The organism is Dermabacter sp. HFH0086 (assembly GCF_000413375.1).
Taxonomy (GTDB): domain Bacteria; phylum Actinomycetota; class Actinomycetes; order Actinomycetales; family Dermabacteraceae; genus Dermabacter; species Dermabacter hominis.
The window spans coordinates 1014188-1129530 of the sequence record NZ_KE340308.1 but is presented as its reverse complement, the minus strand read 5'-3'; the positions used below and the strand labels follow the sequence as shown (position 1 = coordinate 1129530).

At 63.9% G+C, this 115343-nt stretch carries 98 protein-coding genes, 2 tRNA genes and 1 riboswitch (1 of these 101 cut by a window edge); of the genes, 48 read left to right on the top strand and 52 right to left on the bottom strand.

The genetic code is table 11. The features are described from left to right. Positions 1–44: 44 nt before the first annotated feature. Positions 45–1556 (top strand): MFS transporter, encoded by a 1512-nt coding sequence (locus HMPREF1484_RS04860; protein ID WP_161493672.1) that lies wholly within the window; start codon positions 45–47, stop codon positions 1554–1556. Positions 1557–1606: 50 nt separating this feature from the next. Then, positions 1607–2596: an N-acetyltransferase gene (locus HMPREF1484_RS04855; protein WP_016663908.1), complete on the top strand. Its 990-nt coding sequence runs from the start codon at positions 1607–1609 to the stop codon at positions 2594–2596. A 307-nt stretch (positions 2597–2903) separates the two neighbouring features. On the opposite strand, the gene guaA is transcribed toward HMPREF1484_RS04855, so the two are convergent. The 3 genes from guaA to HMPREF1484_RS04840 are packed head-to-tail and all read right to left on the bottom strand — an operon-like array spanning position 2904 to position 5801. Further along, a complete protein-coding gene (guaA, locus tag HMPREF1484_RS04850) occupies positions 2904–4508 on the bottom strand; it encodes a glutamine-hydrolyzing GMP synthase (RefSeq protein WP_040386466.1) in 1605 nt (534 codons plus the stop codon). 25 nt (positions 4509–4533) lie between these two features. Beyond that, entirely contained in the window at positions 4534–4914 is a 381-nt protein-coding gene (locus HMPREF1484_RS04845; protein WP_016663906.1) for a DUF3817 domain-containing protein, read from the bottom strand. A gap of 35 nt (positions 4915–4949) precedes the next feature. Continuing rightward, on the bottom strand, positions 4950–5801 hold the full coding sequence (locus tag HMPREF1484_RS04840) for an SURF1 family protein (RefSeq protein ID WP_016663905.1): 852 nt from the start codon (positions 5799–5801) through the stop codon (positions 4950–4952). Between the two features lie 82 nt (positions 5802–5883). Between HMPREF1484_RS04840 and pta the strand changes: the two genes are divergently transcribed. Both pta and HMPREF1484_RS04830 read left to right on the top strand, forming a co-directional pair. Beyond that, positions 5884–7944 (top strand): phosphate acetyltransferase, encoded by a 2061-nt coding sequence (pta, locus tag HMPREF1484_RS04835; protein WP_051120625.1) that lies wholly within the window; start codon positions 5884–5886, stop codon positions 7942–7944. A gap of 39 nt (positions 7945–7983) precedes the next feature. Then, a complete protein-coding gene (locus HMPREF1484_RS04830) occupies positions 7984–9180 on the top strand; it encodes an acetate/propionate family kinase (protein WP_016663903.1) in 1197 nt (398 codons plus the stop codon). A 62-nt stretch (positions 9181–9242) separates the two neighbouring features. Here the strand turns inward: HMPREF1484_RS04830 and HMPREF1484_RS04825 are convergent, their stop codons facing one another. Together HMPREF1484_RS04825 and HMPREF1484_RS04820 are read right to left on the bottom strand one after the other, a co-directional pair. After that, on the bottom strand, positions 9243–10355 hold the full coding sequence (locus HMPREF1484_RS04825) for a GuaB3 family IMP dehydrogenase-related protein (protein ID WP_016663902.1): 1113 nt from the start codon (positions 10353–10355) through the stop codon (positions 9243–9245). A gap of 10 nt (positions 10356–10365) precedes the next feature. After that, positions 10366–11070, bottom strand: a complete 705-nt coding sequence (locus tag HMPREF1484_RS04820) for an exonuclease domain-containing protein (RefSeq protein ID WP_016663901.1) — start codon at positions 11068–11070, stop codon at positions 10366–10368. A 90-nt stretch (positions 11071–11160) separates the two neighbouring features. Between HMPREF1484_RS04820 and HMPREF1484_RS04815 the strand changes: the two genes are divergently transcribed. Continuing rightward, positions 11161–14538 carry an ABC transporter ATP-binding protein/permease gene (locus HMPREF1484_RS04815; RefSeq protein ID WP_016663900.1) on the top strand — a complete coding sequence of 1126 codons (3378 nt, stop codon included), beginning with the start codon at positions 11161–11163 and terminating at the stop codon, positions 14536–14538. 9 nt (positions 14539–14547) lie between these two features. On the opposite strand, the gene guaB is transcribed toward HMPREF1484_RS04815, so the two are convergent. From guaB to groES, 6 genes are all read right to left on the bottom strand, one after another. Then, entirely contained in the window at positions 14548–16044 is a 1497-nt protein-coding gene (guaB, locus tag HMPREF1484_RS04810) for an IMP dehydrogenase (RefSeq protein WP_016663899.1), read from the bottom strand. Between the two features lie 9 nt (positions 16045–16053). Further along, positions 16054–16695 carry a hypothetical protein gene (locus tag HMPREF1484_RS04805; protein ID WP_016663898.1) on the bottom strand — a complete coding sequence of 214 codons (642 nt, stop codon included), beginning with the start codon at positions 16693–16695 and terminating at the stop codon, positions 16054–16056. Continuing rightward, a complete protein-coding gene (locus HMPREF1484_RS04800) occupies positions 16688–17665 on the bottom strand; it encodes a pseudouridine synthase (RefSeq protein WP_016663897.1) in 978 nt (325 codons plus the stop codon). Before HMPREF1484_RS04800 ends, HMPREF1484_RS04805 begins: the two co-directional genes overlap by 8 nt. Positions 17666–17694: 29 nt before the next feature. Then, positions 17695–18438, bottom strand: coding sequence for a hypothetical protein (locus HMPREF1484_RS04795; RefSeq protein ID WP_016663896.1), 744 nt, complete (start codon positions 18436–18438; stop codon positions 17695–17697). A gap of 154 nt (positions 18439–18592) precedes the next feature. Next, positions 18593–20179, bottom strand: a complete 1587-nt coding sequence (gene groL, locus HMPREF1484_RS04785; protein WP_016663895.1) for a chaperonin GroEL — start codon at positions 20177–20179, stop codon at positions 18593–18595. A 10-nt stretch (positions 20180–20189) separates the two neighbouring features. Further along, positions 20190–20486, bottom strand: coding sequence for a co-chaperone GroES (gene groES, locus HMPREF1484_RS04780; protein ID WP_016663894.1), 297 nt, complete (start codon positions 20484–20486; stop codon positions 20190–20192). Between the two features lie 439 nt (positions 20487–20925). Here groES and HMPREF1484_RS11540 point away from each other — a divergent pair, with 439 nt between their 5' ends. Further along, positions 20926–21099: a hypothetical protein gene (locus HMPREF1484_RS11540; RefSeq protein WP_016663893.1), complete on the top strand. Its 174-nt coding sequence runs from the start codon at positions 20926–20928 to the stop codon at positions 21097–21099. Positions 21100–21200: 101 nt separating this feature from the next. On the opposite strand, the gene HMPREF1484_RS04775 is transcribed toward HMPREF1484_RS11540, so the two are convergent. From HMPREF1484_RS04775 to glp, 4 genes are read right to left on the bottom strand one after another with little or no spacing between them, the layout of a single operon-like run. Continuing rightward, a complete protein-coding gene (locus HMPREF1484_RS04775; protein WP_016663892.1) occupies positions 21201–21689 on the bottom strand; it encodes a molybdenum cofactor biosynthesis protein MoaE in 489 nt (162 codons plus the stop codon). Continuing rightward, positions 21686–22180 carry a molybdenum cofactor biosynthesis protein B gene (locus HMPREF1484_RS04770; RefSeq protein WP_016663891.1) on the bottom strand — a complete coding sequence of 165 codons (495 nt, stop codon included), beginning with the start codon at positions 22178–22180 and terminating at the stop codon, positions 21686–21688. The genes HMPREF1484_RS04775 and HMPREF1484_RS04770 overlap by 4 nt, the downstream gene beginning before the upstream one ends. Next, entirely contained in the window at positions 22177–22704 is a 528-nt protein-coding gene (moaC, locus tag HMPREF1484_RS04765) for a cyclic pyranopterin monophosphate synthase MoaC (protein WP_016663890.1), read from the bottom strand. Before moaC ends, HMPREF1484_RS04770 begins: the two co-directional genes overlap by 4 nt. Next, positions 22701–24023 carry a gephyrin-like molybdotransferase Glp gene (gene glp, locus HMPREF1484_RS04760; RefSeq protein ID WP_016663889.1) on the bottom strand — a complete coding sequence of 441 codons (1323 nt, stop codon included), beginning with the start codon at positions 24021–24023 and terminating at the stop codon, positions 22701–22703. The genes moaC and glp overlap by 4 nt, the downstream gene beginning before the upstream one ends. Positions 24024–24123: 100 nt before the next feature. Here glp and HMPREF1484_RS10915 point away from each other — a divergent pair, with 100 nt between their 5' ends. Both HMPREF1484_RS10915 and HMPREF1484_RS04750 read left to right on the top strand, forming a co-directional pair. Further along, positions 24124–25353 carry a GTP 3',8-cyclase MoaA gene (locus tag HMPREF1484_RS10915; RefSeq protein ID WP_016663888.1) on the top strand — a complete coding sequence of 410 codons (1230 nt, stop codon included), beginning with the start codon at positions 24124–24126 and terminating at the stop codon, positions 25351–25353. A gap of 4 nt (positions 25354–25357) precedes the next feature. After that, complete coding sequence (locus tag HMPREF1484_RS04750) at positions 25358–25642, top strand: MoaD/ThiS family protein (RefSeq protein ID WP_016663887.1); 285 nt, start codon at positions 25358–25360, stop codon at positions 25640–25642. 278 nt (positions 25643–25920) lie between these two features. Here the strand turns inward: HMPREF1484_RS04750 and HMPREF1484_RS04745 are convergent, their stop codons facing one another. Both HMPREF1484_RS04745 and HMPREF1484_RS04740 read right to left on the bottom strand, forming a co-directional pair. Beyond that, positions 25921–26934, bottom strand: a complete 1014-nt coding sequence (locus tag HMPREF1484_RS04745) for a hypothetical protein (protein WP_147594890.1) — start codon at positions 26932–26934, stop codon at positions 25921–25923. Between the two features lie 321 nt (positions 26935–27255). Continuing rightward, positions 27256–28422 (bottom strand): ThiF family adenylyltransferase, encoded by a 1167-nt coding sequence (locus HMPREF1484_RS04740; protein ID WP_016663885.1) that lies wholly within the window; start codon positions 28420–28422, stop codon positions 27256–27258. Between the two features lie 372 nt (positions 28423–28794). Here HMPREF1484_RS04740 and HMPREF1484_RS04735 point away from each other — a divergent pair, with 372 nt between their 5' ends. The 5 genes from HMPREF1484_RS04735 to HMPREF1484_RS04715 all read left to right on the top strand — a co-directional run bounded on the left by HMPREF1484_RS04735 (position 28795) and on the right by HMPREF1484_RS04715 (position 36568). Next, on the top strand, positions 28795–29790 hold the full coding sequence (locus HMPREF1484_RS04735) for an ABC transporter permease (protein ID WP_016663883.1): 996 nt from the start codon (positions 28795–28797) through the stop codon (positions 29788–29790). A 4-nt stretch (positions 29791–29794) separates the two neighbouring features. Then, entirely contained in the window at positions 29795–30793 is a 999-nt protein-coding gene (locus tag HMPREF1484_RS04730) for an ABC transporter permease (RefSeq protein ID WP_016663882.1), read from the top strand. After that, complete coding sequence (locus HMPREF1484_RS04725) at positions 30786–32861, top strand: ABC transporter ATP-binding protein (RefSeq protein WP_016663881.1); 2076 nt, start codon at positions 30786–30788, stop codon at positions 32859–32861. The genes HMPREF1484_RS04730 and HMPREF1484_RS04725 overlap by 8 nt, the downstream gene beginning before the upstream one ends. Positions 32862–32935: 74 nt before the next feature. Then, on the top strand, positions 32936–34669 hold the full coding sequence (locus HMPREF1484_RS04720; protein WP_016663880.1) for an ABC transporter family substrate-binding protein: 1734 nt from the start codon (positions 32936–32938) through the stop codon (positions 34667–34669). Positions 34670–34861: 192 nt separating this feature from the next. Beyond that, positions 34862–36568, top strand: a complete 1707-nt coding sequence (locus tag HMPREF1484_RS04715; protein WP_016663879.1) for an ABC transporter family substrate-binding protein — start codon at positions 34862–34864, stop codon at positions 36566–36568. 98 nt (positions 36569–36666) lie between these two features. Here HMPREF1484_RS04715 and HMPREF1484_RS04710 read toward each other — a convergent pair whose 3' ends face one another. From HMPREF1484_RS04710 to HMPREF1484_RS04700, 3 genes are read right to left on the bottom strand one after another with little or no spacing between them, the layout of a single operon-like run. Next, positions 36667–37314, bottom strand: coding sequence for a hypothetical protein (locus HMPREF1484_RS04710; protein ID WP_016663878.1), 648 nt, complete (start codon positions 37312–37314; stop codon positions 36667–36669). Beyond that, positions 37311–37604: a DUF6457 domain-containing protein gene (locus HMPREF1484_RS04705; RefSeq protein ID WP_016663877.1), complete on the bottom strand. Its 294-nt coding sequence runs from the start codon at positions 37602–37604 to the stop codon at positions 37311–37313. The genes HMPREF1484_RS04710 and HMPREF1484_RS04705 overlap by 4 nt, the downstream gene beginning before the upstream one ends. Before the next feature lie 39 nt (positions 37605–37643). Continuing rightward, positions 37644–38966, bottom strand: a complete 1323-nt coding sequence (locus HMPREF1484_RS04700) for a molybdopterin molybdotransferase MoeA (protein WP_016663876.1) — start codon at positions 38964–38966, stop codon at positions 37644–37646. 146 nt (positions 38967–39112) lie between these two features. Here HMPREF1484_RS04700 and HMPREF1484_RS04695 point away from each other — a divergent pair, with 146 nt between their 5' ends. The 4 genes from HMPREF1484_RS04695 to HMPREF1484_RS04680 all read left to right on the top strand — a co-directional run bounded on the left by HMPREF1484_RS04695 (position 39113) and on the right by HMPREF1484_RS04680 (position 43718). Beyond that, the gene (locus HMPREF1484_RS04695; RefSeq protein ID WP_016663875.1) at positions 39113–40423 is read left to right on the top strand and encodes an ABC transporter substrate-binding protein; all 1311 of its coding nucleotides are present in this window, start codon (positions 39113–39115) and stop codon (positions 40421–40423) included. Positions 40424–40502: 79 nt separating this feature from the next. Further along, entirely contained in the window at positions 40503–41489 is a 987-nt protein-coding gene (locus HMPREF1484_RS04690; RefSeq protein ID WP_016663874.1) for a carbohydrate ABC transporter permease, read from the top strand. After that, entirely contained in the window at positions 41486–42403 is a 918-nt protein-coding gene (locus HMPREF1484_RS04685; RefSeq protein ID WP_016663873.1) for a carbohydrate ABC transporter permease, read from the top strand. Before HMPREF1484_RS04690 ends, HMPREF1484_RS04685 begins: the two co-directional genes overlap by 4 nt. A 22-nt stretch (positions 42404–42425) precedes the next feature. Beyond that, positions 42426–43718: a class I SAM-dependent methyltransferase gene (locus HMPREF1484_RS04680; protein ID WP_016663872.1), complete on the top strand. Its 1293-nt coding sequence runs from the start codon at positions 42426–42428 to the stop codon at positions 43716–43718. Positions 43719–43777: 59 nt separating this feature from the next. On the opposite strand, the gene HMPREF1484_RS04675 is transcribed toward HMPREF1484_RS04680, so the two are convergent. From HMPREF1484_RS04675 to HMPREF1484_RS04665, 3 genes are read right to left on the bottom strand one after another with little or no spacing between them, the layout of a single operon-like run. Beyond that, positions 43778–45178 (bottom strand): mannitol dehydrogenase family protein, encoded by a 1401-nt coding sequence (locus tag HMPREF1484_RS04675; RefSeq protein ID WP_016663871.1) that lies wholly within the window; start codon positions 45176–45178, stop codon positions 43778–43780. Then, on the bottom strand, positions 45178–46614 hold the full coding sequence (uxaC, locus tag HMPREF1484_RS04670; protein WP_016663870.1) for a glucuronate isomerase: 1437 nt from the start codon (positions 46612–46614) through the stop codon (positions 45178–45180). The genes HMPREF1484_RS04675 and uxaC overlap by 1 nt, the downstream gene beginning before the upstream one ends. 2 nt (positions 46615–46616) lie before the next feature. Further along, the gene (locus HMPREF1484_RS04665) at positions 46617–47654 is read right to left on the bottom strand and encodes a LacI family DNA-binding transcriptional regulator (protein ID WP_016663869.1); all 1038 of its coding nucleotides are present in this window, start codon (positions 47652–47654) and stop codon (positions 46617–46619) included. Positions 47655–47806: 152 nt separating this feature from the next. Here HMPREF1484_RS04665 and HMPREF1484_RS04660 point away from each other — a divergent pair, with 152 nt between their 5' ends. From HMPREF1484_RS04660 to HMPREF1484_RS04630, 7 genes are read left to right on the top strand one after another with little or no spacing between them, the layout of a single operon-like run. Then, a complete protein-coding gene (locus HMPREF1484_RS04660) occupies positions 47807–50320 on the top strand; it encodes a TIM-barrel domain-containing protein (protein ID WP_040386459.1) in 2514 nt (837 codons plus the stop codon). 33 nt (positions 50321–50353) lie between these two features. Then, a complete protein-coding gene (locus HMPREF1484_RS04655; protein WP_016663867.1) occupies positions 50354–51379 on the top strand; it encodes a TRAP transporter substrate-binding protein in 1026 nt (341 codons plus the stop codon). A 5-nt stretch (positions 51380–51384) separates the two neighbouring features. Continuing rightward, entirely contained in the window at positions 51385–51957 is a 573-nt protein-coding gene (locus HMPREF1484_RS04650) for a TRAP transporter small permease (protein WP_016663866.1), read from the top strand. Continuing rightward, positions 51954–53255: a TRAP transporter large permease gene (locus HMPREF1484_RS04645; RefSeq protein ID WP_016663865.1), complete on the top strand. Its 1302-nt coding sequence runs from the start codon at positions 51954–51956 to the stop codon at positions 53253–53255. The genes HMPREF1484_RS04650 and HMPREF1484_RS04645 overlap by 4 nt, the downstream gene beginning before the upstream one ends. A 42-nt stretch (positions 53256–53297) precedes the next feature. Then, entirely contained in the window at positions 53298–54380 is a 1083-nt protein-coding gene (locus HMPREF1484_RS04640) for a TRAP transporter substrate-binding protein (protein ID WP_016663864.1), read from the top strand. Next, entirely contained in the window at positions 54377–55012 is a 636-nt protein-coding gene (locus HMPREF1484_RS04635; protein ID WP_016663863.1) for a TRAP transporter small permease, read from the top strand. Before HMPREF1484_RS04640 ends, HMPREF1484_RS04635 begins: the two co-directional genes overlap by 4 nt. A 3-nt stretch (positions 55013–55015) precedes the next feature. After that, positions 55016–56326 carry a TRAP transporter large permease gene (locus tag HMPREF1484_RS04630; protein WP_016663862.1) on the top strand — a complete coding sequence of 437 codons (1311 nt, stop codon included), beginning with the start codon at positions 55016–55018 and terminating at the stop codon, positions 56324–56326. A 16-nt stretch (positions 56327–56342) separates the two neighbouring features. On the opposite strand, the gene larB is transcribed toward HMPREF1484_RS04630, so the two are convergent. The 3 genes from larB to HMPREF1484_RS04615 are packed head-to-tail and all read right to left on the bottom strand — an operon-like array spanning position 56343 to position 59259. Next, complete coding sequence (gene larB, locus HMPREF1484_RS04625; protein ID WP_016663861.1) at positions 56343–57062, bottom strand: nickel pincer cofactor biosynthesis protein LarB; 720 nt, start codon at positions 57060–57062, stop codon at positions 56343–56345. Beyond that, the gene (gene larE, locus HMPREF1484_RS04620; protein ID WP_016663860.1) at positions 57059–57928 is read right to left on the bottom strand and encodes an ATP-dependent sacrificial sulfur transferase LarE; all 870 of its coding nucleotides are present in this window, start codon (positions 57926–57928) and stop codon (positions 57059–57061) included. The genes larB and larE overlap by 4 nt, the downstream gene beginning before the upstream one ends. After that, complete coding sequence (locus HMPREF1484_RS04615; RefSeq protein ID WP_016663859.1) at positions 57925–59259, bottom strand: lactate racemase domain-containing protein; 1335 nt, start codon at positions 59257–59259, stop codon at positions 57925–57927. Before HMPREF1484_RS04615 ends, larE begins: the two co-directional genes overlap by 4 nt. A gap of 26 nt (positions 59260–59285) precedes the next feature. Here HMPREF1484_RS04615 and larC (HMPREF1484_RS11930) point away from each other — a divergent pair, with 26 nt between their 5' ends. Continuing rightward, on the top strand, positions 59286–60227 hold the full coding sequence (larC, locus tag HMPREF1484_RS11930; RefSeq protein WP_016663858.1) for a LarC family nickel insertion protein: 942 nt from the start codon (positions 59286–59288) through the stop codon (positions 60225–60227). Further along, complete coding sequence (gene larC, locus HMPREF1484_RS11240; protein WP_016663857.1) at positions 60220–60678, top strand: nickel insertion protein; 459 nt, start codon at positions 60220–60222, stop codon at positions 60676–60678. Before larC (HMPREF1484_RS11930) ends, larC (HMPREF1484_RS11240) begins: the two co-directional genes overlap by 8 nt. Here larC (HMPREF1484_RS11240) and msrA read toward each other — a convergent pair. From msrA to HMPREF1484_RS04585, 6 genes are all read right to left on the bottom strand, one after another. Continuing rightward, a complete protein-coding gene (gene msrA, locus HMPREF1484_RS04600; protein ID WP_016663856.1) occupies positions 60675–61355 on the bottom strand; it encodes a peptide-methionine (S)-S-oxide reductase MsrA in 681 nt (226 codons plus the stop codon). The genes larC (HMPREF1484_RS11240) and msrA overlap by 4 nt on opposite strands. Positions 61356–61411: 56 nt before the next feature. Next, positions 61412–62998 carry an aspartate:alanine exchanger family transporter gene (locus HMPREF1484_RS04595; RefSeq protein ID WP_040386456.1) on the bottom strand — a complete coding sequence of 529 codons (1587 nt, stop codon included), beginning with the start codon at positions 62996–62998 and terminating at the stop codon, positions 61412–61414. A 117-nt stretch (positions 62999–63115) separates the two neighbouring features. Further along, complete coding sequence (locus tag HMPREF1484_RS11535; RefSeq protein ID WP_016663854.1) at positions 63116–63268, bottom strand: hypothetical protein; 153 nt, start codon at positions 63266–63268, stop codon at positions 63116–63118. Next, positions 63265–63459, bottom strand: coding sequence for a hypothetical protein (locus HMPREF1484_RS11235; RefSeq protein WP_016663853.1), 195 nt, complete (start codon positions 63457–63459; stop codon positions 63265–63267). The genes HMPREF1484_RS11535 and HMPREF1484_RS11235 overlap by 4 nt, the downstream gene beginning before the upstream one ends. Positions 63460–63642: 183 nt before the next feature. Beyond that, positions 63643–65124 (bottom strand): multicopper oxidase family protein, encoded by a 1482-nt coding sequence (locus HMPREF1484_RS04590; protein ID WP_016663852.1) that lies wholly within the window; start codon positions 65122–65124, stop codon positions 63643–63645. Between the two features lie 71 nt (positions 65125–65195). Next, positions 65196–65774 carry a CueP family metal-binding protein gene (locus HMPREF1484_RS04585; protein ID WP_016663851.1) on the bottom strand — a complete coding sequence of 193 codons (579 nt, stop codon included), beginning with the start codon at positions 65772–65774 and terminating at the stop codon, positions 65196–65198. A gap of 403 nt (positions 65775–66177) precedes the next feature. Between HMPREF1484_RS04585 and HMPREF1484_RS04580 the strand changes: the two genes are divergently transcribed. From HMPREF1484_RS04580 to HMPREF1484_RS04560, 5 genes are all read left to right on the top strand, one after another. Beyond that, a complete protein-coding gene (locus HMPREF1484_RS04580) occupies positions 66178–66900 on the top strand; it encodes a response regulator transcription factor (protein WP_016663850.1) in 723 nt (240 codons plus the stop codon). Continuing rightward, complete coding sequence (locus tag HMPREF1484_RS04575) at positions 66897–68024, top strand: cell wall metabolism sensor histidine kinase WalK (RefSeq protein WP_016663849.1); 1128 nt, start codon at positions 66897–66899, stop codon at positions 68022–68024. The genes HMPREF1484_RS04580 and HMPREF1484_RS04575 overlap by 4 nt, the downstream gene beginning before the upstream one ends. Before the next feature lie 117 nt (positions 68025–68141). Continuing rightward, a complete protein-coding gene (locus HMPREF1484_RS11230; RefSeq protein ID WP_016663848.1) occupies positions 68142–68351 on the top strand; it encodes a hypothetical protein in 210 nt (69 codons plus the stop codon). 50 nt (positions 68352–68401) lie between these two features. Continuing rightward, positions 68402–70639, top strand: a complete 2238-nt coding sequence (locus tag HMPREF1484_RS04565; protein ID WP_016663847.1) for a heavy metal translocating P-type ATPase — start codon at positions 68402–68404, stop codon at positions 70637–70639. 774 nt (positions 70640–71413) lie between these two features. Then, a complete protein-coding gene (locus HMPREF1484_RS04560; RefSeq protein WP_172620170.1) occupies positions 71414–73174 on the top strand; it encodes a DUF2079 domain-containing protein in 1761 nt (586 codons plus the stop codon). A gap of 20 nt (positions 73175–73194) precedes the next feature. Here HMPREF1484_RS04560 and HMPREF1484_RS04555 read toward each other — a convergent pair whose 3' ends face one another. The 6 genes from HMPREF1484_RS04555 to thiM form a co-directional block, all read right to left on the bottom strand. Then, positions 73195–74532, bottom strand: coding sequence for an alpha/beta fold hydrolase (locus HMPREF1484_RS04555; RefSeq protein ID WP_016663845.1), 1338 nt, complete (start codon positions 74530–74532; stop codon positions 73195–73197). A gap of 9 nt (positions 74533–74541) precedes the next feature. Continuing rightward, a complete protein-coding gene (locus HMPREF1484_RS04550) occupies positions 74542–76611 on the bottom strand; it encodes a prolyl oligopeptidase family protein (RefSeq protein WP_016663844.1) in 2070 nt (689 codons plus the stop codon). Positions 76612–76669: 58 nt separating this feature from the next. After that, entirely contained in the window at positions 76670–77368 is a 699-nt protein-coding gene (locus tag HMPREF1484_RS04545) for a TenA family protein (RefSeq protein ID WP_016663843.1), read from the bottom strand. A 2-nt stretch (positions 77369–77370) separates the two neighbouring features. Next, positions 77371–78213, bottom strand: a complete 843-nt coding sequence (thiD, locus tag HMPREF1484_RS04540; RefSeq protein ID WP_016663842.1) for a bifunctional hydroxymethylpyrimidine kinase/phosphomethylpyrimidine kinase — start codon at positions 78211–78213, stop codon at positions 77371–77373. A gap of 49 nt (positions 78214–78262) precedes the next feature. Continuing rightward, a complete protein-coding gene (gene thiE, locus HMPREF1484_RS04535; RefSeq protein ID WP_016663841.1) occupies positions 78263–78958 on the bottom strand; it encodes a thiamine phosphate synthase in 696 nt (231 codons plus the stop codon). Then, complete coding sequence (gene thiM / locus HMPREF1484_RS04530) at positions 78955–79833, bottom strand: hydroxyethylthiazole kinase (RefSeq protein ID WP_051120622.1); 879 nt, start codon at positions 79831–79833, stop codon at positions 78955–78957. Before thiM ends, thiE begins: the two co-directional genes overlap by 4 nt. Further along, a riboswitch (TPP riboswitch) is annotated at positions 79816–79928 on the bottom strand. (Overlaps the previous gene by 18 nt.) Positions 79929–80037: 109 nt before the next feature. On the opposite strand from thiM, the gene HMPREF1484_RS04525 reads away from it, so the two are divergent. After that, complete coding sequence (locus HMPREF1484_RS04525; RefSeq protein ID WP_016663839.1) at positions 80038–81033, top strand: hypothetical protein; 996 nt, start codon at positions 80038–80040, stop codon at positions 81031–81033. 79 nt (positions 81034–81112) lie between these two features. Here HMPREF1484_RS04525 and HMPREF1484_RS04520 read toward each other — a convergent pair whose 3' ends face one another. The 4 genes from HMPREF1484_RS04520 to HMPREF1484_RS04505 form a co-directional block, all read right to left on the bottom strand. Continuing rightward, on the bottom strand, positions 81113–82036 hold the full coding sequence (locus tag HMPREF1484_RS04520) for a Bax inhibitor-1/YccA family protein (RefSeq protein ID WP_016663838.1): 924 nt from the start codon (positions 82034–82036) through the stop codon (positions 81113–81115). Positions 82037–82113: 77 nt separating this feature from the next. After that, positions 82114–83493 (bottom strand): MFS transporter, encoded by a 1380-nt coding sequence (locus HMPREF1484_RS04515; protein WP_016663837.1) that lies wholly within the window; start codon positions 83491–83493, stop codon positions 82114–82116. A 63-nt stretch (positions 83494–83556) separates the two neighbouring features. Beyond that, on the bottom strand, positions 83557–84264 hold the full coding sequence (locus tag HMPREF1484_RS04510; RefSeq protein ID WP_016663836.1) for a YggS family pyridoxal phosphate-dependent enzyme: 708 nt from the start codon (positions 84262–84264) through the stop codon (positions 83557–83559). A 113-nt stretch (positions 84265–84377) separates the two neighbouring features. Next, a tRNA-Leu gene (locus HMPREF1484_RS04505) sits at positions 84378–84450 on the bottom strand. Between the two features lie 43 nt (positions 84451–84493). On the opposite strand from HMPREF1484_RS04505, the gene HMPREF1484_RS04500 reads away from it, so the two are divergent. Next, positions 84494–86716 carry a helicase-associated domain-containing protein gene (locus tag HMPREF1484_RS04500; RefSeq protein WP_016663835.1) on the top strand — a complete coding sequence of 741 codons (2223 nt, stop codon included), beginning with the start codon at positions 84494–84496 and terminating at the stop codon, positions 86714–86716. Positions 86717–86807: 91 nt separating this feature from the next. Here HMPREF1484_RS04500 and gndA read toward each other — a convergent pair whose 3' ends face one another. After that, complete coding sequence (gndA, locus tag HMPREF1484_RS04495) at positions 86808–88268, bottom strand: NADP-dependent phosphogluconate dehydrogenase (RefSeq protein ID WP_016663834.1); 1461 nt, start codon at positions 88266–88268, stop codon at positions 86808–86810. Positions 88269–88431: 163 nt separating this feature from the next. On the opposite strand from gndA, the gene HMPREF1484_RS04490 reads away from it, so the two are divergent. From HMPREF1484_RS04490 to HMPREF1484_RS04470, 5 genes are all read left to right on the top strand, one after another. Continuing rightward, positions 88432–89280, top strand: a complete 849-nt coding sequence (locus HMPREF1484_RS04490; RefSeq protein WP_016663833.1) for a hypothetical protein — start codon at positions 88432–88434, stop codon at positions 89278–89280. Then, positions 89273–90946, top strand: a complete 1674-nt coding sequence (locus HMPREF1484_RS04485) for a DNA repair helicase XPB (protein WP_016663832.1) — start codon at positions 89273–89275, stop codon at positions 90944–90946. The genes HMPREF1484_RS04490 and HMPREF1484_RS04485 overlap by 8 nt, the downstream gene beginning before the upstream one ends. A gap of 114 nt (positions 90947–91060) precedes the next feature. Then, positions 91061–91618: a lipopolysaccharide assembly LapA domain-containing protein gene (locus HMPREF1484_RS11775; protein ID WP_016663831.1), complete on the top strand. Its 558-nt coding sequence runs from the start codon at positions 91061–91063 to the stop codon at positions 91616–91618. Positions 91619–91691: 73 nt separating this feature from the next. Continuing rightward, a complete protein-coding gene (locus tag HMPREF1484_RS04475) occupies positions 91692–92411 on the top strand; it encodes a response regulator transcription factor (RefSeq protein WP_016663830.1) in 720 nt (239 codons plus the stop codon). A 2-nt stretch (positions 92412–92413) separates the two neighbouring features. After that, the gene (locus HMPREF1484_RS04470) at positions 92414–93925 is read left to right on the top strand and encodes a HAMP domain-containing sensor histidine kinase (protein ID WP_101686645.1); all 1512 of its coding nucleotides are present in this window, start codon (positions 92414–92416) and stop codon (positions 93923–93925) included. Here HMPREF1484_RS04470 and HMPREF1484_RS11220 read toward each other — a convergent pair. Then, a complete protein-coding gene (locus tag HMPREF1484_RS11220; RefSeq protein WP_016663828.1) occupies positions 93918–94760 on the bottom strand; it encodes an RNase H family protein in 843 nt (280 codons plus the stop codon). The genes HMPREF1484_RS04470 and HMPREF1484_RS11220 overlap by 8 nt on opposite strands. Before the next feature lie 124 nt (positions 94761–94884). Here HMPREF1484_RS11220 and HMPREF1484_RS04460 point away from each other — a divergent pair, with 124 nt between their 5' ends. The 4 genes from HMPREF1484_RS04460 to HMPREF1484_RS04435 all read left to right on the top strand — a co-directional run bounded on the left by HMPREF1484_RS04460 (position 94885) and on the right by HMPREF1484_RS04435 (position 99606). Further along, positions 94885–95886: an LLM class flavin-dependent oxidoreductase gene (locus HMPREF1484_RS04460; RefSeq protein WP_016663827.1), complete on the top strand. Its 1002-nt coding sequence runs from the start codon at positions 94885–94887 to the stop codon at positions 95884–95886. Between the two features lie 525 nt (positions 95887–96411). Beyond that, positions 96412–98649, top strand: a complete 2238-nt coding sequence (locus HMPREF1484_RS10905; protein WP_144245964.1) for a Rib/alpha-like domain-containing protein — start codon at positions 96412–96414, stop codon at positions 98647–98649. A 107-nt stretch (positions 98650–98756) separates the two neighbouring features. Further along, positions 98757–99245 carry a GNAT family N-acetyltransferase gene (locus HMPREF1484_RS10900; RefSeq protein ID WP_051120620.1) on the top strand — a complete coding sequence of 163 codons (489 nt, stop codon included), beginning with the start codon at positions 98757–98759 and terminating at the stop codon, positions 99243–99245. A 4-nt stretch (positions 99246–99249) separates the two neighbouring features. Further along, entirely contained in the window at positions 99250–99606 is a 357-nt protein-coding gene (locus HMPREF1484_RS04435) for a hypothetical protein (protein ID WP_016663824.1), read from the top strand. A 69-nt stretch (positions 99607–99675) separates the two neighbouring features. On the opposite strand, the gene groL (HMPREF1484_RS04430) is transcribed toward HMPREF1484_RS04435, so the two are convergent. From groL (HMPREF1484_RS04430) to HMPREF1484_RS04420, 3 genes are all read right to left on the bottom strand, one after another. After that, on the bottom strand, positions 99676–101310 hold the full coding sequence (gene groL, locus HMPREF1484_RS04430) for a chaperonin GroEL (RefSeq protein WP_016663823.1): 1635 nt from the start codon (positions 101308–101310) through the stop codon (positions 99676–99678). Between the two features lie 313 nt (positions 101311–101623). Beyond that, positions 101624–102277 (bottom strand): LytR C-terminal domain-containing protein, encoded by a 654-nt coding sequence (locus tag HMPREF1484_RS04425; RefSeq protein ID WP_016663822.1) that lies wholly within the window; start codon positions 102275–102277, stop codon positions 101624–101626. 117 nt (positions 102278–102394) lie between these two features. Next, positions 102395–102631, bottom strand: coding sequence for a DUF3263 domain-containing protein (locus HMPREF1484_RS04420; RefSeq protein WP_016663821.1), 237 nt, complete (start codon positions 102629–102631; stop codon positions 102395–102397). 37 nt (positions 102632–102668) lie between these two features. On the opposite strand from HMPREF1484_RS04420, the gene HMPREF1484_RS04415 reads away from it, so the two are divergent. Further along, positions 102669–103361, top strand: coding sequence for a uracil-DNA glycosylase (locus tag HMPREF1484_RS04415; protein ID WP_016663820.1), 693 nt, complete (start codon positions 102669–102671; stop codon positions 103359–103361). A gap of 249 nt (positions 103362–103610) precedes the next feature. Continuing rightward, positions 103611–104339: a TetR/AcrR family transcriptional regulator gene (locus tag HMPREF1484_RS10895; RefSeq protein WP_016663819.1), complete on the top strand. Its 729-nt coding sequence runs from the start codon at positions 103611–103613 to the stop codon at positions 104337–104339. A gap of 212 nt (positions 104340–104551) precedes the next feature. Here HMPREF1484_RS10895 and HMPREF1484_RS04405 read toward each other — a convergent pair whose 3' ends face one another. The 4 genes from HMPREF1484_RS04405 to HMPREF1484_RS04390 form a co-directional block, all read right to left on the bottom strand. Beyond that, entirely contained in the window at positions 104552–106516 is a 1965-nt protein-coding gene (locus HMPREF1484_RS04405) for an NAD(P)/FAD-dependent oxidoreductase (protein ID WP_016663818.1), read from the bottom strand. Positions 106517–106714: 198 nt separating this feature from the next. Then, positions 106715–106790 (bottom strand) — tRNA-Thr (locus tag HMPREF1484_RS04400). A gap of 38 nt (positions 106791–106828) precedes the next feature. Continuing rightward, positions 106829–107659 carry a thioredoxin domain-containing protein gene (locus tag HMPREF1484_RS04395; protein ID WP_016663817.1) on the bottom strand — a complete coding sequence of 277 codons (831 nt, stop codon included), beginning with the start codon at positions 107657–107659 and terminating at the stop codon, positions 106829–106831. Positions 107660–107735: 76 nt separating this feature from the next. Then, positions 107736–109796, bottom strand: coding sequence for a serine/threonine-protein kinase (locus tag HMPREF1484_RS04390; RefSeq protein WP_172620169.1), 2061 nt, complete (start codon positions 109794–109796; stop codon positions 107736–107738). Between the two features lie 144 nt (positions 109797–109940). Between HMPREF1484_RS04390 and HMPREF1484_RS04385 the strand changes: the two genes are divergently transcribed. The 4 genes from HMPREF1484_RS04385 (at position 109941) to HMPREF1484_RS04370 (ending at position 114962) form a co-directional block, all read left to right on the top strand. Further along, positions 109941–110162, top strand: coding sequence for a heavy-metal-associated domain-containing protein (locus HMPREF1484_RS04385; protein ID WP_016663815.1), 222 nt, complete (start codon positions 109941–109943; stop codon positions 110160–110162). Positions 110163–110208: 46 nt separating this feature from the next. Further along, the gene (locus tag HMPREF1484_RS04380) at positions 110209–112542 is read left to right on the top strand and encodes a cation-translocating P-type ATPase (protein ID WP_016663814.1); all 2334 of its coding nucleotides are present in this window, start codon (positions 110209–110211) and stop codon (positions 112540–112542) included. Positions 112543–112603: 61 nt separating this feature from the next. Beyond that, entirely contained in the window at positions 112604–113269 is a 666-nt protein-coding gene (locus HMPREF1484_RS04375; RefSeq protein ID WP_016663813.1) for an AIM24 family protein, read from the top strand. 241 nt (positions 113270–113510) lie between these two features. Beyond that, a complete protein-coding gene (locus HMPREF1484_RS04370; RefSeq protein WP_016663812.1) occupies positions 113511–114962 on the top strand; it encodes an FAD-dependent oxidoreductase in 1452 nt (483 codons plus the stop codon). A gap of 18 nt (positions 114963–114980) precedes the next feature. On the opposite strand, the gene HMPREF1484_RS04365 is transcribed toward HMPREF1484_RS04370, so the two are convergent. Continuing rightward, positions 114981–115343 carry the 3' portion of a pyridoxal phosphate-dependent aminotransferase gene (locus tag HMPREF1484_RS04365; protein ID WP_040386450.1) on the bottom strand. It continues 849 nt past the right edge of the window, so the window shows 363 of its 1212 coding nt (coding positions 850–1212); the start codon falls outside the window, past its right edge — the gene reads right to left on this strand; its stop codon occupies positions 114981–114983.

Here is a 115343-nt window from a genome sequence, read left to right as displayed (position 1 = left end):
AAATGTCGTGGAGAGCGCGCTGGGCTGCCCTAGCTGTCGTTCTGTTGCCAGTTTTCCTGATCAGTATCGATGTCACGGTTCTGAGCATCTCGCTCCCGGGCATCTCGCAGGATCTCCATCCGTCGGCAAACGAACTTCTGTGGATCGTCGATTCGTACTCGTTTGTGCTCGCGTGCCTGCTCATTGTGATGGGCAAGTTCGGTGACAGTTTCGGGCGGCTTCGTCTTTTGATGTGGGGCTCTGCCCTCTTCGGCGCGGCCTCTGTTTTGTCGGGCTTTAGTACGTCACCGCTCATGCTGATCGTGGGCCGTTCCCTCCAGGGACTCGGCGGCGCGACCCTCATGCCGTCGACGCTCGGCATGATCCGCCACATTTTCCAGAAGCGTTCGGAGAGGCGTCTCGCGCTCGCACTGTGGTCGGCAGCTTTCTCTAGCGGTAGCGCGATTGGCCCGCTTCTCGGCGGCATTTTGCTCGAGGTCGCCAACTGGCGGTACGTGTTCTTTATTAACGTGCCGATCGTGATCGTGTTCGTCATCCTCGCGAAGCTCTACGTTCCCGAATCAGAACTCGAGGAAGCCGAGCGCATCGACCTTCTCTCCCCCGTGCTGCTGATCGCGTCGATCTTTGCGCTCGTGCTGAGCTTCAAGCTTCTCATTGATGATTTCGCGATCTGGCAGGTAGGGCTCTTGGTCGCTGGTGCGGCGGGTCTCGCGCTCTTTTGGCGTCGCCAGTACGTTGTTGCGAACCCGATTCTCGACGTGGATGTGGTCTCGGAGCCGACGTTCCGCTCGGCAACACTCATTAACGGCATCGCGTACTTCATCACGATTGGCACACTGTTCTTCTTCCCGCAGTACCTCATGGTTGTTTCGGGACTTTCGCCGATCGAGGCGGGCCTTTGGGCACTTCCGATGGTTGTGGCGACGATTCTCGGCGCACTCATCTCCCCGGTCTTTGCGCGAAAGTTCCGGTCGAACCAGCTCGTGGCTCTCGGCCTTTTCACGTGCGGTATGGGCTGCCTTTCGGTGCCGCTGCTCGTGACCGTCCACTTCAACCCCTTCTTCTACTTCCTGTGCACGTTCCTCATCGGTCTTGGAATCGGGTTCTCGGAACCGCTCACGAACGATACGATTCTGTCGTCGGCCCCGGATAAGGAGGCCGGCTCCGTTTCGGCGATTTCCGAAACGGCGTACGAGCTTGGCGGGGCGCTGGGCACTGCGGTTCTTGGTGGCGTGGGGATGCTCGCTTATCGCCTCTCCCTGTCCTCGCGTGAAGCTGGTCTGGGTATTTCGGATCAAGTGCTTGAGGAGGCAAAGCAGACGATCGGTTCGGCGGCGGTACTGGCCGAGCCCGGCAATTCTGCGAATCCGGATATGGCCTGGAGTCTTGCAAAGGCATCGTTCGTTGATGGGCAGAATGCCGCGATGTATCTCGCTGGCATTGCGGCCTTTGCCGCGACCATTATTGCGTTGCGTGGCATGCGCGCCGAACTGCATTTGAGGCTTCAGGACAAGCTCGGCGCAAAACCCCCGCAAGAGTCCCCTGACCTGCAGTAATGGACTTTTCAACACAGTTTTGGTGCAGGTTTTTGCTCTAGGCTAAAGCCATGGCTTTCGTCGATACTCCCACCCCCGCCGATTACCCCGCTATCGCCTTTATTGCGAGGGATCTTTTGCGCGCCTCTGATCCTTCTGAGGTATTCGACGGCACCGATCTCATCAACACGATTGAGGCGGGACACCCCGCGATGGTGGTTCGCGAATCACGCGGTTCTGGCGAGGAACCGGCACCGGTGGTGGCGTACGCGATGGTGCACGATCACGCTCGGGGTCGCATCGATGCGAAGTGGGCGGTGCGTCGTGGCGATGAGTTCTATATCGCGCATGCCGCGCGCTGCCTGGAGTGGATCGAGAAGCAGGCCCGCATGCTTGGCGAGAAGCGCGGCGAGGAGGGCTTCGTGATCGTCACGGAGGTCGGCCCGGGCGATTTTATCCGCGCGGAGGCTCTCGCTGACGCCGGCTTTGCAAAAGCGCGCACCTGGGTGGTGATGGACCAGGACATCCCCGCGCGTGTGCAAGAAATCAGGGAGCGGGAGTCCGACGCTTCCTTGGCTCCCCGCGTAGCTGCGAATGTTCGCGTTCGCACTCTTGCCGACGTTGAGGATCGCCGCGCGGCCCACGCTGCCCTCGAGCATGCTTTTGAGGATCACTTCAATCATTTCGAGGAGAGCTTCGACGAGTGGTGCGAGCGCACGGATCTGTATGCGCATCACGAGTGGGACCGCGACCTTTTGGCTGAGCTCGTTCCCGCGGATGGTTCGGCACCGATGGTGATCGGCACGCTCATGACGTCGTGGCTTCCCGAGTCGAAGACGGCCCACGTGGAGTATCTCGGCGTGACGCGCGAGGGTCGCGGTAAGGGAGCGGCACATGCGCTGCTCGATGCGTTCTACCTGCTTGCCATGGAACATGGCTATGGCCGGGGCGAGCTTTTTGTGGACGCCGATTCTCCCACGGGGGCAAATCTCGCCTACGAGAAAATGAATTGGCGCCAGGATTTCCTCAAAGAGACGTGGCACAAGGAAATCACTCTCTAGTCCCTCGCACCGCCCCACCTTTACCCGCGGCAACCCTCTCACCCCGCGGCCGTCTTCTTCCCTGCGGAAGTGGTGAAAAACGGCGTCAGAGGCCCAGATATCAACGTGAGGTGGCGATTTTTCACCACCTTCGAGAAGAGACGGGGGAAAGTGGGCAACGAGACGACCCCCGGTAGCCTAGGGACCCGGAGCCAAGGAAAGTCAGCTACTAGGCTCCCCATTTAGCTGGCTGGGGGAAAGGCCGGTTCCACTGAGGTGTTGTAAAGGGCCCGCTCCCCAAAGGAGCGGACCCTTTACTACCGCGGGATCACTCCCACTCGATCGTGCCCGGCGGCTTGCTCGTCACATCGAGGGTGACGCGGTTAATGCCATCAACCTCGTTCGTGATGCGCGTCGAGATCTTCGACAGAACATCGTAGGGAACCTTCGCCCAGTCGGCGGTCATTGCGTCGTCCGACGTCACCGGTCGAAGAACTATGGGGTGGCCGTAGGTGCGGTGATCGCCCTGCACGCCAACGGAGCGCACGTCGGCGAGGAGCACGACGGGGCACTGCCAAATGTCGCGGTCGAGGCCAGCGAGGGTCATCTCTTCGCGCGCGATAGCATCGGCGGCGCGAAGCGTGTCGAGTCGCTCTTTCGTGATCTCGCCGATGATGCGAATGCCGAGGCCCGGGCCGGGGAAAGGCTGGCGCCACACGATTTCGTCGGGCAGGCCGAGCTGGGTGCCGACGGTGCGCACTTCATCCTTGAAAAGCTGGCGAAGCGGCTCCACAAGTTCGAAGGTCAAATCGTCGGGAAGCCCACCGACGTTGTGGTGGCTCTTGATGTTGGAGGCACCATCGCCGCCACCGGACTCAACGACGTCCGGGTACAGGGTGCCCTGCACGAGGAAGGCTTTGCGGCGGGCCTGGTCGCCATCAACAACACCCTGCTCGCGCAGAATGTCTTCCTGCGCCTGCTCGAATACACGGATGAACTCACGGCCGATGATCTTGCGTTTTTGCTCGGGGTCGGTGACGCCCGCGAGCGCGGTGAGGAAGCGCTCTTCGGCATCGACCACGACAAGCTTCGCGCCGCCCGTTGAACCGCTGAAGGCGCGCTCAATTTCTTCGGATTCGCGAAGGCGCATGAGGCCGTGGTTGACGTACACGCACGTGAGGCGATCGCCGATCGCACGCTGCACGAGCGCAGCGGCGACGGCGGAGTCGACGCCGCCGCTCAGGGCGCAGATGGCGGTGCCGTCTTCGCCGATCTGGGCGCGGATCAGCTCGACCTGTTCGTCGATGACGTTGGACATCGTCCATTCGGGCTTGATGCCGGCGCCGCGGTAGAGGAAGCTCTCGAGGATTTCTTGGCCGCGTTCGGAGTGCTTGACTTCGGGGTGCCACTGGACGCCGAAGATGCGCCGTTCGCGATTCTCGAATGCGGCAACGGGCGAGCCCGCCGAAACGGCGATCACGTCGAAGCCTTCGGGGGCTTCGTGAACGCTGTCGCCGTGGCTCATCCACACGTTCTGGTGGAGATCCTGGCCCGCGAGCAGAACGGAATCGTCCTGGATTTCAGTGAGCAGGGTCGCGCCGTACTCGCGGGTGCCCGTGGGGGCGACTGTCCCGCCGAGGGCCTGCGCGATTGCCTGGAAGCCGTAGCACAGGCCGAGCACCGGAATACCCGCCTCGAGGAGAGCGGGGTCGAGTTTCGGGGCGCCGTCGGCATACACGGAGCTGGGGCCGCCGGAGAGGATGAGTGCTTTGGGGTTCTTCGCGAGGATTTCGCTCGCGCTCATCGAGTTCGGGACGACCTCGGAGTAGATGTTCGCTTCGCGGACCCGACGCGCGATGAGCTGCGCGTATTGCGCACCAAAATCGACGACGAGGACCGGGTCTTGCTGGGTGCTGAGCTGGTTGTCGTTCATCACGCTCTCCATCCTAATGCGCGTACTACTGGTCCGCTGCATCGCCGAGTGTGGGGCGCTCGGCGAGATCGCGCTCGACTTTGGCGTGAGTCCAGCGCTCGCCGAAGAAGCTCAGCACGGGGATCACGCCGAAGAACATGAGCAGGAGCATCCGCTCGAGGCCCCAGCGCATTTTGCTCCACAAGTCGAAGGCGAGCACGACGTAAATCATGTAGATGAGGCCGTGGATGGGGCTCCACGTCTTTGAAATCGTCGCCCACAGATCGCTCTGGCCGCCGTACACGAGGTAGCGCATGATCATGATCGCGACGAGCACGAGCAGGGCGATACCTTCCACGATCGAGGCGACCCGGAAGCGGGCCATCGACGTGCGAATTTGAGTGTCATTGAGCGGCTTGCGAGCCACGGGGCCTCCTTGCGGCATGGTTGGGGCGGTGGCGGCTAGTCCGAGCTTTCGCCGGCGAGCCGCGATTCGAGTTCGAGCCTACGCTCAGCCTGCTCGTCAAGGTAGGTGGAGCGCACGCTTCGCCACCAGATGTAGAGGAAAAACACGCCGAAGAGGATCCACTGGAGCATGTATCCGAAGTTTTGGAGGTTGAGGCCACTCGTGAAGCTCGACTGTGCGGCGGGAAGCGGCCCGAGGTCACGCCACGCGTCCGCAGCGGTTGCGCTCGCACCGTCGGACTCCCCTGGCCCGGCCATGTACTGACGCGCCTCGTTCGTGAGGGCCCCGTACCCGGCGAGCATGGGCCCCTCCCATACGTTCACGAGCAGGGTGGAGGAAAGCGTTCCGACGGTCGCCACACCCCCGTCATCCTCGCGGCGCACGGTGCCGCTCGCCTCCTCGGAGGCCTCGAGGCGCACGACTATTGTGCGCGCTCCGGCGGGCGGCTCGGGAAGGGTGTCCCATTCGCTCGAGGGGACGGTTGTGTAACCGCGCGCGACGGGGATGGATGTGCCGCGAAGCGGCCCTTGAGTGATGCGCGCGTTTGTGACAACGACGGCGGCCTCGTGGCCGTCGATCTCGCGGCCGGGCACGAGCACTTGCTCCGAAGGCACGAACTCCCCCGTGAATGACGCGAGGCGACCCTGGACCGCGTTTGTGACAGGCGCGTTCGCGTCCATGAGCTCCTCGATCGGGACGGGCGCGGCGGATGTCGTTTCGTCGCGGGCCTCGAGGGCTCGCGTTGCTCGCTCGAACTGCCAGTTCGCGAGGAGACCGCAGACGAGGGTCGCTGTTGCCATGAGGGCCAGTAGGCCCAGGAACTTGGGGCGGAGAGCGACGCGAAGCATTCCTTAAGTGTAGGCGTGAGATTGAGCGAGTGGGCCCTCGGTTCCCGGGCAGCGTCCAACTCCTCGCCCTATCCTAGAAAACGTGTCTCACAGTGTGTATGTAACCTCGTCAGAAGGACGCTCCGGCAAATCCACCGTTGCCCTCGGCCTCCTTGAAGCCCTCGTCGCTACGTCAGAGAACGTCGCCGTGTTCCGGCCGATTATTGATTCGCGCCACGAGCGTGACGCCGCCGTTGAACTCCTTACTTCGCACCCGGGCATTAGCCAGGGCTACGACGAAGCACTCGGCGTCACCTACGACCTCGTGAACTCCAATCCTGAGAAGGCGCAGGAAGAGATCATGCGCCGCTATCAGGAGCTGCGCGAGAAGTATCAAGCGGTGCTCGTTCTCGGTTCTGATTACAACGGTCTCGCAAACCCCACCGAGCTCGCCTTCAACGCTTCTGTGGCCGCGAACATCGGCGCTCCGGTGGTGCTGGTCGTAAGCTCGCGCCGCCGCGATCCACAGCAGGCCGCAACGGTCGCCCAGATCGCCTTCCACGAGTTCGCCCAGAACCACGCGACCCCCGTCGCCGTCGTTATCAACCGCGCCGCGGACGAGGACCTGCCCGCAACCCGCGAAGAGATCGCGAAGGTTCTTCCGGAAGGCGTGATCACCGCTGCCCTTCCCGAATCGGACATCGTGTACTCGCCGAGCGTGAACGCTATCAAGGACGCTGTGAACGGCACGGTCGTCCAGGGTGCGCCTGAGCTTCTCGAGCGCGTTGCGCTCGACATCGTCGTAGCCGCGATGGGGCTGCCGAACGTGCTCAAGAACCTCCACGAATCGAGCACCGTGATCGCCCCCGGTGACCGGCACGATCTCATCCAGGGCATCCTCATGTCACAGCAGTCGGGCACGTTCCCGTCGCTCAGCTCGCTCGTGCTCACGGGCGGTTACGACCTTCCCGAGGAAATCAAAGCCCTCGGCACGGGCGACCTGCCGATCATCGTGACAGAGGAAAACACCTTCGAGGCCGCCGTTGCCGCGAGCAATATCGACGGCAAGCTCACCTCGACGCCGCAAAAGATCGATGCGGCCCGCCGCCTCGTCGCCGAAAATTTTGCAATGACCGACCTCATTTCGGCACTCAACCTCGCAAAGAGCGACGTGGTGACCCCGATGATGTTCCAGTTCGACCTGATTGCCCGCGCGCAGGGTGAGAAGAAGACGATCGTGCTTCCCGAGGGCGATGAGCCGCGCATCATCGCAGCCGCCGAAGCGATCCTCAGCCGCGGCGTTGCAAACCTCGTGCTGCTGGGAGACGAAACCGCGATCCGCCAGAAGGCTGCACAGCTCGGCCACGACATCGCCGAAGCCCGCATCGTATCCCCGCACGATGAAGAGCTCGTCGAGAAGTTTGCCGAAGAGTTTGCGCGTCTTCGCGCAAAGAAGGGCGTGACCCTCGATCAGGCGCGCGACGCGGTACAGGACGTCTCCTACTTCGGCACGATGATGGTCCACATGGGGTATGCCGATGGCATGGTCTCGGGCGCCGTGAATTCCACCGCCCACACGATCCGCCCCGCGCTTCAGATCATCAAGACGAAGCCGGGCGCGAAGGTCGTCTCCTCCGTGTTCCTCATGGCGCTCGAGGACCGCGTCCTCGTGTACGGCGACTGCGCCGTGAACCCTGACCCGACCGCCGAGCAGCTCGCCGACATCGCTGCTCAGTCCGCCGCAACGGCAGAGCAGTTCGGCGTGGACCCGCGGATTGCGATGCTCTCGTACTCGACGGGCACGAGCGGTTCGGGGGCCGACGTCGACAAGGTACGCGAAGCGACCGCGCTCGTGAAGGAAAACCACCCCGACCTGAACGTCGAGGGCCCGATCCAGTACGACGCCGCCGTGGACGCCTCGGTTGCCAAGACCAAGCTTCCCGATTCGGCCGTCGCAGGCCGCGCGACCGTGTTCGTGTTCCCCGACCTCAACACCGGTAACAACACGTACAAGGCAGTGCAGCGCTCCGCCGGAGCGATCGCGATCGGCCCCGTCCTGCAAGGACTCAACAAGCCCGTGAACGACCTTTCGCGCGGCGCGCTCGTCGAGGACATCATCAACACCGTCGTGATCACCGCGATCCAGGCGCAGAACCAGAACTGACGGGCGAAGAGCCCCTTCTTGACTACGAACGGAGAAACCGTGACCAACAGCAACGTTCTCGTGATTAACTCGGGTTCGAGCTCGATTAAATTCCAGCTCATCGACCCGACCTCGAATCACGTGACTGCCTCCGGCATCGTCGAGCGCATCACGCTGCCCACGGGCAACGCGTCGATCGAAGCCGGAGACAAGGAAGAAACGTGGGAGGGTTCGATCCCCGATCACGTTAAGGGCATGCAGGTCGTCGAGGAGCTCTTCGCGAAGGTTGGCGTTGAGCTGACCGAGGAAACCGTGAGCGCCGTTGGCCACCGCATTGTCCAGGGCGGCGCGGTGTTCCCCGAAGCCACCCTCGTGACCGACGAGGTCCGCGACCAGATCCACGAACTCGGTGCCCTCGCGCCGCTGCACAACTACGCGGCGGTGGACGGCATCAACGGTGCACGCGCGCTCCTGCCGAACCTTCCCCACGTCGTCGTCTTCGACACGTCGTTCTTCACGCAGCTTCCGCCCGAGGCATACACGTATGCGATCAACAAGGAGGTCGCCGAGCAGTACAAGATTCGCCGCTACGGCGCGCACGGTACCTCCCACGAGTTCATTTCCTCTCGCGTGCCGGGCTTCCTCGGCCGCGAAGGCGAGGACCTCCGCCAGATCGTCCTGCACCTCGGCAATGGCGCTTCTGCCTCCGCCGTCAAGAACGGCAAGCCCGTTGATACCTCGATGGGTCTCACCCCGCTCGAGGGCCTCGTCATGGGCACCCGCTCAGGCGACATCGACCCGTCGGTGTACGCGCTCCTCAGCCGCCAGGCCGGCATGGATCCCGCCGAGGTTGACACGCTTCTCAACAAGAAGTCCGGTCTCATGGGCCAGCTCGGCATGAGCGACTTCCGCGACATTTCCGCCGCCGTGGAGGCTGGCGACGAAGCCGCGAAGCTCACGCTCGGTATGTGGGCTCACCGCGTCAAGAAGTACGTGGGTGCGTACGCGTTCATCCTCGGTGGGCTCGATGTCATCACGTTCACCGCGGGCATCGGCGAGAACGCTTCGCTTGCCCGCTCGAGCGCCCTCGAGGGTCTCGAGGAGTTCGGGATCATCCTCGACGAGGAAGCAAACGCCCAGCGTAAGAAGGAACCGTGGATCATCTCGGCGCCTGAATCGAAGGTCACCGTTGTCGTGTACCCCACGAACGAAGAGCTCGCGATCGCGCAGCAGACCCTCGAGGTTGCACGCGGCTAACGATTACCGCACAGAAAGTGGGGCTCGCCGACAATGGCGAGCCCCATTTTTCGTGGAGGGTATCAGCGAGTCGTGACGACCTCGACGCGCTGGAACTCCTTGAGGTCCGTGTAGCCGGTCGTCGCCATCGCGTGGCGAAGCGCGCCGACGAGGTTCGTGGTGCCATCGGCAGAAAGGCCGGGGCCGAACAGGATCTGCTCGAGTGGCGCGACCTGGCCGACCTCGACACGGTGCCCGCGCGGCATCGTTGGGTGGTGTGCCTCGCTGCCCCAGTGAAAGCCGCCGCCGGGGGCCTCCGTGGCTCGTGCGAGCGCGGCACCGACCATGAGACCGTCGGCCCCGCACGCGATAGCCTTCACGATGTCACCGCTGCGACCGAGGCCACCGTCGGCGATCACGTGCACGTAGCGGCCGCCCGATTCGTCCATGTAGTCCCTGCGGGCCGCGGCGACATCCGCGACGGCAGAGGCGAGCGGCACGGAAATACCGAGGGTCTCCCACGTGGTTTGGCTCGCGCCGCCACCGAAGCCCACGAGAACGCCCGCCGCCCCCGTGCGCATGAGGTGAAGGGCCGCGGTGTAGGTTGCGCACCCGCCCACGATGACGGGGACGTCAAGCTCGTAGATGAAGCGCTTGAGGTTGAGCGGCTCGCGGTTGCCCGAGACGTGCTCGGCGCTCACGGTGGTGCCGCGGATGAAGAAGATGTCGACGCCCGCATCGACGACGCTCTTCCAGTGTTCCTGCGTGCGCTGCGGCGAGAGGGAACCGGCCGCGACCACTCCAGCTTCGCGTAGCTGCGTGATGCGCTCACGGATGAGGCCCGGCTTGATCGGCTCCGAGTAGATCTCGCGGATGCGGTGGTGAACATCCTTCGGGTCGAGGCGCGCAATCTCCTCCAGGAGCGGCGTGGGGTTCTCGTAGCGAGTCCACAGGCCCTCGAGATCGAGCACACCAAGCCCGCCGAATTGGCCGAGTTGGATCGCCGTTTCGGGGCTCATCACGGAATCCATGGGGGCCGCGAAGATCGGGATGTCGAAGTGGTAGGCATCGACCTGCCACGAGGTTGAGACATCCTCCGGGTCCCGCGTGCGGCGGGAGGGCACCACGGCTACATCGTCGAGGCCGTAGGTGCGACGGCCTCGCTTATTGCGTCCAATTTCGATTTCGTTCTGCACGGTTCCCAGTCTACAGAGGCCATACGGGATTGACGTCTGGTGTTTTGCCCTGCCGCTTGAGATAGTCGATGAAGTTATCGGCCCATGCACGGTGGAGCTCGATTTGCTTCTTGTGCAGCTCGGCGAGATCGCTTTCGGCAATGACCGTGTGCTTCTTCGCCATGGCGCGCAGAACATCGAGGGTCATGGATACATCGACATCTGCCGTATGCATATTGCCTTCCGGCTCCTCGATCCCGTACACCTCCATGAGGGTCGAGAGGTTGCGCTTGCCCTTGCGGTAGCGATCCAACCCGCGATCGAGCACGAGCGGATCGACGACAGGCGCGATCGCGCGGCCGAGGCGATCCTCGATCGTGGGCAGGCCGTTGCGGCTCAGCTCCGCTTCGATGATCGAAAGATCGAAGCCGCCGTTAAACGCGACGATCGGAGCGCCCTGCTCAAGGCACTCAACGATGCGCACCGCTATTTCCTCGAGGGCGGGCGCGGGCTCCATGCCGTAGGCGCGCGCGTGTTCCGTGGAGATGCCGTGCACGCGCGAGGCCTGCTCGGGAATCTCCACGCCCGGGTTGATGAGCCACGTCGCGACAGTTTCGCCCTCGCGGCCCGGCCCCGTGGAGAACACGAGGGCTGCGGTCACGATGCGATCATTCGCGGTATCCGTGCCGGTGGTTTCCGTATCAAAGCCCAGCATCGGGCCGTCAATCCAACTCATGTCACAAGCCTACGTCGGGGTGGGACATTTAAACGTGGCCGGCCGTAGGATGAGGAAAGACCCCCTTCGCGCGAGCAACCATGGAGAGCCGTGCTCGAACTGCACAACATCACCAAGTCCTACACGACGGGCACCTTTACCCAGGTCGCACTTGCCGGCGTGAGCGTCGCGTTTCGTGACAACGAGTTCGTCGCGATCCTTGGGCAGTCCGGCTCCGGAAAAACCACGATGCTCAACGTTGTGGGAGGACTCGATCACTTCGATTCCGGCGACCTCGTGATCGACGGTATCTCCACGAAGAACTTCAAGGACCGCGACTGGGATCGCTACCGCAACAACCGCATCGGTTTCGTTTTCCAGAGCTACAACCTCATCCCCCACCAGAGTGTCCTTGCGAACGTTGAGCTCGCTCTCACGCTCTCGGGCGTCGGGCGGTCCGAGCGCCGCGAACGCGCCCTCGATGCCCTCGCCAAAGTGGGCCTTGGCGAACACGTGCACAAGAAACCGAGTCAGCTTTCCGGCGGGCAAATGCAGCGAGTCGCTATTGCACGCGCCCTCATCAACGACCCCGAGATTCTTCTTGCCGACGAGCCCACGGGTGCCCTCGACTCCGCCACGTCCGTGCAGGTCATGGACCTTCTTCGCGAGGTCGCGAGCGATCGCCTCGTCATCATGGTCACTCACAACCCCGAGCTCGCCCACGAATACGCAACCCGCGTCGTCGAGTTTGCCGACGGCAACGTCGTAGGTGATTCCGATCCCTTCGACCCGGCCCTCGAGGAGACGCGCGAAGCGAAGCCCACGCGCAACACGCGCATGGGGCCGCTCACGGCACTAATGCTCAGCTTCAACAATCTCATGACGAAAAAGGGCCGCACGATCATGACCTCGTTCGCGGGCTCGATCGGCATCATCGGTATCGCCGCGATTCTCGCGCTCGCGAACGGCGTCAACAGCTACATCGCCAAAACCGAGGAAAACGCTCTCGCGAACTACCCTCTCAGCATCCAGAAGACGGGGGTTTCGATGGAATCGGGACTCGCGAACGCCAAGCCCAAAGGCGAAGAAAAAGCGAACACGGTCCGCGCCGTTGAGATGTACACGCGCTCCATGAACTCGACGAGCACCAACGATCTCGCTTCCCTCAAGAAGTATTTCGACGCCAACGGAGGAGGAATCAACTCCTACGTCAAGGCGATCGAATACTCGTATGCAGCCGAACCCCAGATCTACGCGCTCGGCACCGACAAACCCGTGCAGGTCCATCCTGAACAGGCGTTTTCTCAATACTCGGGAGGCTTCTCGCTCAGCCCCGCGAGCGCAATGTTCTCGATGGACGCCTTCCGTCAGCTTCCCGAAAACACCGCGCTCTACACCTCGAAATACCGGGTCCTCGACGGCCGCTGGCCAACAAACGCGCACGAACTCGTGCTCGTTCTCGACGAAAACGGCGAGATGCCCGATCTATACGAGTACACACTCGGCCTCAAGGACCACGCGAAACTCGACGAAATGATGGAGAACACGCAGGCTGGCCGGGCATCGGGAGATTCCGACGGCACCTCGGGAGACAAGAACTCCACAAAACCGGGCGAGTACACCTTCGACCAGATCATCGGCACCGAGTTCTCGCGCGTCAACGCCTTCGAGACCTACACCCACAACGACGACACCGGCACGTGGATCGACCGCAGCGGCGATGCCGACTTCATGCGCGAGAAAATCGAAAAAGGCGAGCGCCTCACGATCGTCGGCATCGTGCGCCCCAACGAAGGCGAGGACATGGGCGCGCTCCAGCAGGGCATCTCCTACCTCCCCGCCCTCACGGACCAGGTCATTACCGAAGCTGCCCAGTCGGAGATCGTCCACGAGCAGCGGGCGCATCCCGATGTCGACGTTTTCACCGGAAAGACATTCGACGAACTCAAAAACGACGATCAGGGCGACGACTTCGATATGAGCTCCCTGTTTACGGTCGACCAGGAGAAGATCCGCGGCGCATTCCAGATCGACGAGTCGAAGCTCCAGATGGACCTCAGCGGCCTCGATCTCAGCTCGATGCCCGCTCCGAACTTCGATCCGGGCGCACTCGATATGAGCGACCTTGATCTTTCGAGCCTCGACCCGGGCGCGGCAGCCGTCGGAAGCCCGAACGTAAACGTGGGGGATCTCGACCTTGCCGATCTCACGGCCCGCTACCCTCAGCTCGCCGATATCGACCTCCCAGGGGTTCTTGCGAAAGCACTTGAGGGCGAGGTGGTCCGGCCGGGCGCCGGCGAGTACCTCAGCGGTGAAGCGGGTGCGCTCGTCCAGGGTTTCCAGGCATATTACGCGGCCCATGCCGATTCCGACGGCGACCAGATTCCCGATCGGGACACGGCCGAAGTGGTGCTCGACTATCTCCAAACCGACGAGGTCCGCGCGAAAATCGAGGAGATTTCGAACTCCGACCAGGTCGTCAATCGGGAACTTCTCGAGCAACAACTCTCCGACGCTCTCGGTGAGGACCCGGCGCTCCAGGAGATTTCCTCGGCGGTCAGCAACGATCTCTCGAGCGCCATCGCCGAGCAGCTTTCCACCCAGCTCGGCGGCGCGCTCGCCAGCCAAATCCAGAACACGATCGGCGAGTATATGACGACCGCGATCGGCTCCATGATGCAGGAATACATGAGCGCCCTCCAGGGCGAGATTGAACGCCAGATCAATGACGCGATGTCCACGATGGGCGAGAATTTCGCGAATGCCATGAGCGTCGATCCGGAGAAATTCGCCGATGCGTTCGAGATGAACATGGACAAGGAAGAACTCGCTGCGTTCATGTCGACGATGGTGTCGACGCGCGCGGCAAGCTACGAGGACAATCTCGAAAAGCTCGGCTGGGCTGATCGCACGAGTCCCGATCAAGTCGATATTTACCCGGCGAGTTTCAAGGACAAGGACAAGGTCAAGGCCATTCTCGACTCCTACAACGCGCAGGCCAAGGCGCGGGGCGAGAAGAAAAAGGAGATTGTCTACACCGACATGGTGGGGATGCTCATGAGCTCGGTGACGAGCATTATCAACGTGATCACGTGGATGCTCATCGCCTTCGTGTCGATCTCGCTCGTGGTCTCGTCGATCATGATCGCGATCATCACCTACATTTCCGTGCTTGAGCGGCGCAAGGAAATCGGCATCCTGCGCGCGGTGGGTGCCTCCAAGGCCGACGTCCGGCACGTGTTCAATGCGGAAACCGTGATCGAGGGGTTGCTTGCGGGCCTCATGGGCGTGGGGGTCACCCTGCTGCTGTGCATTCCTGCCAACATCATCGTCGAGCAAAAATTCGACGTCGAGAACATTGCGAGCCTCCCGCCGCTCGCGGGAGTGATCCTCGTGGGAATCTCGGTGGTGCTCACCGTACTGGCGGGCGTGATCCCCTCGGGCAGGGCGGCGCGACAGGACCCGGTCGAGGCCCTGCGCGCCGAGTAGCCCCAGGCCTTAGCGGGCGCGGTAGTTCGGCGCCTCGACGATCTGCGCCATGTCGTGCGGGTGTGATTCCTTGAGACCCGCCGCCGTGATGCGCACGAACTTGCCGCGCTCCTTGAGCTCCGGAATCGTGTGCGCCCCCACGTAGAACATCGACTGTGCGAGGCCGCCCGTCAGCTGGTGCACGACGGTGCCGAGCGCGCCCTTGTAGGCGACAGTTCCCTCGATGCCCTCGGGCACGATCTTGTCGTCGGTCTCGACATCTGCCTGGAAATAGCGGTCCTTCGAGAAGGACTTCTTGCCGCGCGAAGCCATCGCGCCGAGCGAGCCCATGCCGCGGTAGCTCTTGAACTGCTTGCCGTTCATAAGGATCACCTCGCCGGGCGACTCGGCGGTGCCCGCCAGGAGCGAGCCGAGCATCACGGTATCGGCACCGGCAACGAGAGCCTTCGCGATGTCACCCGAGTACTGCAGGCCACCATCGCCAATGAGGGGAACACCCGCGCTCTTGCATGCCTTCGAGGCTTCATAAATGGCCGTGACCTGCGGGACGCCAACGCCGGCGACGACGCGAGTCGTACAGATCGAGCCCGGGCCCACGCCAACCTTGACGGCATCCACGCCCGCGTCAATCAGGGCCTGGGCACCTTCGCGGGTTGCGACGTTACCGCCGATGATCTGAACGCCGTCAAAGGCCTTATCAGCCTTGAGTCGGCGAATCATGTCGAGGGCGAGGCGCGCGTGACCATTCGCGGTGTCGACCACGAGCACGTCGACGCCCGCGTCGCGCAGCGCACCGGCGCGCTCGTAGGAATCGCCAAAGAAGCCCACGCCCGCGCCGATCAGCAGGCGCCCCTCGGCGTCCTTCGAGGCATTCGGGAACTGCTCGCTCTTGACGAAGTCCTTGACGGTGATGAGGCCCGTGAGCGTCCCGTTCTCGTCGACCAGGGGAAGGCGTTCGCGCTTGTGCTTGCGCAGCAGCGCCGTTGCCTCCTCGCGGCTCACGTCGGTGGGTGCCGTGTACACCTCGCGGGTCATGACGTCCGCAACCTTCGTGCTCGCCCACTCGGCGACGGGAATGAAGCGCAGGTCGCGGTTCGTGCAGATACCGAGAAGCTTCCCGTGTTCATCGACGACGGGCAGGCCCGAAACTCGGTAGTTGCCGCACGTCGCATCGAAGTCCTCGAGAGTCGCCTCCGGACCGATGGTCACGGGATTCGGGATGCGACCGGTCTGGGTACGCTTCACGAGGTCGACCTGGTGGGCCTGATCCTCAATCGAAAGGTTGCGGTGGAGGATGCCAATACCGCCGAGGCGCGCCATCGCAATCGCCATGCGAGCCTCGGTCACGGTATCCATCGCGGCGGAGGCGAGGGGCACCCTCAAGCTAATCTCGCGCGTGAGGCGCGAGGTCGTATCAACATCGCTGGGAATGACGTCCGTCTCCCCGGGGAGAAGCAGCACGTCGTCGTAGGTAAGGCCAACAAAACCGAAGGGATCATTCGTCATGATCCAACCTTAGCGCCGCCTCCTTGCCAGTTGCTTCCTGCGCGCATCAAATGCTTCGAGAAACACGTGCGGATCCTCGAATTCGCCGCGCCATGCCATCCCGTACTTCTTCGCAAGAGCGCGGTTCTCCCAGGACTTTCGCGCGGCTCGATCGCGCGCGAGCAACTGCGGGCGAGATACCCCCTCCCCCGCAAATACCCTCCGCTCGAATTCGGCGATTCCCTCGTAACTGCGGTCGTCCCAGCCGCTATAGGGGATGAGCAAGCGTCGGGCCCCCTCCCCCGCCTCCAGCGCCGTGACACCCTGGGGCCGAAAGTCCGGAACCACCGCCTGGACGTGCGCGACCGCAAGATGCTGCCGGCCCCGACGGACCTCGCCCGCAACCGGGTCCCACCAGGTAGTCCTGTGCACGCACGCGAGCACGGCGAGCAGAAGCAGCGCGAGCAGGGCCCAGCCCGCACACCACGCAAGCGGGAGCGACACAAACCATGGCCAACCGCTGATGCGCCCCACATACAGGCCCGTGACCGGAAGGAACAGCGCGGCAAGGAGCGGCGCCCCCCACTTGAGCCACGGCACTAGGCGCGCGACAAAGGTCGGGCCGAGCGCGATCCGGCCACCTTTCACACGCGGCTCAACGCGCTCAGTCATCTCCCGGCACCTCCGGCGGCCACCACTCGAACCGACGCTCCCTGCCCGTCACCGGATCAGTGAACGCCATGAGCACGCTCCACAGGGCGAGAGGCTCACTCACGTCCCGTCGTGACCGCTCCCCCGTCGCGGGATCGGGCGGGGGCGCGGGATACAGTTCGTCCCCCACAATCGGCAGGCCCACGTGTGCAAGGTGCACGCGCAGCTGGTGGGTGCGGCCCGTATGCGGTACCAGGCTCACGAGACTCCGACGGCTCTCCGCCTCACGCCGCATCATCCGCACGCTCGTCCACGCCTCTTTCCCATGCGGGTCAATGTGCGCCCAGAGATCACCGTGCCGTTTCGCGATGGGTTCGCGGATCTCGATCGGGCCGCGCTCGAGTTCGGCAAGCGTCGTCCCCTCCCCCGACACCCACGCCACGTACCGCTTTTGCACTTCCCCGCGCGCGAAGAGCTGCTGGTAGGCGCCCCGCTCCTGCGGAATCTTCGAGAGCACGAGGATCCCGCCGGTCTGCTTATCGAGCCGATGAATCGGCGAGAGATCGGGAAGCCCATGCGCGACTCGTAGTCGCACGAGGGCACTGCGGCGAATGTGCTCGCCGCGCGGAATGCTCGCCATCGTGCGCGGCTTCGCGACCACGAGCAGATGCCCGTCCTCGTACACGATCGGAATCTCGGCCGGCTCGAAAGGTTCCGGCGCGAGCTCCCGGTGGAAAAATACTTCGCGCGCACGCATCATCGGCTCCTGGGCTGACCACGCGGCGCCATGCTGGTCCACGACCTCGCCCTCGGCGAAACGCGCACCGAGGTCACGCGCCTCAGGCGAACCGAGCGCAGGGAATCGGTCCAGCAGCACCTCGCCTACCGGACGGCCCACCTCGCGTGGCGCCGCCACCACCCTCACGGCATCGAGCCCAGCCCTCTGCGGCAAAGGCGGGCGGGCAAAACGCTTCGTACGGCGGGCAGGCATGGCTCCATTGTGCCAAGGAACCGGTGGCTTCAGATCCCCCAGATCATGAAGGTCAGCACATTGTGCGCGGCGTAGAACGCGACAATCGCGAGCACGAACATGTTCGGGTGACGATCGATGACCGTCAGCGAGCCGGGCATCATGCGGGCAAGCTCACCGGGGCGCGCATGATCAATATGGTCGATCCTGACGCCGTGAGCCTCGGCTTCGCGCACGAGAATCGACTGCGCCCGCGTGCCGTAAAACGCGCCCGAGAGGTTCGCCACGCGGCTCGTACTCGAGCGCATGATGAGGGCAGCATCGAACGCATCGACCTCGGACTCCACGGGGTCACGAGGCTCTTTGCCGCGGTAGATGTCGCGCACGAGCCAAATTCCCGAAAGCGCACTCCAGCGCGCCGAACGCGGGATGCGGAAGAGCCCTCGAACCTTGATCCGATCGTCATGAAGGATCACGCACTGGCTGACAATGCGCAGCACCCCGATGAGCGCAAGAGCCACGACACCGAACCACACGTAAAGCGGCAGGGTGAACCAGTGATCGCGAAACAGTCGCGCATCACTCCAGAGGCCCTGACCGATGAAACTGATGCCCACGAGAAATTCAAGAAGAACCGTGAACACGATCGCCGCAAGGAGCGAGGCGCTCATGGCCGCGGGGCTCGGCCGCATAACAATCCTGTGCGCCTTGCCGTTGTGTCTCGTCGTCACATCCTGCGTGGGGCGCTCACCCCTGGGCGTGCTGCGCGATGGTGAGTGGAACACTGCGCTCATGCGATCCCCTCTCACTCTCGCGAGTTTCGGCAGTTCGGGCTTCGGTGTGCGTGGGCGCGCGCGGCGCGTTGTGGGTGCACTCCGCTAAGAATACGCCCCGCTTCTCGAGAAACCTCAAGGAGCGGGGCGCGTGAGATGGGGGGCCGACGATTGACTACTCTTCGTCGTCCTCGCGCTTGTCGACGACGAGGGTCTCGGTCGTCAGAACGAGGCCCGCGATCGAGGCGGCGTGGCGCAGGGCGCTGCGCGTCACCTTGACCGGGTCGATGATGCCAGCGTCGACGAGGTCGACGTATTCGCCGGTCGCAGCGTTGAGGCCGGTGCCCACCGGGGACTCCTTGACCTTCTCGACTACGACGTAGCCCTCTTCACCGGCGTTCTCGGCGATCCAGCGCAGCGGCTCGGCAACGGCCTTGGCGACGGCGCGAACGCCGACGGCCTCGTCACCCTCGAGCCCGAGATCATCGGCGAGGACGGTCGCGGCCTGGACGATGGCCGAGCCACCGCCAGCGACGATGCCCTCTTCGATCGCGGCACGCGTTGCGGCGACCGCGTCTTCGATGCGCATCTTCTTTTCCTTGAGCTCGACCTCGGTGTGCGCGCCAACCTTGATGACGGACACGCCGCCCGAGAGCTTCGCGAGGCGCTCCTGGAGCTTCTCGCGGTCCCACTCGGAATCGGTGTTCTCAATTTCTGCCTTGATCTGCTGGACGCGATCGGACACGGCTTCGACATCACCGGCGCCGCCCACGATGGTCGTGTTGTCCTTCGTGATGACAACACGCTGTGCGGTGCCGAGCTGGCTGAGCTCGGTCGTCTTGAGGTCGAGGCCGAGATCCGGCGTGATGACCTCAGCGCCCGTGAGGATCGCGATGTCCTGCATCATGGCCTTGCGGCGGTCGCCGAAGGCAGGAGCCTTTACAGCGGCGCCCTTGAAGGAGCCGCGCAGCTTCGAGACCACGAGGGTTGCGAGGGCTTCGCCCTCGACGTCCTCGGCAATCACGAAGAGGGGCTTGCCGGACTCCACAACCTTCTCGAGCACGGGCAGGAACTCCTGCACGTTCGAGATCTTGCCCTGGTTAATGAGCACGTAGGCGTCTTCGAGAACGACTTCCTGGCGGTCAGCGTCGGTCACGAAGTGCGGGGAGATGAAGCCCTTGTCGAACTGCATGCCCTCGGTGAAGTCGAGCTCGAGCGCCGTCGTCGAGGACTCCTCGACCGTGATGACGCCGTCCTTGCCAACCTTGTCGAATGCCTCGGCAAGGAGCTCACCGATCTCGGCATCCTGCGACGACACGGTCGCGACGGAAGCGGTCTGCTCCTTCGAATCGATGTCGATCGCGATCTCGCCGAGCTTCTCGCTGAGGGCCTCGACAGCCTTCTCCATGCCGCGCTTGAGCGCCGCGGGGGCGGCACCCGAAGCAACGTTGCGCAGGCCCTCGTGCACGAGCGCCTGGGCGAGAACGGTTGCGGTCGTCGTGCCGTCGCCAGCAACGTCATTGGTCTTGGTCGCGACTTCCTTCGCGAGCTGAGCGCCGAGATCCTCGTAAGGATCATCGAGCTCGACCTCGCGAGCGATCGTCACGCCGTCGTTCGTGATGGTGGGGGCGCCCCACTTCTTGTCGAGGACGACGTTGCGGCCCTTGGGGCCAAGCGTCACCTTGACGGTGTCCGCGAGCTTGTCGACGCCGCGCTCAAGCGCGCGACGCGCCTCCTCGTCGTAAATGATTTCTTTTGCCACGGTGCGCCTTTCAGCCTTCGATGATTGCGAGAACGTCGCGCTGGCTCAGAACGAGGTATTCCTCGGAGCCGTACTTCAGCTCGGTGCCGCCGTACTTCGAGAAGACGACCTTGTCACCAACCTTGACGTCCATGGGGATGCGAGCACCCTTGTCGTCGAAGCGGCCTTCGCCAACGGCGACGACCTCGCCCTCCTGGGGCTTTTCCTTGGCAGTGTCGGGGATGATCAGGCCCGAAGCAGTCACCTGCTCGGCTTCGAGCGGGCGGACGACGACACGGTCCTCGAGGGGCTTAATGGAGACCGACATGCGACCTCACTCCTTCTTTAATCAATGTGAAGTTGACGGGTGTGCCACGGTGGGATGCTCGTCGTCGCGGTGCCGAGCAACCCGGCGCACCTTTGGCACTCTCACGCTGAGACTGCCAACGGATCAAGACTAGTGTGCCCGTTAGCACTCGTCAAAGCTGAGTGCCAGCTTTACGCGGAGCGCAAACCCCCACAACTCCTATGCAATTCAGGTGGGTGGGATTCGGGTCAAAACGGGGCCTAGGTCCCATAAGCCCGCGGCTCCTACGTCACATATCCGGCATACCGGAACCCGGGTTCCATATCACACGGTCCACCCTAGCGCGACTTTGTGTCCACTTCATAAGATTGAAACACGTGAGAAACCAGCGGTGGAGAGCGCTCTACCGCCACTTTTCGCGCACAAATTAGGTACCACCGGTAGTGAGGACACACCCAAAATGACCATCATCCGCTCAATCTTCAAGACCTTCGAAAACCTCGCCGATCACATGGTTGGACAGGACGTCGAAAGACACAACACGGTTCACAAGAACCGACTTGGCGGCGACTTCGCGGCAATCGCACAGGCCCGGAGCAGCCAGGGCTCGACAACCCTCGGTCTCGGCCGCTAAATCCCCCAACCTCACCTACCGAACGCCCCGCGCGCCGCTCCTACGAGCGCAGCAGCGCCGGGCGTTTATTCATGCCCCAAAACCTAAGATCGAAACGCTCCTCAGCCGATCGCGGCGACCCACTCGTGGGTACCGTCGGAAAAATACTGGTCCTTCCAAATCGGAACGCGCGCCTTCACCTCATCCACGAGATCCGCACACGCCTCGAATGCACGCGCCCGGTGGGGAGCTGCGACCGCAGCAACGAGCGCCGAATCGCCCACCTCAAGAGCACCGTGGCGGTGGCTTGCGGCGACGAGCACATCCGGGTAGCGCTCGGCGATCGTGCGCACCACATTGGCCATGACCTCGCTCGCGCTCGGGTGCGCCTCGTAGGCGAGACGCACAACCCCGCGCCCCTCATCGTGGTCGCGCACGAGTCCGTCGAAGGTCACGAGCGCGCCGCAGCGCCGATCCTCGACACAACGGACCATGTCAGCGACGGCGACCGGCTCGCCACTCACGCTCGCGTGACGCACGCGGTCCTCGACGCCGCCGAGGCGCGGGTCGCGCTCATCCTGCACTGCTTTCACGTCTTTCCCCTCGCTCATTCGTGACCTCCCCCATCGCGCTGGCGCAGGACGTGCTCGACAATGGGCTCGAGCACCGCCATACCGTCCTTCACTCCACCACGGGAGCCGGGCAGATTCACCACGAGAGTGCGACCGGCGAAACCGGCAAGCCCCCTGCTCACTACCGCGTACGGCGTCGATTCGCGCCCCTTGAGTCGCAAAGCTTCCGCAATCCCGGGGATCTCTCGCGTGAGGTGGGGGCGAGTTTGTTCCGGCGTGACATCGCTCGGCGTGAGGCCGGTGCCTCCCGTCGTGATCGCGAGATCCACTCCCGAGGCGATGACATCTGCAAGGGCGCGGCCAACGTCGGGCCCATCCGGAACCACCGTGACGCCACACCCGCGAAAGCCGCACCGTTCAAGCCACGCGGAGAGCACGGGTCCCGTGAGGTCTTCGTATTCGCCGCGAGCCGCGCGCGTCGAGGCGACGATCACGCACGCCGACCAACCGCGCTCCCCCACACACTTCACCGCGCACCGCCCTTGTCGCCGCTCGCGACGTTACGGTCCCAATCGCCGCTCTTACCCCCGGACTTCGCGAGAACCTTGACGTCGCCGATTACCGCGAGGTGATCGACGGCCTTCACCATGTCGTACACCGTGAGCGCCGCAACGCTCGCCGCCGTGAGTGCTTCCATTTCGACGCCAGTCTTCCCCTCGGTCTTGACGCGCGCGCGAACCTCGATCGCCTCGGGAGCGATCCGCGCGAAGTCCACGGTGACCTTGGTAATGGGAAGCGGGTGGCACAGCGGGATCAGCTCGTGTGTGCGCTTGGCCGCCATGATGCCCGCAACTCGGGCGACGCTGAGCGCCTCCCCCTTCGGCAGCTCGCCCGCGAGAACCCGGTCGATCACGTCGGCGCGGCTCGTCAGGGTCGCGCTCGCGACAGCTTCGCGGGTCGTGACGGCTTTGCTCGACACATCGACCATGTGGCTCGAACCGTCGGAGCGCACGTGCGTAAGGGGGCTGCTATCGCCACTGTTGACACTGGTCATCGAAGAATCATCACCTCATGAATGTCGCCGTCGGCCACGCGCGTGACCTCCGGGGGAATAAGCACGAGCGCATCGCTCAGGGCGAGCGCGCCCACGAGATGCGAACCGGGGCCGCCCACGAGCTTCACAGTTGAGTCAGCGTTGAGCCGGGCCCGCCGCACCTGCACGAGCCCCTCCGGGGAAGGCTCGCTCGCGCCGGTTTGTGTGCGCACCGGCAGGTGCACACGCGCGCGCGGCGGTGCTGCGAGGGCGTCGCGAACGAACATCTCGAGGCTCACGTACGCCGAAACCGGGTTGCCGGGTAGCGCGATCCACGCGACCTCGCCATGCTCCGCCGCGAGCATCCCGAGTCCTTGCGGCCCTCCCGGCTGCATCGCCACCTTGTCAAACGCGAGGCGCAGCGGCGAGGCTGCCATCTGGGCCGCCTGGCGAATCGGCTCGACGGCCCCCGCACTCACCCCGCCGGTCGACACGACAAGATGCGCCCGGGCACTCTCGCATGCCGCACCCACGTCATCGAGAAGCGCACGCGGATCATCCGGAACGCGAAGCCTGGCGCACACCTCGATCCCCGCGTCTTCAAGCGCCGCGGACACGAGGAAGGAGTTCGCATCAAAAATGCGCCAGTCATCCGGCTCCGGCTCCCCCGGCTCGCGCACTTCAGTTCCCGTCGAGACGACAACGGCGCGCAGCCGCTCGCGCACCTCCACTTCGGCCACGCCAACAGAAGCGAGGTGCCCGATCAGGCGCGCAGTCAGCACCTGGCCCGCCCGCGCGACAACGTCGCCGCACTCGGTGTCGCTTCCCGCGGGGCGCACGAAACACCCCTCGGTGCGGTGCTCGGGGGCAAGGGTAAACGTGAGGTCCGACGGTTGCTGGCCGACGTCGGATTCTTCTTTCGTCCGCTGAGCAAAACGGCCGACCGCGGTCTCTTCGACGGGGATCACGGCGTTCGCGCCCGCGGGGATGGGGGCGCCCGTCATGATGGGGCGAGCCGATCCCGGCTCGAGCGTCGAGGGCTCGTCGCCCGCCGCGATGAGAGGGCCGAGCGGAAGCGTAATCGGGGCACCGTCGGGGGTTGGGGCGAGGCTTTCAACGTTGAGCGCGAAGCCGTCCATCTGCGAGTTTGCGACGGGAGGCACATTCACGGGCGAGGTCACGTCTCGGGAGAGGGTGCGGCCTCGGGCACGTTCGAGGCCGACGGTTGCCACGCCCGGGGCGTGTGGCGAATCCAGCACGGCGCCCATGAGCTCCCGAAGGCTCCGCCGGTGCTCGGCGAGAGGGATGCGACCAGGCGCGAGGCGCGAGTCTTGCTCCACGGTGGTGTTCCTTCCTCGTGTGGCCAGGGCCTCTAGGGTAGCGCGCGAAAGTCCCCTAAGCTGGTGTGACACCTCTTTGTCGTTCCCCGTAAAGGAGAGCATGTCGATCGATCTCGGGATGCCGAAGCCCCGCGCCATGGACCCCATCGAGGAAGCGCCCTCGACCGAAGGGCGCCCCGCAACGGGCGCGCTCATCGACACCTTCGGGCGTACGGCGCGCGACCTGCGCATCTCCCTCACGGATTTCTGCAACCTCCGCTGCACCTACTGCATGCCCGAGGCCGGCCTCCAATTCCTCAAGAAACCGCAGCTCATGAGCGTCGAAGAGGTCGCGCGGTTCGTCCGCATCGGCGTGGAGGAGCTCGGAATCCGGGAAGTGCGTTTCACGGGCGGCGAGCCGCTCACGCGAAACGACCTCGCCGACATCATCGCCGAAGTCGCCGCCCTCGATCCCCGGCCCGACATCTCGCTCACGACCAACGCGATCGGCCTCGAAAAACGCGCCGAAGGACTGGTGGCTGCGGGCCTTGACCGCATCAACATTTCGCTTGATTCGGCGCATTCCGAAACGTTTGAGGCAATGACTCGCCGCCCGTTCCTCCACCGCGTCCTCGAGGGCATCGAGGCCGCACGCGCAGCCGGGCTGAGTCCCATCAAAATCAACGCCGTTCTCCAACCCGGCGCGAACGAGCACGAAGCGGCCGAGCTCCTCGCGTGGTGCCTCGAGCGCGGCCTCGAACTGCGCTTCATCGAATACATGCCACTCGATGGCGCCGGCCGCTGGAACCGCGAGCGCATGGTGACCGCCGACGACGTGTGGCAGCTGCTCAGCCCCTACTACGTTCTGCACCCCGTGCGCGAGGTGCGCGGCGGGGCGCCCGCCGAAAAATTCGATGTGTGGCCGCGAGAAGGCGTCGCGGGCCCGGGAGCGCCGGGCACGATCGCCAAGGCGCTCAAGGATCGCGGCATCGACCCCGCCGACACACGCGCGGTGCGGCGGGTTCTACCGCCACCGCCCGGCGAGCCGTTCGTCGAAGCGTGCGAGCGGCCGGGCACTGAGGCGCTCGGAACCGTCGGAATCATCGCCTCCGTTACCCGCTCGTTCTGCGCGGACTGCACCCGCACGCGCCTTACCGCCGAGGGCCGCGTGCGCACGTGCCTGTTCTCGCACACCGAGACGGACCTCCTCGGCCTCATGCGTTCCGGCGCGAGTGACGAAGCTATCGCCGATCGTTGGCGCGCCGCCCAATGGGGGAAGCAGGTCGGTCACGGCATGGAACGCAGCGACTTTGTTCAACCCGAGCGGCCCATGAGCGCCATTGGAGGATAGACGCATGACTGAAAAAACCACCGCCGACGTTCGCTTTTTTGCCGGCGCGGCCCACGCCTTCGGCACAAGCGAGCAACGGGTCGAGTTCGAAGGGACGACCCTCGGGGACCTGCTCGAAGCGCTGCGGTCAGGCGCCATTTCGGAGGCGGGGCCCGACGCCGGTGAGGTACTTGGCCGCTGCAGCTTCCTCGTGAATGCGGTGAGCGAGAACGACCCGAAGGCGCGCCTCGTCGCGAGCGAGGGCGGCACTATCAGGGTGGACGTGCTGCCGCCATTCGCGGGCGGCTGAGGGTCGTCCCTTTCACGGCTTCCCCGGAGCCGCAGCCCCACCGGGCGGGGTCTCTGTCTCGCTCCAGGCAGGGTCTCCGCAGCCTTCCAGGCGAGGCCTCTCCGCAGCCTCTCTGGTACCCCTCCGCCCCCACTCCGGCACCCCTCTGCGTCGCCTCCGGGCCCTCTCCTTGCTCTAGGAAACTAACCCCAACGTTTGTGGCGCTTTTCGGCGCTATACCGCCACAAACGTTGGGTACAGATTCCCATTCGGTCCCTGTCCACCTTGCTCGACCGTTGCTATGACCGCGTCGGGCCGCACGCAATTCTCGTCCTACGCCTCAGTGCCCTCTGTGCAACCGCTGCCGCGCGGGAATTCCCGAGTGCCCTCATCACCACATCATCGGGGGCGTTGAGCGGAAGTAGCGGCAGGTCACGGATATGGAGACGAAACACCTCGAGACCGCGATCCGCGTACACGAAGTCCTTTGCGCGATCCCGCTCGATCGCGTCGAGCGTGCGGTGGTAGTCACCGTCGTACTCCCCCACAACCCGCTCCCTTTCCCAAAAGAAATCTGGCGAGCACACAATGCGCCCATGCTCGTCGAGAATTGGGACATTGAGACGCGGCTCTTTGAGCCCCGCGAAGACCATTGCGAGCCGTGCACGACTCTCCTGTGCGGAATCGGAGCCCACCCTGATAAGTTCGAGTGCCTTTCGCGCACGACAAATTCCGGGAAGGCCTGGGTAGGCGGCGACTGCTGCCTCCAATTCTGCGAGGGTTGCGTAGGCTCCAGTTCGCCCGATCTCGAGGTTCGGGCGAGGCACGCGTACGAGTGCATCACCGGCGGCCACGAGGTAATCGAGCGGAACGATCGACGCGAGATCGAGCCAGGTGCGCACGCGAGACAGGATTTGCAGCGTGTGGTTCCCGCGCCGGAGAGTGCGCACTTCGTGCGGTTCAACCCGTGAAAAATGCAGGTCAATCATGGGATGTGGCCGCGCGTCCTTCAGCGACGTCGTGAAGCTCATGGGCGCCGCGGGGTCCCACGTCGAGAGCTGGGGCGGAAGCGGCATCTCATGCACCCGCGCCGCATTCACCCCCGAAAGCACCAGGTGCGAGTACTTCGCGCAAAGCGCCCGGGCAAGTTCAGGCTCGGTGAAGTCCCGGTTCCTGTCGGCATATAGGCCGGGGCCGAGGGTCGCGATGTCGCTTCGTCGAAGTCGGTCTCGACTGATCCCGTGATCAGCGAGGTCACGCGAAACAAACACCGGAGGAAGCTTCTTTGGCAGCGGCAAGGGAGGTCGATTCATACGGCAAGTCTTGCCGCCGGCGGCCTTGCGAAAAAGCGCCCCTGCCAAATTGTGGATAACTTCCGATGGTTCAGGTCGCCGCGGCCCAAGACCCCGAATCTGTACCCAACGTTTGTGGCGGTATCGCGGCGAATACCCCCACAAACGTTGGGGTTAGTTTTCTAGGCCAGAAGAAGGGGGCGGGAAGCGGAAGAGAGGCAGGAGCGGGGCTACAGGCAGGAAGGCTGCGGCGAACGGATGGGGAGCAACAAGAAGGCAGTGGCGAAAGGATGGGGAGCACGAGCCACGCCAGCACCCCTCACCTCCATAGCCACAACACCACTAATCACCCAGGGTTGCAGCAAGGTAGCCGCCCGCCATGTCGGCCACTTCGATCCCAAGCGCTGCAAGCTCGGCCTGCACCGCCGCCGAACGCGCCCCTCCCGCGCAGTGCACAATCGCGCCGGACAGCTCATCGACGCTTCGAAGCGGCCCGACGGCCACTCTCTCCCCTCGCGCAAATTCCATGAGTTCGGCCCGCGGGATATTGACGGCATGAGGCAGCATGCCCGCCGCAGCTTCCGATTCTTCGCGGATGTCGATAAGGAGCCGGCCGGAGGCAGCCTCACGCCGCGCCTGAGCTGGCGAGAGGACTTCCCCGTGCACCGGCGCCGCCCCGGGTGACTCGACCGCGGGGAAACCACACGTTTCCACGAGGTCTTCGAGTTCGGTGACGGGCGCGCGGCCCGGACGACGGGCAACGTCGATGCGCGTCCAGTCGCCGGTCAGTGCGCTATAGAGCTGAATGCGCCCATAGAGCGGAGTGCCGAGACCGGTGAGGACCTTGAGGGCCTCCATCGCCATTGTTGAACCGATGACGCCTACGAGCGGACCCAGCACCCCCGCCTCACTGCAGCTAGGGACCTCGCCTGGCTTCGGGGGGCGAGGGTGGACATCCCTATAGGTGACGCCACGGCCTGAATCGCCATAGAACGCAGCCACTTGCCCGTCGAACGCAAGGATCGACCCCCAGATCAGAGGCAGGTTGAGGATTTCGCAGGCGTCGGACACGAGGTAGCGAGTAGGGAAATTGTCGGTGCCGTCAAGAACAAGGTCGTGACCCTCGAGAACTTGAAGCACATTGATCGGCGTCAGCGCTTCGGGCACTTCCCGTACGTCGACGGTGGGGTTGAGTGCGCGGACGGCCGCTGCGGCGGAAGAGGTCTTCAGCGTTCCGACGGCGGACTCCGGATGTATAACTTGCCGCTGCAGGTTGGAAATATCCACTCGATCAGGGTCCGCAACGGTAATGTGACCAACGCCAGCGGCGGCTAGATATTGCAGGATAGGCGCTCCAAGACCCCCCGCCCCAACGACCACAACCCGGGCCTGCCTCAGCTTTTGCTGCGTCTCCAGCGTGAAACCCGGGAGATTGAGGTGCCGGGAGTAGCGCCTATAATCGGTACCACTAAGCTCTCGAGGCGAATCACCGACTGCATAATTAACCATGTTTTTTAGTCTCACAGTTTGACTTGAACAAAGGAGGCGTAGAAAAATCCTTCACAATGGTCCGGTGAACCACCTCACATGAGGTACAGTTCAACCGTTCCGTGAATAGTTCATGACCTTTCCGTGACGCCGCTGTTCACAATACGGTCAGCGTCTCCACGGTCGTTGAACTGCCCTATTCTGGAGCATCCCCGCGCCCGCCCCGGACGCACCCGATCCCGTCGCCCCCGGGCGCCGACTGCAAATAAGGAAAGCACGCGTGACCCTTATATCCACCCCCCTCAGCGCCTGCCGCGTCGCAGCCCCCTCGCGCCGCGCACAGAGTGCATGGGAAGTCAGCGAGCGTTTCACCGCTCTGATCGGAGCACTCTCGTGACAAAGTACCTCCTTCGCCGTTTCGTGAACTACGCGTTCCTCACCGTTGTGGCAACCGTGTTCGCCTACATCGCTGCCGGCAGCTTCTTCTATCCGCGCCGACGTTGGCTCAATCAGAATCCTCCAATTCCCGAGGCCTCAATCGACGCGGCGCTCAACGAGTTGAACATGAATGACAAGGTGCCGATCCTTCAGCGCACCTGGACGTGGCTCTCGAACATCGTTGTAAAGCCGTGGAGCCAGAAGCTCGGCAAGGACATCTCGGGACAGTGGGTCATCGATCAGATGGCGATGCGCGCCGGCGTTTCGCTGCGCCTCCTGATCGCTGGCGCAATTCTCGGGGCCCTTATCGGCGTCATCCTCGGCGTGTGGGGCGCTGTTCGCCAGTACAAGCTTTCAGACCAGGTTGTCTCGTATGCCTCGTACGTGCTGATTTCGACCCCGACCTTCGTGGGCGGTCTTCTACTCATGGTTGTGGCCACGAAGCTTAACCAAGCACTCGGCACGCAGCTCATTCGCTTCAGCGGCTCGTACACCCCCACGTATCACGCGCAGGGTGGAATGACCGCTTTCCTCGACAGTGTCAACCACCTGATCCTTCCCACCATCGTCCTCGCCGCCTTCGGTGCAGCCGGGTACTCGCGCTACCAGCGCTCGATCATGCTTGACGTCCTCGGAAGCGACTTCATTCGCACGGCCCGCTCGAAGGGCGCAACCCGTAATCACGCTCTCGTCAAGCACGGTGTGCGCGTAGCACTCATCCCCATGTCGACGTACTTCGCCTACTCCTTCGGCACGCTCGTCGCGGGCGCCGCGTTCCTCGAAATGATCTTCTCGTGGGCGGGCATGGGCCAGTACGGCATCAACGCGGTTCAGCAATCCGACGTCAACGCCCTTGCGGGCAACGTGTGCTTCACGTCGATCGTGATTCTGTTCTCCTCGATGCTTTCCGAAGTTCTTTACGCGGCGCTTGATCCGCGAGTGAGGGTGTGACGCCATGAGCTCCAGCAACCCGATTCCCCCCGTCAACGAAGCTACCGAGCTTCCCGAAGCCGTTCCCGCGACAGAAGAACTCGCGGACAGCGCAGCGACGGATCCGAAGGGCAAGCGCCGCCGAAAGGCGGAAAAAGCGCAAAAGAAGCCTCTTTCGCGCTGGGCGCTCGTGTGGCGTCGCCTCAAGCGCAAGCCAAACTTCTGGATTGGCGCGATCGTTCTTGGCGCGATCGTTCTGTTCGCGCTCTTCGGCAACATTCCGAATGTGTACGAGCTCGGCGAGACCGATGCTTACAGCTACAACTCCCCGCCTAGCGGGCAGCACTGGTTCGGTACGGACTCGATTGGCGTGGATCTCTACGCCTCGATGGTTGAAGCGCTTCGCAAGTCGCTCTTGATCGGTCTCCTTGCTGCGCCCGCCGCGACGCTCATTGCGGCGTTCGTGGGCTCGCTCGCCGGTTACATCGGCGGCAAGCTTGAGACCGTCGTCAACTGGATCATTAACCTCCTGCTCGTGCTCCCCGTGTTCTACGTGCTCATGATCATTTCGCCGCTTCTGTCGAACGTGAGCTGGATCGTCATCGTCGTCGCCATCGCGGGCTTCGGCTGGATGGTGATGGCGCAGATCGTGAAGAACCAGACCAAGTCCCTCAAAGACCGCGAATACGTGAAGGCTGCGCGCTACATGGGCGTTGGCACGACCACGATCCTCGCGCGCCACATCATCCCGAACGTTGCCTCGCTTCTCATCATCGATGCGGCGCTCGGCGTGAGCGGCGCAATCCTGTCCGAAACGTCGCTGAGCTTCTTCGGCCTCGGCATTCAGCCGCCGGACGTCTCCCTTGGAACGCTCATTGCGAACGGCCAGAATGCGGTTCTTACCCGCTGGTGGCTATTCGTGATTCCCGCAGCCTTCCTCGTCGCCCTGCTTACCTCGGTGAACTTGCTCGGTGACGCACTCCGCGACGCAATCGATCCCACGAGCGAGGTCAACCGTGCCTGAACCACTTCTTTCCGTCCAAGACCTCACGGTCACCTTCCCGAACGCCAATGGCGATGTTCGCGCCGTGCGCGGCGTGAACTACCACGTCAACGAGGGCGAGTTCCTCGGTATCGTCGGTGAATCGGGCTCGGGTAAATCCGTCAGCTCGATGGCCGTCATGGGCCTTCTTCCCACCTCGGCGAAGATCACGGGCGAAATCACCTACCGCGGAGAGTCGCTCCTGCGCAAGAGTGACCGCCAGCTTTCCGACCTTCGCGGTCGCGAGATCTCGATGATCTTCCAGGATCCCCTGAGTGCTCTCACGCCGGTCTATACGATCGGCCAGCAGATCGAAGAGGCCCTCACGCTGCACAACTCGAATATGAGTTCGCAGGCACTGCGTGCGCGCTCGATCGAGCTTCTGAAGATCGTGGGAATTCCCGCAGCCGAGCGCCGTGTGAAGGCCTTCCCGCACGAGTTCTCGGGCGGCATGCGCCAGCGCGCGATGATCGCGATTGCGATGGCGAACGACCCGCAGCTCATCATCGCTGACGAGCCGACGACCGCCCTCGACGTGACGATTCAGGCGCAGATCCTCGAGGTCCTTCAAAAGGCCAAGGAGGTGACGGGGGCCGCCGTCGTGCTCATTACCCACGACCTCGGCGTCGTCGCCGGTAACGTGGATCGCGTTGCCGTGATGTACGCGGGCAAGCTCGTGGAAAAAGGCGGCGTTGACGAAATTTTCGCCGAGCCTCACATGCCGTACACCATGGGTCTGCTTCGCTCCGTCCCGAACATGCTGACGGCTGGCAAGGACCGCCTGGTTCCGCTCGAAGGTCGCCCGCCTAGCCTTGCCAATCTCAAGCCCGGGTGCCCGTTCGCTGACCGTTGCCCGGCCGCGATCGAGCTGTGCCGCACCGAAGAACCCGAACTTATGACCCACGTCGGCGACGGCGATCGACAGGTCGCGTGTCACCGCGCGAAGGAAATTGCGGCGGGGACGCTGAAACCGTCGGACATCTTCCCCCGCCCCCCGCACGTGGAGCGCGCGGTCAAGAGCCACGAGAACGACAAGCCCATCGTCAAGGCGACCGAGATCCAGCGCCACTTCCCGCTCTACAAGGGCGCTGTGTTCCGTCGCCAGGTTGGCGTCGTCAAGGCCGTGGACAACGTGTCGTTTGAGATCAAGCCGGGCCAGACCCTCGGTCTTGTGGGCGAATCCGGTTCGGGCAAGACCACGACGAGCCTCGAAATCCTCGAGCTCGTCGCGCCGCAGCACGGAACCCTCGAGGTGAGTGGCGTCGACGTCTCGACCCTCAAGAACAAGAAGGAACGCCTCGCCCTGCGTAAGGACGTCCAGATCGTCTTCCAGGATCCGATGGCTGCGGTCGACCCGCGCATGCCCGTGGGCGACATCATTGCCGAGCCCCTCACCGTGCACAAGGTGCCGAAAGACGAACGCTACAAGCGCGTCTACGAACTCCTAGAGCGCGTTGGGCTCGACCCGGAGATGGCAGACCGCTATCCCCACGAATTTTCGGGCGGTCAGCGCCAGCGCATCGGCATTGCGCGTGCGCTCATCACCGAACCCAAGCTTCTCGTGCTCGATGAACCCGTCTCTGCCCTGGACGTATCGGTCCAGGCTGGCGTGATCAACCTGCTCGAGGATCTCCGTGACGAACTCGGCTTGAGCTACCTCTTTGTTGCTCACGACCTCGCCATTGTGCGCGAGATCGCCGATCACATCGCGGTCATGTATCTGGGTCGCATCGTTGAATACGGCCCCGTCCAGGATGTCTTTGAGAACCCGAAGCATCCCTACACGCGTGCTCTCATGTCCGCGGTTCCGGTTCCGGACCCTAAGCTTGAGCGCGCCCGTACGCGAGTTCTTCTTGAAGGGGATCAACCAAGCCCCACTGAAGAGATCATCGGCTGCAATTTTGCTTCGCGTTGCCCCCTGATCGGGATGCTTAGCGAAGAGCAGCAGAACCTGTGCCGAACTGCGGATCCTCAGGGCACGCAGGTCGGAGCCTCCCGCGTGGAATGCCATCATGCCGAGGAGACCTGGCGTCTAGTGGACGACCAGTAGAAAAATTTTGCCGCGTACCATAACCCCCTTTTCCCTTAAACAGGCCGCGGCTTCCCACAGGAAGTGAGATAACCATGAAGATCACGAGTACTCGCCGACTTTTCCTCCAAGGCACGGCAATCACCGGTGTGGCTGCCGCCGTGGCCGGTTGCTCGCAGAAGAGCGCCGAGGAGCAGAAAAACGAGAACAAGAAGAAGAATGATGCCGCTGCGAAGGAGGCAGAGAAGCTTCCCTCGACCGCGTGGGAGCGACTCGATTATGAGCAGGTTGCCGACGGCGGCACGCTTATGATCGCGATCGGTCAGATCCCCGCGAACTGGAACCCCAGCCACATCGACGGCAACGAAGTGTCGACGACGCAAGTCTCGAAATGGAAGGGCTTTGGCGCCAATATCAAGGCGAACGAGAAGGGCGAGATGAGCCCGAATCCCGACTACGTCGAGTCGGCTGAAATCACGAGCGAGGATCCCCAGATCGTCACCGTGAAGTTCAACAAGAAGGCCGTGTGGGACAACGACGGTTCTCCCGTGACGGTGAACGATCTCATCGCCGAGTGGAAGGCCTGCAACGGCGAAAACGAGGAATTTTCGGCCGTCACCACGCAGGGCTGGGATTCGATCAAGGAGATCCGCGCGAAGGACGACTTCACGGCAGAGATCGAGTACAAGACTGCGTTCCCCGACTGGTTGAGCTTCACCTATCCCTCGGGTCCGAAGGCGCTATTCGAGACGCCGCAAGCCTTCAACACCGGCTACGTAAATGACCCGGTTCCGGGCTGCGGCCCGTTCACGATCACGAACATCGACCGCAACGGCGGCGTCGTCACGTTGGAACGCAATGACAAGTGGTGGGGCCGCGCCCCGAAGCTTGAGAAGGTGATTTTCAAGGTCACGACTCAGCAGAACATGCCGCAGTCGTTCGCGAACGGCGAGATCGACATCATTGACATCGCCGACGGCGACACGCTTGGCCAGGCGAAGGGCCGTAAGGGCGCACAGATCCAGCGCTCGAACGGTCTCACCTGGACCCACCTCACGATGAACGTCAACGGTGGTGGCGGAGTGCTCCAAGACGTCGAGGTGCGCAAGGCAATCTTCGCCGCCGTGGACCGCAACGCCGTGGGCCGTTCCGTCGTTGAACCGCTCGAGGCGCCCATCGTTCTCAAGGACAACTACGTCTACATGCCTGGCCAGGAGGGCTACGAGGATTCGTTCGACGGCGATCTTTCGGGCGATGCTGAGATCGACAAGGCCAAGAAGATCCTCGAAGACGCCGGCTACGAGCTCAAGGGCGACGTGTACGAGAAGGACGGCAAGCCGCTCAAGTTCTCGATCGTCATTCCCGCAGAGACGAAGTCGAACGAGGATCGCGCACGTCAGGTGATGACGAACCTCAACCAGGCCGGTTTCAAGGTCGATCTCAAGACGGTTCCGAGCGACAAGTACTTCACTGACTACGTTCTCAAGCAGAGCTTCGACTTCGTGACGTTCAGCTGGGTAGGCACCCTCCTCGCGGAGCTGTCGAGCTCGAACACGTACCTGCCGGATTCGAACCAGAACTACACCGGCTTCAAGGATGAGAAGCTCAACGAGATCAACAAGCGCCTCCAGACCGAGCTGGATAAGGACAAGCGCCGCGAAATCGCGAACGAGTACTCGAAGCAGGTCGCTTCGAGCTACACGGTTCTCCCGTTCTATGCGACGCCGAACATCACCGGCCTGAAGGAAGGCCTCGTGAATATTGGCTCCGCGCAGTTTGAGACCGTGGACTACACGGCGGTAGGCTACAAGAAGGGTATGGAGGGCTAAGCCTTCATCGCGCTAGCGCGCCAACACGAACTGACCCCGCTTTTGTGCCTACGCGCAAAAGCGGGGTCACTTTTGTTCATTTCCAATGTTCGTTACCCCACAAATAGCCCTCTCAGCAGGCCTTATGTCCGAGATACCGATGAAACGTGGATAACATTAACGTGGAATTACCCCCTCTCGAGAAAGGCCATCATGGCTTTCACTAGCACCCGTCGTCTCTTCCTCCAGGGCACCGCGCTCACCGGCGCTGCCGCAGCCCTCACGGCGTGCTCGCAAAAGAGCGCGGAGGAACAGGCACAGCAGGCAAACGCCGCTAACGACAAGGCTGTCGAGGAGCAGATGAAGCTGCCGTCGACCGCGTGGGAGCGCGTTGACTACGATCAGGTCGCCGACGGCGGCACCTTCACGATCGCCATTGCCCAGGTTCCCGCGAACTGGAACCAAAGCCACATCGACGGCAACGAGGTTTCTCTCTCCGCGATCATGGAGACCGTCTGCCCGGAGACCCCGCTCAAGGCTTCCGAAAACGGCGAAGCCAAGCCTGATCCCGACTACATCAAGTCGGCTGAGCTGACGAGCGAGGATCCGCAGATCGTCACCGTGAAGTTCAATGAGAAGGCCGTGTGGAGCGACGGTACGCCCGTGACGGTCGATGACCTGATTTCTCAGCAGAAGGCCCAGAACGGGGAAAACGACAAGTACCAGACCGCTTCGACGACCGGCTGGAGCTCGATCAAAGAGATCCGCAAGATCAACGACTTCGAGGCGGAGATCGAGTACGCGGAGACGTTCCCGTTCTGGAACATCTACCTCTACCCGAGCCTGCCGAAGGCAGTCACGGCAACGCCCGAGGCGTTTAACGGCCTGTCGACCGAACCGACCCTCACGCGCGGCCCGTTCGCGATTGACAACATCGACGCGACCGGCGGCGTGATCACCGTCAAGCGCAATGACAAGTGGTGGGGCCGTGCCCCGAAGCTCGAGTCGATCATCTTCAAGGTGACGACCCAGCAGAACCAGGCGCAGGCGTTCGTGAACGGCGAGCTCGACTACATCGATATTTCCGATGGCGATACCTACGGTCAGGCGAAGGGCCGCAAGGATGCCGTGATTCAGAAGTCGAACGGCCTTTCGTGGTCGCACCTCACGCTCAACGTGGGTGGCGCTGACGGCGCGTTCGGTGACGCGAAGGTTCGTGAGGCGATTTTCCGCGGCATCGACCGCAACGCCGTGGCTCGTGCGGTCATGGAGCCGCTCGAGTCGCCCGTGATCCTCGTGAACAACTACATTTACATGCCTGGTCAGGAGGGTTACGAAGATTCCTTCGGCGACCTGAAGTTCGATCCGGAGGCGTCCGCGAAGCTCCTCGAGGAAGCCGGTTACAAGAAGAATGGCGATGTGTACGAGAAGGACGGCAAGCCGCTCGCGTTCTCGCTCATCATTCCGGCGGAGACGAAGTCGAGCGAGGATCGTGCACGCCAGATCATGACGAACCTCAACGCCGTAGGCTTCAAGGTTGACCTTCAGACCGTTCCGGCCGACAAGTACTTTGATGATTACGTGATCCCGGGCAGCTTTGCTGCGGTCTCGTTCGGGTGGCGCGGCACGCTCTTTGCGGAGCAGTCGGGCACGAACGTGTTCCTCAAGGATTCGGGTCAGAACTTCACGGGCTTCGCGCCGGAGAGCCTCGAGGGGCTCAACAAGGAGCTTCACTCGGAGCTTGACCCGAGCAAGCGCGTGGAGATCGCCAACAAGTTCTCGAAGGAGCAGTTTGGCGCGTTTACGGTGCTTCCGTTCTACGCGACGCCGACGATCATTGGCCTCACCGAGGGCTTCGTGAACGTTGGCGCTGCGCAGTTCGAGACGACGGACTGGACGGCCGTGGGCAAGAAGGCCTGATCGGTTTTCCGGCTACGGGCCGGGTTTCGCTCTCCACGGGTTTTCGAGGAGGGTGAGGCCCGGCCCGTTTCGTATGCGCGCGATCGAGGGGGCCGACGCTAGAGGGCCCAGGTCAGCACCCCGAGGATGAGGAAGGCAACCGGGATCGCGAGGGGGATGATCCTCACGTGGGACTGGACAGTCGCGAAGATCGAGCTGGCGTCGGAATCCTTGTGGTGCGCGATCTGCCATGCCTCCCACGCGCTCACGAGAACACGCGAGGGTGAGCGTTCCTGATCGTTGCGCAGGCGTTCGGCGGGGCCGATGTGCTGGCGGCCCACGCGCCGGTCGCGGCCGGAGATTCGCACGTGGGCGTCGGCAGGTTTATCGCGCCCAATTCCCGGAGCGTTCCAAGCGGTAATGGTACGGGTCGTGCCACTTTCTGTACGGGCACGGATCGAGACCATGGCGCCAAGGCCGATGTGGTCGATTGCGCCGTAGGGCGCGCTGTACTCGTGAAAAACGTTGCGGATGACCACGCCACGTTGGTAGACGAGGGTCGCGGGTGAGAACAGGACGAGCCACACGAGAGAGGCGGCGAGCGCGAGCCACGGACCGAACTGGAGGACGGTGTCCCAACGGTTTTTGAGGATGGCATCGGCCAGGAGGAACGCGATGATCGCCCACGTGAGAGCGGGAATCCACAGTGCGCTCGCGGGACGCAGAGAGATGGGTTTTTCGCCTTCGGTATCGAAGTTGGGCGTCACTGGTCGCCTTCGACGGGATCGCCGATGTAAGCGCGCACGAAGCGTTTCACCTGGTCGTGAGCATCGGCCCACGTTTTCGCGCGGCCGCTACCCACGAGGTAGCCGACCGCCATTGCCGCGAAGGGCCCCGCGGGGCGCACGACGGTGTGGGCGGCAACGCCCGTAAGAGAAAGGATAAGGTCGCGGTCGTCCTCGGTGAAGGTCGGGGTGAAGCCGGAATCCTCGGCGGAGGCGTCGATAAAACGCTGAAGGGCTTCGATCATTGCCGGATCGTCGGCCTTGGGGCTCATGAGTGCATCTCCTTCACTTGGGGTCGTACCCATTATCGCCTATCGACTACCGAGGCTCCCGCCGAGCGAGAGGACGCGTGCGCGGTCGCGTTCGAGAATGAGAAGTGCGTTCGCTTCAGCGAACGGGCGAAGGCGCGGGCCCTCGCACTGGGTTGCGATCACGCGCCCGTGCTCGATCGAGAGGTGGGCGGGTTTCACGGTTGCGCCGGCCTTGAGGGGGCTATCGTTGCGGCGCACGTTCTCGAGCGGGAGGGTGATGGGTTGCGAGGGCGCGCCGAGCAGTGGCGCGACGAAGAGGTGGAACGCCGTGAAGGCGCCGACGGGGGTTCCGGGAAGGTGCACCATGGGGATCATGGCACTGCCTTCGGCATGGTCGACGGGCAGTCGCCCCACGCCTTGCGGCCCTCCGGGGCGCATCGCGAGGTGTTCGAAGATGGAACAGTTGAGGCCTGGCGTGGCGCCGAAGCCCTCGCCGAATGCCGCTTTCACAACGTCGCGCGCGCCAGAGCCGACACCACCCGTCGTCACGATGAGGTCGTGCCGCGGTGCGATGGAGCGCGCGAGTCCAATGAGTTCTGCGGGATCATCACCGACGTGATGGATGCTTGCCTCAGCGCCGAAGCGCGCGCATGCCGCCTCGAGCATCGGCCCGTTTGATTCGAGCACGGCGCCGCGCCGCGCACCCGCATCTCCTCGCAAGTCGGTCACGAGCTCGTCGCCCGTCATGATGATCGCGACCCTACGCGGCTTCGTCAGTCGCGCATGCGTCACCCCCACCGAGAGCGCGATCCCGATCAGCTCGGGGGTCACGATGTCGCCGGAGCGCGCGAGCATATCGCCCTCGGGAATTTCCTCGCCGACCTCGCGAATGTGGCGACCCGGCGCGAATGCCTTGGTGCGTTCGGCCTCGGCAATCGCGAGGGTAATGCGCGCGGGGGCGCGATCCGCCGTGGGGTCGGCATCCGTGAACTCGACCGGGATCACGACATCGAGGTCATCGGGCAGCAGGCCGCCCGTCATGATGCGCGCGGCAGTTCCCGGGCGGCGTTTTCCGACGACTGCCCTGCCAGCAGAGATGTCGCACGTGACCTCGAGTTGAGCGGAGCAAGCGTCGGCCGCTCCCTCTCCCAACCCGAGTTCGCGCGTACTCACGGCAAACCCATCCATTGCGCTCATGCGGAACTGCGGGGCGGGGATACGGGCGGTCAGGGGTTCGGCGAGCCTCCTGCCAAGCGCCCCCGCGAGCGGGGCGTCTTCGGTATGGTCGGGCGCAAGGGCGGCGAGTGCAGTCACTCGCGCGCGCCATTCGTCGAGGCTCACGTGCATATCGACATCTTTCGTGGCAGCGGGATCATTGCTCACCAACGTACACGCTCGCGAACGCGCCAGTGGTGGTTGACCGATACGTGATGCATGCCTCACGTGCCCTACAATGGGAGCACACCCGGAGTAACGTTGCCCGGGCCCGGATGCAACGCTGCTTTCGGATAAGAGTGGAAGGATCCCCAATGTTTAACCCCAGCCGTCGTTCAGTCCTCGCGGCCACCGCAGCTGGTGCTGCTGTCGCCGGTCTCGCTGCGTGTTCCAATGACAATTCGAAAGCCGGCGGCGCGAGCGGCGCCAAGGGCAATTTTGACGAGCGCGGTCCGATCACCTTCGCGACCGGTAAAGACACCTCCGGCAAGCTCAAGGAATTCCTCGAGAAGTGGAACAAGGACCACGCCGATGAAAAGGTGACGCTCGTCGAGCTTCCCGAATCGGCTGATGAGCAGCGCTCGCAGTTCATCAATAACGCACAGGCGAAGTCCGATGCCTACACCGTGCTCGGCCTCGACGTCGTGTGGACGGCCGAGTTCGCTGCCCAGCAGTGGGTGGTCGAGCTTCCCGAGGATAAGTTCAAGCTCGATAAGCTCATTCCCTCGACCGTGGATACGGCTAAGTATTTCGACAAGCTCTACGCCGTGCCCTACACGACGAACGCCGAGCTCCTCTTCTACCGCAAGGACCTCCTCCAGGCGGCTGGCTCGAACGAGCCGCCCAAGAGCTTCGAGGAGATGTACCAGATGATCGAAGCGATCCGCGGAACCGAAGAGGGCAAGGACACCCTCGGTTTCGGCTCGCAGTACTCGAAGTACGAAGGCATCACGGTGCAGCTCACGGGCCTCGCGAAGTCCGCGGGCAAAGACCTGTTCGACAAGGAAGGCAAGCCCCAGGCAAACTCCAATGAGGCGAAGGCTGGCCTCAAGGCGGTCAAGGACGGCTTCGACAAGAAGTTCATCCCCGAAGAGGCCCTCACCTACAAGGAAGAGGAAAGCCGCCAGGCCTTCCAGGACGGTCGCCTTGCCTTCCTCCAGAACTGGCCGTACGTGTGGGATCTCGCGAATGCTGAAGATGGCTCGTCGAAGATCAACGGCAAGTTCGACGTCTGCCCAGTCCCGGGGATCGGCAGCGCAGAGGGCTCAGCGGCACTCGGTGGTTTGAACTACGCGATTTCGGCGTTCGGCAAGAATATGGGCACCGCAATCGACTTCATCGCCTTCATGGTCGAGGAAGCTCAGCAGAAGGAATGGACTCTCGCGACCTCGCAGGCTCCGGCCAACGCCGCGGTGTACGAGGATGCCGACGTTCTCGAGAAATACCCGTTCTTCACGACGCTCAAGGAAGCGATTGACAAGGGCACGTCGCGCCCGCAAGCCGTCAAGTACGGCGATGTCACGCAGGCGATCCAAGAGGCCACCTACAGCGTCCTCTCGGGCGAGAAGGAGGTCGACGCTTCGCTCGACGAACTCCAGAAGACCCTCGAGGAACTTCAGGCCTAAACGCTATGAATCGGGCCCGCGGCGCTCATCACAGTGCCGCGGGCCCGATCCGCTTTCAACCCTTTGAAGGGAACGCTGCATGTCTCGCTCCGACATCTCGAAAGGCGAAGGTCGCCTCGCCTATCTACTCCTCTTGCCCACGCTTGTCCTTCTGGCGGTCGTCGTGGGCTTCCCTCTCGTGCTCTCCGTGTGGCAGTCCTTCTTCGTCGCCAACGGTGGGATTGACCCCGAGACGGGCTTCATTCAACAGGGCGATACCTTCGTGGGCTTCAAGAACTACATGGACGCCTTCACGTCAGTCGGCGCGGGCGCCGGGTTCTGGAATGCCTTTTGGAACACCACGCTCTTCACGATTATTGGCGTCAGCATCGAGACCGTTCTCGGCGTTGCCATGGCCCTCATCATGGCCCGTGCGATGCGTGCCACGGGCCTCATCCGCGCGTCGATTCTTGTCCCGTGGGCCATTCCGACGGTTGTCTCGGCCCTCATGTGGCAGCTCATTTTTGACGCGAACGGCATTGCGAACAAGCTGATCCAGCACCAGGTGCTGTGGACCACCGAGGGGTGGCAAGCGAAGGCCGCGGTGCTCATCGCTGATATTTGGAAGACCGCCCCGTACATTGGTCTGTTGACCCTCGCGGGGCTCCAGACTATCGACGAGCAGATTTACGAGGCGGCGAAGGTCGATGGCGCGAATCGCTGGCAAACCTTCTGGCGCATTACGCTTCCCATGATCCGCCCCGTGCTCGTCGTGGCCGTTTTGTTCCGCATGCTCGACGCCATGCGCATGTTCGATCTGCCGTACGTGATGCTCGGCCGGCTTAAGTCTGGCCAGACCCTCTCGATGCTTGCGCAAGATGCCGCAACCAAGACCAACTACGGCATGGCATCCTCGTATTCGATTGTGCTGTTCTGCTACATCTGCCTCGTAGCCTTCGTCTTCATCAAGGTGCTTGGGGCCGATGTACTCGGGGACAGCGCCAAGAAGAAACCGAAGAAGAACAAGAAGCGGCCGAGCCTGGTTGCCAGTAAAAACACCACCGTGACCGAGGGGAGCATGCCGTGAGCACCGCCGCCACCCACACTGCATCCGAAAACGAGACGCCGCGCACGCCCGTCACGCCCAAGAAGCACAAGGGCAACACTGGCGCCAAGATTATCGTCGGTCTCGGTGTCGCGTTCATCCTCGTGTACTGCCTCGCGCCGTTCTACTGGATGCTCGTGAGCTCCTTGCGACTCCCGAGCATGGGCCGCTCGACCGATCTGATCCCGAATCCGATCTCGATCGAGAACTACAAGGCCGTATTCGATCCCTCCAACAACTTCGCACGAGCACTTCTCAACTCGCTTGTTGTCGCGGGCGGCACCACCCTCCTCGTGCTGTTGCTCGGGACGGCGGGCGCATACGCGCTTGCGCGCCTCGACTTCTGGGGCAAAGTCCTCGTGATGTTCGCGATCGTCGCGACGTCGATGTTCCCCGTGATCACGCTCGTTGTTCCCCTCTTGAAGCTGTTTAGTGGCGGTTACGATTGGGCGCCGATCAACTGGATCAACACCTACCAGGCGATGATCCTGCCAACGATTAGTTTCGCGCTCCCCCTTGCCGTGTGGAACCTCAACGCGTTCTTCCGTCAGCTTCCCGTGGAGCTCGAACAGGCGGCGATGGTCGATGGCACCACCCGTATCGGCGCGTTCGTGAGGGTCATCCTCCCGCTCGCGACACCGGGCATCTTCACGACGGCGATCATCACCTTCATCGCCGCGTGGAACGAGTTTCTCATCGCTCTCACGATGGTCAACGACCCCGCGATGCAGACCGCGAACGTCGCAATCTCGAAGTTCACGGGCATTTCGCAGTTCGACACTCCCTACGGCACGAAGATGGCGGCGGGCGTGATCGTGACGGTTCCTCTCATCATCATGGTGCTCGTGTTCCAGCGCCGCATCGTTGGTGGTTTGAGCGCGGGCTCGCTCAAGTAGCCCGTCGCGTAGCCTTGAGGGCATGAGTTCTTACGGTCTTTCGCAGCTCCTCACGCCCGAGGGCATGGCCCTCCTCGACTCGCTTCCCGAGTATTCCGAGGAGGGCTCTCTTGCGCTCTCGCAGCGATTGCGCGGCGAAGGCCACTCCCCCGAACTCATCGCGGCGGCCCTCACCCAGTCACGTCTTCGCGCGAAGGCCCGCGACAAGTTTGGCGATTTCGCCTCGAGCATGCTGTTCACTGCGCACGGGCTGGAGCAGGCCACGCGCCTCGAGGTGGCGGCTCATCACGCGGCGCGGTTTCGCGACGCGGGCGTGCAGAGCGTGGCGGATCTTGGCTGCGGGCTTGGTGGGGACACGATCGCAAAGGCGGCCCTCGGCCTCGAAGTTCTGGGCGTGGACTGCGATGAGGAAACGGCGGCACTCGCAACGGTGAACGTGCGACCCTTTCCGAATGCGCGCATCACGCTTGGTCGGGCCGAGGACGTCGATTTTTCACACCTCGACGGCGCGTGGTTCGACCCCGCACGCCGCGAGAGCCGCCGCGGCCGCACGGCGCGCATTCACGACCCCGAGGAGGCCACGCCGCCGCTCTCCTTCGTTCGCGCGGTAGCCGATGAGGTTGGCGCAGTGGGGGCAAAGCTCGCCCCCGCGATCGATCACGAGCACCTCGTGCCGGGCACGGAGACGCAGTGGGTCAGTTGGCGCGGCCAGGTTCTCGAGGCGTGCATGTACTTCGGCCCGCTCGCCAGGCGCGTCGGCGAGGGTGCGCTCGCGGTGCCGAGCGAGGCAACCGTCGGACCCGTCGGGGCCCTCGCTGAGGGCGCCGTGATCGCGCGCTCAGCCCTCGTGCTCGGTTCCGACGGTCGCCCGGCCCAACTCGTGCCCGATTCGAACGATGAGGCCGAGCTGCGCAACCCTCCCGTGGGCTCGAATGGGGCGTACCTGTGGGAGCCCGATGGCGCGGTGATTCGCGCGGGCCTTCTGGGGACGCTCGCGCGAAAGATTGGCGCACACACGATTGACGACTCGATCGCCTACCTGAGCAGCGATGATGCCTCGCGAGCGGCTCTCGATTCGCCTCTCGCGCGGGCGTTTCGCGTGCGCGAGGTCATGCCGTTCACGACCAAGAAGATCGCGGCCAGGCTGCGCGAGCTCGAGGTGGGCACGCTCGAGGTGAAAAAGCGCGGCATGGATATCGATCCGGCAAGGTTCAGGAGCGAGCTCAAGCTTGATCGGCGCGCACCGCGCGCGGCGACGCTCATCGCCACGCGGGCCGGTGGCAGCCGCGTCGCGATCATCGCCGAACCTTGCTAGCCGCCTTCTCTGCTCCCTTTCTCCACCCTCATCGCGAGCGCGCCACCGGCCGGGAAGCTTTAGGCCGCCTCGATCACGCGCTCCACAAACTCCGAGTAGTTCATGAGCTCTGGCTCGAGAAGCTCAAGGAGGGCGCGCTCCACGCCCCCGTCGCCGGTCTTCGCCCTGGCCTCATCGATCGCGCTCTGTTGCGCATCGGGTGAGGCAACACCATCGCGCTGGCGGCGAATCCATCCGGCGATCGCGGGCACGGCACCAGTGGCGCCGCGCCCCGCCTCGAGTTCCTTGAGAGCAATCGGCAGGATGCGGATGCGGAGCTTCGCGAGCGAATCGTTGCCAATTTGCGACAGCAGATGCTTGATGTGGGGATTCTCGAAGCGCTCGAGAAGAGCCTCACGGTAGGCATTCGCCTCCACAAAGTCGGGGAGGTAGCGCGAGGCCTCATCCCACAGCGCCTCGACCTCTGCTCGCACCTCTCGATCACCAATCGCTTCGGCGACGGTCTCGTAGCCGCGATTCACGGCGGCGTTCGCGAGCAGAGTGTGCGCACCGTTGAGAAGCCACAGCTTGCGGTTTTCGTATGGCTCGAGATCATCTGTGAAGATCGCCCCGGCCTTCTCCCAGGCGGGACGGTCGCCCACGAACTCGCCCTCGATAATCCACGAGGCAAAAGGCTCGGTGACGACCGGAGAGGCGTCCTCGAGGCCCGTGAGCTCCTGCGCCGTTGCCCGATCGGCGTCTGTCGCCTTCGGGGTGATCCGGTCGATCGAGGTGGAGGTCACCGACACGTTGTCCTTGATCCACGTCGCGGCCTCGGCGCCAAGGCACGCCGCGTATTCATTGATCACGCCGCGCGTGAGCGGGCCGTTGCCGGGGAGGTTGTCGCACGGCACGATCGTGATCGCGCCGGCTCCCGAGCGGCGGCGCGCGTCGAGGCCGAGCACGAGACGCGCGAGGGCGGTCTCGAGCTGGGGCAGGCGGGCGTCGGACTCCCCTTCGCCGGCCGTGCCCGCGGCATACTCCTCAAGCGCTTTCAGATCTGCCGCGACCGCGTCGTTGGCGCGGTCGAGCGCACCCTTCGCGTCGGTGCCGTACCCGGCCTCGGTGACGGTGAGGGTCACGAGCGAGACGTCGGGCGAGCGTAGGTCTGCGCACAAACCTTCGAGGTCGTTCGCCGCGTGCGCCTCGGAAATGACCGACATGACCTGCGCATCATCGCCTTCGGCCCCGCGCACGATGAGCGTGTACAGGCAGTCCTGGGCCGAGAGTTCCTCTGCGGCGCGGGGGCTACGGCCCGTGTAGGCGGAGAATCCCCATTCGCCGTCGTCATCCACCTCGCTCGTGTACCACGCCTGATGGGCGCGGAAGAACGCTCCGAGGCCCAAGTGGACAATACGCACGGGGCGCGGCTCGAGGCCGCCCTTGGCAGTGAGATCGGCGTCGCGGCTGAGAACAGTCATCACTTCTCTCCCTTCGAAAGCATCGATTCGAGTTTGAAGACTCGCGCGGGCTGGTCAACTGTGAGCTCGCGGATGATCCGTAGCGCGCTCGACTTGGGAAGGCGCCCCTCCATGACGTAGCGCGCGAGGAACGCCGCGTCGCAGCGGCGCGCCATGTCGTGGCGCGTAGGAATGGAGAGGAACGCGCGCGTATCGTCGATGAAACCGGAACCCCGCGTGAATCCCGCGGTTTCGGTGATCGCCGAACGGAAGCGAATGATCGCGTCGGGCGCATCGATGAACCACCAGGGGGCGCCGATGAACACGCTCGGATAAAAGCCTGCGAGCGGGGCAACTTCGCGTGAATACATCGTTTCGTCGATACCGAAAAGCACGAGGTGGAAGCCCTCCTCAAGCCCCACCTTTTCGAGAAGCGGGCGAATGTTGCGCGTGTATTCGATCTGCTCGGGAATGTCGTGGCCGGTGTCGGGACCGAACCGCTCGAACGTCGCCGTCGAATGGTTGCGGAACACGCTTGGGTGCAGCGTCATGACGAGGCCGTCTTCGACACTCATCTGGGCGCAGCGCACGAGCATCGCGCCCGTAAAGTCGCGCTTCTCGGCCTCGCTCGCCGTCCCATCGACCGCTTTCACGAGGAGCGCCTCGAGTGCGTCGTCGTCGAGGTCGATCGTGTACGGGGTCGGCACTCCGTGGTCGGCGGAGATCGCGCCGGCCTTGATGAAGCGTTCGCGCGAGGCCTTGAGGGCGCGCAGGTAGTCCGTAAGCGAGCGCGGGTCGCCGCCCACGCTGTCCGCGAGCGCGGTCGCGGCCTCGGTGAAGCCGGGTTTGTTCGGGTCGAGGAAGCGGTCGGGGCGCCATGTGGGAACGACGCGGCCGTAGAGCTCGCCGGCCTCGTGCAGGCGCGTGAGTTCGGCGTGGGCCTCGAGGTCGTCGAGCGGGTCGTCGGTCGTCGCGAGGAAGGCGATCTTGAACCGCGCGAAAAGGGCACGCGGGCGGAACTCTTCGGTCGCGAGTTTCTCGGCGATCTGGTCGTAGAGCCGATCGGCGCTTTGCGCGCTAGGTTCCTCGTCGATGCCGAAGAGCGACACGAATTCATCCGTGAGCCAGTAGCCGCTCGCGGTTCCCTCGAGGACGTGCCAGTTCGCGCAGAGAATACGCCAGGCCTCGCGCGGATCGACAGGATCGGCGGTGCCCACGCCTACATCGCGGAGGTTGACGCCGTTCGCGTGGAGCATACGGAACACGTAGTGGTCGAAGGTGAGGAACAGGGTGGTGGGGTCCGCGAACGGCTCGTTGTCGAGAAGGAGGCGCGGGTCCACGTGTCCGTGCGGGGAAAGGATTGGGAGGTCCTTCACCTCGGCATAGATTTCGCGTGCGAGGGCGCGCGTTTCGGGGTCGGCGGGAAAGAGTCGGTCGGGGTTGAGGTCGAGCGTCACTGTCACTTTCTCCCTTTCGGTTGGGGTGCGGGGCCGACGGAGCCTCGCATGAGTAGCTGCGTGGGGTACCTATCGGTTCCACGATCGCGCTCGCCGCTGAGCGCGGCGTGAACGTGGCGGATGGCTGCGGCGCCCATGTCTTCGAGCGGTGCGGCGATTGTGGTGAGCGGCGGACAGGTGAAGTCGGAGCCGAAAATGTCGTCGATGCCGGCGATCGAAAAGTCCTCGGGAATGCGAAGATCAGCGTCTCGTGCGGCGGTGAGCAGGCCAATCGCCATGATGTCGTTGTAGGCGATCACGGCGCTCGCACCCGTATCCCGCACCGCGTCGAGAGCGCGCTGCCCCGCTTCGCGGGTGGGGCGGTTCGGGCCGATCGTGAGGGCCTCGATCTGCTCGTCGCGGGCAGCGGCTTCGATGACCGCCCAGCGCTTCGCGTTCGTCCACGAGCTCTCGGGGCCTCCGAGGTAGCAAAGGCGGTCGTGCCCCTCTGCGGCGAGGATTCGCACGAGTTCTCGCAGGGCTGGCTCGTGATCCGCAAGGACTGAAAAGGCCGACGGCGACTCGCGATTGATCGTGACCACGGGATTGAGAGCCGCGATTGTCGCAATCGCGTCGTCGTCCAAACGGGAGCTGGCGAGAACGAAACCGTCAACCGAAGGCGCGAGGGAGCGGGCACGCGAGGCTTCCTTCACGTGGTCCTCGCGAAACTCGGACGTGACGAGTACGTAGCCGTCCTTTTCTGCCTCGCGTTCGGCGCCGCGAACAATCTCGAATGACACGGGGTTCGTGATGTCGGCAACGAGCAGTGCGATGGTTCCAGTGCGGCCCGTGGGAAGGGCACGAGCGGCGGGGTTTGCGCGGTAGCCGAGCGTTGCTGCTGCCTCCTTGACGCGCTCTTCGGTGGCTTTGCTGACGCGGCCGGGTTTGTGAAGGGCACGCGAAGCGGTAGAGGCGCTCACTCCCACGTGCTTCGCGATGTCGTAGATCGTGACGCGACGCGCGGGTGTGCGGCGCGGTGGTGCGGGGTGTTCGTTCGGCATTTTGAGCTCTCGACGACGTCGTTGTCCTGTGCAGTCACGTCGAGACTACCCCCGAGGCCAGCGCGACGGCAACCGGTTGCACAACGCCGCGATATGTGCAACCCTGATCGAGTCAGGAATCAACGATGCCGCCGCGACTAGGGATCCCGAAGATGCGATACGCCACCACGCTCCTTTCCAGCACACAGGAAGGAGCCACCGTCACCCTCCACACGGATGCCGCCCCCATTCGTCTGCTTGCCGTCACACCCGAGATTCTTCGCATCCGCGCGGGCTTTACCGATGACGGCGCATTCCGCGAGGCGTCCTACAGCCTCGTCACCACGGCCTGGCACGATGAACTCGACGACTACATGGGCGCCAAACGCACCCGACTCGCACCCTCCCCCCTCACCCTCGATAACGACCCCGATTCTCCCACCGTGACCGTGCGAGGGGAGCGCTTAAGGATCGAGATCGACCGGGAGCCCTTCCGCCTCCGGGTTTACGATTCCGACGGCACCCTCCTCCACGCCGATCTCATCGATCGCGGGTACCGACTGGACCGCAATCAGCGGCGCATCCACACGAGCGAAATTGCCGCGGGCGACCACTTCTACGGATTCGGCGAAAAAACCGGCGAGTTCAACAAGGCGAAGTCGTTCATGACGATGCGCGCCCAGGACTGCCTCGGCTACGACGCTGAGAGGGCCGATTCCCTCTATAAGCACATCCCGTTCTACATCAAGGCGAACGAGGTGAGCGGGGCAGCCGTCGGATACTTCTACCACAACACGTTCGCGTGCGATTTTGACATGGGCCGCTCCCACTCGAACTATTGGCCCGCCCATTCGACCTACCGCACCGACGGCGGAGATATTGATCTGTTCCTCATTGCCGGCCCGAGCGTCCGCGAGGTCGTGACTCGCTACACGCTCCTCACGGGAACCTCGGCGATGCTTCCCGCCGCCGCGCTCGGCTACCTCGGCAGCTCGATGTACTACCCCGAGCTGCCGAAGGATGCAGACGACGCAATCCTCAACTTCTACGATCACGCACGGCGTGAAAACATCCCGATGGACGGCTTCCAGCTCTCCTCGGGCTTTTGCCAGCAGGAAACCGACGAGGGCCTCAAGCGCTGCGTACTCACGTGGAACACGGAACGCTTCAAGGACCCGGCCGCGTTTTTCGCCGAGTCGAAGCGGCGCGGCATTGTCGTCTCCCCAAACGTCAAGCCCGGCGTGCTGAACGTCCACCCGCGCATGCCCGAGCTGATCGAGGACGGCGTGTTCGTGCGCGCCTCCGAGTCGGATGAGCCGGCACCCGCGCGCTGGTGGGGCGGCCCCGGCCACCTCGTTGACTTCACGAACCCCAAGGCCCGCGAGCGCTGGGAAAAAGACCTCACCGAAAACATGCTCGACTTCGGCACGGCGTCAATTTGGAACGATAACTGCGAGTATGACTCGATCGTTGACGAGGATGCCCGCTGCGATTTTGACGGCTACGGTGCTCCCCTCGCCGAGGCGCGCTCGATCATGGCAAACATTATGTGCTCGCTGACCGCCGACGCGATCGGAAAAGCACACCCGAACGCGCGCCCCTTCATCGTGTGCCGCGCGGGCTACGCGGGAATCCAGCGATTCGCGCAAACGTGGTCGGGCGATAACCACACGTGCTGGGAAACCCTCAAGGGCAACATCGCGACAATGCTCGGCATGAGCTTGTCGGGCGTTGCTAACCAGGGCGGCGATATCGGTGGCTTCCACGGCCCCGCGCCCGAGGGGGAACTGTTCGTGCGGTGGGTTCAAAACGGTATCTTCCAGCCGCGCTTCTCGATCCACTCCGTCAACAGCGACAACACGGTGACAGAGCCGTGGATGTACCCGAGCCTCACTCCTCTCGTGCGAGAGGCGATCCAACTGCGCTACCGCCTGTTCCCGTACCTGTACTCGCTCATGGAGCGCGCGCACCGCACGGGACTTCCAATCGCGGAACCGCTCGTGAGTGCCTTCCAGCACGATCCCGCGGTGTGGGACGAGAGCGTGAACTACATGCTCGGCGATTCGCTGTTCATCGCGAACGTCGTCGACAAGGGCGCCGACTCGAAAACCGTCACGTTCCCCGCGAACGAAACGTTCTACGACCTTGCCACCCGCGAACGCTACGAAGGTGGGCGCAGCTACGACATCCCCGTCACGCTCGCCTCGATCCCCACGTTCGTGCGTGAAGGTGGCATCGTCCCGCTCGCAAGCGAGGACCACATGAGCGTGTCGACCGAAACGGTCGACGCCCTCACACTCGTCACCGCGCCGGGACGCGACGGCCAGTTCACGCTCTATGAAGACGACGGCGTGAGCATGGACTACACGCGCGGGCGTTATTCTTCGACAACAGTGACCATGACCGCCGGTGACCGAGCCGTCTATACCTTCACCCACGAAGGAGACCTCGACACCCGCATCACGACGCTCGAACTCCAGGCCATTTCCCACGGCCAGGCACCCTTCTGGGTGAGCATCGACGGCGAGCAGATCCCGCACGCCCTGCACCCGAGCGACTTCGACTCGCAGGCCACCGTGTGGCTCTACGATCTCGAAACGTCCACCGTCCGCATTAAAACCCCATGGGATTCGAGCGAACACACGATCGTGGTCTCGTTCGAACAATTCGACATGATCGGCATGTAAATCCCCTCCCCTCGACCGTTGCAAGGAGGCAACATGACTCGTCGCATGACACGACGATCGGCGCTCGGCCTCGGGGCCGCCGCGCTGTCCGCCGCTGCGCTCGCCGGATGCTCATCCGGAAAGTTCACGAAGGACGGCAAGGTCAAACTGCGCATGGCCCACACGCTGGGCGACAAACACCCCACCTCGAAGGCCCTCGAAATTTTCGTCGACGAGGTCAATAAACGCTCGAACGGAGACATCGGCATCGAGGTGTTCGGCAACGGCGTACTCGGAAGCGAGACCGAGTCGATCGAACAGCTGAGCCGCGGTGTCGTCGACATCGTGCGCTGCGCGGCACCGTCGATCGCCCCGTACTCCTCCGGCTACAACGCCTTTGGCTTGCCGTTCCTCTTCGACGACGAGGAGCACTACTATCGCGCGATGGATTCGGGTGACATGCGCACCTTCTTCGATTCGAGCACGGAGGACGGCTTTCGCACGCTCACCTACTACACCTCGGGTGCGCGGTCGTTTTACACGGTCGACAAGGCGATCGAAACGCCAGACGACCTGCGCGGCTTCAAGATCCGCGTGCAGAACTTCCGTTCCCAAACCGAACTCATCAGCAAGCTCGGCGGCACACCGCTCATCCTGCCGTTCGGCGAAATCTACACGGGCCTCCAAACGGGTCTCGTGGACGGCGCCGAATCGAATGAGACCGCCCTGACCGACTCCGCGCACGGCGAGGTCGCGAAGGTCTTTACCTACACCGAGCACACCATGATTCCCGACGTCCTCTCGTTCAGTGAGGCAACGTGGAAGCTCCTCGATGCCGATCACCAAAAAGTCCTCAGCGAAGCGGCGGTTGCCTCCACCGAGCAGCACAAGACCATTTGGAGTGAGGCGATCACCACGGCCATCACGGATGCTGAAGCCATGGGAGTCACATTTGTGAAGGACGTGGACCGCGAGCCGTTCCGCGAGCTTACCTCGGGCATCGTTCCCGAGTTTGTTGACAAGTACGACGGCGTGAGCACCGTGCTCGACGCCATTGAGCACGCACGCAAGGGGGCGTAAAGGCCATGTACGACACCATGCTCAAGCTCAAGAAGGGCATCACTCTCGCCCTGTTCGTGATCGCCGGCGTTCTACTCGCTGCCATGGCGCTCCTCGTGATCATCCAGGTGTTCACGCGCTACGTTCTTTCGGATCCTGCCGATTGGACCGAGGAACTCGTCACCGTTTCGCTCATGTGGGCCTGCTTCTTGTGCGGCGCATACGCGTTCGTCAACCGCAAGCACATGGCTCTCGTATTCTTCCGCGACCGCCTCCCCGAGGCTGGAAAGCGCATCGTCATGATCCTCGTCGACGCACTCGCGCTCGCCTTTGCGGCGATCGTGATCGTGTGGGGCGGTACGCAGCTCACGCTCGTCTCCCTGGATGCGCCATCCGCGATCCTCCAGATCCCTCGTGGCCTCTCCTATGGCGCGGCCCCCGTCGGCGGCGTCTTCATGGTGCTCGCTCAGATCATCAACCTTTGGGAGGACGTCACGGGCGAAACCCTGCCCGACACCGACCTTGGCGCCGACGACGAGACGCTCGTGGCCGAAGCCGCCGCAGATATCCCCACCGAGACTAAGGAGGCCCGCGCATGAGCACCATGACGGTCACCCTGCTCCTGTTTGGCACCTTCTTCCTCCTGCTCGCGGTTGGCGTGCCCATCGCCATTGGCATTTCCGTTGCCGCGTTCGCGAGCATCCTCATGATTCTGCCGCCCGACCAGGCCATCTTCGTCGTCATGCAGAAGATGAACACGGGCCTCGAGTCGTTCACGCTGCTCGCAATCCCACTGTTCATTCTTGCGGGCAACATCATGAACAACGGCGGTATCGCCAAGCGCCTCATCGCGCTCGCCGAACTCGTCACGGGCCGTGTTCCCGGCTCGCTCGTGCACACGAACATCGTGGGCAACATGCTGTTCGGCGCCCTTTCCGGTTCGGCGGTCGCCGCGGCAGCCGCAATCGGCGGCACCATGAGCAAGCAGCAGCGCGAGCGTGGCTACGACCCCGCGTTCACCGCAGCAGCGAATATCGCGTCGGCCCCCTCGGGCCTGCTCATTCCTCCGACCACGGCCTTCATCGTGTACTCGATGATCGCGGGCGGTACCTCCATCGCGGCGCTGTTCATGGCCGGTGCGGTGCCGGGCATCCTCATGGGCCTGACCGTGATCGCGGTTGCGCTCGTGTATGCGATCCGCAAAAAGTACCCGACCTCGGGACACGTGAGCGCCGCGCAGGCCGGTAAGACCATCCTCGAAGCCATTCCGGCGCTTCTGCTCATCGTCATCGTCGTCGGTGGCATCGTCGCGGGCATCTTCACCGCGACCGAAGGTGCGGGCATCGCCGTCGCGTACTGCCTCATCCTTTCGCTCCTGTACCGCAGCCTCACGTGGAGCGATATCAAGGCGATCATGGCCCGCACGATCGGCACGACCGGCGTGATCCTCCTGCTGATCGCCGCGAGCTCGGCGATGAGTTGGGTCATGGCCTACACGGGCATGCCGCAAGCGATTAGCGAGCTTCTCCTCGGTGTTTCCGACAACCCGATCGTGATCCTCCTGCTGATCAACATCGTCCTCATCGTCGTTGGCACGTTCATGGACATCACGCCCGCGATCTTGATCTTCACGCCGATCTTCCTCCCCATCGCGGAAGGCATCGGCATGGACCCGGTCCACTTCGGCGTGGTGCTCGTGTTCAACATGTGCATCGGCACGATGACCCCGCCCGTCGGCTCGGTGCTCTTCATCGGCACGAGCCTCGCGGGCACGACGATCGAGAAGGTCATCCCGAGGCTCCTGCCGTACCTCGCAGCACTATTCCTCATGCTGCTCGTCGTCACGTTCGTGCCCACGCTATCCCTGTGGCTCCCGGGCGCGATGGGGCTTCTATAGCTGTTAGCCAACGAGCAGCGTGTGAAATCAAAGGAGATTTATATGGCTTCAATGCACCCTTTTACAGGGGTGGATGGACGTCACCGTCGCCCCTCCCTCGCCGTTTCTCGGCGGTCTGTTCTCGGCTTTGCAGCAGCAGCCGGCGCAGCCAGCATGCTTGCGGCGTGCGGAGGGGCGGAAGGTAGCGTGAGCACAGATCACGTTCTTTCCATATCCCTCAATCAAACGGAAACGCACCCGAGCTACATCGCGCTCACGAAATTCAGTGAACTTCTTGAAGAAGCCACGAATGGCCGTTGGGGCGCGCGAGTGTATGCGAACGAGAGCCTCGGTGCCCAGCAGGAAGTCGTTCAGCTCGTGGCCGATGGCGCCGTGGATATGGCCGCCATTTCAAGCCCTCAGATGGAAAACCTGTCTCTTCGTTTCCGCCCACTCAACCTGCCCGGCGTCTTTACCGATAGCGACCATCAGGCGGCTGTTCTCAAGGACGAGTCGATCGTGGGCGAGCTCTTCGAGTCACTTGTGGAGTCAAAGAACATCCGTGTCCTTGGCGGTTTTACACAGGGATCACGTCACCTGTACACGAATACTCCCGTCGCTTCCCCTGACGACCTCAAAGGCAAGAAGATCCGCGTACAGGAGTCCGATGTTTTCATCGCGCTCATGCGTGCAATGGGGGCCTCCCCCACGCCGATGGCCTACGGCGAGGTGTATACCGCCCTCCAGGCAGGCGTGCTCGATGGCGCGGAAAACAATGAGATTAGCTACGTGACGCAGCGCCACTATGAGGTCGCGAAGCACTTCACGCTCACGAACCACCTCGTGGGTCTCGACTACATCGTCGCCGGCGAAAACACGCTCACGAAGATGAGTGTTCAGGATCGCGAAGCATTCCTGAGCTGCTTCACCAAAGCGCAAGACTATTTCGTTGAGCTCTGGAACACCGAGACCGAAAAGGCCATCGACACGATGAAAGAAGCCGGCTCGACAATCCACGAGATCGATCCCTCGGCGTTCGGCCCGGCAATCGACTCGGTGGCCGAACAGTTCCTCTCGAACTCCGAGGATGAAGAGCTCTATACGAAAATCCGCGAACACCAATCAGCGAAGGGAGCGTCGAAGTGAGTACCGCAAGCGCCCCTACCCGAACCAATGCTCCTACATCCTCAGTTCGCCGCTGCATCATCGAGGTTCTCAAGTGGATCAGCATCGCCATCTTCGCGGTGCTCGTCCTCGTGGTGTTGTGGCAGGTGATCGCACGCCAACTCCTCGGCCAGCCCTCGACTTGGTCAACAACCGTCGCGCAGTACATGCTCGTGTGGCTCACGTTGTTCTCGATGGCGTTCGTGTTTGCGGAGCGCGGGCACGTGGCCGTCGATATCGTGTCTCGCCTTGCACCGCCCGCCGTGCAAAAGATTCTCGCGGTTCTGGTGGAGGTCGCGATCGCACTCTTCGCCGGACTCGGCCTCGTGTGGGGCGGCATCCGCGGCGTAGGGCTGACGTGGACCCAGACGATCCCAGGATTGCCGGTCACGATCGGCCACATGTACCTCGCGCTTCCCATGTGCGGCGTGATCGTCGTTGTCGTAGCCATCATGGACCTCATTGACGCGTCAAAGCACGGTGTGCTCGCATCGCTCGAGCCCCAGGCTTCCGACGGCATCCCCGCCCCTGCGATTCCTCGTCAGAGCGCAGATGCGGGCCCCCATTCAGCGCACCGAAGCGTCGGTGGCTCGATCGACACGACGGAGGTGTGAGCCGTGGATCCCGCAATGCTCGCCGGTTCGATTCTCGTTCTTGGCATCGCTTTTCTCATTCTCATCGGCGCTCCTATCGCCGTCGCTATCGGATTGCCGTCGGTGATTGCGCTGATCGCTGTGCTCGATGCCGACTCCGCTGTGTTCGTTGCGGCGCAGCGAATGTTTACGGGTTCGAGTTCGTTCACGTTGCTCGCAATCCCGTTCTTCGTTCTCGCCGGCAACCTTATGAATAGTGGCGGCATTGCCACGCGCCTGATCGATGCGGCAAAAGTTCTCGTGGGCCGTTTGCCGGGCTCCCTCGCACACACGAATGTGGTCGCGAATGCGCTTTTCGGTTCGGTTTCGGGGGCCGCCGTGGCGTCGGCAGCTGCCGTTGGTACGACGATGAATCCTCGTCAGCGCCGCGAAGGGTATGACCCGGCTTTCGCTGCGGCCGTCAATGTGGCCTCTGCACCGTCGGGCATGCTCATCCCGCCGTCGAACACTCTGATCGTGTACTCCCTCGTGTCCTCGACATCAGTCGCCGCGCTATTTGTTGCGGGCTACGGCCCCGGGATCGTGTGGGTGCTCGCGTGCGTCGCAGTCATTCTTCTTGCCGCGCGGCGACGCACCGAATTGCGCGGCGCCCAAGAACGCGTTCCTTTTGCGGTGGCCTGTATGACGCTTGTGAGGGCCCTGCCGGCGATTCTGATGATCGTGATTGTCGTGGGCGGTTTGCTTGCCGGCATTTTCACGGCAACAGAGTCTGCGGTGATCGCGGTCGCTTACTGTTTCGTGCTCGGCCTCATTTACCGGGAGCTACACCTCAAAGACCTGCCGGGAATCCTTGCGGCCTCGGCCCGCACGACAGCAGTGGTCATGTTGCTCGTTTCGGTTTCCTCTGCGCTCGGCTGGGCGCTCAGCTACGCGACGATCCCCGAGACGGTCGCGCACGCACTGCTATCCCTAGCCGATTCGAAGATTGTCATCTTGCTCATCATGATGACAGTTCTGCTTATCGTCGGTACTTTCATGGATCCTACTCCCGCGATCCTGATCTTCACGCCGATCTTCCTGCCTATCGCTGAAAAGCTTGGCGTGGATCCGATCCACTTCGGTCTCATGATCACGTACAACCTGTGCATCGGCACGATCACGCCGCCCGTAGGCAATGTGCTGTTCGTGGGTTCGAAAGTGGGTGGGGTGCGCGTAGAACCCGTCATCAAGGCGCTCGTGCCGTTCTTTATCGCGCTCATGATCGGGCTTTTGCTCGTCATGTTCATCCCGCAGATCACGTTGTTCCTGCCGGGCGTGTTCGGAGTTCTCACCTAGCGAGTGCGCGCACTCACTACTCGGTATCGCGGGGCGCCCACCGTGCAATTTGCGCGGCGAGGTGCCCCGCGCCGTATCCGTTGTCGATGTTGACGACCCCGATGCCGGGCGCACACGCTGAAAGCATCGTGAGGGCTGCGCTGATGCCTCCTGCGGCAACGCCGTAGCCCACGGACGTGGGCAGCGCGACGACGGGGCACGCGACCTGGCCGGCGATCACGGTGGGAAGTGCTCCGTCCATGCCCGCAACGGCGATGATGCACGCCGATTCACGCAGCTCAGGCAAGCGTTCAAGGAGCCGGTGTAGGCCCGCGATCCCAATATCGGGAATGAGCCGCGTGGGCCGGCCCAGGTAGCGTGCGGTCAGCTCCGCCTCGCGCGCGACGGGGAGGTCACTCGTGCCGGCGCATGCGATGGTCACGAGCCCGCCGGTGGGGGTCGGTTCCGACGCCGGCCACGCCCCTATCGACGCTTCTTCGTCAAAGAAGAAGCCCGGCAATTCTTCGCCGAGTTCGGCGGCTTTATCGGTGTCGAGGCGGGTGAACAGGGTGGCAAGCGTGGGCGCCGTACCCGTGTCGCGTGCACGCTGCCGGATCGCGCGGGCAATGCGCACGAGCTGATCGGTGCTTTTCGCGTCGCACAGAATCGCCTCGGGTGCGCCGCGCCGGCTAGCGCGGTCAAAATCGAGGTTAGCGATGCTGGCGAGGGAGGCGTCGGCCCCCTTGTGCGCGCTCATAGCGTTCCCTTCGCGTTCATGATGCTGAGGGTAAACGCGCCCGACTGGAGACCGTCGAGGTCGAGACTCACGTAGGCGAATCCTGCTGCTTTACCGGCGGCGACCAGGGCGGCCCGCACCTCCGGTTCCACGGCGCGGGCGAGCTCGTTTCGCGGCAATTCGAGGCGGGCGACGCGGCCGTGGTGGCGCGCGCGGCAATCGCTGAAGCCGAGGTCGAAAACGGCATCCTCGAGGTCCTCGACCTGGCGGAGTTTTGCGGGTGTGACCTCCTCGCCGTGCGGGATACGCGAGGCGAGGCACGGCGCGGCTGGTTTCTCAGCAACGGGGACGCCGAGGGCACGCGCAATTTCTCGCACGTCGCTTTTGGTGAGGCCGGCGCTCGCGAGGGGCCTGAGCACCGCATGGTTCGTTGCGGCGCTGGCGCCTGGACGGTCGGGCCGTTTAGCGTCGTCGGCGTTTTCGCCGTAGGCCACGGCGTCGAGGCGAAGCTCATCAAGGAGCTCGCTATCGATCCGCGTGAACAGTTCGTCCTTGCAGAAGAAGCACCGGTCCACGCCGTTCGCCACGTACTCGGGGCGCTCTCCCTCGTGCGTCTCTATCTCGTGAACGCGCACGCCGATCGTTTTTGCGACCTCGTGCGCGATCCGGCGCTCGCGCCGCGCAAGCGAGGGCGAGACGCCGAGGAGTGCCACGACTCGATCGGGCCCGAGGGCGCGCAGTGCGAGCGCGGCGAGGGTCGCGGAGTCGACTCCCCCGGAATAGGCGATACCGACGCGCTCATGCTGGGCGAGCTCGCCCATGGCAGCGTCGGCCCGCGCGGCGAGGTCTCCGGTCAGCTGAGGCACGCTTGTGAGCGGTGTGCTCACAGCGGCTGCCGTTCGCTCGCGAGGCGGTGCAGAACTTCACCCGCGTGGTCCACGACGAGGGTGTCGGGATCATTACGCAGCGCCTCAAGGTCGAGAGAGGCGGGATCCACGTACTCAACGTTGTATTCCGCGCACACGTCGGGAGAAATCTGCGTGGCAAACGCGCGGCGCACGCGGTTCTTCTCCTCGCCGGTCTCGGGGTCGTACGTGCCAAGGCCCGTGACGTGCGTCGAGTGGGCGAGTTCGCCCCACGGGTGGTTCTTGAAGCGGTCCCACTGCTTCGTGAAGTACTCGATGTTGTGGTAGCCGATGTCGCGAAGGCCCGGATGCATGGCGGCAACCTCGGTGATGTGCGGGGCGTAGATGATGACCTGGCCACCGTCGGCACACACCGGCTCGAGCTTGTAGAAGCCCTTCGCGCCCGTCCAGATGTCCTCGTACATCTCCGGCATGATCGCGACGATCCGCTTGTAGGGCGCCTCAACGTAGCGGATGTGCGTGTGAGCCGAAATCTGCGCGCACGCGGCCCAGGCGCTCTCGGGGCTGCCGAAGCTCATCGCGTGGAGGTCACTGCTCGCCGAGCGCACGACCATCGCGAGGCAGTATTTGGTCGTCTCGATGCGTGCACTTGCCGCGTCGATGAGCTCTCGCACGGGCGTGATGCCAAGCGCACCGATGATGCGGCTCGCCGTGATGAGCGCCCCCACCCAGTGCGAGATGTCGATGACGTCGTGCACGGAGCAGCCGGGGAAGAAGTACTTATTGCCGCCAGAGAATCCCACGACTTCGTGGGGGAACACGGGGCCGACGATAAGGTTGACGTCCGCTTCGACGACGTGGCGATTGATGTTCACGCGCATGGGAACATCCGTGAGAAGCCCGCCCGTGAGCTCGGCGATCGTGTCGGCACCGATCTCACCGAGGTCGGCGATCTCCTCGTCGTTGTCCCATTCGTGGTTGCGGATCTCGAACGCGGGGTACGCGTCTTTAAGCTTTCCAGGCTCGGCGCCGAGCATCCGCTCGATGCTCTCTTCGCTCATCGCGGCGTGCGTGCCGAGCGCAATGAGCACCGTGATGTGCGAAGCGCGGTTCGTGAGCGCGTTGTGAACGGCGGGCATCACGCGAGGAAGCGGCACGGAGCGGGTGCCGTCGGGAATGATCACGCACACGCGCTTGCCATCGAGATCGGCTGTCGCGAGTTGCTCGGCGACAAATCTCGAAATCTGCTCGTCGGTGAGCGTCTCGTCGGGGCCGCCGATGCGAGCGGCGGCGCTCACCAAAGATGCGGGAATGGGCTTCACGTGATCAACTCGTTCGCTCATATTGCCCATTATCGCGCGGATTACAATCGGTTGCCATGGGACATAGCGACGACCTCCACATTGATTCCCCCTCCGGCTCGATCGCATGGATCGACGCAACCGCAGGCATCGCGGGCGACATGCTGCTTGGAGCCCTCATCGATGCGGGAGCGGACCTCGAGCGCGTCCAATCCGTGCTCGATGCCCTCATCCCCGGCTCCGTAAAGCTCACGAAACGAACCGTTGACCGCTGCGGGCAGCGAAGCCTCAAAGTAGACGTCGAACTGCTCGTCGAAAACCCGCCGCACCGCACGTGGACCTCGATCCGCGACATGCTCGAGAGTGCACGAGGGGCAGTCCACGAACGCACGATCGACCTCGGTCTGCGCGTCTTTGGCATGCTCGCCAAAGCGGAGGGCCGCGCTCACGGCATCGATCCCGAGGATGTCCACTTCCACGAGGTCGGCGCACTCGATTCGATCGCCGACGTCATCGGCGCATGCGAGGCGTGGCGCCAACTCGGGATCGGTGAGGCAACGGGCAGCACGATCGCCGTCGGCTCGGGCCGCATCCGCGCCGCTCACGGTGATATTCCGGTGCCGGTTCCCGCAACGGCTTACCTCGCCGAGGGGTGGCCGACGGTCGCCGGCGACCTTTTGCCTCCCCGCCCGCACGGTCACGACCACGGCCATGCCCACTCGCACCCTCATGCGCACGATCACGAGCACGGTCACCAGCACGATCACGAACACCCGCTGCCCGAGCACGCCGCGGGCGGCCCACACGCGGCGGCCGCGCCCCCGTCAGGCGTCGCCCCAGGCATCGGCGAACTCGCAACCCCCACGGGCGTTGCCCTCATGCGCGGCCTCGCGACGAGCTACGGCCCCATGCCGGGCATGGTGACGCGCGCCGTCGGCATCGGCGCCGGCACAAAAGACACGCCGGGACGCCCCAACGTCGTGCGCATCTTTCTCGGGGAAAGCTATCCGCATGCGTGACGCCCACGAGACGCCCACGCGAGTCATCCAGCTCGAAGCCAACGTCGACGACGCCGATCCCCGCCTGTGGCCCGGCATCATCGACTCGATGCTCGAGGCCGGCGCGCTCGACTGCTGGCTCACGCCCATCATCATGAAGCACGGCCGCCCCGCCGTGACCGTTCACGCGCTCGCCCGCGAGGGTGAGGAGATTCGCCTCGCCGACCTCCTCCTCGACCTCACCGGCTCACTCGGCGTGCGGTACGCCCCGCTCGACCGGCGCATTCGTACGCGCAGGTTTGAGAAAGTCGAGATTGAGGGCGTGGAGGTGGCCGTCAAGGTGTCGGTGCGGTCCGACGGTTCCGTGGCCACCGTCGGACCTGAATTTCGTGATGTGCAGACCCTCGCCCGCCAACTTGGCGTCACCGAGCGTGAAGCGTTGCGGCGCGCCCGGGAGGCCATCGACTCTTAAACGGCGCCCTCGAGGGAACACGCGACGCCGTTAAAGCCGTGATTGCAGTAGCCGGCTGGGTTTTTCGCGAGGTACTGCTGGTGCTCGGGCTCGGCGTAGTAGTAGGTGCCGGCACCCGCCTCGCTCAGCGGCGCTACCACGGTGGAGATGGTGCCGCGATCGGCGGCGGTGAGTGCTTCCTGGTACGCATCGAGGGAGGAGCGAACGATGCGCTCTTGCGCCGGATCAGTCCAGAAGATTGCGCTTCGGTACTGCGTTCCGATGTCGTTGCCCTGGCGGTTTTCGGTCGTCGGGTCGTGCTGCTGCCAGAACTCGGTGAGCACACGCAGGAGCGCATGCTCATCCTCGTAGATCACCTTCACGGCTTCGGCGTGACCGGTCTTTGCCGAACACACCTCTTCGTAGGTGGGGTGGGGCGTGTATCCACCGGCATACACGGCCGCGGTCGTCCACACGCCCGGGATCTGCCACATGATGCGTTCGATACCCCAGAAGCAGCCACCGGCGAGGAGCAGTTCGCCAGATCCTTCCGGCGCCCCCTCACCAAGCATGTCGGTGCCGAGTACGAGGTGGTCACGCGAGAGCGGAAAGGGGTAGTCATCGCGACCTGCGAGCGCGTCCTCGGGTTTCACCATGATCTTTTTGTGCGCGTTCATGATCTCGAGAAATGGAATCATGGGATGAACCTACGCGCCGGGGCTGGAGGGGTCGTGTGCGAAGGCGCAAAAATGCCCTAGAGGAGCACGATCACTTGAGCAAACAGAATTTTGGCGATCATCCCGGCGGCGAACATTGCCGAATAGCCAGGGTCGGTTCGCTCGTCGTTCACGAACGATTTCACGTGATTGAGCAACACCGGTTGGCCCACGTAACCTGCGACGGCACCCGCGGTTCGGGCCGCGCTGAGACCGAGTGCTGCCCCCACTCCCCACAGGGCGAGCAGTGCAATGCCGAGGGTCAGCAAGGTCGCGATCCCCACGAAGACACCCGTCACGGAGAACGCAGTCCCGGCGAAGGCATGGCCGCTTTTGAGTCCGACGGATGCCAGGAACATAAAGAGACCAAATTGCCTAATGGTGAGGTTTGCACTCGTGGGTAGAGTCCACACGATCGGGCCTGTGCGACCCATATATCCGAGAACGAGCCCTACGACAAGTGGGCCCGCCGCACTCCCAAGCGCAAGCTTTGCCCCGCCGATAGAGAGCGACACGAAGCCCACGATGATGCCGAGGGCAACTCCAAGCCCGAGGCTCAAGAAATCAACCTCGGTGATGCGAGTTTCGGAGTCACCGAAAAACTCCGTAAGTTCCTTGCGTCGATCGTGCGGCATGACGACGCGCACCCGGTCGCCGAGCTGAAGGGTCATCTCGGCGTGGGCGAGCATATCCGTATCGCCGCGGCGCACGCGAGTGATGATCGAGTCGAAACGCGTGGGCACGTGAAGATCGGCAACCGTGCGACCAGCGAGCTGCGGGTTCGAGACGATGAACCGGCGGAAGTTGACCTTCGTACGGTCGTTCGCGAGGTGGGTATCGCTTTCGCGCCCGAGGAGCGTTGCGGCCTCGTGGACTGCGGCGGGTACGCCGACCATGAGGACCCGGTCCCCCGCGTGCAGAGATTCCGAAGGGTGAGCAACGCGAATCTCGTCGCCGCGCTGCAGGTAAGAAATCCGAAGGTCGCCGCCGGCCTTGCCCGGCAATGAGGCAATTCCGGGGATCTTGCTGATCTTCATCGTGCGCTCGACCTCGACGGTGATGTCGAGAAGGTCCGTCGCGGACACTGACGACGGATCGTTTTTCCCGCTCATTTTCGAGCGCGTGATCGGCGGAATGATGAGCATGCCGAGAACGACGGCTAGCGGATACGCGATCGCGAAGCCCACCGCGGGAGCGGTCTCCCCCGGCACGATCGCACTCGCGCTACTGAGCGCCGGCGTCGCCGCTCCGGAACCGGCGAACATACCGGCTGCCATCGGACCGCCAAAACCGAAAAGGTAACCCGCCGCAATCGACAGTGCCGCTTGGACCCCGAGGAGCAGCACCCCACCCACGAGCAGTGACCCTTGTGCCCTGAGCTGCCTGAAGAACGATGCGCCTGAGGCGATACCGATCGTGTACACGAAGAGCGCCAAGCCGAGCGACTCCACGAGGTCGAGGTCGCTACCGAGACGCGGGTCGAGGGCACCGATCGCGAGCCCGACAAACAGTGCGCCGGCCGGCCCAAATTTAAGGGGGCCGAAAGGGATTGCACCGACCAGGGTGCCGAGTGCCATCGTCACGATGAGGGTCAGCAGCGGGGAGCTCACGAGCAGGTCGATCATATTTCCCACAATAGGCACTGGTGGCCGTGTGCGCCCGCTCTTGCCCTTCTCCCCCACCCTCAAGGTGTAGACAACCACGTTATCCAGCCTGATTCGGTGGTGTCTTTGCGGTTTTCTTCACCTTCGGTTGCGCACATGCGTGCACGTGCACGGTCCGACGGTTGCCTGGGTAGCGTCGGAGCCGGATGCGCTCATGACGCGCCAGGAGGTGGCCGCGGCGTCGGCGAACTGCTGGCCGATCGCCAACTGCGCCATCACATCAACGATCATGATGCTGGTGCCTCCTCGGCCAGCGGCAGCGCGACATCAAGGATGTCATCGGCGGTGACCTCCCTCAGGAACACCGCGGCCGGGCGGTGGCTTCGGTCCAGGACAATGGTGGTCGGGATGACCGAGGTCGACACCCCACCCAGGGCCGCAGCAATACGAAACGGCGGATCGTAGATCGAGGGATAGGTCACCGCGATGGCGGCTCTGCGGGGTGTGCTCGGTATGGTTTAGATCTCCTTATTCCGGGGCGGTGGGGAAGAAGACGGTGTTCTGGTCGTCCCGGAAGACCACAACACCGAGGAAAGTCATCGTGCTACCAGGCGGGTGGTCTGTAGCGACTCTGCCCACCTCGGCTTTCAACCCTGCTGTGGGGATTACTCGTAGCGAAGCGAGCTGAACATCCCGGTTTCCATGTGATAGGCGTTATGGCAGTGAAATGCCCACTCACCGGAGTTGTCAGCGACCAGGTCGGCGATCATGGTTTCACCGTGGCGAAGAAGGACGGTGTCCTTCCGTAGCCCGCCGCTGCCGGGCAGCGCCCACGTGTGGCCGTGGATGTGCATGGGATGGGGCATCATGGTCCTGTTGCGCATGACCATCCGCAGGCGCTGGCCCCCCTGCACGGTCGCGGAGGAGGATTGGCCGTCGGTGAGAATGCTCCATTCATACGGCATCATCTGCCCGCCCAGGTCGATACTGACTTCTCGGTCTGGTGTGCCCTCGGGCAGGAGTGCACGGTCTGCTGGCTTCAGGGAGGACAGAAGCAGTCCGGTGGACGACAACTCGGGGAAGTCGACATCCGGGCGGGGGGCCTGGCCGCCGGCGGTGCGGATGACGGCGAAGGCGCGGTCGTCCTTACCCACCGCCAAAGCCGTGAGCGGGAAGATGCCGTCGCCGAGGATGACCTCGACGTCGACACGCTCGCCCATCGACAGGTAGATCGATTCGGTCTCCCAGGGCTGGACAGGGAAGCCGTCGGTGTGGGTGACGGTCATGCGGTGACCACCGAGGGCCACCTTGAAGATGGTGTCACCGCCGGAGTTGATAAACCGCAGGCGGGCCTTGTCGCCCGGGCGAGCCTCGAAGGTCCGGTGAGCACGGGGGATACGTCCGTTGATGAGGTAGTGCGGATACATCACATCGCCGACATCCCCGCCCAGTACCCGGTCCGGGGTACCGTGCATCATCTGGCCGTGACCTCCCATTCCCATCCTCCCGTTATGGTCGCCCGAACCCATTCCGGTGAGCTTGTCGAGTTCATCGTCGGGAGTGCCCTGAATGCCATCGACCCAGTCATCGAGCACGATGGTCCACTCGACGTCCTGGTCCTCAGCGTCTTGCGGGTCACGGATGATCAGTGGGGCGTGGAGGCCGCGATCAAGCTGCAGGCCGGTGTGGGAATGGTAGAAGTAGGTGCCACCATGAGGGACTTCAAAAACATAGGAGAAAGACTCGCCAGGTTCAATGGGGTCCTGGGTCATGCCGGGCACACCGTCGGCTGCGTTGTGGAGCGCGATGCCATGCCAGTGGATGGAGGTGCTCTCAGGCAGTTCATTGGTGATATCGACCTGGAGGACGTCGCCGGTGGTGGCCTCAATGGCCGCATCCCCAGTGTCAGAGACGTATCCCCACGTCTTGGCTTCGATGCCGCCGATATCCAGGGAGAGGGGCCGGGCGGTCAGTGTCCGGCGCACCGTCGGCTCACCGAGCGCAGTGGGGGTGGGAGTGGGGCGAAGGGAGGGACCTGGTGCCGAGGCGGCGGGTCCAGGGTCGCTGGTGCAGGCGGTCACGGTCCCAGTGCCGGCGAGGACGAGCCCGCCGAGCAGAACCTGTCGTCGGGAAAACGCGTTCGTCATAATTTAACCGTCCTTGGTACAAGATTTCAGTGACATCGGAGACAAGCGCAGGTGAGGACCCTGCTGAGCCATCACGTCAGGCGCAGGTCTGTGACACAGGTGGCACCGTCGTCGGTGGTGGAAAACTCCGCGGTGCCGGTACGCCCCTGGTAGCTGACCTCAATCAGGCCGGTGACATCATCGGGAAGCCAGAAGCCAATAAACCCGTTGTCGAAGGTGGTTGTCGTCTCGTCCACCAGCACCTCACCGGTCGCCTCATCGGTGATCGTGACCTGGATATCCTCATTGGCGAGTTCCCCCTGGCAGGTCGTGAGGCTGTGGTAGAAGCAGTCGTGGGTGGAGGTGAGATAGGGTGCGATCGAGACATACGTCTGATTGTCGGGAAGATCGACCACGACCTCCTGGTCATCGCTCGAGAGCAGCAGTTCATCGGCACGCACCGAGGCGATCAGATCCGTGGGACGCTCATTGACCTTCTGCCGGTCGAGGTGATCAATGATCTCCACCGCGTCCATGTCGGCCAGGCCATGGGTAGTCAGGAATGTATCCTGGGACACCGTCTCGCTGGCGGTGGGTTCCGGGTCGGCGGCCGAACACCCCGCGAGGACGAGGGCAAGGGCGACGGTTGCGATCGCTGCTCGTTTTTTCACGTCAATCTCCTTGGATCGTGGTAAGACCGTGAGAAGACACCGCATCAAGGCCGATGCCATACCTTTATCTTGCACGGATGCCTGACGAACTAGAAATCAAAAACCCTGTTCACAGCCTTATAACAGGGCGAAAAGGGGGTGAATTCGGTGGGCTGGGTCACCACCGAGACACCACCCCACAGCCGTGGGCGATGTCCTTCTACCCACCCCGGGTATGCGATGCAGGCAGTGAAATCCCTGGTGGCGCCTGCTGAACCGACCAGGGGAGGCGATGCCGCCGGCCCGGGGTGGGGCACAGGGGTGACGGCGGTCGAAGGGTGATGTTTGAAGATTCGATGAAGATTCCCCGCCGGGCACTGAGCGAGGGTGGCATTCCCTCCTGGCCGGAGCGATGCTGGGGTCTATGGCTGACCGCACACCGACCACCGCCACGCCCCCGAGGCGGGTGCTGGTCGTCGATGATGAACAACCCCTGGCTCAGATGGTGGCCTCCTACCTCATCCGGGCCGGTTTCGATACCCGCCAGGCGCACACCGGCACCCAGGCGGTGGACGAGGCCCGTCGCTTTTCCCCCGATGTTGTGGTGCTGGATCTGGGGCTGCCCGAACTCGACGGTCTGGAGGTGTGTCGACGGATCCGCACCTTCTCGGACTGCTACATCCTCATGCTCACCGCGCGTGGCAGCGAGGACGACAAGATCAGCGGTTTGACCCTGGGGGCGGATGACTACATCACCAAACCTTTTAGTATCCGGGAACTGGTGACCCGGGTGCATGCGGTGCTGCGCCGCCCGCGCACCAGCACCACCCCACCGCAGGTGACCACCCCCTTGATCGTTGGTGACCTCTTCCTTGACCCCGTCGCCCATCGGGTGCAGGTGGGGGAGACGACCGTGGAGCTCACCCGCACGGAGTTCGAGCTGCTGGTTGCCCTGGCCCTGCGCCCCGGCCAGGTGCTGACCCGCCGCGACCTGGTCACCGAGGTCTGGGACACCACGTGGGTCGGTGATGAACGCATCGTCGATGTCCATATCGGCAACTTGCGTCGCAAGCTCGGCACCGACACCCGGGGCCGGGGGTTTATCGACACCGTGCGTGGCGTGGGCTACCGGGTGGGGCAGCCATGAATCACGGACCCGGCCTGACCTTCCGCTTCCTGGCCGCCCAGGTGTTGGTCATGGTGATTGGCCTGCTGGTGGCCGCGGTCGTGGCCACGATGGTGGGCCCGCCCCTGTTCCATGATCATATGTTGATGACCGGCCCGGAGGACCCCTCGCTGGAGCTGTTCCATGCCGAGCAGGCCTACCGGGACGCCAACTTGATCACCCTGGCCGTCGCCCTGCCCACCGCCTTTATCAGCGCCCTGCTGGCTAGCCAGTGGTTATCGCGTCGCCTGCGCACCTCCCTGCAGGATCTCACCCGCGCCGCTACCAGCCTGACGGCCGGCAACTCCCGTATCCGCGTGCCCGCCGGAGAAGCAGGCCCCGAGGTCACCACCCTGGCGCATGCCTTCAACACCATGGCCGACCGGCTGGAACACACCGAACAGGTCCGCCGCCAGATGCTCTCTGATCTGGCCCACGAAATGGGCACCCCCTTATCGGTGCTCACGGTCTACCTCGATGGTCTCCAGGACGGGGTCGTGGACTGGAATAATGCCACCCACACGATCATGGCTGACCAACTCACCCGCCTGACCCGGTTGATGGAAGACATCGACGATGTCTCCCGGGCCCAGGAACACCGGATCGATTTGGACCTGGCGGAGGAAGGGCTCGGGGATCTGCTCCATACCGCCGCTGCTGCCGCGGGGGAAGCTTACGCTGACAAAGGTGTCGATTTACAGGTCGAGACCATTACGGACACCGCCCGGGTGCTCGTGGACCGGCAACGCTTCGGCCAGGTGATGAGCAATCTACTGTCGAATGCGCTACGGCACACCCCGGCCGGCGGGCAGGTCCGGATCAGCGTCCACCGACAGGGGGCGTCCACCGCACTCATCCAGGTCGCCGATGACGGCGAGGGCATCCCACCTGACCAGCTCGGACACATCTTCGAACGCTTCTACCGGGGGGATGCCGCCCGTAGCCGGGACGACGGCGGGGCCGGCATCGGTCTGACTATCTCCAAGGCATTGATCGAGGCCCACGGCGGCACTCTCACCGCCACCTCCCCCGGACCCGGTCGCGGAGCGGTGTTTGCCCTCCGCCTCCCGCTGTCCCCTCCCGACAGTGAGGAGGCTGCGCGGTGACCACACCCTGTCCCGCGTGAGGGCCGTTCCCTCCCCCCCCCCTTGAAAATATACCCCGGGGGGGTATACGCTCGAGAGCAGTATCGCCGCATCCCACCGACCCGTAGGAGCGTTCCCATGATCACCTCCCCGCCCCGCTTCTTGCCGATGGCCTCCCACGGCTGCAGCTGTTGCGGACCTGCCTCACGTGCCGACACCGCCTCCATCTCTGCCGCCAGCGACTCGTCAGCAGGGGGGTCCTCCCCTAGCTACCAGGTCACCGGTGTCGTACCTCCGGAGATGGTTCGCCGGGCCATCGAGGAGGCCGGCTACACCGTCTTATCCTGATCAGTTTTACCCATCATCTCGACCCGACCGGGTTGAGCGGAAGGAACGTCATGAGCACTCCCCACCATTCCAGCGATCACCATGGTGATCACCCCGCTCCGGAAGCAGACCACACCTACCACCCGGATCATGCCAGCCACGAACACCACGCAAATGCCGACACCCACGACCAGGCGATGCCCCACGATCACCCGCACTCCGCCCTGGACGAAGACCACCACGTTCATGGTCACGGCGAACACGCCGGACACAGCACCGCAATGTTTCGGGACCGCTTCTGGTGGTCGCTGCTTCTGTCCATTCCCGTCGTTATTTTCAGCCCCATGGTCGCCCGCCTGCTCGGCTACCACCTCCCGGCATTCCCCGGATCCACCTGGATCACCCCGGTGCTGGGCACGATTATCTTCATCTACGGCGGAACGCCTTTCCTCAAGGGCGGATGGAAAGAACTGAAATCCCGCCAACCCGGGATGATGCTCCTGATCGCCATGGCCATCACCGTGGCGTTTGTCGCCTCCTGGGGCACCACTCTCGGGCTGGGCGGTTTTGACCTGGACTTCTGGTGGGAGCTGGCCCTGCTGGTGACCATCATGCTGCTGGGCCACTGGCTGGAGATGCGCGCTCTCGGGGCCGCGTCCTCCGCACTTGACGCGCTGGCTGCCCTGCTGCCGGATGAGGCCGAGAAAGTCATCGACGGGACCACCCGCACCGTGGCCATCTCCGAGCTGGTCGTCGACGACGTCGTGCTGGTGAGGGCCGGTGCCCGGGTGCCGGCCGACGGAACCATCCTCGACGGAGCCGCCGAATTCGATGAGGCGATGATCACCGGCGATTCCCGTCCCGTCTTCCGCGACACCGGTGACAAGGTGGTCGCCGGTACCGTGGCCACCGACAACACCGTCCGCATCCGGGTGGAGGCTACCGGCGGGGACACCGCCCTGGCCGGGATCCAACGCATGGTTGCCGACGCCCAGGAGTCCTCCTCCCGGGCCCAGGCCCTGGCGGATCGGGCGGCGGCGTTGTTGTTCTGGTTCGCGCTAATCTCCGCTCTAATCACCGCGGTGGTGTGGACCATCATCGGCAGCCCGGACGATGCCGTGGTGCGCACGGTCACGGTGCTGGTCATCGCCTGCCCGCACGCCCTGGGCCTGGCGATTCCGCTGGTCATTGCGATCTCCAGCGAGCGGGCCGCGAAATCCGGGGTGCTCATCAAGGACCGGATGGCGCTCGAGCGGATGCGCACCATCGACGTGGTGCTCTTCGACAAAACCGGCACCCTGACCGAGGGTGCGCACGCGGTCACCGGTGTCGCGGCAGCTGTCGGCGTCACCGAGGGTGAGCTGCTGGCCCTGGCCGCCGCCGCGGAGGCCGACAGCGAGCACCCCGTGGCCCGCGCGATCGTGACGGCCGCGGCCGCTCATCCCGAGGCCTCCTCCCGTCGGCACATCCGTGCAACGGGTTTCAGCGCCGCCTCCGGCCGGGGGGTCCGGGCCACTGTCGATGGCGCTGAGATCCTCGTGGGCGGGCCGAACATGCTGCGCGAGTTCAACCTCACCACCCCGGCCGAGCTCACCGACACCACCAGCGCCTGGACCGGGCGTGGGGCCGGTGTGCTCCATATTGTTCGCGACGGTCAGATCATCGGTGCGGTGGCCGTCGAGGACAAGATCCGCCCCGAATCCCGCGCCGCCGTGAAAGCCCTGCAGGACCGCGGGGTGAAGGTCGCGATGATCACCGGCGACGCCGAGCAGGTGGCCCACGCTGTCGGTCAGGACTTAGGCATTGATGAGGTCTTCGCCGAGGTCCTGCCCCAGGACAAAGACGCCAAGGTCACGCAGCTGCAGGACCGGGGTTTGAGCGTGGCCATGGTCGGTGACGGTGTCAATGACGCCCCCGCTCTGACCCGCGCGGAGGTCGGTATCGCCATCGGTGCCGGCACGGATGTGGCCATGGAATCTGCCGGGGTGGTCCTCGCTAGTGATGATCCGCGGGCAGTGCTGTCGATGATTGAGCTGTCCCGGGCCAGCTACCGCAAGATGATCCAGAACCTGATCTGGGCCTCTGGCTACAACATCCTCGCCGTGCCGCTGGCCGCCGGAGTGCTCGCCTCGATCGGGTTCGTGCTGTCCCCGGCCGTGGGCGCGATCTTGATGTCTGCCTCGACCATCGTGGTGGCCCTGAACGCCCAGCTGTTGCGCCGCATTGATCTGGATCCGGCTCACCTGGCTCCGACCGAGTCGAAGGAGGAACACACCACGCCTACTCCGGCATCCACCGCCGTCCACTGATCCACCGCTTCTCTCCACTGCCCTCATATGACCCTGAAAGGCTCCACCATGAAGCGCCCCCCTTGTTCTTTCCGCTCTCGCCGCGGCCTTCACCCTGGCGCTGGCCGCCTGCGCTGAGGTCACCGAATCAGGCAACACCGACGCCACCACCTCGGCCACCAGCACTGCGACGACTACCGCTGAGACGACCGAGACCACCACGGCGACGACTGAGGCGGACGGGGAGATCTCCGCCGATCACAACGACGCGGACCTCATGTTTGCCCAGGAGGTTATTCACGCCCAGGGACCGGAGATTGACCGGATGAACGCCATGCTCACTGACCTATGACAGGCCCCCGTCTTTTTCTGATCCCGAGGACAGGAATCTGAAAAAGAGGGATAACCGTAACGATTGCCATCTGCTGCGGGCGATGGGTCGTTGTCACCGCAGCGGGTGCACCGGGGTGGATGTTTCTTCTCCCTCTGGTCGCACCACTGAGGAAAGGGGAAAACTCCTGTGTCCAGACCCTTGGAGGACTACGCACTATTGTCCGATACTCACACAGCCGCCCTGGTCTGCCGGCAGGGCAGCTTTGATTGGGGGTTGCGGGGCTGTCCCCCACCTTAGAGCGAAAATCGCCGCTTGAACTAGCGCAAGAAGCGGGGCAAGGGGGGCGGAAAAGAAACGAGGGCGCTCCCAACGCTAAGAACCGACCACCACGAGCCGGGTCTAGTTGCATGCGCATCGTAAAAACGGTCCCGTCGAAGCGCATGCCTGGCACAATGGGGCGCGTGACAACTTCGCACCCTGAGCATACAGACGCAAACTCGAGCGCGAACAGCACCACGACAGGCACCACACGCCGACGCGCACGCGCAGCCATCGTCAGCTCATGCACGAGCGAGAACGAGTCTTCTAGTGCAAGTGCAGGCGCACGCGAAGGCAGCATTCCCAGCGCAGCACCCGAACACGGTGGCCGCGACAGCCACCCGCGGTCTCGCACCGACTCCTTCCTCGACGCGGTCCTGGACCCCATGCGCCTCGCCCCGCTCGGCCTGGCGCTCGCTGCGACCACGCTCTACGGGTGGCTCTCGATGCTCCAGTGGGACTCGTACTTCTTCCCGAGCTGGGATCTGGGTATCTTCGCCGAAGCCGTCAAGGAGTATGCGCACGTCAATGCCCCGATCGTGCCGATCAAAGGCGACAACTTCAACCTACTCGGCGACCACTTCCACCCCGTTCTCGCGCTCCTCGCGCCGCTGTGGTGGCTGTGGCCGTCACCAGCCGTGCTGCTGTGGGCGCAGGCCGCGCTGTTTGGGGCGAGCGTGTACCCACTCACGCGCGTCGCAATGGCGAAACTCGGTCCGCGGCTCGGCATGCTTGCCGGCGCCGGCTACGCGTTCTCCTTCGGGCTTCAAGGTAGCCAGAACGTGCAGTTTCACGAGTATGCGTTCGCCGTTCTCTTCGTGGCATTCGGTCTCGCCGCCTTCCTCGAGAACCGATCGAAGGCAGCGCTCCTGTGGATCGGCGCGCTTGTGTTCGTCAAGGAAGATCTGGGTCTCACCGTGATGATGCTCGGCTTCGCGATGGCGTGGATGTGGCGTACTCCGGGGCTCGAAGCGGGAAGCCCCTCGCAGAGGCTCCGCGCGACGGTTGCGAGGCTAACGTCGGAAAAGAAACCCCGCTACGCGCTGCTGCTTGCCGCGTGGGGCCTCGTGTGGTTTGTCCTCGCCACCTGGGTGATTTTGCCGGCGCTGAGCCCCGCGAGCGCGTACGTGTACACAGAGAATTTTGCGCCGCTCACGCAGGCCTTCACGCCGCTCGTGAAGTGGCAAACGGTGCTCATGTTCGTGGCGTTCATGGGCGTCGTGGGGGTCACGAGTCCACTTGCGCTCGGTCTTCTTCCGACGCTTGCCTGGCGGTTCCTCGGCTCCGTCGAGCACTATTGGACCTGGCAGTGGCACTACAACTCGTTCCTCATGCCGATCGCGTTCGCGGCGCTCCTTGCGACCCTCCCGCACGTGCGGGGAGCTGCGCTCACGCATCTGGCTGAGCTGCGCGAACGCCCGCTAGCGCCGCAAAAAGCACAGCTGTGGACGAAACGCCTCGGCGTTGCCCTCTCGATCCTGTCGACCGCGTATCTCGCAACCTCGCTTCCCCTCACGTGGATCGCAACCGGGGCGCTCAACCCGAATTCGGAGTTCGCCAATGCCGCTCGAGAGGGGCAGGCGCATGTGCCCAAGGGCGTGACGATCGCGAGCGACATTCGCTTGATGGCCCCGCTCGTGGCGACAAACGATGTGCAGTGGATGCATGGCGAGACGAAGCGAGCACCGGAATGCGTCGCGGGCGTGTACGGGGCGCGCGAGCAGGAGCAGTTCCCCGGCGGTTGGGCCGCGTGGGCAAATGCGAAGTGGCCTGCGAATGCAAACGCAAAACCTGAACACCTCAACGGCGCGCGCGTCATCACGAGCGCGCGCGAGCCGTACGAACTCGTGTTTGCGAACTCTTACGTGCAGGTCGCGTGCCAGGGCGGCCCTAGAAGCGAGTGAGTCCTAGCGGCGAGTGAGTCCTAGCGGCGAGTGAGCCCTCGAGGTCCGCGGGCATCGGCGGAGGCGAGTGGCCCCGCGGCGAGCGAGCGAACCGACCAGAGTTTGAGCGGCGAATACTGCTCGGCGAGAAGCGCCGTGCGGATGCCGCGGCCGTAGGCCTCGTTACGCACGCTGCGATTGAGCGAACTGATGTCGCGATCGAGGAGGGCATCAATCGCACCCGCGGCGGCCCAGCGCATCGCGACGACAGAAAGCTCGATGTGCGAGTCGATGAGGGCGTGGCCGACGTTGTGTGCGGAGATGAATCGCAGCCTCGGATTCGACGGATCGGATCCGACGTGGGCGCCGGGGATTTCGTCGGCTGCGAGGCGCGAGCGCCACAGTGGCACGATCACATCACGCGCCCCGCCCACAACGAGCGTGGGAGTCGTGATTGAGCGCCTCGCCGTTTCAAGGTCAAAGCTCTCCCCCGTGAACGGCGGGAACTGTGCGGCGCGACGCGCGTATACGGTGAGCGGGTCGAGCGGCTTGCCGTCGCTGGCCTCGGCAAATCCGAGTTCGGTCGCGGAAATCCGGCCAGCTAGGTCGTTTTCATATACGTAGGGCGTGGTGTTGAACCACTCGCGGCCGGTAATGATCTGGTGAATCGATGCCCACGCGAGCTGACCGCGCCCCTGCACGAGAAGATCCACGAGATCGCGTACTGAGTTCACGCCGCCATACTCGTGGACGGCGGCGAGCACAACGCCGGTCTCATCGACGGGGACGACGCGCTGCTCGACGAGCATCCGCACGGCGCGGGCGATCGATTCGGTCGCGTCGAACGTTCCCCGCCAATACAGGTCACGCATGAGTTCGCGAAGGGCGCGCCCGTCGCGCACGCCCGTGAAGGGCGAATCGAGAACCATCGAGAACACGCGCTCCGGGTGGCGCAGGGCGAACCGTTGCGCAATGTAGGCACCGTACCCGGTTCCGTACAGCACCACGCGCGGCACTTGCGCGTGGTCGAGCACGGCACGCACATCGTCGAGCACGTTCTCCACACTCATCACGCCAACGGGAAGGTCATTGCCCTGCGCATCCGCGCGGCTCATGCCCACGCCGCGATGCTCCATCATGATGACGTCGAGTCCCTTTTTGACCATGTCGCGCCGCAGAATCTCGTACGGGAACACGCTCGCCACGCCCGGCCCGTCGGGAAGGACCATGATCGTGGGAAGCTCAGACTGATAGCCGGCCCGCACATACCTGAGCGGGAATAGGCGCCCTTCGGAGTTCTCGAACTCCCGGTAGACGGTCATCACGTCATTGCGGGAGGCGAGAAGCTCGTTCGCAGCGGGGCGGTCGTAGAGGTCCATACGCTCGGTTTATTTCTTTCCGACGGTTGCCCACAAGAAGGCGTGGACCAGTGCGTTCATGCGTGCCGCTTGCGCGTTGGACGCGGCGCCGCCGTGCCCGCCTTCGATGTTTTCCCAATACTTGACGGGAGCGCCGAGCTCCTCGAGCGCTGCCGTGAATTTGCGGGCGTGGCCGGGGTGTACGCGGTCGTCGCGGGTCGAGGTGAGCACGAAGGTGGGCGGGTACTCCACGTCATCGCGCAGCAGGTGGTACGGGCTGAAGGTCTTTATGAAGTCCCAGTCATCGGTGTCGGGGTCGCCGTATTCGGCCATCCAGCTCGCTCCCGCGAGAAGGTGCGAGTAGCGCTTCATGTCGAGAAGCGGCACCTGGATGACGACCGCACCGAAAAGCTCGGGGTACTGCGTGAGCATGTTGCCGGTGAGCAGGCCGCCGTTGGAGCCGCCGCGAACGGCGAGGTGCTTCGCGTCGGTCACACCACGATCGATGAGGTCGCGCGCCACGCTCGAGAAGTCTTCGTAGACCCTGTGGCGGTTTTCTTTGAGTCCAGCTTGGTGCCATGCGGGCCCGTATTCGCCGCCACCTCGAATGTTCGCGAGCACGTACACGCCGCCGCGTTCGATCCATGCCTTGCCTGTCGCGCCGAGGTAGACCGGGGTGAGGGAGATTTCGAAACCCCCGTAGCCATACAGCAGGGTGGGGCGGGGTCCGACGGTGGCCTCAGCCTTCGCGATCTCGAAGTACGGGAGGCGCGTGCCATCTGCACTGTCAACGAAGTGCTGGGTAACGGTGACGTCGCTCGCGTCGAAGCGTTCGGGCGTCGTTTTGATCGTCTCGATTTCGCCCGCACCGCTGCCCTCGCGGATCCCGTCAAGGCTCGCGAGGCAGAGGGTTGCGGGCACGTGGAAGTCGTTGCGGGTGATCCACACGTCGTTGTTCTCGTCGGAATCGACGGCGGCCACGTAGAGCGAGCCCGTGAGTTCGGGGTAGAGATCCTCGCGCTCCCAGCTGCCATCGCCGTTTTGATAGTGGGCGACCAAGCGATGCTTGACGTCGTCGAGGACGGTCACGACCAGGTAGTCCCTCGTGATCGTAAGACCGTCGAGCGAAGTCGTGGGGGTGGGGTCGAACAGGACGTCAAAGTCGCGGTTTCCCGCCATGAAGGCGTCGAAGTCGCACGCGAGCAGGCTGCCGGCGGCGTACGTGTGGCCTCCCGTCACCCATTCGTTGCGCGGCCTCAGGATCGCGAGGTCGCGGTGGAAGCTCACGTCGATGTCGCTTGGGACGTCAACTTTGAGAAGCTGAAACTCGTCGCCTTCGCGAGCCACGGCATACGTGGTCGAGGTGTAGAAGGTGTGCATGACCGTGACCCAGTCACGCTCGAAGCCGGGGGTCTGGTCGTGGCTTGGGTAGACGAGCATGTCCTGCGCATCGCCCTCGAAAACAAGGGTGGCGTCGGAAAGAGCCGTGCCGCGTTTCCACACGCGCGCCTGGAGCGGGTGCCCAGAATTGCTTCGCGTCCCCTCGCCGAAGTCGGTGCCGACCCACACGGTGTCTTCGTCGATCCACGAGACGAAGCCGCGCGCTTCGGGCCGCATGAAGCCGCCCTCGCTTTCCGGCACGAAGCTGCGGGTTTCGAGGTCCCATTCGCGCGTGACGTCGGCATCGCTTCCCCCGTGCGAGAGGCTCACGAGGAAGCGGCGATAGGGCGCGCCTTCGGCGGGACGCAGCGCGTGGGCGCCGTGCCACACCCAGTCCTCGCCTTCGGCGACGTTGAGGGCGTCGACATCGATGAGGGTTTCCCACTCGGGGTTCTCGGTGCGGTAGGAGTCGAGGGTCGTGCGGCGCCACACACCGCGCTCATGCTCGGCGTCGGTCCAGAAGTTGTAGAGGAAGTCGCCCCGCTTAGTGACGCCGGGAATCCGATCACTCGCGTCGAGGATCTCGAGGATTTCCGCTTCGAGTTCAGCGGTGAGCGGATCGGCGTCGAGATCCTTTTCAGTGCGGGCGTTGCGCTCGCGCACCCAGGCAAGCTGTTCGTCACCGGTGATGTCCTCGAGCCACAGATGCGGATCGCTCATGGTGTCTCCTCTTTCCCACTGCGGTGATGTGTTCTGGAGCAAGCCTAGCCGCGCCAGCTCAAATAAGGATGCGCGCCTCAGGTTCGTCCATGGGTTGAGTCCAAAACAGTTCCTCGAAGCGAGTGGCCTGCCGGAACGCTTCGATCGCGCGTTCGCGTTCGGCTTCTCCCGCAGCATCGCACGCTTCTTCGACGAGCTGCACTGCCTCTCGAGAAATCCGTGTAAACGTTTCGTCGGCGTACGCCTCGACCCACGTGCCGTAGGGGTGCCCCTCGAGCGCGCCCTTGCTTGCGTCAAGAACGGCAACTCCCGATTCGGCATAGATCCAGTAGCACGGGAGCACGGCGGCGGCGGCAACCGCGTACGTGTCGTAGGTGGCGCTCGCGAGCAGGAAGTTGCTGTAGGCCGCGGTGTGCAGGCTCATCCCCAGCCCTTCGACGCGGTGGGCGGCGAGGATGTCGTTCGTGAAGAGCTCTTCCTGCATCGCCTTTTCTTCGGCGATGGCGCCGACGGCTGACTTCGCCCAGAAGCGAAGCTCATCTGCCCCTGGCGCCTGGCGAGCGATAGCGGTCATCGTCTTTTGGTACGCGACGAGGTACTGGGCATCCTGCTGGATGTAGAACGTAAATTTTTCCGGATCGAGCGTGCCGGCGCCGAGTTCGGCGAGGAACGGCAGGGCGTCGATGCGCGCACGGATGTCTGTGGTTTCCTCCCACATCCGGGCGGTGTGAGCGCCTGCGGGTTCGATGAGCGCCATGGTTAAACTCCCTGAACGGTAATGAGATGGTTGGTGGGGCCGTGGCCGCTCTCGGGCATCTTCGAGAGCTCCCATTCCTTCGCGTGAAGAATCGCGCTTTGGAGGAACTCGCGTGCACTTGCCACGACGCCGATGTCGGTCGCGTCGGCACCGCCCGCCACACGCGCGTACTGCGCGGCGATGGCCGACGAAAGGGTGCAGCCGGTGCCGTGCGTATTGCGCGTATTGATCATCTCGCCCGTGAGAACGTCCACGACGTTGCCGAGCTGCACGAACACGTCGACGAGCGCGGATCCGCGAAGATGACCGCCCTTGACGAGAACTGACTTCGGGCCGCGATTGATGAGTTTGAGGCCCTGCTCTTTCATTTCTTCTTCGTCGGTCGCCGGGTCTTCGCCGAGCAAGAGCGCGGCCTCGGGGATGTTGGGCGTGAGAACGTCGGCGAGCGGGAGGAGGCGATCACGGAGAATCTCCATGGCGTCCTCCTCCATCAGCATGTCGCCCGAGGTCGCCACCATCACGGGGTCCAGCACGATCTTGCCGAAATCGCTGCGGCGCTCCTCGATGACATCCGCGATGACCTCGGCAACTTCGGCGTTAGGAATCATGCCGATCTTCGTGGCATCGACGTAAACGTCGTTAAGCAAAGTCGTGAGTTGCTCGCGTACGAAGGAGGCGGGGGGCGTAAACACGGCGTCCACGCCCTGCGTGTTCTGGGCGGTGAGCGACGTGAGAACGGCGCAGCCGTATGTGCCGAGCGCCGTAAACGTTTTAAGGTCTGCCTGGATGCCGGCGCCGCCGCTCGGGTCGCTTCCGGCGATCGTCAGTGCAATGGGTGGGCGCATGGTGTTGTCCTCCTTGAAAACAGCTCGCGTATGAATCGGGCTGAAGAATTTAGAGCGGCTGGTTCATCACGAACTCGCGGCGCAAAAACGTCGCGGAGGTCGCGGGGTCCTCGGATCCGGCGAGCGCCGAAACCACGCAGATACCGTCACAGCCCGTGGCTGCGACCTCGCTCGCGTTGCGAATCGAAATACCTCCGATCGCGACCGCCACGATACCGGCCTCGTGTGCACGCGCGGTGAGAGAAGTGAGCTGCTCAAGCCCCACGGCGGGGTCGGTATCGGTCTTCGTCGCGGTGTTCCAGATCGGGCCGATGCCTACGACGTCGGCGCACCCCTCGACAATCACCGCCTCCAGTTGCTCGGCGTTCGAGACGCTCACGCCGATGATCGCCTCGGCGCCGATCAGTTCACGCACCTGGGCGGCGGGCATGTCGCCCTGGCCAACGTGAACGTCGAGACCAAGCTCTCGAGCGGCCTCCACTCGGTCATTGACGATGACCGTAATCTCCCGACCGTGCTGCTCCCCCACCTCACGGGCCACGTCGCGCACCTGGCGCGCGAGCTCGACAAAGGCGTCGTCATCGAGGTCCTTGTCGCGCACCTGGATTACGTGGGCGCCGCCCTCGATCGCTTCGGCAACCTGGGCGGGTACCTTATTGGCGCCGCCCGCCATCGCCGAATCGGTCACGAAGTAGAGCGCCCAATCGGCTTTCGCCGCGCGCTCGCGCGAAGCGGAGGTGTTCACGCCGACGCCTCGCTTACGGTGACGCGCGAGGCGACATCGGCGCCGCTCAGCTCATCGAGCGCATCGATCCACGCAACCGCGAACGAACCGGGATGCTCGGCGCGCTCACCAGCGAGCTGGCCAGCGGCACCGAAGTGCGCGTGGGCCGTGAGCACCGCGAGGGCCTTCGCATCGATGGGGGCGCAGGTGGCGTCGGAAAAACGAGATTCGAGCACGGGCGCGATGCTCACATAACCGGCCATCGTGGCGCCGAGCGCGCAGCCCGTACCGATCACGCGCGGCATGAGGTCGTGGCCGGACTCGAGCCAGAGCGCGCGGATGTCGCCTTCGCGGTCCCACACGATGAGGTCGCGCTTGCCGGAGACGGCAACGACCGCGCCCGTGCGCTCGGCGAGGGATGCGGCGGCAGGCAGGGCGTCGTCCACCGAATCGGTTGCATCCACGCCACGACCACCCCCGCCGAGGCCCGCGAGCGCGGAAATCTCCGACGCATTGCCGCGGATCGCCGTGGGCGCGAGTTCAAGCAGGCGGTGCGCGAGCGACGTGCGGACCTCGAGCGCACCGATCGCCACGGGATCGAGGACCCACGGCACGCCCGCCTTCACAGCCGCCTCTGCCGCGAGCGGCATCGACTCAACCTGGTGCGGCGCGACCGTGCCGGTGTTAATCAGCACGCCGCTCGCAATCTGGGCGAACGTGGCAGCCTCACCCGGGTGATCGACCATCGCGGGAGCCTGGCCCGTGGCGAGCAACACGTTCGCGGTGACGTTTTGAACGACCGTGTTCGTCAAGCAATGCACGAGCGGTGCGGCCTCGCGCATGGCGTTTACGGTTTTGTCGATGCCGGCGGCGTATGACTGTGTCACGAGTGACATCCCTTCGCAGGTAGGTTTCCAGAGCAGGTTCGACGGGTTTGATCTCAGCCCCTCAGGACCCGCAATCGGGCCCCGGGACACCCCGAGTCACGTCGTACAACCCTATCGCTACCTGGGTCGACACCTTCTGAAAGCCGCCGCAGCCAAGGAGTGTGAGAATAAGAGCGGCGACATGAGACGTTGGCGAAAGGGAAAGGGACGCGCGTGAGCACACCCGATCAGAGCGACCCGGGCCAAGAGAGCCCGCACGAGCCTCGCCTACCCGACTTCTCGACGGGCTCGGCTGGCACGGGCGGCGGAAGGTCCGACGGCTCCGGGGCAAGCGGTGCTTCCGGGTGGGCAGACGATCCTAGCGGGGCCCTCAACGCCCAGGTAGGCGACAGCAGTGAGGAAAGCAGCTCACGCAAAGTGGTCATCGGCATCGTCATTGGCGGTATCGCGCTCATTGCCGCCCTGGGCCTTTTCGTCTCGCAAGTCGCAATGCGAAGCATCGAGAAAGAACCCATCGCCAAAGAAGGCTCGACCGTCGGCGTCAACACTCAGGGCGACCCCAACAACAAGGAAGAGCAGCCCACGCCAGCCGCCCCGAACGAGCCGCCACCCGAAATCTTCACACAGGCCCCCACAACACAGTGCCTCATGTCCTCGAAGCCGACGGTATCGCGCACCCAGAGCGGGAACACAATCAAGGGCGGCGGCCTCGAATACACGGTTCCCAAGAACTGGGACTCGGAGTGGTACCAGAACGAAAACGTGCCGTACCTCTACGACACGGGCGCCTATTCGAAGCAAGTCGAGTCGTTTTGGTACAGCGTCGTCACCGTGGGCCGCATCGAGTGGCAAGACGATGTCGAGGGCCCCTACCCCGGCACCGAGCAGATGGCCATCGCCATGTTCCAGTGCTACGCCACGCACTTCAACGTTGTCGAGCAATTCGGCGACAACCCGAAGATCACGAACTACACGAGCAAATCGACGACCGTCGACGGAAAGCCCGCGTGGATCGTCCAGGCAACCTACGGTTTCGACCCGAAGTCGAAGGGGATACGGCTGCGCACCACAAACGCCTCGATCGTCACCGCGATCGTCGTCGAGACTCCCAAGGGGCCAAGCGCACTCGTCTCCGACGTTGCCGCCGACCACCCCGAACACGTGAAGGGCCTCGAAGAGGCTATCGCCACCCTCAAGGTCACCGAGTAAGCGTCGGACCCGCAACTCCCCGAAAATGACGCCGGCCCGAGCCCCTCACGGGGCCCGGGCCGTTTCTTGCTGTGCGTGGTTAGTTGTCGCGCAAGATCGCGAGGATGCGGAGGATCTCCGTGTACATCCACACCACGGTCACGGCGAGGCCAAGGGCCGCCGTCCAGGCATAGGCCTTGGGGGCGCCGCTATCGACACCGTTGCGGATCACCTCGAGATCCATCACGAGGCTGTAGCTCGCGAGCGCCACGGCCACCAAGCCGATCACGACGCCGAGCATGCCCGTGCGGAGGTTAGTCACGCCGAGGAGGACGAGCACGAGGTTCACGAGCGTGAACACGAAGTAGGCACCGAAGGCGATGAGGAACATCTTCGTGAGCTTCGGGCTCGTACGCAGCTTCCCCATGCGGAAAAGAACGGTGATCGAGCCGGCGACGGCGAGAGTGCCAATCACGGCCTGGAGCACGATGCCCGGGTAGACCGTCTCGAAGAACAGGCTGATGCCACCGAGGAGCAGGCCCTCAAACACGGCGTAGGCGAGGGTGACCCACATGCTCGGCGTCTTCTTGAACGCGTTCACGAGAACGGTCACGAAGCTTCCGATAGCGCCAACGATCGCGGCGATCGACGCGAAAGCGAAGCCGATCTGGCGGCCTTCCTCCGTTCCCATCACGAGCGCCGTGACAGTCGGGAGCATCATGATCACGAACGCGACGGCGATGATCACGCCGAAGGTCGCCGTGATCGCATTCATGGTGTTGCGCCACGTCATGCGGCCCGTGTCAAAGCCGGTTGCGGCCGGGCGGTTGTACATGGCTTCAAGATCGGCCGGGCTGTAGCCGCCCTGCTGGGATTGGGGAGCCTGGTAGCCCGGCGCCTGCTGCTGAGGCTGGCCCCACTGCTGCTGGGTGCCCGGGGCCTGGTTGTACTCCGGTGCGGGAGCATAGCCGCCGGAATTACGGAAAGCGGGGCTGTTGTTCAAGATTGCGTTGTTTCGCGCCACAGGGTGTCCTTTTCTCGAGGGCATCGCTACGTGCCCACAGTCTAGTTACGGTTAATCCAACGACTTTCAGGGACGCGCTATTCCGCGCGGTGATGCGATTCGAGATAGGCATCGTCGGCCTCGAGCGCGACGCTCTCACCCGCCGCACCTGCCGCAATCGCCACCATCTCTCCCGTTTGCGTCCGCAGAATGCTCACGCCGAACGTCGTATCTTCGCTCTCGTCATTGAGGGCGTTGATGTCATGCACGCCATCGCGATCGATCCACAGACCCGCGAACGTCACAACCATGCCGAACAGGGCGAGGCCGCCCGCGAGGTAGAGCACCGCGGAAAACCCGAAGCCGGCGCTCAGAATGAATCCACCGAACATGACGCCGAGGGAGTTCGCGACATTGAATGCGCCGTGGTGTGAGGCGGCCGCGAGGGTGACGGACTTGCCGGCGTTCGTCATGAGCCACGCCTGCATGAGCGGGCTCGTGATCGAGCTCGTCGCACTCACGAGGAACACACCCACGCCGAAGCCCACTGGGTTTTCTCGCAGCGCAATGAGCAGTATGAACATCAGAATAAAGATCGGGAACACGATGAACAGACTCGCGCGGTAGGACCAGTCCGTGAGGTGCCCCGCGATCCAATTGCCGAGCGTCATACCCGCACCCGCGAGCGCGAGGATCACGGGGATGAGCAGCTTGTCGATACCGGCAACGCTCACCGTGACATCGGCGATGTATCCGTACATCGCGAAGAAGCTCGTGAAGCCCACGCATTCGATCACGAGGACCATCCACATGCGTGGCTGCTTAAACGCCCCGAGTTCGTCTTTGACGCTGCGCCCCTTTGGAGCTTCCTGCGGCGGGATCGCGAGGAACAGCAAGAGGATCGACAAGGCAAACACGCCCGCCACGATCCAGTACGCGGTTCGCCACCCGAGCTGCTGGCCGAAGGCCGTGAGCAGCGGGACGCCAAGCAGGTTGGCGACCGTGAGCCCCATCAGGGCAAGCGCAATGCCCTTGCCCTGGTTACCCGGTCCCATGACGTCGGCGGCGAGAAGCGCCGCTACGCCAAAGAAGGCGCCGTGCGGAAGGCCCGCAAGGAACCGCGCTGGAATAAGCAGGCCGAAGACGGGCATCGACGCCGACAGCACCGACCCCACAAGCAGCCCGAGCGCGAGCAGCATGATGAGTTTTGGCCGGGCGATCTTCACGCCGAGAAGCGACACCGTGGGGGCACCCACGACAACGCCGAAGGCGTACGCGCTCACCGCCCAGCCGGCCTGTGCGATGGCGTGCTCGGGATTCACGGCCATTTGCTCGGGAAGCAGCGAGTGAGCGATGTCAGGCAGGATGCCCATCGACACGAACTCGCTCGAGCCGATACCGAACCCGCCGATCGCGATCGCGAACAGGGCGAATGCACGCTGAAATGGCGTCAGGGTGTCGTAGGAAGTGGGGCGCACGAGAGTCCTTCGCGGGAGATGACGGGTGGGCCGATCCGCTGCGCGCCCTCGGGCCCGGATGCACTAGTGAGAATAGTCCCTCGGGCCGAACACTGCCGAGCCGACGCGAACAATAGTGGCGCCTTCCTCGATCGCGATCTCAAGATCGTTACTCATGCCCATCGACAGCTCCTTGACAGCCTCGATGCCGAGACCGTCGCGAAGCTCCCTCAACTGGCGAAGCGAGCGACGAATCTCCACCTCGTCGTCCGTGTTCGTGCCGATTGTCATGAGGCCCTCGAGCGCGAGCGAGTCACTTTCGGCGCAGCGCTCGGCGACCTCCCTGAGAACACCGAGGTCCGGCTCGTAGCCACCCTTCGACTCCTCGCCCGAGGTGTTCACCTGGATGAGGACTCGCTGCACTTTCCCGTCGTTCGCCGCGCGCTTCTCAATGCTCGTCAGTGCACTTTCGCGATCGATCGAGTGGACGAGATCCGCAAAGCGCGAAATGTCGCGTGCCTTATTAGACTGGATCGTGCCGATGTAGTGGCGCATGACTCCGGCCTCGTGCAGATCCTCGAGCTCGGCATGCTTGGCGAACTCCTGCTGGCGGTTCTCGCCCACGTCCACCTTGACGCCTCGCTTCTCGAAGAGCTCCACGGCCTCGCGAATCTCTTGAGCGGTGCGCGTCTTGGTCGCGAGCAGAATTAGGAGATCATCCATCGACCGCCCGCCGCGTGCAAGCGCCGCTTCAATCCGTGGTAGAAGTTCGTCGATCTTTTCGCTCATCATGTCTTTTCGCGTCCCTTTCGCCGTCGCTCCATGCACGGGCCATCGACTCTGGTGGCCCCATACAACCGTCATATCACGGCGGCGTGCGCGAAAGACGGGACCTGGATACGTCGCACCCCCAGTGGGACTCGAACCCACACTGAAAAGATTTTAAGTCTTCTGCCTCTGCCGTTGGGCTATGGGGGCATTGCCCGAAGGGCCCCTCCATCCTAGGGGATAGGCTGAAGGCATGGCCCGCACTCTTGCCGACGCCTTGAGAGAGTTCGATGACGCACGACTCATCGAGCTGTTAAACGCGCGCCGCGATCTCACCTCTCCCATCCCGCTTGGCATCGCCCCGCTCGCCGCGCGCGCCACACAGCCCGGCAGCGTCCACAGGGCACTCGGCAGTCTCGTTCTGCCCGAGCTACAACTCGCCGAGGTCTTTGCCGCCTACGCGGGGCCCGTGAGCCCGGAACAGCTCGCACGAGCCGTGAGCACCTCGACCGAGCAGATCGCGCCGCACGTGTACCGGCTCGCGACGCTCGGCCTCGTGTTTACGGATGAGAGCGGGCGCTCGCTTGTTCCCGTGCGCGCCCTCGCCGAGGCCCTCCCCCACCCCGCTGGCCTCGCCCCTCGCCTCTCGAGCGACCCGTCGCCAGATGAAGCCCGCACGATCGTCGAGGATCTTCCTGATTCACTTCGCGAAGTCGCCCACTCGCTCGCCTTCGCCCCGGCGCGTCTCACGGGCTCGCCGACCTCATCACTCGCGAAGCAGCTCTCGTCGGCACGTCTCATCACGAACGTCAATGGAGCCGACGGCCCTCGCCTGCTCATCCCACGCACCGTCCATCTCGCCCTTCGCGACGGCATCGTCCACCGCACTTTCGCCCACGCCCCCACCCCGGGCCCCGAAGCCGCACCCGAGCGCTTCGAGGGCGCCCGCGACGCCCAGGCCATCGAGGCGGCACTCGAGGCGAGCCGCATCGCGCACACGATCAGCACGTGGCACGCGGATCCACCGTCGGTCCTCAAACGCGGCGGTATCCCTCTGCGCGACGCGCGCCGCCTCGCCGCCGCCGCAGGCACGAGCCACGAGACGTGGACGAGCGTCATCCACGCCGCATGGGTCGGCGGGCTCATCGGCAACGACGGCGAAACGTGGCAGGTCACGCGCGAGTACGGGGAGTTTTCCGACGCTTCCCCCGCACGCCGCTGGGCCGACCTCTGCTCGGCGTACGTGCGCTCCAACTACCTCGGCGCGCTCGCCGGGACGCGCTTCGGAGAAGTCGGCCTCGACGGCTTCGCCCAAGGGGAACCTCGCACCGGCGAAACTCCGCGCGCTGCGCTCTCGGCAAGCGTCGGAAGAAAAGGCGTGAAAGTGCGCCGGCGCCACATGCTGCGCCACCTCGCGGACTACCCCGAGCGGGAAGCGAGCGCGGCGAGTCTCGCGGAATCGCTTGCGTGGGCGTTCCCCACGGTGCAGCGCGCAGCCCTGATCGAGGAGGCGTATGCCTTCACGCGAGAGGCCGAGGCATTCGGTCTCGTCGTCGACGGTGTGCCGAGTGCCCTCGCGCCCGCGGCCCTCGAATCGCTCTCGCTCGAGGAAGTGGCGGCACTCGACGTTCTCGAAGCTGCGCTCGACGAGAAGCTTCCCGAACCCGTCGACCATATCTTGCTTGACGCGGATCTCACCGTGACTGTGCCCGGCCTGCCCTCTGCGCGGGTCGCGGCGGTACTCGAATGGACCGAGGTCACGTCGCGCGGCGCCGGGGTTGTGGCGCGCGTGACCAGCGAGTCGATCGCGCGAGCACTGAGCGCTGGCGGCTCCGCCGATGCCCTCATGGAAGAGCTCGCGGCGCTTTCGCTCACGGGGGTTCCGGACGTGCTCGCCTACCTCGTGCGGGATGAGGCACGCAAGCGTGGCCAGGTCACCGTCGGCCCCGCGACCTCGTTCATCACGGGCGAGGAGGAACACCTGGATCGACTCATGGATTCGAGCGAGGCGCTCCGGCTCGGCCTCAAGCGACTCGCCCCGACCGTCGTGATCTCGAGTGGGGATCCTGGCTTCGTGATGGGGTCGGCGCGCGCCGCTGGCCTCGCACCTCTTGCCGCGGGCGGTCGTGGCGCGGCGGTGGATGAGCGCACACTCGGTTCGGTGCGCGGTGGGCCCGTGGGGCTTGAGCTGGAGGCCGACGGTCGCGAGCAGGTCCTCGATGTCGAGCCTTCCGAGGCGGTCGCGCGCATTCGCGCTGCCGATTCGGGGCGCCTGGAGGAGGTTAGCGTTCCTCAGCGCTTACTCGCGGCGATTGCCGAGGAGCGCGAGGTTCAGATCGGCATTGTTGACGGCCGCGGCAGCACGCGTGTGCTGCGGGTCGAGCCGCTCGCGCTCGAGGGCGGGAGGCTGCGTGCGCGCGATGTGGAATCGGGCGAGGAGTTCACGGTGCTGATTCACCGGGTGCTCCTGCCGTAGCCCTTCCCTACTTTGTGAATTGCATAGGGGTTGTGGGGGTTTCGTTGCGGCGAATAACCCCCGCAACCCCTATGCAATTCAGGGGAAAGAGTCAGTCCTGACGGGTCTCCGTGCGGTCACCCGTCCACTCCACGTGGTACGAGCCCTCCGCATCCACGCGCCGGTAGGTGTGCGCGCCGAAATAGTCGCGCTGCGCCTGCACGAGGGCCGCGGGGAGACGCTCGGCCCGCACCGCGTCGTAGTACGCAAGGGTCGAGGAAAACACGGGCGCCGGAATTCCGACGGCTGCCGCAAACGCGACGATGCGACGCCACGCGGGGATGCACTTCGTAATTTCGGCGGTGAAGTACTCATCGGCAAGGAGCAGCGGAAGCTCGGGGTTACGCTCGTAGGCCTCGGTGATGCGGTTGAGGAAGCCCGCGCGAATGATGCAGCCGCCGCGCCAGATGCGCGCCATGTCACCGAGCTTGATGTCCCATTCGTATTCCTTGGCGCCGGCCTTGATCTCGTCGAAGCCCTGGGAGTAGCTCACGAGTTTCGCGGCATACAGCGCCTGCTGGAGGTCGCTGATGAACTGCTCGGCGTCGTCGATCCTGATCGTCTGCGTCTCGCCCTTGAGGACGGCACGTCCGGCCTCCCGCTGCTCCGTGCCACCCGAGGTCGAGCGCGCGAAGGTCGCTTCGGCGATGCCGGTGACGGGGATGCCGAGGTCGAGGGCCGTCTTCGACGTCCATGCGCCGGTGCCCTTCTGGCCAGCCTGGTCGAGGATGATGTCGACGAACGGTTTTCCGGTCACGTTGTCGGTGTGGGTGAGCACGGCCGCAGTGATCTCGATAAGGAAGGAGTTGAGGTTGCCCTCGTTCCACTTCTCGAAAACCTTGCCGATCTCGGGGGCATTCATGTCGAGCGCCTTGCTCATGAGGTCGTAGGCTTCGGCGATGACCTGCATATCGGCGTATTCGATGCCGTTGTGGACCATCTTCACGAAGTGGCCGGCGCCGTTCTCACCAACGTGGGTGCAGCACGGGACGCCGTCCACATGGGCGGAGATCTTCTCGAACATCGGGCCGAGACGGTCGTAGCTTGCCTTCGACCCGCCGGGCATAATCGAGGGGCCGTTGAGGGCGCCTTCTTCGCCGCCGGAGACACCCGAGCCGACGAAGTGGAGGCCGCGCGCACGAAGCTCCTGCTCGCGGCGCACAGTGTCGGTGAACAGAGCATTGCCGCAGTCCACGATGATGTCGCCCTCGTCCATGCGGGTCGCGAGCTCTTCGATCACGGCGTCGGTGGCCTTGCCGGCCTTGACCATGATGATCGCGACGCGGGGCCTCTGAAGCGAGGCGACGAATTCGTCCATGGTTTCCGCGGGCACGAACTCGCCGTCCTGACCGTGCTCAGCAATCACACGCTCGGTCTTTTCCACGGAACGGTTGTGAATCGCCACTTTGAATCCGTTGCGGGCAAGGTTACGGGCGAGGTTCGAGCCCATGACCGCCATGCCGGTCACGCCGATGTCGGCGACAGAATGGGGGGCGGGATCAAAGTTGGCCATGCTCGTGCGGCTCCTTCGGTATATGGGACTGTGGCGCAAGGTGGCGCTCGTTCACGAACAGTCTAAAAGCCTGTGCTGTGTACAGCCCCGATACGCAATAATGGGGGCCGACGGTCCCGGTCTTAGCATCGGGGTGCCATAAGCCGACCAGAGGAACAAGAGCATGACGGATCCGTACACCCCATCTCCTGGGACGTTCAGTAACCCATCAACGAACCAGCAGCAGTACCAACAACCCCAGTACTCACCTCAGGGGCAGCAGCCGAATGTGGGATACGCCCCGGGCGGCGCTTATGATGGCCCCGCCCCCGGCACCGACGTCGGCAACGACATCTCGAAGTCGTTCTCGTGGGCGTGGCAGGCCTTCACAAAGAACTGGGTCGCACTTGTCGTTCCCGGTGTGATTTGGGGAGCCATCTACCTCTTCATCCTTGCGGTGTTTTTCGTTGGCTACTTCGCTTCGATCGCGGCCATGGCCAACGCTTTCGAATCGAGCGAAAGTAACGGTACGGACGCCCTGGCTATCATCATTTTCATCCTCGTCATGTACGCCATCATGATCCTCATCCAGCTTCCGCTCGCCGCGTGGATGAGCGGCGCTGCGAGGTCGGCTGGCCTCGTGGCGCGAGGGCAAACCCCCACCATCGGCAATGGGCTCTTCCACTGGAAGACCTTCTTCACCTACATTCTTTACGTCATCCTCTCGTTCATCTCGATCATCATTCCCCTCATAGGCCCGCTGGCCTGCATGTTCTTCTTCTCGCTCGCGCCGCATCTCTCAGCGGGGCGCGACGCGGGACCGATCAGCGCCTTCAAAGACGCAGCGAACAAGGCCCTCGCGAAGCCCGCGCACGTGATCCTCACCTGGCTCGTGACCTCTGCTCTCGCTTTCGTCGTCACCATCACGGGAATTGGCATGCTTCTTATTCCCGCGGTGCTACCCTTCATGTCGCTCTTCTCCATGTCGATGATCAACCGCATCGAGGGCAAGCGCCCGGCCCCCGTTGTCTAGGGCGGGGAGTGCGGGCACAGGCGCTCTCATCGTCCAATCCGATAAATCGATCCTTCTCGAGGTTGCCCACCCGGCGGCAGAAGAAGCACGCGCGTCGATCGCGCCATTCGCTGAGCTCGAGAAATCGCCCGAGCACGTCCACACGTATCGGCTCACGAACCTGGGGTTGTGGAATGCGAAGGCTGCGGGTTTCGATGCGGAATGGGTCGTCGATGCCCTCCTCACGCATTCGCGTTTTGCCGTTCCCAACGCGCTGCTCGTGGACGTCGCCGACACGATGGAGCGCTACGGCGTTCTGAGCCTCCACAACTCTCCCGCGCACGGCCTCGTGCTCCTCGCGAAGGATCAGACGATCCTGACGGAAGTTCTGCGCTCAAAGCGCATCGCGCCGCTCGTGGGGGAACGCATCGATGACACGACGGTGACTGCTCACCCCAGTGAGCGCGGCGCGCTCAAGCAGCAGCTCCTCAAACTGGGGTGGCCCGTCGAGGATCTCGCGGGTTTCGTGGACGGCGAGAGCCACCCGATTGCACTCACGGATTCCCCGAGCACATGGCAGCTTCGCCCATATCAGCGCGAGGCGGTTGAGCACTTCACGAAGGGTGGCAGCGGCGTTGTCGTGCTCCCGTGCGGATCGGGCAAGACGACCGTAGGAGCGGGCGCGATGGCGGCGCTCGAGCGCACGTGCCTCGTGCTCGTGACGAACACGGTTTCCGCCCGGCAATGGCGCCGCGAGCTTCTCGAGCGCACGTCACTCACGGAGGGCGAAATCGGCGAGTACAGCGGCGCCAAGAAGGAGATCCGCCCGGTCACGATTGCGACGTACCAGGTGCTCACGTCAAAGCGCCGCGGTATTCATCCCCATCTCGAACTCGTGAGCGCCCGCGATTGGGGCCTCATCATTTACGACGAGGTTCATCTACTTCCGGCCCCCGTGTTTCGTATGACCGCCGACCTCCAGGCCCGGCGACGGCTCGGCCTCACGGCGACGCTCGTACGCGAGGATGGCCGCGAGGGCGAGGTGTTCTCGCTCATCGGCCCCAAGCGTTACGACGCGCCGTGGAAGCTCATCGAGGCGCAGGGCTGGATCGCCCCGGCGGAGATGACGGAGGTGCGCGTCACGATGTCGAGCTTCGAGCGCAAGGTGTACGTCTCGGCGGAGCCGAGGGATCGGCAGAGACTCGCGGCAACGAGCCCCGAGAAAGTCCCCGTCGTCGAGCAGCTCGTTGCGCGACACCGAGGTGAGGGCACGCTCGTGATCGGTCAGTATCTCGACCAGCTCGACGAGCTTGCCGAACGCCTGGCAGCTCCAGTCGTCACGGGCGACACTCCTCTCAAGGAGCGCGAATCGCTTTTTACGCAGTTCCGCGAAGGCGAGATCGACCTTCTCGTCGTCTCGAAGGTCGCGAACTTCTCGCTCGATCTTCCAGAGGCGAGCGTGCTCATCCAGGTGAGCGGCGCTTTCGGCTCGCGTCAAGAGGAGGCGCAGCGGCTCGGCCGGATCGTGCGGCCGAAGCGGGATGGGCGCGCGGCGCATTTTTATACGGTCGTGACGCGCGACACGCAGGACCAGGATTTTGCGCAGAACCGGCAAAGGTTCCTCGCGGAGCAGGGCTACGGCTACACGATCCTTGACGCGCGAGAGCTCAGAGGCGGGAGCGTCTAGCCGCCGCCCGGTTTTCGGCTTGAGGAGGATCCGACGCTTGCACGCCCACGATCCGGCGCTCTTCCGTCAGTTGCCTGTCACCGAATATTTGCTCGAAGCGGGTAGGCTTCACGTATGAACTCCAAGGAATACGACGGTTTCTCCGACTCTTTTCGCGATAGCACGACCGAGGGCGTCACGCGCGTGAACCCCGCGGGTGCGGGCGTGAATAACGCGGGCGCTGCGCCCTCGTCGCAGGCAACACCCAAGACTTCCAGCCTCGATGGAGCCGGGCAGGCGTCGGAACCTCGCACTACCCCGAGCACCCGCAGCGCAAAGGTTGAACCGGCCGCTCGCCCCACCCGGCAGGCGCATCAGCAGCCGATGTCAACCGCTACCCAAGAACAGCAGGCCGAGGCGCACGGGACTCAGCCCGCCCCGAAGTCGCGCATGGCTGTCGTGTGGGCCGCGCTCATCGTCGGCGCGATTTTGCTGATCCTCCTCCTGGTCTTCGTGATTCAGAACAACGTCTCCACCGAGTTCGAGTACTTCACGTGGCACTTCAACCTTCCGCTCGGCGTGGCGATGCTGCTCGCGGCCATCGCGGGGGCGCTCATCATGGCGCTCGCGGGGTCGGTGCGGATGATTCAGATGCGCTGGGAGCTTCACAAGCTCCGCCGCAACCAGAAGTAGCGGTTCGCCACACCCGCCCGAAGTCACAGGGAATATTCAGCAAAAATTCACCTTCGGGTTACACCATTGACCCATGAACACGGAGCAGGAGCAGGACTACGAGGCACGCCTTCTCGTAGTCGACGATGAACCGAACATTCGCGATCTTCTTGCCACGAGCCTTCGCTTCGCGGGCTTCGAGGTATTTGCGGCCTCCAACGGTGCCGAAGCCATCAAGCTGGCGACCGAGAACGAACCCGATCTGATCGTTCTGGACGTCATGCTTCCGGACATCGACGGTTTCACGGTGACGCGCCGCCTGCGCGACAAGGGCCATCACTACCCGATCCTCTTCCTCACTGCGCGTGACGAAACGAAGGATAAGGTCGCTGGCCTCACGGTTGGCGGCGATGACTACGTGACGAAGCCATTCAGCCTCGAGGAGGTTGTGGCTCGCATTCGCGCGGTGTTGCGCCGCACCCACGTTGGCGTGGCCGAGCCGAGCGAAAGCGCGCTCGTCGTGGGCGACCTTCGCCTTGACGAGGACTCCCACGAGGTTACGCGTGCCGATTCGCCGATCGACCTCTCCCCGACCGAATTCAAGCTGCTGCGCTACCTCATGCTCAATGCGGGCCGCGTCGTGTCGAAAACGCAGATCCTCGATCACGTGTGGGATTACGACTGGTCTGGCGAGGTGGGCATCGTCGAGAGCTACATTTCGTATCTGCGTCGCAAGATCGACGTCGTTGGTGAGCCCATGATCCACACGAAGAGGGGCATCGGCTACGTGCTGCGTCCTGCCGATCCGCGCTGACCTTGGCTCAAACCCCGAAGGCCCGCGCCTCCCGGGCCCAACGCCCAGTCTCTCTGTGGACTCGAATTGTCGCGCTCATCGCGCTCGTTCTCGTTTCGGGAACGATCGTGACGGGCGCGCTTTCGCTGTTTCTGCTCAAGCGCACGCTTATCGAAGGGGTGGATGCTGACCTCGCGGCGGCGGTGAGCCCTAGCGTCATCGCGAATCCTCGGCGCAACATTTCGCTCATCACGATGGGCTCGCCGAATGCGCAGTACACGCCCGTGGACTACGTGGTCGAGTGGCAGGATCAGTCCGGTGAGGTTCTGCAGCGAGTGGTGCAGGATTCCGACGGCGACCTGTCTCTCGAGTTTCCTTCGCTCACTCGCGAGGAAGTCATTTCCTTGCAGGGCAAGCCCTTCACCCTCGTCGCGGGCGACCGCGATTCGTGGCGAGTGCGCGCGATCGCGTCGAATGATCCGGATGGCCCCTCGGTTTTCGTGGCGCTTCCGCTACGCAGCGTCGACAAGACGATGAACGAGATGGCGCTCATCATCGTGCTCGTGGGCACGATGGTCGTGCTCGTTGGAGTGGGGCTCGGCGGGTACGTGCTCCACTATGCGCTCGAGCCGTTGCGCGATGTCGAGAAGGCCGCGAAGAATGTCGCGGCGGGCACGCTCGGCACCCGCATTCCCGTGAGTTACTCCTCGCAAGAGGTGCATTCACTGAGCGTCGCCCTCAACGAGATGCTGATCCGCCTAGAGAAGGGTTTTCAAGCGCAGGCTGAATCGCAAGCTGAGGCGCTCGCGAGCCAGTCGCGCATGCGCCGTTTCGTCGCGGATGCCTCACACGAACTTCGCACGCCACTCGCCGCGATTCGCGGCAACGGCGAGCTGTATCGCATGGGGGCGATGCCGAACGAAGAGGATGTCGCACAAGCGATGCGGCGCATCGAGGACGAAGCCAAACGCATGGGTTCCCTCGTCGAATCGCTCTTGAGGCTCGCGCGGCTCGACGAGCAGCGCTCCTTCGACCTTGTGCCGCTCGACGCGTCGGGAATCGTGAAGGATGTCGTGCAGGACTTGCGGGCACTTGATCCCACGCGCGAGGTTGCGATCGTGGATCTCGCGGGGGCTGTGCTCGCGCCCGAGGATGTGCCGCCGCTCGGTGTGCTCGGCGACGAGGCCGCGCTTCGACAGGTCATCGTGAACCTCGTGGGTAACGCGAACAGGCACACGCCGAAGGGGTCACCGGTCGAGGTGGCGCTCGGCACGGACCGCCAGGGGAAGGCCATTATCGAGGTGCGCGATCACGGAGAGGGCATCCCCGCCGATATTCGCGAAAGGGTTTTTGAGCGGTTCTTCCGCACCGACGAGTCGCGCCAGCGCCAGCAGACGCAGGGCGGCGGCGCGGGCCTTGGCCTCTCGATCGCGGCGACGATCATGCAGCATCACAACGGCACGATCTCGATTCATCAGACCGATGGTGGCGGGGCGACGTTCCGCGTGGAGCTGCCGGGAGCCACGCTCAGCTGAGTGCGCTCCACTGCTGATGGAGGATGCGCAACTCGTTACCGCCCCGCACCGTCACGATACGGAACTTCCTACCTGCGGCCTCGAGCACGGTGTCAACGAGGTGGAGGTGGGGGCCTATTTCGCGCGCGGTGACATCGCCGCTCACGCTCACGCCTCGGCCACGCAGCGCCTCGACGCCCTTCGCCCACTCCTCGGCGTTCATTGCGCGCGCGCGTGTATCGATGAGATGGGGATCCTCGCCGAGGCTCGCAAGCGGTGAGGCACTGTCGAGCCACAGGGAACGCTCGAGGCTGGCAGGCGTCGGAATCTCCTCCCCTGCGCCGGGCCGGGCAGCCCCCTGACCCGCACCTGCCCTGCTGGTGGCGCCCGTGAAGCCAGGCCCCTCGTTCGGCGCCGTGCCCTTTTGGTAGGCGGTCGCGGCGGCACGGGCGCGCTCGTCGGCGGCCTCGTTCATCTCGTTGCCCGCATGGCCCTTGACCCATTCAAAGCGGACGCTGCGCCCCTGCATCTCTTGGTCGATCGCCTGCATCAGCTCGACGTTCAGCACGGGCTTACCGTCTTTTTTCTTCCAGCCCTTCTTCTTCCACCCGGGCATCCATGTCGTGACGGAGTTGATGACGTACTGCGAGTCACACAGGATCACGAGGTCTTCGCCCGCGAGGCCGGCCTCGCGGCTCTGGCTGAGCAGCTCACGCACGGCGGTGAGCTCGCCAATATTGTTCGTGCCGTGGGCACTTCCGCCGGCGCTCCAACAGTCTTCGCTCACGTACCAGGCCCAGCCGGTGGGGCCCGGATTGCCGAGTGCGGAGCCATCTGCTGCTGCGGTAATCGTCATGGACATATTTTTTCACAGACACCAGCGGCAGGGCGCGCACGGAATAGAGACGCATGTGCGGGACGTTTGGTGAGAGTCCGACGGTTCCGCGCATCCATCGTGCGCACGTATGTGGAGGTTTCTTATGTCTAAGCGTCCCGACCTGGCAATTCTTGACCTTGTAGGCGTGAGCGAGGGGCAGTCCTTCGCGGAAGCGATCGAAGCGTCGATGAAGGCAGTCGAGCTCGCCGACGAGCAGGGGTATAAGCGGTATTGGTTTGCCGAGCACCACAACACCCTGAATCTCGCCTCGAACGCGACGTCTCTCCTCATTGACCGCGCGGCGTCCCGCACGTCGCGGATTCGGGTGGGCTCCGGCGGCATTATGCTGCCCAACCACGCGCCTCTTCAGGTCATCGAGCAATTCGGCACCCTTACCCAATTCCACGGAGATCGAATCGATCTGGGCCTTGGCCGCGCTCCAGGTACCGATCCGCTCACGGCGCAACTCCTTGGCCGCACGAGCGCCGAACCGGAGGATTTTGCGCGGGCCGTTGCTGATATGCAGGCGTGGGCGAGCGATGACACACTCTCGCGCTACCGGATCGGAGCTTACGTGGCGCAGGGGACGAATGTACCGATGTGGGTGCTGGGCAGTTCGCTTGCCGGCGCTGGCCTCGCGGCACGGCTCGGATTGCCGTTTGCGGTCGCGAGCCACTTCGCGCCGTTCCAGTACAAAGAAGCAATCGCGCTGTATCGCCGCGAGTTCAATGCCGAAGCACCTACCGCGCAAATCGATGAGCCCCACGTGATGGTAGGCGTCAACGTTTACGTTGCGGCAACGGACCAGGAAGCCGAGCGACAGTTCTCGACTCTCCAACAGGCCTTTGCGGCGCTTGGGACAGGCAAGCGTCAGCTCATTCAGCCGCCCGCCGAGATTTCGGCTCTGCTGCCGGCACCCGTGCTCGAGCGCGTGAACGGAGCACTCGCGGTGCGCGCGGTGGGCTCTCCCGCGAAGGTTGAAGCGGAGCTTTCGCGTCTCGCGGAGGAGACCCACGCCGATGAGTTCATCGTGTCGAACTACTTCCACGACCCCGCAGCGCGGTATGAGAGCCAGCGCCTGCTTGCGCAGGCGTGGCTTGGCTAAGGGGCGGACTTACGTCCCTCCCGTCACCCTTTCTCAGATAACGATTTTGTTACCAACGTCGACCGGCGGTGATGGCGTGGCGCGCCCACTAGCCGGGTAGTGCCCTAAAGTAACTTTTAGAATGGTTAACATTAAGCAAATATACGTCTTTCTTTTATGAGTTTTCGACTTTTCCATTCCTGCCCCCAATAGCCCGCACCACATTCTTGCCGACCTTTCATTACAGTAATGATAGGCGTTCTGCGACGCTGCGATCTGCACCTTTGCATGACAGCGTCACGACCAAGCCCCACACCACCACCCACTAACCCGTAACATTGTCGTAACATTTGCTATAGCGCCGCTTCTGGTGGAGACAGCTATCGTCACATCCCGAACACCCCTCCGACCATCACGGTGTCACGTGAACCTGCCGCACCAGCATACTCACCCCCAGGAGCACCCCTCATTTCCCGAGAAATTGCGCACTTCACAAACGATTTAAAACCGGTTAGCGTCATTTTTGGACGTCCGCAACGGTGTTGTGTGGCGAATCTGTTTGCTCCTCAAACGACGAAAGTTGGAGAACTCATGGTCTTCGATGCTTTCCGCAAGCGGAACAGCCACCGCGCGGATTCCTCAGTTACCCCCATGTGGCGCCGCGGTGCCGCAGCCCTCGCCGTCGGCGCCGTCCTAGGCACCTCCGGCGTTGTTGGCACTTCCGCCCTCGCCGCTACGAACGCATGCGCTACCGAAGGTGGCATGACCACGGGCCAGCCCACCGCGGAAGAGGCTCAGGCTGCCGCTGACCGGGCGAAGGCCGCTGCTGATCAGGCACAGGCCACCGCAGACGAAGCTGCTGCCGCAGCCGACGCCGCCGCAGCCGACGCCAAGAAGCTCCAGGACGCCGCCGACCAGGCACAAGCCGAAGCCGACCAGGCACAGGCCACCGCAGCCGAGGCAGCCGACGCTGCCAAAGCAGCGGCCGCAGAAGCTGACAAGCTTCAGACCGCCGCTGAGACTAAGCAGGCCGCAGCCGACGACGCCGCCAACCTTGATCAGCAGTCCCAAGAGCGCGCCACCGAAGCAGCCCAAGCCCTCGAGCAAGCGAAGAGCGACGCCGCCCTCGCGGTGGGAACCCCTGATGAGGCAGCGGCTAACGCCGCGCTTGCGGAGGCACAGAAGAAAGCCGATAAGGCGCAGGCGCTGGCCGACACCGACGCCAAAGACGCAGAGCAAGCACAGAACGATGCCACCGAGGCACGTAACAAGGCTGACCAGGCAAAGACCGACGCCGAGAACGCACAGGCCGAAGCCGATAAGCTGCAGACCCAGGCCGACGAAGACGCCGCCGCCGCTAAGCAGGCACAGAACGAGGCCGACGAGGCAAAAGCCGCAGCCGACCAGGCCCAGGCCGTAGCCGACGAGGCTAAAGCCGCCGCCGAAGCCGCCGCTGCAGAAGCCGCCAAGCTCCAGGCCGCGGCTGAGGAAGCGCAGAGGATCGCCGACGAGATCGCTGCTGGTCTCAAAGCGAAGGACATGTGTCAGCCTGTGTACGCAGAGGTGACCGTCACCGAGGGCGAGACCGCTTACGTTGCCGCTCCTGCCTTCACCGACGAGGAGACCGGCGAAGAGCGCGACATGCCTGAAGGCACCACGTTCGCCCTCCAGGCCGGCGACATCGGAGGTGTGGAGATCGACGCCGAAACCGGCGCCATCACCGTCCACGCCACCTACGCCGCCCCCGCCAAGAACGTCTACGAAGTCCTCGTGACCTACCCCGACGGCTCCACCGACACAGTCGCCGCAACCGTCAACGTCACCGAGACCCCGCAGGCAAAGACCTACCAGCCGGCCTACACCGAGGTCACCGTTGAGCAGGGCGAAACCACTTACGTTGCCGCTCCTGCCTTCACCGACGAGGAGACCGGCGAAGAGCGCGACATGCCCGAAGGCACCACGTTCGCTCTCAAGGACGGCGACATCGAAGGTGTGGAGATCGACGCCGAAACCGGCGCCATCACCGTCCACGCCACCTACGCCGCCCCCGCCAAGAACGTCTACGAAGTTCTCGTGACCTACCCCGACGGCACGACCGAGGTCGTTGTTGCAACGGTCAACGTTGTCGAAACCCCACAAGCTAAGCTCTACCAGCCGGTGTATGCACCTGCCGAGGTTGAGCGCGGCAAGGTTGGCACTATCGCAGCTCCGAAGTTCACCGATGAGGAGACCGGCGAAGAGCGCGACATGCCCGAGGGCACCACGTTCGCTCTCAAGGACGGTGAGATTAACGGCGTCAAGATCGACGAAAACACCGGTGAGATCACCGTTGAGGCGACCTACGCAGCTGTCGAGAACGTCTACGAAGTTCTCGTGACCTACCCCGACGGCTCGACCGAAGTTGTAGTCGCGACGATCAATGTCACCGACACCCCGGTTGATGAGCCCGGCAAGCCCGGTGAACCCGGTGAACCCGGCAAGCCCGGCGAGCCTGGTGAACCCGGCAAGCCTGGCGAACCCGGTGAACCCGGTGAACCCGGCAAGCCTGGCGAACCCGGTGAACCCGGCGAGCCTGGCGAACCCGGCAAGCCCGGTGAGCCCGGCAAGCCCGGCCAGCCTGGTGACAACGGCATGACCAAGCCGATCAAGAAGGTTCCGGCTAAGGGTGGCAAGCACGCCCTCCCGCGCACCGGTGCTGAGACCGGCGGTCTCCTCGCTGCTGCTGCCTCGCTGATCGCAGGTGGCGCGGCCCTCGTGACCCGCCGCCGCAAGAGCGAGCAGTGAGCTAATGCCTCACGCACCGTTCAATAGTTGAACACACGGTGTGGCCCCCACTTCTTCGGGAGTGGGGGCCACACCCCGTTAACGCCACACCCCGTTAACATCGAGACATGAGCGAAGAAGTGCGCATCATTCGCGTGAGTCACAGCGACCCCCGGGTCAGTGCCCTGCACGCCGAAAAAGACGCCGAACTCGAGCCTCGCTACCGCGCCTACTACGCCGCCCACCCCGAATACCAGGGCCGCAGCGACGAAACCCTCGACCCAACCACCATTCTCACCACGCTCCTCGCACTCAAAGGCGACAGTGCCGTTGGCACGGTTATGCTTCGTGCTCTTGCCGACCGCTTCGAAGTAAAACGACTCATCGTCGGAAAGAAATACCGAGGCCAAGGCATCGCTACCCAGCTCATGGAGCACATCGAAGAGGAAGCCTCGACCTGCGGCGCAACCGCGCTCTACCTCCACACCGGCAGCCTCCAGCAGGACGCGATCAGCCTCTACACGAAAACGGGATGGCAACGCCTCCCCCAGCTCTTCGCCCCCTACAAAGACGATGGTGTTTCCCAGTGCTACGTCAAGGAGCTCGTGCCACACTAAGGCCATGAACAATAACGCCGCTCCCGAAGAGCACACCGCCGAACAAAAAGCAGCCCTCGAACGCCTGACCGTGGCTCAAGAAAACCTCGTGAAGTCCCGCGAAGCATACGAGAAGGCCGTCGAAGGACTCGAAGCCATCAAGGCGTACAACGAGGCCATGAAGCCCCTCATGGAGTACTACGACAACGGCTGGCTCGCTGATGTCACCACAACCGAATCGATCTACGAGCGTCCCGAAGCTGCCGGCGAAGACGAGATCTGGGACATGCACGGCGGCCAGTATGAGCTCATGCGCGAACTGCTCGCCGTTTCCTCGCACTTCTTCGTGCGCGTCCCCGGCGAAGAGGAGCAGGAAGACTAGCGCCCCCACCACGACATAAAGGAACCCTCGCACTCGAAAGTGCGAGGGTTCCTTCTCATTAGCGGGCGATCACATCATGCCGCCCATGCCTCCCATGGCATCCATCTCGCCGCCGGCAGGAGCCTTCACCGGCTCCGGCTTGTCAGCAACGACAGCCTCGGTGGTGAGGAACAGGCCCGCGATCGACCCAGCGTTCTGAAGAGCGGAGCGCGTCACCTTCACCGGGTCGAGCACGCCAGCCTCAATGAGGTTCTGGTACTCGCCCGTTGCGGCGTTCAGGCCCTCGCCAACCGGAAGCTGCTTGACCTTCGATGCGACGACGCCACCCTCAAGACCGGCGTTCGAAGCGATCTGCTTGAGCGGCGCTTCGATCGCGACCTGCACGATCGATGCGCCGGTCGCCTCATCGCCCTCGAGCGAAAGCGACGCGAACGCGTCCTTGCCCGCCTGGATCAGGGCAACGCCACCGCCGGCGACGATGCCCTCCTCAACGGCAGCCTTCGCGTTGCGCACGGCATCTTCGATGCGGTGCTTGCGCTCGTTGAGCTCGACCTCGGTTGCGGCACCCGCCTTGATGACGGCCACGCCACCGGCGAGCTTCGCGAGGCGCTCCTGGAGCTTCTCGCGGTCGTAATCCGAATCCGAAACCTCGATCTCGGCGCGGATCTGCTTCACGCGGCCGGCGATCTGGTCGCCGTCGCCCGCGCCCTCGACGATGGTCGTCTCATCCTTCGTGACAACCACCTTGCGGGCACGGCCGAGGACGTTGAGGTCGGCGGTCTCGAGCGACAGGCCAACCTCTTCCGAGATCACGGTGCCACCGGTGAGGATCGCCATGTCCTGGAGCATGGCCTTGCGGCGATCGCCGAAGCCGGGAGCCTTCACAGCAACCGACTTGAACACGCCGCGGAGCTTGTTGACGACGAGCGCGGGAAGCGCCTCACCGTCGACGTCCTCGGCGATGATCACGAGCGGCTTGTTTGCCTGGATGACCTTGTCGAGAAGCGGCAGGAGGTCCTTGAGCTGCGACACCTTCGACGAGGTGAGCAGGATGTACGGGTCTTCAAGAACGGCTTCCTGGCGCTCCGGATCGGTCACGAAGTACGGCGAAATGAAGCCCTTGTCGAAACGCATGCCTTCGGTGAGCTCGAGCTCGAGGCCGGTCGTGTTCGACTCCTCGACCGTGATAACGCCTTCCTTGCCGACCTTGTCGAGAGCCTCGGCGATAAGCTCGCCGATTGCCGGGTCAGCGGCCGAGATCGCGGCGGTGTTCGCGATCTGCTCCTTCGACTCAATCTCGACGGCCTGCGCAATGAGCTTCTCGCTCACGGCGGCAACGGCCTTGTCGATGCCGCGCTTGAGAGCGATCGGGTTTGCGCCCGCGGCAACGTTGCGAAGGCCTTCCTTCACGAGGGCCTGCGCGAGAACCGTAGCGGTCGTCGTGCCATCACCGGCAACGTCGTCCGTCTTCTTCGCGACTTCCTTGACGAGTTCCGCACCGATCTTTTCGTACGGATCCTCGAGTTCGATTTCCTTAGCGATCGACACGCCATCGTTCGTGATGGTCGGTGCGCCCCAGGACTTTTCGAGGACGACGTTGCGCCCCTTCGGCCCAAGGGTCACCTTCACGGCGTCAGCGAGCTGGTTCATGCCCCGCTCGAGGCCGCGGCGTGCTTCTTCGTCAAATGCGATGAGCTTTGCCATGAGTGGTAACTCCCAAAGTGTGTGAGTGTGCTCCAGCCAGGTGCCCGCGACGGACGAGCCTTGCCCTCCCCTTCACGTCTGGGTCGGTGGGGCTCTCACCTCACTGGAAAGCTCGCGGCGGCGTGTGTGGTGGGTCCGACGGTTGCCGGAGATCCGTTGTCACTCACGCCAAGCGAGTGCTAACCCATCATAAGCACTCTGAGGCGAAGAGTGCTAACGCTCGCTGAGAATTTCTCTGGGAGCGTGACGGCACACCCCCGCCGCGCCCCTCGAGGCGCGCGTCGCGGAAGTTATCGACGCCCTGCGGCAGTCTTTACTCGCCGTCGCCGCCCTGCTCCGCACCGTCGATCTCGGCGAGATCACCCGGCTCCTCAACGATGACGACCGTGATGTTCGCCCTGTACTTATCGGACTTTTCAGCCTCGACACCGACGTACTTCGCGAGGGCCTCGGCGGTCGCCTTGTCCTCGTCGTTCTTGTAGTAGACGCCGGCGTTCTTGGCGCGTTTGCCCGTATCGGTATCGACCTTGGTCCAGCCCTGCTCTTCGAGAGCCTTCTGCCAACGGCCAGCCATGCCCTGCTTCCGCTTGCCATTGAGCACGAGAACCGGAGCTTCGCGATTGACTTCAGGGGCTGCTTCCTCGGAAGGCTCTTCGGTAGCGCCCTCGCCACCGTTATCACCCTCGCCACCATTGTCGCTCGCGGCAGGCTTTCCATCACCGGAATCCGCCGGGGCCGACGTCGATGACTCCGCTGGAGCGGGAGCACCCTCGCTCCCCTTGCCCAGACCCGACACGGCCCACAGAACGAGTGCGAGCGCAAGCAGCGCCGCGACGATCACGATGATCGTCGAAAGATTCCGCTTGAAAAACGGCTCCTCAGCACGGTGCGCGCCGTGGGCGCCCACCTGATCGGCCTCGCGGTCAAACTGGTCCGGTTCGTACGGGTATGTGCTCTGATCTGCCACGAGGTCATGCTATCGGTTGGCGCGGGCCTAAATGGCGATTGGGCACGCGGCGCGCCGAGGCAACAAGCCCCCATAGTGCTGCCCCCCACGGCGACAACGACGGCGCGACGCGCACGTCTAGGAACGCGTGCGCTCACGCAACCGTCGGACCACACTTGGCGCATACCGCACCGCCGCGGGTTCCCGCATGAGCCGCACGAGCCGCGCGTGATACCCCGACGGCGTCAGACCCGTAAGCCGCAGGATGTCGCGCTCCTTCGCACCGGCGCTGCGGTACACGCGTGCCTCGAGATCGAGGATCACGCGATCGGTTTCGCTCAGCTGCGGTTCATCGGCCAGTGGCTCATCGGTCATGGATTCAAGTCTAGGCACGCCCCGTACCCTGGGGGGCATGAACGAGACCGCGCTGCCTCCCCTGACCGACATTATGGCCGCCGACTGGGCCGAAGCCCTCGCGGGCGTCGAACCGAACATCCGCCAGATGGGCGCCTTCCTGCGCGCTGAGCTCGCCGCTGGCCGACGCTACCTCCCGTCGGGCGAGCGCATTTTTCGCGCGTTCGAAACCCCGCTTGCGGACGTGCGCGTCCTGATCGTCGGCCAGGACCCCTACCCGACACCGGGCCACCCGATCGGCCTGAGCTTCGCGGTCGAGCGCGACGTGCGCCCACTGCCCCGCTCGCTCCACAACATCTACCTCGAACGCGAGAGCGATCTAGGAATCCCGCCGAGTGCGCACGGCGACCTCTCAGCGTGGCAAGACCAGGGCGTCATGCTCCTCAACAGGGCGCTCACGGTAGCCCCCGGGGCGCCCGCGTCGCATCGCGGGAAGGGATGGGAGCAGATCACGATGCGCGCTATCGAGGCCCTCATCGAGCGTGGCGGACCACTCGTCGCGATCCTTTGGGGGAGAGACGCGCGCTCGCTCGCCCCTATGCTCGTCGAGGGTGGCGTAAGCACTATCGAGTCGGCGCATCCGTCGCCACTGTCGGCGCGCCGAGGGTTTTTTGGGTCAAAACCGTTCTCGCGCGCGAACGCACTCCTCGCCGAAAGCGGCGCGGAGGCCGTCGACTGGAACACGCCTTGATGGGTCCATTGTTGCTTCATCGCCGTACACACGTGATCTCCCCCACCCAAGCTGCGACACTAAAACCATTGAAACTGCACAACCATTAAAGTTTTGGCAAAATCCCAGGTCTAAGGCCTATAGTGGCCGAACTGAACGCGCGTAAAGGCCCAAAACGTCCCACTTGCATTCGTAGAATCAAGGCCTATAGTTACGAAGCCGTTACATACCGGACCTGCCACATGGCACACCTGATTGGAGTCCACGGGAATGAACACCCCCCGCCATCACGACGAAAAGCTGCGCCTCGAGCTCATCGCAGAAGCGTCAAAGGCGCTCGCCAAAGGCGGCCCCGCAGCGGTCTCCCTCCGCGACATCTCCGCGGCCTGCAACACCTCGACTACCGCCATCTACTCACTCTTCGGCGGAAAGAAGCAGCTCCTCAACTCTGTCGTTGTCAGCTCCGCCAGCGATCTCGCGAAGCACCTCACCGAGGTTAAGCGCGAACAGGATCCGGAAGAGTACCTGGTTGGGCTCGCAACCGCCCTCCACGACTGGGCAGTCAGCAACCCCGAACTGTTTGACGTGATCTTCAACCAGGCCGACCAGGTCCCTGACCGGGCAGCGCAGGCCAATGGAGCACCGGGAGCGGCGAGCGCAGCAGCCGCCAAGGATTCCGACGCCACCCCGGACCCCATCGGGTTCGGTCTCTCGCGTCGAGACAACCATCTGCTGACGGCGTTCCGCGCACTCGGCACCGATATCGACGAGTTCGAAAGCATCGCGAAGCACCTCGCGCAGGCAATGTCGGAAGGCCGCACAAAGTACGGCACCACCGTCGACACCTCCCCCTCCGATGCCACAACGCTCCTGCGCGCCGTGTGGGCGAGCGCCCACGGATGGACTCACCTCGAGATCCAGGGCTTCATCGATTCGGCGGGCTTCAACGACTTCGTACGCGCGGCGGTGAGGGCGGCGCTCAAGGCAAGCCGCGGCTGAGCCCAGTCCCCCCGACCCTATTTCTCCCCTTGCCCTGCTTATCCTCCTGCCGCCTTCCCTTCTCCCGTGTTCCCACGTAAGTCATCACGCAAAAAGGGCGGCTCCGCACGTCCTACTAGGTGCAGCAAACAGGGGGGGCGCCGCCTCAGCAGCGCCCCCATCGTTGAGCGAATCGCCCGGGCCCCATGAAATAGGTCCCGGGCAGCAGCGAATCAGGCTTCGAGGCCCACGCGGTACCCCGTAGCCACCGCCTGAGCGACCTTCGCCACCTTCGACACGTCACCCGCGGTACGGAACTCGGTTCCCGCAGCCTCGAGCTCGGAGGCGAGCGCATTCTCGCTGCGCATACCGATCGCGAGCACCACGGTCTCGGCATCGACGGTGAGCTGGGAACCGTCGGCCTCGAACACCGCGCCCGAGCCGGTCACCTCCACGAGACGGTGCCCCGTGTTCATGGGGACGCCGGCCTTCTTGAGCTTCGAGGTGACCGAGATGAGGTTCATGTGGAACGCCCCAGCCCCGAGCTCCGGCGCCATCTCGTACACGGCGACCTCGCCACCGTTTGCCGCAATTAGCTCAGCAGTTTCGAGGCCGGTCATGCCGGACCCCACGACAATCGCGCGGCCCGCGACCTCGCGAGTACCTCCCAGAACGTCGATCGCATCCACAACATTGTCGCCATCGATGCCGGGAATGTTCGGCACGATTGGGGCTGCGCCGGTCGCGACGATCACGGCGTCAGCACCGAACGCACGCACGTCCTCGACCCCGAAACGAGTCGACAGCCGCACGTCAACGCCGGCCTTCTCGAGACGGTGGGTGTAGTTCTCGACGAGCCAGCCCATCGGGTCCTTGCCGGGCGGGTTGGTGCCGGGCACGACCTGACCGCCGAGGGTGTCCATCGCCTCGACGAGGGTGACTTTCGCGCCGCGCTTCGCGAGTGTTTCGGCAGCTTCACAGCCCGCAGGGCCGCCACCGATCACGAGAGCCGTGCGGCCTTCGGCATTGCGCTCTGGTTCGATCGGGAACTCCGATTCGAACCCACAGCGCGGGTTGACGGCGCATTCGACATGGCCGCCAGAGAAGAGCGCCTCGAAGCAGTACATGCAGCCGATGCAGCGGGTGATGTCCGCGTCACGACCTTCGATGGCCTTGATGCCCCACTGCGGGTCGGCAAGCCACGAGCGGCCCATCGCGATGAGGTCCACGAGGCCGTCGTTGAGCATCTTCTCGGCCTGCTCGGGTTCGCGGATGATCGAGACGCCCATGACAGGGATGCTCACGGCGTCGCGAACGGCGCGAATCATCGGGTCGCGCCAGTTGCGCGGAGTATTGACGGGCTCGATGACGGTGATGCCCGTTTCATAGGTGCCCGACGACACCGAGATGAGGTCGGCACCGTGCTCCTCGCACACCTTAGCGATCCGCACGCCGTCAGCAACCTCGTTACCTACACCGGGCATGCCGATCAAGTCGTAGCACTGTGAAATCGAAAGTCGCACCGAGATCGGGAAGTCGGGGCCCACAACCTCGCGCACGCCATCGAGAATCTCCACGAGGAAGCGGCAGCGATTCTCGAACGAACCGCCGTACTCGTCCTCGCGCTTATTGGTGCGAGGCGAGAGGAACTCGTCGATAAGGTAACCGTGAGCGCCGTGGATCTCCACGCCGTCCGCACCGGCTTCCTTCGCGCGGCGCGCGCCGTTGATGAAGTCCTGCACGAGGCTCTTCACTTCCTCGTTTTCAAGGGCGCGCACGGGGGCCTTGGTGAGCTCGGATCGCACGGCGGAGGATCCGACGGTGACCTGCCCCTTATTGAGCTGGGGAAGGCCCTGGTTGCCAAGGTGCTGGAGCTGGAGGAAAATCTTTGAGCCTCGCGCGTGAACGGCCTCGATGGCTTCGGCGAGCTGCGGGACCAGTTCGTCGCGCGTGACGGAGAGCTGGTTGGGAGTTCCGGGGCCGTGCTCGTCGTTGATGCGCGTGATCTCGCTGATGAGGAGGCCGCAGCCTCCTTCGGCGCGTTCGAGCCAGTACTTGAGAAGGCGCGGGCCAACCGTGCCGTCGGGATTTGCGAGGTCGCTGCCCATGGGGGTCATGACAAGGCGGTTGGGGATCTCGACGGTGTTGACGGTGAATGGGGTGGCAAGTGTGCGCACGGTTTGCGGTGCGGCGGTCATGGGAGTCCTTCGCTGTGTGTTGAGAACCACTACTTAGTTGTGACCCACACTACGCCTCTAAATTCTTAGACGCGGGGACCTTCGGGGGCTTCGCGCGCTCCCGAGTATGTCCTGGCAGCACTCACAGTCGTTATGGCCAGAGCACACGAAAAAATCCCAGGCCTGACGACTCGAAGTCGCCCCGACCTGGGATTTCCTTGGAGCTGAAGATGGGGCTCGAACCCACGACCTGCTGTTTACAAGACAGCTGCTCTACCAACTGAGCTACTTCAGCATTGCGGCGCTCGCACTAGTGTAGCGTGCGCCGCGAATTTAGTTACCGGAATCGCTTGCGCCGCCGGCATCGCTCGCACCACCGGCGTCGCTCGCACCAGGCGTGCCCGAGGAGGCCACGGCTTCCTTCAGAGCACCGGGCTGCTGCCAGGCACCGTCGGCCCCCCACTCCTTGCCGTTGATGAACACGGCCGGGGTTGCCGGCGAGAGTTTCGCGCCGGCGGGTTCGAGCACGTCTGTCGCGTAGCGGCGGAATTTCTGGTCCTTGATGCACGAGAGGGTGCTGTCCTTCGCTCCGGCCTGTTTGGCGTACGTGACGAGCTCTCTATCGCTCAGTCCGGGGCCGCCCTCGGCCGGTTGGTTGGCGAAGAGGAGTTCGTGGAACTTCAGGAACACCTCAGGCGAGTCTTCGAAGGTGCACACGGCGGCTCCGCCGGCGCGGGCGGAGTACTCCGTTGTGGACATCTTCTTGGAGAGGAAGGTGCGCACGTGGAAGTTCACGGTCGCATCGCCGCTCTCGATCATCTCGTGGAGGTCGGCGCTGTTGATCTGTTCGAAGTTGCCACAGAACGGGCACATGTAGTCGAACACGACGTCGACGACGGGTTTCGTGTCGTCCGCTTTGAAGGACAGCACGGGCTCCTCTTTGCTGATCGAGGTGGGCTGCTTGAGCGGCAGTTCAGGCTCAGGCGCGTTCGCCTTGTAGATCAGGAGGCCGATGCCGGCGACGAGTACGAGTGCCACGACAACGATGGCAGCGATGATCGCCATGCGGACACGCTTTTGACGGCTCAGCTCTTTTTCGCGCTGCTTGCGAAGCTCGATACGCTGCGCTTCGCGCACGTCCTGCGCTGACGGCTTCTCGGCCATTAATCCTCCGGAGGGGTCGAATGCGGTAAACGGCAAATCGCCGCGTGCCAGCTTAGAGGATACGCGCGTGGATGCCTCATTTCCTCCAGGGTGAGATGTCTTCGAGGCGGAATTCACCCACGTACGGGAAGTAGTCGATGTGTCCGCCGCGCGAGGCAATCGTGAAGCACACGGCTGCGATGAGCACGAGGAGAAGGGCGGCGAAGATCGCGGTCCACAGCCCGCTCGGTGCGGCTGCGTGCAAAAGGCGGTGGCTGCCGTAGCGCGTCGTGCGTGAGCCGATACCCCACCACAGCGACAGGGTCGTGACGCCCACGAGCACTCCCGCGTACACGGCGTAGTGCACCTCGAAGCGCGCGAGCCACACCAGTAGGGCGTCGGTCGCGAGCAGAACGCCGGCCGTGACGATCACGGGGATGAGCGCTTGAAGGAGCGCCTCGAGAAGGGCACCGAGGAATCGCGGTACTGCCAAGAGCGTTATCGAAGCGGTGATCCCACCCGAGCCTTTCCCTCTGTCCTGGCCTTTTTCCTGCGCGATCCATGAACGCTGCCACGTTCTTGCAAGGGCTGTCATCAGCACGAGCAGGATAAGCGCGGCGAGCGGCACGAGTGCACCGAAGGCGGTGAAGAGCGCCATACCGAGCAGCACGAGCGTTGTTCGGCGCTTGGGCTCACGCAAGTGGTAGGGCAGGGGCTGCAGCGGCATCGCGTATGGCTGCGCGCCGGGGGTCGGAGGGTACTGCGCTGCGGGGAAAGGGCCCTGCGGACCAGGGGCTGGCATGGGCGTCTGCGGCACCGGTGCCGACGGTTGCCACGTCGGCACCGCACCCGCGTGCGGCGCGACGGGCGGCGCGGCAGGAGTCGAGATGGGGGCGAATCGGGCCGTGGGAGTTTCGTCGAGAACGGGCATGACTTGGGTGGGTTCCTCGTTGGAGACATCCCATTCATCCGTGTCGTCCCATTCATCGGTGGCGTCGTGGATTACACCGGTGCTCTCCTCCTCTCCCCCTCCTGACCTCGGGGGGCTGTACGGAGGTAGGGGCGCCGTCGCCTCAGCTGCGCGAGCTGCTGCACCCGATGGTGCCGCGGCGCCCGAGCCCGCCGTTCCGGCGCCGATAGGGCCATCGAGTGTGCTGCGTTCACCTGTCTCAATCCGAGAAGTCGGGAGCTCGCCGGGGGTGGAAGGGGAAGACGGGGACGAGGAGGTTGGGTCGTAGTTCCCATACACCCATGCATCCACATCGTGCTCGAGAGCCTCGATGAGCTTCTCCGGCGGCGTGCGATCGCCAGGCTCAGGGGCAAATGCACCCTTGAACCATTCGATGCACGGCTCCGGCAGCCCTTCGAGGTCGGGGCCAGACATCCTGGCAAGGTTGTAGACCGTGCCGAGTCGCCCCTTGCCGAAGGGCGGGAACCCGGTCGCGGCGTGGGCGAGCATCGCGGCCCAGGCCCACCAGTCGGCAGCGGCGTCGACGATGTTGTTGCTGATCACCTCAGGGGCAAGGTAGGAGATCGTGCCCATCATGAGCCCCGTTGAGGTCATGCGGGACTCTTCGGCGGCTTGGGCGATGCCGAAGTCGATAATGACCGGATCGACTGGGTCGATGTCGAAGTCGAAGTGAGAGCCATTACCGGTACGAAGCATGATGTTGCTTGGTTTGAGGTCGCGGTGCACGATCCCCTTCTCGTGAACGTCAAGAAGGGCCTTGCCGAGCGGCAAACCGATTTCGCGTACGCATCGCAGCGGAAGGTGCCCCCAGTCGTCAATGACTTTCTGGAAGGTGGGGCCCGAGATGTACTCGGTGACGAGGAAAGCGACGTCGAGGTCGAATTCGGCATCGAGCACGCGGGAAACGTTCGGGTGATTGACGCGTTGAAGCGCGCGCATCTCTCGGCTGAGTCGGGCACGGGCGCGCTCGTCGCCGGCGATTTCGGGTCGAAGCACCTTGAGGGCGACGTCGAGCCCGGCCGCGTCGGTTGCGCGGTAGACGATTCCCATTCCCCCGCTGCCGATCCGTTCATGAATGGCATAGCCCGAGTCGACGAGCATCTCACGAAGGTGCGATTCGTAGAAACTGGGGCGGCGCTGGGGTGTGCGCGCGCCGAAGTTGCCGCCTGGATTCGTGGGGGTACTCATGCGCCCCATGCTACCGATCCCCTCAGGCGGAGCCCTGAAGTTGTCACCCCCTTGAATCTAATACCCCTAGGGGGTATATTGGATGCTGTGGCGCCCACCGCGACCACACGAACCAGGACCATCACAAACATCAAGGAGCACACCATGACCACCTCGACCTTCAAGATCACGGGCCTCACGTGCGGCCACTGCGTCAATGCCGTTAAAGAAGAGGTCGGCGAACTCGCTGGCGTTGAGAGCGCCGAAGTCGAACTCGTCAAGGGCGGCGAATCGACCCTCACGATCCAGGCAGATCGCGCCCTCACCAAGGCCGACATCGCCCCCGCAATCGAGGAAGCCGGCGAAAGCTACGCCATCGTCGGATAACTCCTCCCCATCCTGAACCCGGCCGCACCACACCCCGAAGGACCCCATGAGCAGCACTGAAACCCACACCGCACCGCGCACCGTTACCCTCGATGTCACCGGCATGACGTGCGCGAGCTGCGTCGCGCGCGTGGAGAAGAAGCTGCGGCGCGTGGGCGATGTCGACGCGGTCGTCAACCTCGCACTCGAACGCGCGAGCGTGCAGGTGAGCGACCCGTCGATCACCGATGCGCAGCTCGTCGAAGCCGTCGAAAAGGGCGGCTATGGGGCTCACGTGCGGGAGGCGGCAGCCGAAAGCACATCGATCCACGGCCCCGACACAAGCGCCGAGGAGCGCGCCGCGCGCGACAAGCGCGACACGCTAATCCGCACGGTCCTCGCAGCAATCCTCTCGGCGCCAATTTTCCTCATCTCAATGATCCCGGCGTTGCAGTTCCCCGGCTGGCAGTGGGCGATGCTCATTCTCGCGACGCCGGTCGTGTTCTACTGCGGCGCGCCATTTCACCGTGCGACCTGGGTGAACATCAAGCACGGCGGCTTCACGATGGACACCCTCGTCACGATGGGAACGTTTGCCGCGTACCTGTGGTCGATCTGGGCCCTTCTCTTCGGCGGCGCAGGCGAAATCGGCATGACGATGGACATGAGCCTCGGCGCCGCTTTCAGCCGGAACCAACACGGTGCGCACGAAATCTACTTCGAATCGGCAGCGGTCATCACGACCCTCGTGCTCGCGGGGCGCTACGCGCAGGCCCGCGCCATCCACCAGTCGAGCGCAGCCATCCGTTCGCTGCTTGACCTCGGCGCGAAGAATGCCACCATTGTGGAGCTTCAGTCCGACGGCAGCACCGCCGAAGTTGAGGTTCCCATCGGCGCGGTGCGGGTCGGCGATGTTTTCGTCGTGAGGCCCGGGGAGAAGGTCGCGACAGACGGCGTGATCCTCGAGGGCTCCTCCGCCATCGACCGCTCGATGCTCACGGGCGAAAGCATCCCCGAGGACGTCACCCCCGGAACCGAGGTCACGGGCGCCACCGTCAACACTACGGGCCGGCTCCTTGTGCGCGCCACGCGCGTGGGTGCCGACACCGAGCTTGCCCACATCGCGAAAATGGTCGAGGACGCGCAAGCTTCCAAAGCCCCAGTGCAGCAGCTCGTCGACAAGGTCGCGAGCATCTTCGTTCCCATCGTCATCGTGCTCGCGATCCTCACGCTCGTCGCGTGGATCGCACTCGGGGGCACCACGGAACAGGCATTCACCGCGGCCGTCGCCGTTCTGATCATCGCATGCCCGTGTGCGCTCGGCCTCGCAACCCCCACGGCCATCATGGTGGGCACGGGCCGTGGCGCCGAACTCGGTATCCTCATTCGCTCGGCAAGCACGCTCGAGAGCTCTCGCGACATCGCAACGATCGTCCTCGACAAGACCGGCACTCTCACGAGCGGCGCGATGCGTGTGCACTCCGTGACACCCGCCGAAGGCTGGAGCGAAGCAAACATCCGCGCGCTCGCGGGCGCCGCCGAATCCGGTTCGGAACACCCCATCGCGCGGGCCATCGTGGAAGCGGCCGGCGGCAGCAGCGATGCCCTCACACTCGAGGATGCGCGGGCTCACGTCGGCCGAGGCCTCACGGCGCGCGTGAGCGGGTCGCTCGGGGGAATAACGGGGCCGTGGGAGGTTGAGATTACCGCGGCATCCGACGCTGGCCAGGCAAGCGCCGGAACCGAAAATCCCACCGTGCCCAGCCTGCCCGCCCCTCTCGCCGCTTCCCTCCGCGAAGCCGAGCAGGCGGGTCACACGACCTCCATCGTGCGCGTCAACGGCGAGATTGCGGGGCTCGTGCGCGTGAGCGACACCGTGAAGCCCGAAGCGACGAAGGTCGTTGAGGAGATTCGCGCGCTCGGCATCGAGCCCGTCATGGCGACCGGCGACAACCCTGCCGCGGCCGAGCACATTGCGCGCGAAGTCGGCATCGAGAAGGTTCACGCCTCGCTTACCCCCGCGGCAAAACTCGACCTCGTGAAGTCCCTTCGCGGCGAAGGGGCAAGCGTCGCGATGGTTGGCGATGGCATTAATGACACGGCGGCCCTCGCCGAAGCCGATCTTGGCTTCGCGATGGGCACCGGCACCGATGCCGCGATGAACTCGGGCGACATCGTGCTCACGGGCGGCGATATCGCGCAGATTCCCACCGCGATCCGCCTTTCGCGGGCGAGCGTGCGCACGATCCGCTGGAACCTCTTCTGGGCATTCATCTACAACGTCATCGCCATTCCGCTCGCGATGCTCGGGCTCCTTGGCCCCGTGATCGCGGCCGCGGCCATGGCCTTCTCCAGCGTTTTCGTGGTGAGCAATTCGCTGCGGCTCAAGCGGTTCCAATAACAATTGTTCTGTTCTCATGATCTCCAGGAAAATAGGAGTCAGCTCGCCCTAGGGTGAAGCCATGAGATCTGAACTCTTTTCACCCGAACACCAGGAAGTCCAGACCAACGACCGCTGGGCTCTCCAGTCCAAGCGAATGCTGCGCTGCCGTCTCAATCCCGGCGCACCCGAAATCGTCTCCTCCTCCGGGGCCATGGTCGCCTACCAGGGCGAGATGAAGTTCAAGTACCAGGGTTCTGGCGGCGGCATGAAGCTCGTCAAGAAGCTGGCCACCGGCGAGGGCGCCAACATGATGCGCACCACCGGCAACGGCGAAATCTTCTTCGCCAAGAACGGCTCGCAGATCTTCCTCATCCAGCTCGAAGGAGAAGCCCTCTCCCTCAACACCTCGAAGATGCTCGCTTTCGACTCGAGCATCGAGTGGGACATCAAGATGATCGGCGGCGGCCTCGGCGCGGGCCTCGTCGCGGGCGGCTTCACGAACCTGTTCCTCCAGGGACACGGCATGGTCGCGATCGCCTCGCACGGTGAGCCGCTCCTGCTCGACTGCTCGCAGCAGCCCACGTATGTGGATCCGCAGGCCGTCGTGTGCTGGTCGGCAAACCTCCAGCCGCAGATCAAGAACGATTTTAATGCCGGTGCACTCATTGGCCGCGGCTCGGGCGAAGCCTTCCAGCTGGCCTTCCACGGCCCCGGTTTTGTGGTTGTGCAGCCGGCCGAATACTAAAAACACCATCCACTCTTGAGGGTCTAGAAAGGCGGCCCGGCACGCCCCGCGACGGGGGCGCCGAGCCGCCTTTCTACACCCTCGGTTTTCCTTCGTGGAGGGCCCGACGGCACCTGAGCGCTCGTCGGGCCGCACGCTGCTCACACTTTCTCGCCCAAGACGAGCTTTAACGCTAGGCTCGAGTATCGAAAAGCCCGAAGTGCACACGCACCGGGCATACCCGCCGAGCTCAAGGACCTCCGTGACCAGCACCTTCACCGACATCCCGTTCCGCATCGCCGTGATTGGCTCCGGCCCGGCCGGCGTGTACGCGGCGGAGACGTTCAACAAGACGCCGCACGTCAAGAAGGGCCGGCTCGCAATCGAGGTCGATATTTTCGATGCGCTACCCACACCGTTCGGCCTCATTCGCTACGGAGTCGCCCCCGACCATCCGCGCATCAAGGGCATCACGACAGCACTTCACCGCATCCTCGACCGTCGCGACATGCGCTTCTTCGGCAACGTCGCATTCGGCACGGATCTGACCCTCGAGGACCTGCGCGAACGCTACGACGCGATCATTTTCGCCACGGGAGCACTCAAGGACGCCCAACTCGACATCCCCGGGATCGACCTCGAGGGTAGCTTCGGCGCTGCCGACTTCGTCGCGTGGTACGACTCGAACCCCGATTACCCGCGCGAATGGCGACTCGATGCCGAATCCGTTGCCGTGATCGGTAACGGCAACGTCGCGCTCGATGTCTCGCGAATGCTCGCCAAAAGCGCCGACGAGCTCCTTGCGACCGAGATCGCCGACAACGTCTACGAAGGCCTCAAAGCCTCACAGATCACCGACGTGCATGTATTTGGCCGCCGCGGCCCCGCCCAGGTGAAGTTCTCCCCGCTCGAAACGCGCGAGCTCGCCCATCCGAAAGGCGTGCAGGTCATCCTCGACGAGCGCGATTTCGCGCAGATCAGCGACGAGGAATGGGAGCGCATCCGCGCCGATAAGCGCATCGATCAGGTCGTGAGCACGTTCGAGGGCTGGCTCGAAGCGCAGAAGGAGCTCGAGGCGAGCGGCGCTGAGCCCACGGATCGCGATGGCGGCGAGGTCAAGCGTCGGCTCCACCTCCATTTCTGGCACCGGCCCGTCGAAGTGGTCGGCGAGGACGGCCGCGTGACGGGCATGCGATTCGAGCGCACCCGGATCGCCGACGACGGCATGCTCGAGGGCACCGGCGAGATTGTCGAGTACGACGTCCAGCAGGTCTACCGCGCCGTCGGCTATTTCGGCTCGGAGTTGCCCGGGGTTCCCTATGACCCGGTGCGCGGCGTTATCCACAACGACGAGGGCCGTGTCACGACCGCCGAGGGCGCTGTTGTGCCCGCGTGCTACGCGAACGGCTGGATCAAGCGTGGGCCCGTTGGGCTGATCGGTGCCACGAAATCGGACGCAATCGAGACCGTCACCCACATGATCGAAGACATCGAGGAAGGCGTGCTCGAGCCGTGCCCGGATCGCGACCCCGACTCGATTGTTCGCTTGCTCGATGAGCGCGGCATCCGCTACGTCGATTGGGACGGGTGGCTGCGCCTTCACGACCACGAGATCCAGGCGGGTGCGAAGCGGAAGGATTCCGACGGTAACGCACGCCCATCGCTCAAGGAGATCGACCGCGAGCAGATGATCCGGATCGCGCGCGGCGAATAACCGGCGCGCCACACGCTGCTAGCGGCGGATGCTCGCGAGGTAGTCGGCGATACGGTCGATCGCGTTCTCGAGCACGTCCACGTCGGGCAGGGTCACGACGCGGAAGTGGTCGTGTGTGGGGATGTTGAATCCCGTGCCTTTTGTGATGAGGATTTTCTTTTGGCGAAGCAGGCCGAGTGCGAATTCTTCGTCGTCCTCGATCTTGTACATGTCGAGGTCGATCTTCGGGAACATGTAGAGCGCCCCCTTCGCCTTGTTGACGCTTACGCCGGGGATCCGTGCGAGGGCCTCGTAGGCGACATCGCGCTGCTCACGCAGCCGACCACCTGGGGCCACGAGGTCATTGATCGTTTGATAGCCGCCGAGCGCCGTGGGGATCAC

What these genes read in the sequence shown, in the direction of transcription:
- HMPREF1484_RS04640 (WP_016663864.1), top strand. Translation starts at nt 53,298, where the DNA reads ATGGCTTCAATGCACCCTTTTACAGGGGTGGATGGACGTCACCGTCGC.
- HMPREF1484_RS04680 (WP_016663872.1), top strand. Translation starts at nt 42,426, where the DNA reads ATGAGTTCTTACGGTCTTTCGCAGCTCCTCACGCCCGAGGGCATGGCC.
- HMPREF1484_RS04795 (WP_016663896.1), bottom strand. Translation starts at nt 18,438, where the DNA reads ATGAGCGCAGTGTTCCACTCACCATCGCGCAGCACGCCCAGGGGTGAG.
- HMPREF1484_RS04645 (WP_016663865.1), top strand. Translation starts at nt 51,954, where the DNA reads ATGAGCACCATGACGGTCACCCTGCTCCTGTTTGGCACCTTCTTCCTC.
- HMPREF1484_RS11220 (WP_016663828.1), bottom strand. Translation starts at nt 94,760, where the DNA reads ATGACGATTACCGCAGCAGCAGATGGCTCCGCACTCGGCAATCCGGGC.
- larB (WP_016663861.1), bottom strand. Translation starts at nt 57,062, where the DNA reads ATGAGCGCGCACAAGGGGGCCGACGCCTCCCTCGCCAGCATCGCTAAC.
- HMPREF1484_RS04840 (WP_016663905.1), bottom strand. Translation starts at nt 5,801, where the DNA reads ATGCTTCGCGTCGCTCTCCGCCCCAAGTTCCTGGGCCTACTGGCCCTC.
- HMPREF1484_RS04385 (WP_016663815.1), top strand. Translation starts at nt 109,941, where the DNA reads ATGACCACCTCGACCTTCAAGATCACGGGCCTCACGTGCGGCCACTGC.
- gndA (WP_016663834.1), bottom strand. Translation starts at nt 88,268, where the DNA reads ATGGCCAACTTTGATCCCGCCCCCCATTCTGTCGCCGACATCGGCGTG.
- HMPREF1484_RS04805 (WP_016663898.1), bottom strand. Translation starts at nt 16,695, where the DNA reads ATGACTGAGCGCGTTGAGCCGCGTGTGAAAGGTGGCCGGATCGCGCTC.
- HMPREF1484_RS04655 (WP_016663867.1), top strand. Translation starts at nt 50,354, where the DNA reads ATGACTCGTCGCATGACACGACGATCGGCGCTCGGCCTCGGGGCCGCC.
- HMPREF1484_RS10900 (WP_051120620.1), top strand. Translation starts at nt 98,757, where the DNA reads ATGAGCGAAGAAGTGCGCATCATTCGCGTGAGTCACAGCGACCCCCGG.
- HMPREF1484_RS04550 (WP_016663844.1), bottom strand. Translation starts at nt 76,611, where the DNA reads ATGAGCGATCCGCATCTGTGGCTCGAGGACATCACCGGTGACGAACAG.
- moaC (WP_016663890.1), bottom strand. Translation starts at nt 22,704, where the DNA reads ATGACCAGTGTCAACAGTGGCGATAGCAGCCCCCTTACGCACGTGCGC.
- HMPREF1484_RS04580 (WP_016663850.1), top strand. Translation starts at nt 66,178, where the DNA reads ATGGCTGACCGCACACCGACCACCGCCACGCCCCCGAGGCGGGTGCTG.
- HMPREF1484_RS04715 (WP_016663879.1), top strand. Translation starts at nt 34,862, where the DNA reads ATGGCTTTCACTAGCACCCGTCGTCTCTTCCTCCAGGGCACCGCGCTC.
- HMPREF1484_RS04740 (WP_016663885.1), bottom strand. Translation starts at nt 28,422, where the DNA reads ATGGTTAATTATGCAGTCGGTGATTCGCCTCGAGAGCTTAGTGGTACC.
- HMPREF1484_RS04690 (WP_016663874.1), top strand. Translation starts at nt 40,503, where the DNA reads ATGTCTCGCTCCGACATCTCGAAAGGCGAAGGTCGCCTCGCCTATCTA.
- HMPREF1484_RS04665 (WP_016663869.1), bottom strand. Translation starts at nt 47,654, where the DNA reads ATGCCGAACGAACACCCCGCACCACCGCGCCGCACACCCGCGCGTCGC.
- HMPREF1484_RS04820 (WP_016663901.1), bottom strand. Translation starts at nt 11,070, where the DNA reads ATGAGTTGGATTGACGGCCCGATGCTGGGCTTTGATACGGAAACCACC.
- HMPREF1484_RS04745 (WP_147594890.1), bottom strand. Translation starts at nt 26,934, where the DNA reads ATGAATCGACCTCCCTTGCCGCTGCCAAAGAAGCTTCCTCCGGTGTTT.
- HMPREF1484_RS04415 (WP_016663820.1), top strand. Translation starts at nt 102,669, where the DNA reads ATGAACGAGACCGCGCTGCCTCCCCTGACCGACATTATGGCCGCCGAC.
- groES (WP_016663894.1), bottom strand. Translation starts at nt 20,486, where the DNA reads ATGTCGGTCTCCATTAAGCCCCTCGAGGACCGTGTCGTCGTCCGCCCG.
- guaB (WP_016663899.1), bottom strand. Translation starts at nt 16,044, where the DNA reads ATGACGAATGATCCCTTCGGTTTTGTTGGCCTTACCTACGACGACGTG.
- HMPREF1484_RS04855 (WP_016663908.1), top strand. Translation starts at nt 1,607, where the DNA reads ATGGCTTTCGTCGATACTCCCACCCCCGCCGATTACCCCGCTATCGCC.
- HMPREF1484_RS04545 (WP_016663843.1), bottom strand. Translation starts at nt 77,368, where the DNA reads ATGGCGCTCATCGAACCCGCAGGCGCTCACACCGCCCGGATGTGGGAG.
- HMPREF1484_RS04435 (WP_016663824.1), top strand. Translation starts at nt 99,250, where the DNA reads ATGAACAATAACGCCGCTCCCGAAGAGCACACCGCCGAACAAAAAGCA.
- HMPREF1484_RS04490 (WP_016663833.1), top strand. Translation starts at nt 88,432, where the DNA reads ATGACGGATCCGTACACCCCATCTCCTGGGACGTTCAGTAACCCATCA.
- HMPREF1484_RS04460 (WP_016663827.1), top strand. Translation starts at nt 94,885, where the DNA reads ATGTCTAAGCGTCCCGACCTGGCAATTCTTGACCTTGTAGGCGTGAGC.
- thiM (WP_051120622.1), bottom strand. Translation starts at nt 79,833, where the DNA reads ATGTCACTCGTGACACAGTCATACGCCGCCGGCATCGACAAAACCGTA.
- HMPREF1484_RS04555 (WP_016663845.1), bottom strand. Translation starts at nt 74,532, where the DNA reads ATGGACCTCTACGACCGCCCCGCTGCGAACGAGCTTCTCGCCTCCCGC.
- HMPREF1484_RS04500 (WP_016663835.1), top strand. Translation starts at nt 84,494, where the DNA reads ATGGCCCGCACTCTTGCCGACGCCTTGAGAGAGTTCGATGACGCACGA.
- larC (WP_016663857.1), top strand. Translation starts at nt 60,220, where the DNA reads ATGCGTGACGCCCACGAGACGCCCACGCGAGTCATCCAGCTCGAAGCC.
- HMPREF1484_RS04705 (WP_016663877.1), bottom strand. Translation starts at nt 37,604, where the DNA reads ATGAGCCCCAAGGCCGACGATCCGGCAATGATCGAAGCCCTTCAGCGT.
- thiD (WP_016663842.1), bottom strand. Translation starts at nt 78,213, where the DNA reads ATGCGCCCACCCATTGCACTGACGATCGCCGGAAGCGACCCGAGCGGC.
- HMPREF1484_RS04405 (WP_016663818.1), bottom strand. Translation starts at nt 106,516, where the DNA reads ATGACCGCCGCACCGCAAACCGTGCGCACACTTGCCACCCCATTCACC.
- HMPREF1484_RS11230 (WP_016663848.1), top strand. Translation starts at nt 68,142, where the DNA reads ATGATCACCTCCCCGCCCCGCTTCTTGCCGATGGCCTCCCACGGCTGC.
- HMPREF1484_RS04595 (WP_040386456.1), bottom strand. Translation starts at nt 62,998, where the DNA reads ATGATCGACCTGCTCGTGAGCTCCCCGCTGCTGACCCTCATCGTGACG.
- HMPREF1484_RS04695 (WP_016663875.1), top strand. Translation starts at nt 39,113, where the DNA reads ATGTTTAACCCCAGCCGTCGTTCAGTCCTCGCGGCCACCGCAGCTGGT.
- msrA (WP_016663856.1), bottom strand. Translation starts at nt 61,355, where the DNA reads ATGATTCCATTTCTCGAGATCATGAACGCGCACAAAAAGATCATGGTG.
- HMPREF1484_RS11775 (WP_016663831.1), top strand. Translation starts at nt 91,061, where the DNA reads ATGAACTCCAAGGAATACGACGGTTTCTCCGACTCTTTTCGCGATAGC.
- groL (WP_016663823.1), bottom strand. Translation starts at nt 101,310, where the DNA reads ATGGCAAAGCTCATCGCATTTGACGAAGAAGCACGCCGCGGCCTCGAG.
- HMPREF1484_RS10895 (WP_016663819.1), top strand. Translation starts at nt 103,611, where the DNA reads ATGAACACCCCCCGCCATCACGACGAAAAGCTGCGCCTCGAGCTCATC.
- HMPREF1484_RS04775 (WP_016663892.1), bottom strand. Translation starts at nt 21,689, where the DNA reads ATGAGCGAGGGGAAAGACGTGAAAGCAGTGCAGGATGAGCGCGACCCG.
- HMPREF1484_RS11535 (WP_016663854.1), bottom strand. Translation starts at nt 63,268, where the DNA reads ATGATCGTTGATGTGATGGCGCAGTTGGCGATCGGCCAGCAGTTCGCC.
- HMPREF1484_RS04800 (WP_016663897.1), bottom strand. Translation starts at nt 17,665, where the DNA reads ATGCCTGCCCGCCGTACGAAGCGTTTTGCCCGCCCGCCTTTGCCGCAG.
- HMPREF1484_RS04615 (WP_016663859.1), bottom strand. Translation starts at nt 59,259, where the DNA reads ATGGGCAATATGAGCGAACGAGTTGATCACGTGAAGCCCATTCCCGCA.
- guaA (WP_040386466.1), bottom strand. Translation starts at nt 4,508, where the DNA reads ATGAACGACAACCAGCTCAGCACCCAGCAAGACCCGGTCCTCGTCGTC.
- HMPREF1484_RS04730 (WP_016663882.1), top strand. Translation starts at nt 29,795, where the DNA reads ATGAGCTCCAGCAACCCGATTCCCCCCGTCAACGAAGCTACCGAGCTT.
- HMPREF1484_RS10915 (WP_016663888.1), top strand. Translation starts at nt 24,124, where the DNA reads ATGTCGATCGATCTCGGGATGCCGAAGCCCCGCGCCATGGACCCCATC.
- HMPREF1484_RS04390 (WP_172620169.1), bottom strand. Translation starts at nt 109,796, where the DNA reads ATGAGTACCCCCACGAATCCAGGCGGCAACTTCGGCGCGCGCACACCC.
- HMPREF1484_RS04720 (WP_016663880.1), top strand. Translation starts at nt 32,936, where the DNA reads ATGAAGATCACGAGTACTCGCCGACTTTTCCTCCAAGGCACGGCAATC.
- HMPREF1484_RS11540 (WP_016663893.1), top strand. Translation starts at nt 20,926, where the DNA reads ATGACCATCATCCGCTCAATCTTCAAGACCTTCGAAAACCTCGCCGAT.
- HMPREF1484_RS04510 (WP_016663836.1), bottom strand. Translation starts at nt 84,264, where the DNA reads ATGATGAGCGAAAAGATCGACGAACTTCTACCACGGATTGAAGCGGCG.
- HMPREF1484_RS04380 (WP_016663814.1), top strand. Translation starts at nt 110,209, where the DNA reads ATGAGCAGCACTGAAACCCACACCGCACCGCGCACCGTTACCCTCGAT.
- HMPREF1484_RS04660 (WP_040386459.1), top strand. Translation starts at nt 47,807, where the DNA reads ATGCGATACGCCACCACGCTCCTTTCCAGCACACAGGAAGGAGCCACC.
- HMPREF1484_RS04575 (WP_016663849.1), top strand. Translation starts at nt 66,897, where the DNA reads ATGAATCACGGACCCGGCCTGACCTTCCGCTTCCTGGCCGCCCAGGTG.
- HMPREF1484_RS04395 (WP_016663817.1), bottom strand. Translation starts at nt 107,659, where the DNA reads ATGGCCGAGAAGCCGTCAGCGCAGGACGTGCGCGAAGCGCAGCGTATC.
- HMPREF1484_RS04675 (WP_016663871.1), bottom strand. Translation starts at nt 45,178, where the DNA reads ATGACTGTTCTCAGCCGCGACGCCGATCTCACTGCCAAGGGCGGCCTC.
- HMPREF1484_RS04375 (WP_016663813.1), top strand. Translation starts at nt 112,604, where the DNA reads ATGAGATCTGAACTCTTTTCACCCGAACACCAGGAAGTCCAGACCAAC.
- larC (WP_016663858.1), top strand. Translation starts at nt 59,286, where the DNA reads ATGGGACATAGCGACGACCTCCACATTGATTCCCCCTCCGGCTCGATC.
- HMPREF1484_RS04650 (WP_016663866.1), top strand. Translation starts at nt 51,385, where the DNA reads ATGTACGACACCATGCTCAAGCTCAAGAAGGGCATCACTCTCGCCCTG.
- HMPREF1484_RS04475 (WP_016663830.1), top strand. Translation starts at nt 91,692, where the DNA reads ATGAACACGGAGCAGGAGCAGGACTACGAGGCACGCCTTCTCGTAGTC.
- HMPREF1484_RS04590 (WP_016663852.1), bottom strand. Translation starts at nt 65,124, where the DNA reads ATGACGAACGCGTTTTCCCGACGACAGGTTCTGCTCGGCGGGCTCGTC.
- HMPREF1484_RS04750 (WP_016663887.1), top strand. Translation starts at nt 25,358, where the DNA reads ATGACTGAAAAAACCACCGCCGACGTTCGCTTTTTTGCCGGCGCGGCC.
- HMPREF1484_RS04565 (WP_016663847.1), top strand. Translation starts at nt 68,402, where the DNA reads ATGAGCACTCCCCACCATTCCAGCGATCACCATGGTGATCACCCCGCT.
- HMPREF1484_RS04420 (WP_016663821.1), bottom strand. Translation starts at nt 102,631, where the DNA reads ATGACCGATGAGCCACTGGCCGATGAACCGCAGCTGAGCGAAACCGAT.